General features: G+C 54.7%; 97 protein-coding genes and 1 pseudogene (2 of these 98 running past the window's edge). 50 read left to right on the top strand and 48 right to left on the bottom strand.

Annotated elements, in window-relative coordinates; all coding sequences use genetic code 11:
* The 4 genes from RBH33_RS09115 to RBH33_RS09130 form a co-directional block, all read right to left on the bottom strand.
* On the bottom strand, positions 1 to 784 hold the 5' end (the start) of the coding sequence (locus RBH33_RS09115) for a GMC oxidoreductase (RefSeq protein WP_306731863.1). Its footprint begins 902 nt before the window's first position; 784 of the gene's 1,686 nt are visible here — the first part of the coding sequence; the start codon lies at positions 782 to 784; its stop codon lies off the left edge, out of view.
* A gap of 49 nt (positions 785 to 833) precedes the next feature.
* Positions 834 to 1,733 carry a hydroxypyruvate isomerase family protein gene (locus RBH33_RS09120; protein ID WP_306731864.1) on the bottom strand — a complete coding sequence of 300 codons (900 nt, stop codon included), beginning with the start codon at positions 1,731 to 1,733 and terminating at the stop codon, positions 834 to 836.
* Between the two features lie 103 nt (positions 1,734 to 1,836).
* Positions 1,837 to 4,701 carry a class I adenylate cyclase gene (locus RBH33_RS09125; protein WP_306731865.1) on the bottom strand — a complete coding sequence of 955 codons (2,865 nt, stop codon included), beginning with the start codon at positions 4,699 to 4,701 and terminating at the stop codon, positions 1,837 to 1,839.
* Positions 4,698 to 6,842 (bottom strand): PAS domain-containing hybrid sensor histidine kinase/response regulator, encoded by a 2,145-nt coding sequence (locus tag RBH33_RS09130; protein WP_306731866.1) that lies wholly within the window; start codon positions 6,840 to 6,842, stop codon positions 4,698 to 4,700. Before RBH33_RS09130 ends, RBH33_RS09125 begins: the two co-directional genes overlap by 4 nt.
* Positions 6,843 to 7,142: 300 nt before the next feature.
* Here RBH33_RS09130 and RBH33_RS09135 point away from each other — a divergent pair, with 300 nt between their 5' ends.
* On the top strand, positions 7,143 to 8,606 hold the full coding sequence (locus RBH33_RS09135; protein ID WP_306731867.1) for an SLC13 family permease: 1,464 nt from the start codon (positions 7,143 to 7,145) through the stop codon (positions 8,604 to 8,606).
* A gap of 194 nt (positions 8,607 to 8,800) precedes the next feature.
* Complete coding sequence (locus RBH33_RS09140; protein ID WP_306731868.1) at positions 8,801 to 9,913, top strand: helix-turn-helix transcriptional regulator; 1,113 nt, start codon at positions 8,801 to 8,803, stop codon at positions 9,911 to 9,913.
* Between the two features lie 135 nt (positions 9,914 to 10,048).
* Here RBH33_RS09140 and RBH33_RS09145 read toward each other — a convergent pair whose 3' ends face one another.
* The gene (locus RBH33_RS09145) at positions 10,049 to 10,885 is read right to left on the bottom strand and encodes a substrate-binding periplasmic protein (protein WP_306731869.1); all 837 of its coding nucleotides are present in this window, start codon (positions 10,883 to 10,885) and stop codon (positions 10,049 to 10,051) included.
* Positions 10,886 to 11,214: 329 nt separating this feature from the next.
* Here RBH33_RS09145 and RBH33_RS09150 point away from each other — a divergent pair, with 329 nt between their 5' ends.
* Positions 11,215 to 11,526 (top strand): HPF/RaiA family ribosome-associated protein, encoded by a 312-nt coding sequence (locus tag RBH33_RS09150; protein WP_306731870.1) that lies wholly within the window; start codon positions 11,215 to 11,217, stop codon positions 11,524 to 11,526.
* Between the two features lie 102 nt (positions 11,527 to 11,628).
* On the opposite strand, the gene RBH33_RS09155 is transcribed toward RBH33_RS09150, so the two are convergent.
* Both RBH33_RS09155 and RBH33_RS09160 read right to left on the bottom strand, forming a co-directional pair.
* Positions 11,629 to 12,495, bottom strand: a complete 867-nt coding sequence (locus tag RBH33_RS09155; protein WP_306731871.1) for an undecaprenyl-diphosphate phosphatase — start codon at positions 12,493 to 12,495, stop codon at positions 11,629 to 11,631.
* A 41-nt stretch (positions 12,496 to 12,536) separates the two neighbouring features.
* On the bottom strand, positions 12,537 to 13,115 hold the full coding sequence (locus RBH33_RS09160) for a TMEM165/GDT1 family protein (protein ID WP_306731872.1): 579 nt from the start codon (positions 13,113 to 13,115) through the stop codon (positions 12,537 to 12,539).
* Positions 13,116 to 13,361: 246 nt separating this feature from the next.
* Here RBH33_RS09160 and RBH33_RS09165 point away from each other — a divergent pair, with 246 nt between their 5' ends.
* From RBH33_RS09165 to RBH33_RS09215, 11 genes are all read left to right on the top strand, one after another.
* On the top strand, positions 13,362 to 13,913 hold the full coding sequence (locus RBH33_RS09165) for a DJ-1 family glyoxalase III (RefSeq protein WP_306731873.1): 552 nt from the start codon (positions 13,362 to 13,364) through the stop codon (positions 13,911 to 13,913).
* Between the two features lie 500 nt (positions 13,914 to 14,413).
* On the top strand, positions 14,414 to 14,911 hold the full coding sequence (locus tag RBH33_RS09170; protein ID WP_306731874.1) for a hypothetical protein: 498 nt from the start codon (positions 14,414 to 14,416) through the stop codon (positions 14,909 to 14,911).
* Positions 14,912 to 15,137: 226 nt separating this feature from the next.
* Positions 15,138 to 17,639 (top strand): type I restriction-modification system subunit M, encoded by a 2,502-nt coding sequence (locus tag RBH33_RS09175; RefSeq protein WP_306731875.1) that lies wholly within the window; start codon positions 15,138 to 15,140, stop codon positions 17,637 to 17,639.
* Positions 17,632 to 18,870, top strand: coding sequence for a restriction endonuclease subunit S (locus RBH33_RS09180; protein WP_306731876.1), 1,239 nt, complete (start codon positions 17,632 to 17,634; stop codon positions 18,868 to 18,870). Before RBH33_RS09175 ends, RBH33_RS09180 begins: the two co-directional genes overlap by 8 nt.
* Before the next feature lie 85 nt (positions 18,871 to 18,955).
* On the top strand, positions 18,956 to 19,159 hold the full coding sequence (locus RBH33_RS09185) for a hypothetical protein (RefSeq protein WP_306731877.1): 204 nt from the start codon (positions 18,956 to 18,958) through the stop codon (positions 19,157 to 19,159).
* A 13-nt stretch (positions 19,160 to 19,172) separates the two neighbouring features.
* Positions 19,173 to 22,502 carry a type I restriction endonuclease subunit R gene (locus RBH33_RS09190; protein ID WP_306731878.1) on the top strand — a complete coding sequence of 1,110 codons (3,330 nt, stop codon included), beginning with the start codon at positions 19,173 to 19,175 and terminating at the stop codon, positions 22,500 to 22,502.
* The gene (locus RBH33_RS09195) at positions 22,499 to 23,194 is read left to right on the top strand and encodes a M48 family metallopeptidase (protein WP_306731879.1); all 696 of its coding nucleotides are present in this window, start codon (positions 22,499 to 22,501) and stop codon (positions 23,192 to 23,194) included. The genes RBH33_RS09190 and RBH33_RS09195 overlap by 4 nt, the downstream gene beginning before the upstream one ends.
* A gap of 88 nt (positions 23,195 to 23,282) precedes the next feature.
* Positions 23,283 to 25,535, top strand: coding sequence for an McrB family protein (locus tag RBH33_RS09200; protein WP_306731880.1), 2,253 nt, complete (start codon positions 23,283 to 23,285; stop codon positions 25,533 to 25,535).
* Between the two features lies 1 nt (position 25,536).
* Positions 25,537 to 27,087 (top strand): DUF2357 domain-containing protein, encoded by a 1,551-nt coding sequence (locus tag RBH33_RS09205; RefSeq protein WP_306731881.1) that lies wholly within the window; start codon positions 25,537 to 25,539, stop codon positions 27,085 to 27,087.
* Positions 27,088 to 27,271: 184 nt separating this feature from the next.
* Positions 27,272 to 27,556, top strand: coding sequence for a type II toxin-antitoxin system HigB family toxin (locus RBH33_RS09210; RefSeq protein WP_306731882.1), 285 nt, complete (start codon positions 27,272 to 27,274; stop codon positions 27,554 to 27,556).
* A gap of 16 nt (positions 27,557 to 27,572) precedes the next feature.
* The gene (locus RBH33_RS09215; RefSeq protein ID WP_306731883.1) at positions 27,573 to 28,763 is read left to right on the top strand and encodes an ImmA/IrrE family metallo-endopeptidase; all 1,191 of its coding nucleotides are present in this window, start codon (positions 27,573 to 27,575) and stop codon (positions 28,761 to 28,763) included.
* Positions 28,764 to 28,798: 35 nt separating this feature from the next.
* Here the strand turns inward: RBH33_RS09215 and RBH33_RS09220 are convergent, their stop codons facing one another.
* The 4 genes from RBH33_RS09220 to RBH33_RS09235 all read right to left on the bottom strand — a co-directional run bounded on the left by RBH33_RS09220 (position 28,799) and on the right by RBH33_RS09235 (position 33,425).
* Complete coding sequence (locus tag RBH33_RS09220) at positions 28,799 to 30,691, bottom strand: hypothetical protein (protein ID WP_306731884.1); 1,893 nt, start codon at positions 30,689 to 30,691, stop codon at positions 28,799 to 28,801.
* 618 nt (positions 30,692 to 31,309) lie between these two features.
* Entirely contained in the window at positions 31,310 to 32,200 is an 891-nt protein-coding gene (locus RBH33_RS09225; protein ID WP_306731885.1) for a peroxiredoxin family protein, read from the bottom strand.
* Positions 32,197 to 32,709, bottom strand: coding sequence for a TlpA family protein disulfide reductase (locus RBH33_RS09230; protein WP_306731886.1), 513 nt, complete (start codon positions 32,707 to 32,709; stop codon positions 32,197 to 32,199). Before RBH33_RS09230 ends, RBH33_RS09225 begins: the two co-directional genes overlap by 4 nt.
* Positions 32,710 to 32,732: 23 nt before the next feature.
* Complete coding sequence (locus tag RBH33_RS09235) at positions 32,733 to 33,425, bottom strand: cytochrome c biogenesis protein CcdA (RefSeq protein ID WP_306731887.1); 693 nt, start codon at positions 33,423 to 33,425, stop codon at positions 32,733 to 32,735.
* A 217-nt stretch (positions 33,426 to 33,642) separates the two neighbouring features.
* Between RBH33_RS09235 and RBH33_RS09240 the strand changes: the two genes are divergently transcribed.
* From RBH33_RS09240 to RBH33_RS09255, 4 genes are all read left to right on the top strand, one after another.
* A complete protein-coding gene (locus tag RBH33_RS09240) occupies positions 33,643 to 36,036 on the top strand; it encodes a winged helix-turn-helix domain-containing protein (RefSeq protein ID WP_306731888.1) in 2,394 nt (797 codons plus the stop codon).
* 214 nt (positions 36,037 to 36,250) lie between these two features.
* Complete coding sequence (locus tag RBH33_RS09245; protein WP_306731889.1) at positions 36,251 to 36,877, top strand: class I SAM-dependent methyltransferase; 627 nt, start codon at positions 36,251 to 36,253, stop codon at positions 36,875 to 36,877.
* Between the two features lie 514 nt (positions 36,878 to 37,391).
* On the top strand, positions 37,392 to 39,152 hold the full coding sequence (locus RBH33_RS09250; RefSeq protein ID WP_306731890.1) for a hypothetical protein: 1,761 nt from the start codon (positions 37,392 to 37,394) through the stop codon (positions 39,150 to 39,152).
* A gap of 161 nt (positions 39,153 to 39,313) precedes the next feature.
* Positions 39,314 to 40,087 (top strand): GIN domain-containing protein, encoded by a 774-nt coding sequence (locus RBH33_RS09255; RefSeq protein ID WP_306731891.1) that lies wholly within the window; start codon positions 39,314 to 39,316, stop codon positions 40,085 to 40,087.
* Between the two features lie 60 nt (positions 40,088 to 40,147).
* Here the strand turns inward: RBH33_RS09255 and RBH33_RS09260 are convergent, their stop codons facing one another.
* On the bottom strand, positions 40,148 to 41,317 hold the full coding sequence (locus RBH33_RS09260) for a helix-turn-helix transcriptional regulator (RefSeq protein WP_306731892.1): 1,170 nt from the start codon (positions 41,315 to 41,317) through the stop codon (positions 40,148 to 40,150).
* Between the two features lie 403 nt (positions 41,318 to 41,720).
* On the opposite strand from RBH33_RS09260, the gene RBH33_RS09265 reads away from it, so the two are divergent.
* On the top strand, positions 41,721 to 44,369 hold the full coding sequence (locus RBH33_RS09265; RefSeq protein WP_306731893.1) for an Ig-like domain-containing protein: 2,649 nt from the start codon (positions 41,721 to 41,723) through the stop codon (positions 44,367 to 44,369).
* A gap of 288 nt (positions 44,370 to 44,657) precedes the next feature.
* Here RBH33_RS09265 and RBH33_RS09270 read toward each other — a convergent pair whose 3' ends face one another.
* The 7 genes from RBH33_RS09270 to RBH33_RS09300 form a co-directional block, all read right to left on the bottom strand.
* A complete protein-coding gene (locus RBH33_RS09270; RefSeq protein ID WP_306731894.1) occupies positions 44,658 to 44,954 on the bottom strand; it encodes a Dabb family protein in 297 nt (98 codons plus the stop codon).
* A 310-nt stretch (positions 44,955 to 45,264) separates the two neighbouring features.
* Positions 45,265 to 45,801 (bottom strand): hypothetical protein, encoded by a 537-nt coding sequence (locus RBH33_RS09275; RefSeq protein ID WP_306731895.1) that lies wholly within the window; start codon positions 45,799 to 45,801, stop codon positions 45,265 to 45,267.
* 12 nt (positions 45,802 to 45,813) lie between these two features.
* Positions 45,814 to 47,580 (bottom strand): sodium:solute symporter family protein, encoded by a 1,767-nt coding sequence (locus RBH33_RS09280; RefSeq protein ID WP_306731896.1) that lies wholly within the window; start codon positions 47,578 to 47,580, stop codon positions 45,814 to 45,816.
* A gap of 6 nt (positions 47,581 to 47,586) precedes the next feature.
* Positions 47,587 to 47,850 carry a DUF4212 domain-containing protein gene (locus RBH33_RS09285; protein ID WP_306731897.1) on the bottom strand — a complete coding sequence of 88 codons (264 nt, stop codon included), beginning with the start codon at positions 47,848 to 47,850 and terminating at the stop codon, positions 47,587 to 47,589.
* Positions 47,851 to 48,039: 189 nt separating this feature from the next.
* Positions 48,040 to 49,014: a permease prefix domain 1-containing protein gene (locus RBH33_RS09290; protein ID WP_306731898.1), complete on the bottom strand. Its 975-nt coding sequence runs from the start codon at positions 49,012 to 49,014 to the stop codon at positions 48,040 to 48,042.
* Positions 49,011 to 49,358 (bottom strand): PadR family transcriptional regulator, encoded by a 348-nt coding sequence (locus RBH33_RS09295; RefSeq protein WP_306731899.1) that lies wholly within the window; start codon positions 49,356 to 49,358, stop codon positions 49,011 to 49,013. Before RBH33_RS09295 ends, RBH33_RS09290 begins: the two co-directional genes overlap by 4 nt.
* Before the next feature lie 378 nt (positions 49,359 to 49,736).
* Positions 49,737 to 50,258 (bottom strand): porin family protein, encoded by a 522-nt coding sequence (locus RBH33_RS09300; RefSeq protein WP_306731900.1) that lies wholly within the window; start codon positions 50,256 to 50,258, stop codon positions 49,737 to 49,739.
* Between the two features lie 394 nt (positions 50,259 to 50,652).
* Between RBH33_RS09300 and RBH33_RS09305 the strand changes: the two genes are divergently transcribed.
* Positions 50,653 to 52,329, top strand: coding sequence for an MFS transporter (locus tag RBH33_RS09305; protein ID WP_306731901.1), 1,677 nt, complete (start codon positions 50,653 to 50,655; stop codon positions 52,327 to 52,329).
* A gap of 237 nt (positions 52,330 to 52,566) precedes the next feature.
* The gene (locus RBH33_RS09310) at positions 52,567 to 54,192 is read left to right on the top strand and encodes a methyl-accepting chemotaxis protein (RefSeq protein WP_306731902.1); all 1,626 of its coding nucleotides are present in this window, start codon (positions 52,567 to 52,569) and stop codon (positions 54,190 to 54,192) included.
* A 56-nt stretch (positions 54,193 to 54,248) separates the two neighbouring features.
* Here RBH33_RS09310 and RBH33_RS09315 read toward each other — a convergent pair whose 3' ends face one another.
* Together RBH33_RS09315 and RBH33_RS09320 are read right to left on the bottom strand one after the other, a co-directional pair.
* Positions 54,249 to 55,124, bottom strand: a complete 876-nt coding sequence (locus RBH33_RS09315; RefSeq protein ID WP_306731903.1) for a diguanylate cyclase — start codon at positions 55,122 to 55,124, stop codon at positions 54,249 to 54,251.
* 133 nt (positions 55,125 to 55,257) lie between these two features.
* Positions 55,258 to 56,310: an alkene reductase gene (locus tag RBH33_RS09320; RefSeq protein WP_306731904.1), complete on the bottom strand. Its 1,053-nt coding sequence runs from the start codon at positions 56,308 to 56,310 to the stop codon at positions 55,258 to 55,260.
* A 112-nt stretch (positions 56,311 to 56,422) separates the two neighbouring features.
* Between RBH33_RS09320 and RBH33_RS09325 the strand changes: the two genes are divergently transcribed.
* From RBH33_RS09325 to RBH33_RS09335, 3 genes are all read left to right on the top strand, one after another.
* Positions 56,423 to 57,121 carry a helix-turn-helix transcriptional regulator gene (locus tag RBH33_RS09325; protein ID WP_306731905.1) on the top strand — a complete coding sequence of 233 codons (699 nt, stop codon included), beginning with the start codon at positions 56,423 to 56,425 and terminating at the stop codon, positions 57,119 to 57,121.
* A 74-nt stretch (positions 57,122 to 57,195) separates the two neighbouring features.
* The gene (locus RBH33_RS09330; RefSeq protein ID WP_306731906.1) at positions 57,196 to 57,525 is read left to right on the top strand and encodes a putative quinol monooxygenase; all 330 of its coding nucleotides are present in this window, start codon (positions 57,196 to 57,198) and stop codon (positions 57,523 to 57,525) included.
* Between the two features lie 73 nt (positions 57,526 to 57,598).
* Positions 57,599 to 58,261, top strand: a complete 663-nt coding sequence (locus RBH33_RS09335; RefSeq protein ID WP_306731907.1) for an HAD family hydrolase — start codon at positions 57,599 to 57,601, stop codon at positions 58,259 to 58,261.
* On the opposite strand, the gene RBH33_RS09340 is transcribed toward RBH33_RS09335, so the two are convergent.
* The 3 genes from RBH33_RS09340 to pyp all read right to left on the bottom strand — a co-directional run bounded on the left by RBH33_RS09340 (position 58,255) and on the right by pyp (position 61,211).
* A complete protein-coding gene (locus RBH33_RS09340) occupies positions 58,255 to 59,433 on the bottom strand; it encodes a site-2 protease family protein (RefSeq protein WP_306731908.1) in 1,179 nt (392 codons plus the stop codon). The two genes, RBH33_RS09335 and RBH33_RS09340, sit on opposite strands and share 7 nt — an antisense overlap.
* A 114-nt stretch (positions 59,434 to 59,547) precedes the next feature.
* Positions 59,548 to 60,780, bottom strand: coding sequence for a hypothetical protein (locus RBH33_RS09345; protein ID WP_306731909.1), 1,233 nt, complete (start codon positions 60,778 to 60,780; stop codon positions 59,548 to 59,550).
* A gap of 53 nt (positions 60,781 to 60,833) precedes the next feature.
* Entirely contained in the window at positions 60,834 to 61,211 is a 378-nt protein-coding gene (pyp, locus tag RBH33_RS09350; protein WP_306731910.1) for a photoactive yellow protein, read from the bottom strand.
* Positions 61,212 to 61,538: 327 nt separating this feature from the next.
* On the opposite strand from pyp, the gene RBH33_RS09355 reads away from it, so the two are divergent.
* The 7 genes from RBH33_RS09355 (at position 61,539) to uvrA (ending at position 72,521) form a co-directional block, all read left to right on the top strand.
* The gene (locus tag RBH33_RS09355) at positions 61,539 to 61,931 is read left to right on the top strand and encodes a hypothetical protein (protein WP_306731911.1); all 393 of its coding nucleotides are present in this window, start codon (positions 61,539 to 61,541) and stop codon (positions 61,929 to 61,931) included.
* A gap of 269 nt (positions 61,932 to 62,200) precedes the next feature.
* The gene (locus RBH33_RS09360) at positions 62,201 to 62,746 is read left to right on the top strand and encodes an RNA polymerase sigma factor (protein ID WP_306731912.1); all 546 of its coding nucleotides are present in this window, start codon (positions 62,201 to 62,203) and stop codon (positions 62,744 to 62,746) included.
* Positions 62,747 to 62,780: 34 nt separating this feature from the next.
* The gene (locus RBH33_RS09365; protein ID WP_306731913.1) at positions 62,781 to 63,476 is read left to right on the top strand and encodes a hypothetical protein; all 696 of its coding nucleotides are present in this window, start codon (positions 62,781 to 62,783) and stop codon (positions 63,474 to 63,476) included.
* A 40-nt stretch (positions 63,477 to 63,516) separates the two neighbouring features.
* On the top strand, positions 63,517 to 63,909 hold the full coding sequence (locus RBH33_RS09370; RefSeq protein ID WP_306731914.1) for a hypothetical protein: 393 nt from the start codon (positions 63,517 to 63,519) through the stop codon (positions 63,907 to 63,909).
* Between the two features lie 162 nt (positions 63,910 to 64,071).
* Positions 64,072 to 65,394, top strand: a complete 1,323-nt coding sequence (locus RBH33_RS09375) for a tetratricopeptide repeat protein (protein WP_306731915.1) — start codon at positions 64,072 to 64,074, stop codon at positions 65,392 to 65,394.
* Positions 65,395 to 65,831: 437 nt separating this feature from the next.
* The gene (locus RBH33_RS09380; protein WP_306731916.1) at positions 65,832 to 66,770 is read left to right on the top strand and encodes an alpha/beta hydrolase; all 939 of its coding nucleotides are present in this window, start codon (positions 65,832 to 65,834) and stop codon (positions 66,768 to 66,770) included.
* 183 nt (positions 66,771 to 66,953) lie between these two features.
* Positions 66,954 to 72,521, top strand: a complete 5,568-nt coding sequence (uvrA, locus tag RBH33_RS09385; RefSeq protein WP_306731917.1) for an excinuclease ABC subunit UvrA — start codon at positions 66,954 to 66,956, stop codon at positions 72,519 to 72,521.
* A 139-nt stretch (positions 72,522 to 72,660) separates the two neighbouring features.
* On the opposite strand, the gene RBH33_RS09390 is transcribed toward uvrA, so the two are convergent.
* Both RBH33_RS09390 and RBH33_RS09395 read right to left on the bottom strand, forming a co-directional pair.
* On the bottom strand, positions 72,661 to 73,827 hold the full coding sequence (locus tag RBH33_RS09390; protein ID WP_306731918.1) for a GDSL-type esterase/lipase family protein: 1,167 nt from the start codon (positions 73,825 to 73,827) through the stop codon (positions 72,661 to 72,663).
* Positions 73,828 to 73,907: 80 nt separating this feature from the next.
* Positions 73,908 to 74,435 carry a cytochrome b gene (locus tag RBH33_RS09395; RefSeq protein WP_306731919.1) on the bottom strand — a complete coding sequence of 176 codons (528 nt, stop codon included), beginning with the start codon at positions 74,433 to 74,435 and terminating at the stop codon, positions 73,908 to 73,910.
* Between the two features lie 212 nt (positions 74,436 to 74,647).
* Here RBH33_RS09395 and RBH33_RS09400 point away from each other — a divergent pair, with 212 nt between their 5' ends.
* On the top strand, positions 74,648 to 75,367 hold the full coding sequence (locus RBH33_RS09400) for a polyamine aminopropyltransferase (RefSeq protein ID WP_306731920.1): 720 nt from the start codon (positions 74,648 to 74,650) through the stop codon (positions 75,365 to 75,367).
* 203 nt (positions 75,368 to 75,570) lie between these two features.
* On the opposite strand, the gene RBH33_RS09405 is transcribed toward RBH33_RS09400, so the two are convergent.
* Positions 75,571 to 75,951 carry a PA4575 family protein gene (locus RBH33_RS09405; protein ID WP_306731921.1) on the bottom strand — a complete coding sequence of 127 codons (381 nt, stop codon included), beginning with the start codon at positions 75,949 to 75,951 and terminating at the stop codon, positions 75,571 to 75,573.
* A gap of 93 nt (positions 75,952 to 76,044) precedes the next feature.
* A complete protein-coding gene (gene argH / locus RBH33_RS09410; protein WP_306731922.1) occupies positions 76,045 to 77,439 on the bottom strand; it encodes an argininosuccinate lyase in 1,395 nt (464 codons plus the stop codon).
* 141 nt (positions 77,440 to 77,580) lie between these two features.
* Between argH and RBH33_RS09415 the strand changes: the two genes are divergently transcribed.
* Together RBH33_RS09415 and RBH33_RS09420 are read left to right on the top strand one after the other, a co-directional pair.
* Positions 77,581 to 78,660: a sensor histidine kinase gene (locus RBH33_RS09415; protein ID WP_306731923.1), complete on the top strand. Its 1,080-nt coding sequence runs from the start codon at positions 77,581 to 77,583 to the stop codon at positions 78,658 to 78,660.
* Positions 78,661 to 78,663: 3 nt separating this feature from the next.
* Positions 78,664 to 79,392: a LytR/AlgR family response regulator transcription factor gene (locus RBH33_RS09420; RefSeq protein ID WP_306731924.1), complete on the top strand. Its 729-nt coding sequence runs from the start codon at positions 78,664 to 78,666 to the stop codon at positions 79,390 to 79,392.
* On the opposite strand, the pseudogene RBH33_RS17755 reads toward RBH33_RS09420, so the two are convergent.
* The 13 genes and pseudogenes from RBH33_RS17755 to RBH33_RS09480 all read right to left on the bottom strand — a co-directional run.
* A pseudogene (locus RBH33_RS17755) lies at positions 79,389 to 79,457 on the bottom strand (TA system antitoxin ParD family protein); the annotation flags it as partial. The gene RBH33_RS09420 and the pseudogene RBH33_RS17755 overlap by 4 nt on opposite strands.
* Before the next feature lie 6 nt (positions 79,458 to 79,463).
* Positions 79,464 to 80,885: an MFS transporter gene (locus RBH33_RS09425; RefSeq protein WP_306731925.1), complete on the bottom strand. Its 1,422-nt coding sequence runs from the start codon at positions 80,883 to 80,885 to the stop codon at positions 79,464 to 79,466.
* 125 nt (positions 80,886 to 81,010) lie between these two features.
* Positions 81,011 to 81,721 (bottom strand): glutamine amidotransferase, encoded by a 711-nt coding sequence (locus tag RBH33_RS09430; RefSeq protein WP_306731926.1) that lies wholly within the window; start codon positions 81,719 to 81,721, stop codon positions 81,011 to 81,013.
* A gap of 374 nt (positions 81,722 to 82,095) precedes the next feature.
* A complete protein-coding gene (locus RBH33_RS09435; protein WP_306731927.1) occupies positions 82,096 to 82,434 on the bottom strand; it encodes a hypothetical protein in 339 nt (112 codons plus the stop codon).
* Positions 82,435 to 82,557: 123 nt separating this feature from the next.
* Entirely contained in the window at positions 82,558 to 82,956 is a 399-nt protein-coding gene (gene fosF, locus RBH33_RS09440) for a fosfomycin resistance glutathione transferase FosF (protein ID WP_306732129.1), read from the bottom strand.
* A gap of 112 nt (positions 82,957 to 83,068) precedes the next feature.
* Positions 83,069 to 83,386: a T6SS immunity protein Tdi1 domain-containing protein gene (locus RBH33_RS09445; RefSeq protein WP_306731928.1), complete on the bottom strand. Its 318-nt coding sequence runs from the start codon at positions 83,384 to 83,386 to the stop codon at positions 83,069 to 83,071.
* A gap of 937 nt (positions 83,387 to 84,323) precedes the next feature.
* Positions 84,324 to 84,659, bottom strand: coding sequence for a hypothetical protein (locus tag RBH33_RS09450; RefSeq protein WP_306731929.1), 336 nt, complete (start codon positions 84,657 to 84,659; stop codon positions 84,324 to 84,326).
* Positions 84,660 to 84,945: 286 nt separating this feature from the next.
* On the bottom strand, positions 84,946 to 85,335 hold the full coding sequence (locus RBH33_RS09455; protein ID WP_306731930.1) for a hypothetical protein: 390 nt from the start codon (positions 85,333 to 85,335) through the stop codon (positions 84,946 to 84,948).
* Between the two features lie 9 nt (positions 85,336 to 85,344).
* Positions 85,345 to 85,758, bottom strand: a complete 414-nt coding sequence (locus RBH33_RS09460) for a hypothetical protein (RefSeq protein WP_306731931.1) — start codon at positions 85,756 to 85,758, stop codon at positions 85,345 to 85,347.
* Between the two features lie 470 nt (positions 85,759 to 86,228).
* Complete coding sequence (locus tag RBH33_RS09465; RefSeq protein ID WP_306731932.1) at positions 86,229 to 87,275, bottom strand: LPO_1073/Vpar_1526 family protein; 1,047 nt, start codon at positions 87,273 to 87,275, stop codon at positions 86,229 to 86,231.
* A 651-nt stretch (positions 87,276 to 87,926) separates the two neighbouring features.
* A complete protein-coding gene (locus RBH33_RS09470; protein ID WP_306731933.1) occupies positions 87,927 to 89,213 on the bottom strand; it encodes a DUF6602 domain-containing protein in 1,287 nt (428 codons plus the stop codon).
* Positions 89,214 to 89,414: 201 nt separating this feature from the next.
* Positions 89,415 to 90,251 (bottom strand): CPBP family intramembrane glutamic endopeptidase, encoded by an 837-nt coding sequence (locus tag RBH33_RS09475; RefSeq protein ID WP_306731934.1) that lies wholly within the window; start codon positions 90,249 to 90,251, stop codon positions 89,415 to 89,417.
* A gap of 30 nt (positions 90,252 to 90,281) precedes the next feature.
* Positions 90,282 to 91,199, bottom strand: a complete 918-nt coding sequence (locus RBH33_RS09480) for a VOC family protein (protein WP_306731935.1) — start codon at positions 91,197 to 91,199, stop codon at positions 90,282 to 90,284.
* Positions 91,200 to 91,360: 161 nt separating this feature from the next.
* On the opposite strand from RBH33_RS09480, the gene dkgB reads away from it, so the two are divergent.
* Positions 91,361 to 92,167: a 2,5-didehydrogluconate reductase DkgB gene (gene dkgB / locus RBH33_RS09485; RefSeq protein ID WP_306731936.1), complete on the top strand. Its 807-nt coding sequence runs from the start codon at positions 91,361 to 91,363 to the stop codon at positions 92,165 to 92,167.
* Positions 92,168 to 92,289: 122 nt separating this feature from the next.
* Here the strand turns inward: dkgB and RBH33_RS09490 are convergent, their stop codons facing one another.
* Both RBH33_RS09490 and RBH33_RS09495 read right to left on the bottom strand, forming a co-directional pair.
* On the bottom strand, positions 92,290 to 93,222 hold the full coding sequence (locus RBH33_RS09490) for an alpha/beta hydrolase (protein ID WP_306731937.1): 933 nt from the start codon (positions 93,220 to 93,222) through the stop codon (positions 92,290 to 92,292).
* A 144-nt stretch (positions 93,223 to 93,366) separates the two neighbouring features.
* Positions 93,367 to 95,028: a tannase/feruloyl esterase family alpha/beta hydrolase gene (locus tag RBH33_RS09495; RefSeq protein WP_306731938.1), complete on the bottom strand. Its 1,662-nt coding sequence runs from the start codon at positions 95,026 to 95,028 to the stop codon at positions 93,367 to 93,369.
* A gap of 212 nt (positions 95,029 to 95,240) precedes the next feature.
* Between RBH33_RS09495 and RBH33_RS09500 the strand changes: the two genes are divergently transcribed.
* From RBH33_RS09500 to RBH33_RS09530, 7 genes are all read left to right on the top strand, one after another.
* The gene (locus tag RBH33_RS09500) at positions 95,241 to 96,140 is read left to right on the top strand and encodes a poly(ethylene terephthalate) hydrolase family protein (protein WP_306731939.1); all 900 of its coding nucleotides are present in this window, start codon (positions 95,241 to 95,243) and stop codon (positions 96,138 to 96,140) included.
* Positions 96,141 to 96,305: 165 nt separating this feature from the next.
* Positions 96,306 to 97,253: a hydroxymethylbilane synthase gene (gene hemC, locus RBH33_RS09505; RefSeq protein ID WP_306731940.1), complete on the top strand. Its 948-nt coding sequence runs from the start codon at positions 96,306 to 96,308 to the stop codon at positions 97,251 to 97,253.
* Positions 97,250 to 98,059, top strand: a complete 810-nt coding sequence (locus tag RBH33_RS09510) for a uroporphyrinogen-III synthase (RefSeq protein ID WP_306731941.1) — start codon at positions 97,250 to 97,252, stop codon at positions 98,057 to 98,059. The genes hemC and RBH33_RS09510 overlap by 4 nt, the downstream gene beginning before the upstream one ends.
* A gap of 16 nt (positions 98,060 to 98,075) precedes the next feature.
* Positions 98,076 to 99,308, top strand: a complete 1,233-nt coding sequence (locus tag RBH33_RS09515) for a uroporphyrinogen-III C-methyltransferase (protein WP_306731942.1) — start codon at positions 98,076 to 98,078, stop codon at positions 99,306 to 99,308.
* On the top strand, positions 99,305 to 100,561 hold the full coding sequence (locus RBH33_RS09520) for a heme biosynthesis HemY N-terminal domain-containing protein (RefSeq protein WP_306731943.1): 1,257 nt from the start codon (positions 99,305 to 99,307) through the stop codon (positions 100,559 to 100,561). Before RBH33_RS09515 ends, RBH33_RS09520 begins: the two co-directional genes overlap by 4 nt.
* Positions 100,562 to 100,580: 19 nt before the next feature.
* Positions 100,581 to 100,754, top strand: coding sequence for a hypothetical protein (locus tag RBH33_RS09525; RefSeq protein ID WP_306731944.1), 174 nt, complete (start codon positions 100,581 to 100,583; stop codon positions 100,752 to 100,754).
* A gap of 176 nt (positions 100,755 to 100,930) precedes the next feature.
* Positions 100,931 to 103,051 carry a di-heme-cytochrome C peroxidase gene (locus RBH33_RS09530; protein WP_306731945.1) on the top strand — a complete coding sequence of 707 codons (2,121 nt, stop codon included), beginning with the start codon at positions 100,931 to 100,933 and terminating at the stop codon, positions 103,049 to 103,051.
* 133 nt (positions 103,052 to 103,184) lie between these two features.
* Here the strand turns inward: RBH33_RS09530 and RBH33_RS09535 are convergent, their stop codons facing one another.
* Positions 103,185 to 105,158, bottom strand: a complete 1,974-nt coding sequence (locus RBH33_RS09535; protein ID WP_306731946.1) for a CASTOR/POLLUX-related putative ion channel — start codon at positions 105,156 to 105,158, stop codon at positions 103,185 to 103,187.
* Positions 105,159 to 105,626: 468 nt separating this feature from the next.
* Here RBH33_RS09535 and RBH33_RS09540 point away from each other — a divergent pair, with 468 nt between their 5' ends.
* The 4 genes from RBH33_RS09540 to RBH33_RS09555 all read left to right on the top strand — a co-directional run bounded on the left by RBH33_RS09540 (position 105,627) and on the right by RBH33_RS09555 (position 109,687).
* The gene (locus RBH33_RS09540) at positions 105,627 to 106,814 is read left to right on the top strand and encodes a serine hydrolase domain-containing protein (RefSeq protein WP_306731947.1); all 1,188 of its coding nucleotides are present in this window, start codon (positions 105,627 to 105,629) and stop codon (positions 106,812 to 106,814) included.
* 17 nt (positions 106,815 to 106,831) lie between these two features.
* Entirely contained in the window at positions 106,832 to 107,962 is a 1,131-nt protein-coding gene (locus RBH33_RS09545; protein ID WP_306731948.1) for a GNAT family N-acetyltransferase, read from the top strand.
* 111 nt (positions 107,963 to 108,073) lie between these two features.
* A complete protein-coding gene (locus RBH33_RS09550; RefSeq protein ID WP_306731949.1) occupies positions 108,074 to 108,913 on the top strand; it encodes a CPBP family intramembrane glutamic endopeptidase in 840 nt (279 codons plus the stop codon).
* Positions 108,914 to 109,144: 231 nt separating this feature from the next.
* The gene (locus RBH33_RS09555; protein ID WP_306731950.1) at positions 109,145 to 109,687 is read left to right on the top strand and encodes a PEP-CTERM sorting domain-containing protein; all 543 of its coding nucleotides are present in this window, start codon (positions 109,145 to 109,147) and stop codon (positions 109,685 to 109,687) included.
* Positions 109,688 to 109,743: 56 nt separating this feature from the next.
* Here the strand turns inward: RBH33_RS09555 and RBH33_RS09560 are convergent, their stop codons facing one another.
* The 4 genes from RBH33_RS09560 to RBH33_RS09575 form a co-directional block, all read right to left on the bottom strand.
* Entirely contained in the window at positions 109,744 to 110,544 is an 801-nt protein-coding gene (locus RBH33_RS09560; RefSeq protein ID WP_306731951.1) for a response regulator, read from the bottom strand.
* 84 nt (positions 110,545 to 110,628) lie between these two features.
* Complete coding sequence (locus tag RBH33_RS09565) at positions 110,629 to 111,018, bottom strand: TfoX/Sxy family protein (RefSeq protein ID WP_306731952.1); 390 nt, start codon at positions 111,016 to 111,018, stop codon at positions 110,629 to 110,631.
* A gap of 208 nt (positions 111,019 to 111,226) precedes the next feature.
* The gene (gene yaaA, locus RBH33_RS09570) at positions 111,227 to 112,000 is read right to left on the bottom strand and encodes a peroxide stress protein YaaA (RefSeq protein ID WP_306731953.1); all 774 of its coding nucleotides are present in this window, start codon (positions 111,998 to 112,000) and stop codon (positions 111,227 to 111,229) included.
* Positions 112,001 to 112,042: 42 nt separating this feature from the next.
* The gene (locus RBH33_RS09575) at positions 112,043 to 112,525 is read right to left on the bottom strand and encodes a DUF4265 domain-containing protein (RefSeq protein WP_306731954.1); all 483 of its coding nucleotides are present in this window, start codon (positions 112,523 to 112,525) and stop codon (positions 112,043 to 112,045) included.
* Between the two features lie 78 nt (positions 112,526 to 112,603).
* Between RBH33_RS09575 and RBH33_RS09580 the strand changes: the two genes are divergently transcribed.
* The 4 genes from RBH33_RS09580 to RBH33_RS09595 all read left to right on the top strand — a co-directional run.
* Positions 112,604 to 113,890, top strand: coding sequence for a M48 family metalloprotease (locus tag RBH33_RS09580; protein ID WP_306731955.1), 1,287 nt, complete (start codon positions 112,604 to 112,606; stop codon positions 113,888 to 113,890).
* Between the two features lie 82 nt (positions 113,891 to 113,972).
* Positions 113,973 to 114,371, top strand: coding sequence for an acyl-CoA thioesterase (locus RBH33_RS09585; RefSeq protein WP_306731956.1), 399 nt, complete (start codon positions 113,973 to 113,975; stop codon positions 114,369 to 114,371).
* 114 nt (positions 114,372 to 114,485) lie between these two features.
* Positions 114,486 to 115,043: a cytochrome b gene (locus tag RBH33_RS09590; protein WP_306731957.1), complete on the top strand. Its 558-nt coding sequence runs from the start codon at positions 114,486 to 114,488 to the stop codon at positions 115,041 to 115,043.
* A 43-nt stretch (positions 115,044 to 115,086) separates the two neighbouring features.
* Positions 115,087 to 115,343: the 5' end (the start) of a YceI family protein gene (locus RBH33_RS09595; protein WP_306731958.1), read on the top strand. The gene runs 319 nt beyond the window's last position; the window shows 257 of its 576 coding nt (coding positions 1-257); its start codon is at positions 115,087 to 115,089; the stop codon falls past the right edge of the window.

Below are 115,343 nucleotides of genomic sequence, written 5' to 3' on the forward strand. Positions count from 1 at the left end.
CGATGGAGAAAGGCCGCACGGTCAGGTTCCCGGTAGCCACAGCCGCGGGCAGAGTGGAAGATTGTGTGCTGAAGTAAGCTCCGAAAGGACAACCCAGGCCGCATTTGTTGCGGTGCAGGCAGCCGGTACGGTTTTGTTCCGGCAGCGCCACGGAGTTGTTGGCGGGACGGCCAATAATCAGATGGCGCTCCCCTTTAAATGCCTTTTTAATGCGCGCGGCTACGTCTTTTTCGACACAGTTCAGCTCGAACGGGGGTAGGAAATTGCCATCAGGTAGAACCTCCAAGCCATCGCGGTTGCCGCTGACACCCGCGAAGGGCTCAACGTAATCGTACCAAGGCGCTACGTCCTCGTAGCGGATGGGCCAGTCAACGGCGATACCCTCACGGGCATTGGCCTCAAAGTCCTCTTTGTTGAAACGGTAGCTCTGCCGACCCCAAAGCAGGGAGCGACCACCCATTTGGTAACTGCGATACCAGTCAAAACGCTTTTCTTCGATGTAAGGACTTTTTTGCTCGTCGGTCCACCAGCCTAGCTGTGCCTCATTGAGCGGAAAGTCGCGTTTCAAGACCGGGTAGTCTTCCTTCATTTGCTGCGTGGGCACATTGCGGTGTGGGTAATCCCAAACTTCCTTGTGCGCGTTAGTGTAGTCTTTGATGTGTTCAAGATTGCGGCCACGCTCCAGCATAAGAACCTTGAGCCCTTTCTCGGTCAGTTCTTTGGCGGCCCAGCCGCCGCTGATACCGGAACCGACCACAATCGCATCGTAATGATTATTCGCCATAGTTACTTCTCATTGCCTGTTGTAGTGAGCGGCCAGAGGCATTGGGACCTCAGACATCACAAATTTGTATCGCCGTTTTCAACGACTGAATCTTACCTTCAATTGAATCCCGGGTGGGAATAAATTCCTGGGCCACGTAACCATCGAAACCGGTGTTTTTTATTGCCCGGGCTATGGCAGGGTAGTAGAGCTCCTGGGTATCGTCGATCTCGTTGCGCCCCGGCACACCCGCCGTGTGGTAGTGACCGAAGTACTCATGGTGATCAGTGATAGTGCGAATGATATCGCCTTCACTGATCTGCATATGATAAATATCGTAAAGTAACTTAAAGTTCGGTGAGCCTAGGCGTTTACACAGCTCTATGCCCCAGGGGCTGTTATCACACATATAGTCTGGATGATCGACTTTACTGTTAAAAAGTTCCATCTGAATCACCACGCCGCGCTTTTCGGCCTGCCCCATGATCTGCTTGAGGCCCGCAACGGCGTTCTTGAGGCCAGTTTCTTCATCCATGCCCCGAGCATTGCCGCTGAAGCAGATGAGGTTGCGGTAGCCGGCCCCGGCCACCAGATCAATGTGCTTGCGGTAGCGCTCAATCAGTTCGGGGTGATACTTGGTGTCCGCCCAACCCTCTTCCAGGCTAATCTCGGCACCGTTGCACATGGAGCAATCTACCCCTTCTTCTTTAAGGATATGCCATTCGTTGGGCCCCACCAAATCAATGGCGCTAAAGCCGAGGCTTTTGACTACCTCGCACAGTTCTTCCAGGGAAAGCATATGGAAAGGCCAGCGGCACACGGCGTGGTTAATATTGCCTTTCAATTGTAACGGATTGGATCCTTGCTCCGCCGCCATGGCGGTCAGCCCGGTCGTTCCCAGGGCAGTGATCCCCACAGTGCTGGCAACCAGGTTGCGCAGCAGTGTGCGTCTATCTAGGGAGTGGCTCATAATGTTGCGTCCTTTGGGATTGTTATAACTTTATCTTATTAGAAAAATTATCGGATAAATCGCGGGTCAAGACTAACCCCTTTATGAGCGCATTTCCAGACTGTTAGAGTTGCTGTAGGGCCAAGTCCAGGCGCTGCTCAAGCTCCGCCTTGATGCTCAAGTAATGACTCAATTGCAGCCCGCCCTGGGGGGCCAACAGATCCCGGCATTGAGACAAGTCGAGATCAGTAATATAGCAGGGATAACGCTGGCCGCCTTGGCGACGCTCCAGAATGCAGACCGCCACAGCGGAAAACAGATCCTCCCCGTGTTCCAGCTCAGAGAACTCCTGCTCGTCGCAATAAATGGTGTAGTTGAGCCCTGAATCCAAGGCGGGTTCGGCGATGACCTGGATGCTGACAAAAGCCAGTTGATTGATGTCGCTGGTGATGCTGCGCGCCTCCAGGTAGCCGCGCCCGTTGTCTCCCTGCCACTCATAGAATTCCACCGAATAATCGCTCGCGGGCTCGCGAGTCAGATCCGGCACCAAATTCTGCCGAGTGAGCACAGAGAGAATAAAATAGTGTAAGGGCCTAAGCAGTGTCTGATGGCTGTAGTAGGGCATGTCCACGCTAAACAACGAAGCCTTTTCGTCCAGCAGAGTGACTCTGGCCCGATCCTCCTCAACTTGATAGAGCACGTAAATTCCCGGCCGGCCGGCCACCTCGCACAACAGCTTTACGGGCTGGCCCATGAGTGCGTAACGGTCCACAACCAAGGGGCTGTATTCCAACTGGGGCGCGCTCAGTTTTTCCAACAGCGCGGAGCGGGTTTTGAAACGTAAAATTTGTGGCTGCTGTTGTACAAACTGCAGCAGCAGGTATTCGTCGCCGGTTTCCAGTAGGTAGCGGCTGTTGGCCGGGCGGGTACCGGAATAGTAACAGCCGACCAAGTCGCGCCAGAGCTCTTCCAGGCGCTGAACCACCACCGGGCCCTGATGGGTATTCAGACAGCGAATGGTCAACTCTGGTGGTGCCAGTCCACGCCCCGGGGGCACTAGGCGGAAGTAAAACAAAAGGCTATTTACCAGCGGGTCTCTGCTGTAATTCCGGCACACAATTTCCCGCCAGCTGTTGACCTGGACTATATCCACGGTGAGTACCAGATTTTCTCGCAGGCCACTGTAATCCAGTGCGTCCTGTCGGTTGCTGAGCAGGTGCAAGCCTTTTTTGCGCAATGCCTGCTGCGGCTCCGCCCCCAGATTGAACACCATGAGCAATCGGTTCGGCACGGCGCCGCTTTTAAACGCTTCGTGAGCCGGCCTGGTCATGGGCATCGGCAACCACTGGCGGAACGCTTGCAGTAAGTGCTGCTTCTGCGCTTCATCCAGCTCCCACTCAGCGCCATCCACGTCAAGACGGGTATTCATGCTGAGCATGCCGTTGCAATAACACCAGAGAAACAGCTCTAAAAAATACCGGGATTTTTTAATCGCCGGGACCGTATTCGTGCGCCCCAATACGTCTGCACGGGCGCCGCGGTAAAGCTCCCAGAAACCGGGATTGCCCTCGGTATCGGGCTGGCGCATGAGACAGAGTGCCGGCTCTTCCAGGTCGTCCGAAATGCCCGGGTTTAACCATTCCACTTTACCGGCTTTACGTTCGAAGGCCGCGTGCAGTTTTCGGCCCAGCACCATCAATTCTTCATCGCTGATGGTCGCATCCATGTGCGTGGCTTTGCTGATGCCACTGATCAGGCGATAGCTGGCACTGAGTTCGGAAACCAGAAATGTGCGTTCCGCAAGCACGTCGGGCGCTTTCCAGTGGCGGCGACTGTCAAGCATGTACACTTGGTGAGGGCGCCATCGCCATTCTGCCACCAGTGCTTCCAGCAATTGGCGCTGCCAGGATTTTTTCCCGCCAACAGGTGTGCGTGTCAGCGGTTTATTGACTTTAAAGTACAAACACCGGCGCACCAGCTCAAGGCGCTGCGTTTGCCCACGCCCGCGCAGGTAAGCCGCCAGGCGCCGGTAAACCATAACGTACGCGTCCAGCTGGTTGGGGTCCGGTTCGCGCGCATAAAGGGCGGCTTTAAATTCCAGCGCCAGGGGTTCGCGTCCTTCGTCGGCGGCGTACACTTCCAGCAGCAACAGTTTCAGCATGGATTTGTACGGCGCTTCTATGCCTTTGTACAAATGCCAAATGCCAGCACCCACGAATTCATTCATGGGCGTTTCCGAAACACCGCCAAAATCGATAACGTCGTTAGCGCGTACAAAACGCTGCCGCAATAAAGTGTCGGCGTAGGATTGGTAGTTCGCCTCTTGACTGGCGGGCACGAACCACCACAGCGGTACCTTTCCCGCCAGCCAGAGCGCGGTGCGGTAGAACTCATCCAGCAGTAAATAATGTTGGGCGCTGCCACTGCCCTCGCTGGTCAAGTTACCCAGCTGGCCCAGTTGAAAACGGCTCGGGTCCATCAAAAAGAAGTGTACCTCCAGGCGAATGTGTTGTTCCGCCCAGCGAGACAAGTGCTGACACTTAAGCCGTAACTGCGCCAGCTCCTCGCCGTTTAACGCGGGGTTGTGGCACACCCAGATATCCAGGTCACTGCTTTCGGACTGGCCAACGGTGCCCACGCTGCCCATGATAAAAAGGGCATCAATACTCATCCGTCGTGTGGCTAGATCGCTGTTGTAGCGAAAGCTGCGCGCCTGCCCCTGCGCCCGCCGAAGATCTTCTTTACTGGGTTTGTAGTGCGCGACACCGGAAGGCGTCTGATGAGAAACATACCCAGGTAGCATGGGGTGGTTAACGTGGAAAATTAACGGCAGGAGTTCTAAAAAGTCTTGTTGGCGCTCAGAAAGGCCCGTCAACGTACGCCGATAACGCTCGCGATTAAGAGCTACAAAACGCTGCTTAACGCGCTGCAATAACTTGCGATCAATGCCGTCACTCAGGTCATGAATATCTATGACCTTTGCGCTCATTGGTCTTGACACTCATCGTCATTCCGGTAACTGTCGCTAACATGCATAACGGAAACATCCAGGCTTTGCCGAATCTCCACACAAAGGAGCTCGGGCTTTATCGGTTTACTGAGATAGCCGTTCATACCGGCCTCCAAACAGCGCTGCCGATCATCGCGCATGGCCTGGGCTGTGAGCGCGACAATGGGAATATCGGCGCGGTAGGCGCCGGCGCGAATCGTTCGAGTAGCTTCAAAGCCATCCAGCTCAGGCATTTCCAAATCCATTAGAATGACATCGAAGCCGTCCGGGTCCTCCTCCAGACATTCGAGCGCTTCACGTCCGTTCTCCGCTAGAGTGGCCACGGCCCCGAACTTTCTCAGCATCCCCAAGGCCACCAGCTGGTTGACTTTGTTGTCCTCCACCAGCAGCACTCGAACACCGATGAGTCCTGAGTCTGCACCCGTCTTTAAACCGTGCACTGTGTGCTCAAGCTGACCATTGAACACCTGGACCAGGGCGTCAAACAAACGCGATTCGCTAATGGGCTTGCTGAGAAAGGCATCAATTGCATCCGCCGTGACGTATGACTCAAATATTTCGTCGCGATGGTAAGAGGAAATAAGAAACACGTAAGGTTTGCGGGTAAGGGAGTGATCTGCCTTAATTAAGTTGGCAGCCTGAAGCCCGTTAGTCCGGGGCATCTTGTAGTCCATCAGCACCAGATCGTAGGGCTTGCCTTCCAAGGTGGCCTGCCGAAGAATTGCCAATGCTTCGTCAGCGCTATGGGCTGAGTCTGCAGCCATGTTCATACCCTCGAGGGTATTGGCAAGTATATCTCGGGCCAGCAAGTTGTCGTCGACAATCAGTGCGCGTAAATTTTCAAAGCGGTGCGGCTCATCCTGCAGTACTCTAGCGCCAATATGGCTGTGCTCAAATTCGATACTGAAATGCACACTGCAGCCGCGGCCCAATTCGGTATCAATGTGCATGCAACCATTCATCAAACTCACCAGATGATGGCAAATGCTCAAGCCAAAACCGGCTCCAGCCTCGGTCAACTGCTCGCCTTTGGTCTGCAGTAACGTCAGCAGCCGCTGCGCCTGCTTAGGGCACATGCCAACACCAAAATCGGTAACGGAAAAGTTCAGCACTACCGATGCCTGATCACTGTGTTCCAATTCAGCTTTCACCAGCACTCGCTTGCCACCGGAGTGTTCAAGCGCATTGTTCACAAGATGACTCAAGATTTGCGTCAACCGGGGCGCGTCACCACGATAGAAACGTGGCACGGCGCGATCAATGTCATAAATAATTTCCACATCGCGATGAAATGCACTGACCTCAAACAAGCGCGATAAGCGCTCGAGCACCAATTCCAAATCAAAATGAGCGTGCTCAAGAATAATCTTGCCGGTTTCCAGTTTGGAAAAATCTAACAGCTGGTTGACGATGTGCAGCAGCGAGTCAGAAGCCGCGTTCATGCTGTCCAGATAACCCCGCTGTTGCCGGGTCAGTTTGGTGTCCTGGAGCAAGTGCCCCAAGCCCACCATGGCATTTAAGGGCGTGCGTATCTCGTGACTCATGCGCGCCAGGAACTCGCCTTTGGTTTTATTCGCCAAATCGGCTTGGGTTTTGGCGGACAGCAATTGCTCTTGTGTTTGCACGAAGTCCGTAATGTCCGCATTCACCCCGACACAGCGACGGGGCCGGCCTTGCTCATCCCGCTCAAAATACTTAGCGCGGCAGTAGACCCATACCACCTGGCCATCCTTGTGGCGCATCCGAAACTCCAGGGTGAAATTTTCTCGCCCGGCTTCTAGCGCCGCTTGAACCTGTCGCCGGACGTTCTCGCCATCCTCGGGCAGCACGAACACTTCATGAAAGGTTTGCAGGGTCTGGGGCAGATGGTCTTCGTGATACCCGATCATGCGCAGGTAACTGGGGCTGTAATAAACCTTGTCAGTGATAAGATCCCAGTCCCACAGGCCGTCCCGTGAGGCCTCCATAGCGTACTGGAAAAGGGTATCCCGTGCGGCCAGCTTTTCCATCTGCCGCTGGGCTCCCTCTTGGGCGCTTACTTGAGCCTGCAAGCTAGCCAACTCAGATTCAAGTTGCTGAATGCGTTTATGGGGGGGAATTTTGTCCGAGCCCTTCGTCATGGGTTGCCGCGCCTCACCGTATAGCCTGCTGACTTGTGCAAAATGTTGCCTCCCTTGCACTTCGTCGAGGCCAAGCGAACCCAGAACGAATGCGGCTGAAGAGTCCTATGGATGCCTCTTTTTACCCGTCGCCACAAAGGGTACTACTCTGTGACTGCGGGAGTGCCCGTTAGTTATCGGAATTGAGGCGCACACCTTTATAAGGCTAGATCATTTTGGGCCCTTTGCCAAAGGCAGGGGCCGAATTGGGCTATGATGGCCTAACCGAAACTTGGTGATTTTTAACACGGAAAGAGGGTTATGGAAAAGCTGTTGACGCCTCGCCAAGGGGCCGCGCTAGCGGGCCTGCTGGGCTTTATTGCCACATGGGTACTGGAGGCTCCCACGGGCTTGAGTACTGACGCTTGGCGGGCATTGGGCCTGACCTGGCTGATGGCCGTATTTTGGATTGCCGAGGTACTGCCGTTGGCGGTAACGGCACTGCTGCCCATTCTTTTGGCCCCCACCCTGGGCTTGAGCCCGGTAGACAGCGTGACGCGCAGTTATGCGCACCCGTTGATCTTCCTGTTCCTGGGCGGCTTTATTCTTGGTATGGCCATGGAGCGCTGGCGCCTGCACGAGCGCATCGCCCTAGGTACGCTAAGTATTTTAGGCGGCACACCAGCCAGAGAATTGGCGGGCTTTATGCTCGCCACCGCCTTTTTAAGCATGTGGGTCAGTAACACGGCCACGGCGATTATGATGCTCCCCATCGCTCTGTCGGTGGTGCATTTGCGCGGCGCCCCGGCGGCGAGTGAGGGCAACCCCTACGCCGTGGCTCTGCTGCTGGGTATCGCCTACGCCGCCAGCATTGGCGGCATCGCCACCTTAATCGGTACGCCCCCGAACGCGCTTCTGGCCGCCTACCTTTCTGACCAGCACGGCATAGCGATTGGCTTTGCCCGTTGGATGCTCATAGGCGTACCCGTGGCACTGACCATGCTCGCCCTGGCGTGGTTCTGGCTGGCGTTCGCTGTGGCCAAGGGCGCAACTGCGGGCACGGATCAGCCCGGCACGGGAGGTAAGCAGAGTCATGCCATTCTGCGCCAGCGCCTGGCGGAGCTGGGCGCACTCACCCGCATGGAGTGGCGCGTCGCGCTGGTATTTTGCGCAACGGCGCTGGCATGGATTTTTCAGCCGCTACTGGCTCGCGCCATGCCGGGTGCAGGGATTACGGACACCGGTATTGCCATTGCCTGCGCCATACTCCTGCACTTGCTGCCGGCTGGCGACGGCAAAGGATCAAGGCTGATGGATTGGGAAACCAGCCAGCGCCTGCCCTGGGGGGTACTGCTGTTGTTTGGTGGCGGTTTGGCGTTGGCGGGGATTATTCAGGATTCCGGCCTGGCCAAGGCCATTGCCGAACAGTTAAGCGTCCTGGCAGGGGTACCAGTACTGCTGGCGATAGGGGTGGTTACCCTGACGGTGATATTTTTAACGGAAGTCACCAGCAACACCGCCACGACAGCGGCCTTTTTGCCGCTGTTGGGCGCTTTAGCCCTGTCCATAGGTTTACCAGTGGAGGCTCTGGTAATTCCCGCCGCCATCGCGGCCAGTTGCGCCTTTATGCTGCCGGTGGCGACGCCACCCAACGCCATCGTCTTTGGTTCCGGCGAGTTAAGCATCAAGCAAATGGCCTCGGCGGGACTGGTGCTTAATTTGGCCGGTTTGTTAGCGGTCACACTCGCGGGCGGCCTCTTGGTTCAGTGGGGCATATTCAGCTGAGGGCCCGAGTAACAACCAGCCAACGATCGAACAAAAAACACTCAAAAAATTACCATTGGTGGTCTTTGACGCTATAATCAGCAACAGGCCATGGTCCGGCGCTGATGCAGCCAGCAAGGAATTACGGCACAAGGTTCCCGCAATAGATGGGGTTCAGGCGAGGTTTCGCGCCTTCTGCACGGTAAAGAATAACAATGAAGATCAACGAAGAGCGGTGGTTGGCCGTGGTGGATCAGTTCCACGCCGCCGCGATGGGGGAGAGCGGATGGGTGGATTCCCTGTCCGCCCTGGCTTTGGCTACTGGATCACGGGCGGGGGAGCTGATTGGCCTTGGCTCGGCGCATACCATTCCTTTCCACTGGTTCTCTGGCCTGGAGCAAGAGTGGTTTGATGACTTCCTGGCCTACGACGGCGGCAACCCGGCGGTCAATCCTTTTATCCGCGTCGGCTCTCAGTGCGCGCCGCTGCAAGTACGCTCCAGTGAGGAGTTTGTCACGAAAGAGGAACGGCGCAGTAACCCGTTTCTTACTGAGCATCTCGCCCGCTTCGATGCGCCCTACATATGCCTTACCCCTCTGGTGAAAGATCCCGGCTCGCTGGTCGGGCTGGCAGTAATTCGAAGCTCAAGTGACGGAGAAATCACCCCCGAGCAGCGCGCCATTTTTACTTCCATCGCACCCCATGTACGCTCAGCCGTGCGCGCGCAAACCATCCTGGAGAATCAAGGCGCCCAGCTTATGGCGGGAACCTTGGAAGCCCTGTCCATGGCCGTGTTCGTGTGCGATTCCTCTGGCCGGGTGCGGAGCCTGACACCGAACGCTGAAATCCTAGTAGGCCGTTCGGGGCCGTTGCGATTAAAAGGCGGCACGTTGACTACGTCGAACCAAGTCGACACCCGAGCGCTGGCTGACGCCATTCGAGCAGCCGGAAGAGAACTACGCCCCGGCGCCCCCCATTCGGCCACTGTGTTGGTGCGCGGACTGAACGGTGAACCCACAGTTCTGGAGGTCATTGCGGTACCCCGTCGGGAAAACGCCTTCAGTTTTGAACCGCGCGTACTGGTGGTGGCGAAAGGGTCGGCGACCGAAACTTCTTCCGTAAAATTATTGTTAAAAGCCGCCTACGGACTTACGGATGCAGAAGCTCTGGTTGCCCTGGCACTGGCCGATGGACTAGCGCCCGAGCAGATTGCCGCCCAACGCAGTGCGGCGATAAGCACTGTGCGTAAGCAAATTGCTTCGGTCTATGAGAAGTTGGGTGTGCACCGACAGATCGAGTTGATCGCGCATATTCACCGGCTGCGCTAAGCTAAAGAATCAAAAGTGGCCCTCCCAGGCCAGAAGCAATCCTTTCAAGCATAGTACCGACGCGCTCAGCAGCGCGCATACCCAATATTGGGTAAAAATACACAATAATCGATCGCAGAAGCCTACTGCTCAGCGTTAATCCCGAGCGGGATTGGGATCTTTCGGGGGAAGGAGGGGTTCGAACCAGAGTTCCGCACGCTCCAGGGGCGTTTGCTCTGTAAGCAGGGGATTCTCCAACCGCAACACCGTTCGGCTACTCAGGTTCGTGCGTTCAATGTCTGCTCCAAAATGGGCCATAAAGATTGTGTCGAACGAACCGTCGGCTATAGCGATGTTCAGGCCTTTCTCCACGGCCTCGGCCAGCTTGTCATTCTCCCTGGCGACGAAAAAGTAGTAGGCGGTCGGGTAGTGAAGGGCGAGCGTTTGTTCCAGCACCAGGCCCTGATTGGAGAATTGCACCAGTTCGTTTTGGACTTCCATGGCACTGCGCGGAAAATAATCCACCCGGCCGGATGACAACATTCTGAACATCCCTTCCCAACTCGCCGAACGAATGACGGAAAAGCCGTTGCGCTGCAAAATGGGGGTATCTGGCCAGTCGTGGCCCTGAACGGTCCTCAGTTCTTTCAATTCCTCCACGCTGGATATACCCGCAAAGCGCTCTTGATCCTTTTCATTAATCAGGAACACCCGCCAGCCGATCATCCCCTTAAAAAGCGGGATACGGATAGGGCGCAGGCGCGTTTCCCGCTGCCTATTGGTGTGCAGCCAATGAATATCGTATATGCCCTTGGCCAGTGACAGTTCGCTGCGGATTTCTCGAAACTCGGGCAAGATTACGGTTTCAAACCGGTAATCAAGGCCGGCCTTGTCCAAGGCAAGTGTTAGGAGTTCCAAATAATAGTCGTGGTTGTACTGCTGACCGTTGTCGTTGGTCAAGACGGGATAGCGAACCACAAGTGTATCCGCCACTACCTTTTCGGCAGGGGCTGCCTGGCTCGTTGCGGCCAGCAGCCACAGGAGACAGGCGAACGCATTGGGAGGAGCAGCTCTAATGGCTGTCTTAGTGCGCCTAATAAACCTCAAAGTGGCCCCTTGTTCATTTTTTAACCGGCACTGAGCTCAGAATACCGACAACTTGCGGCTACGCCAATAAGTATAGTCGCCCGTTGGCAAAACGTGGCACTCGACTCTACCGAAAGCGGCATTCAACACCCTGCTTCAGGAAGTGGACATTGCGCTGAAGACACTGTCAAAGTTCACAGGGACGAGGTTTTCATCACTCACCAAGAGGGCAAGTTATGCAAATCCAAGTGAATACGGACAACAACATCCAGGGACAACAATCGCTGGCAGAAAGAGTGAGAGAGACAGTGGTGTCGAATCTTGGCCGCTTCGAGCGCCAGATTACCCGGGTGGAGGTGCACCTGAGCGACGAAAACGGTGCGAAGTCCGGTGCGCAGGACAAGCGCTGCCTGATGGAGGTTCGCTTAGGCGGGCGGCAACCTATGGCGGTTACGGACCAATCCGACTCGCTGGAGCAGGCGATCAATGGCGCCGCCAAAAAGATGAAAACCGCCCTGGGTAGCACCTTGGGGCGCCTAGATCGCTAAAATAGCGGCCCGAGCCGAGGCCCAGTGCCTTGGCTCGAGGTTTCAACAAAGCTATAAGCTATTGCCAACACCCAGGTGCTGGCGCCGGCTCACCGGTGAGCCTTAAATTACTGCTGGGTCCAGATACCCAAAGGCCACCACGGCAGCCAGCACCCACAGATAGAACGAAAACACCTTCAGGCGCGCCCGATACAGGAAAAAGAGCACCAGGCGCAGCGCCAAAATGCCTACCAGCGCCGCCACCACGAAACCCACCAATAGGACCGTGTAGTCCAACCCCTGAAGTCCACCCAAACGATAAACATCAATGGCTTGCACCGCCGTGGCGGCCAAAATGGTGGGAATCGCCAGAAAGAAGCTGTACTCAGCAGCCCAGCGCCGCTTAAGCCCCGCAAACAGCGCGAACGTAATGGTCATGCCACTGCGGCTAAGGCCGGGGATCAACGCCAACCCCTGCGCAAAACCAATGATAACTGCAATTCTGGGGCTGATTTTGCGCAACCCAATTGGGCGCCGGCTCAGCCCGTCCGTAAACCAAAGCAGCAGCCCCGTGATGGTCAGCGTACCCGCCACCATCAACGGCGACGCAAAAAAGTGCATAAAGCCGACTTTGAGGGTCAATCCGATTATTGCCGTGACGAACACCGACAAGGCGCACAGCAAAGCCAAACGTAAAAACAGCAACTCCCGACCGCCGCCCTGGGAAGCGGCCCACTGGTAGCCGTCGCGCACCACACCCGTGGTGACTTTGGACAAACTGGGCCAAAAGACCACCGCGATGGACACCAGAGTGCCCACATGGACTACCAAATCGAACAGCACCATTTCCGCGCTTTCCGGCGCCGGCAAATCATACCCCTGACCAATCAACCAATGTTGGGTAAGTACCAAATGCGCGGTGGAACTCACTGGCAAGAACATGAAAACGCCCTGAACCACCCCCAGCAAAACCGCGATCCAAATCGCCATAGATCTCCTTATGTGTGAATCACTGCTCTAGTAGCGCCGATTCAAAAGCCAAAGTAAGCATCCAACCCAGTCAAAGCTGCTACGCCTAAAAGCACAAAAAGCACCGCAGCCACAGCGTGGACCACCTTGACGATAGCGGGTGTGGTCAACCGCTCACCCATGAAAACCGCCGGAACGTTGGCAATCATCATGCCCAGCGTTGTACCCATAACGACCGGCACAAACGCGGAGTACTGGGCCGCCAAAGCGGCGGTAGCCACCTGAGTTTTATCGCCCATTTCGGCCAGGAAGAACGCGACCAGCGTGACCCCAAACACACCCAAGCGGGGAAATTGCGTGTCTTTTTCCTCCAGCTTGTCGGGAATCAACACCCAAATGCCCATACCGATAAACGACAAGCCAAGCACCCAGCGCAGCACCTCGGCCGGCACCACCGCGGCAAGCCAAGCGCCGATAATGGCAGCGAATGCATGGTTAACCAACGTCGCCACCAGAATACCGAGGATGATGGGGACTGCTGCGCCCCGATACCGAGCGGCAAGCACAAACGCCAGCAGTTGGGTTTTGTCACCAACTTCCGCCAGCGCCACAATGCCTGTTGAAATAAGGAAAGCTTCCATGGGGAAAACATCTCGAGCGGGACCCGATAGGCCCAATAATGCGTGAACGGCGCGCGCCGAAGCGGATTGTAGGCCAGCGTAATACGGGCTGGCAAACCGCGACAAGAACGGAGGCACCTGTATTCTGGGCCGAATTTGTACACACGGTTGCGCATCACAGGCTGATCATGAGAGTGGCTTTGGAACTCCGACAAAGCGCTCTCCTCTCACAATAAGTGAACCCGTACCTCTACAAGGAGACTCCCCATGACCGCCACCGCACTGGTGCCCATTGCCAACGGCAGTGAAGACATTGAAACCGTCACCATCATCGACATCCTGCGCCGCGCCGGGGTGGACACCCTGGTCGCCAGCGTGCACGATCAACCAGAAATCACCGCCGCCCGCGACACCCGCATTACCGCCGATGGCGTGCTGGAAGAATGCCTCGACCAGGATTACGACCTAATCGCCCTCCCCGGTGGCCCCGGCGCCAAACACCTGCGCGACTGCGCGCCACTCATTGATGCCTTAAAACAACAACGCGACCGCGGCGGCTGGTACGCCGCCATTTGCGCCGCCCCCGCCGTCGTACTCGCCCACCACGGCCTGTTGGACGGCCTAAAAGCCACCGCCTTTCCCGACGTGCAGGAAGACCTGCCCGATCGCTCCCGAGCTGATGAACGAGTCGTGACCGACGGCCACTGCATCACCAGCCAAGGCCCAGGCACGGCCTTGGAATTTTCCCTGATGCTGGTGGAGAAACTGTGTGGGAAGGTTAAGCGGGATGAGATCGAGTCGCGGTTGGTTATGCCTTAGGTTTTCTGCCCCATCTCGTGCATCAGGCCAACAGCTCCACCATCGGTCATCCCCGCGAAGAGGATCCATTCCCCCTTCGCACAGAAAACCTGGTTTCCCGCCTACGCGGGAATGACTGAAAATCCCCCCTTCGTCATCCCCGAATCGGGGATCCACCGCTCCCTTCGCACAAAAGACCTGGATTTCCGCCTTCGCGGAAATGACTGAATGGACCCCATCGTCATCCCCGCGAACGCGGGGATCCATTAGGTAAAGAAATTACGGGATTAACCGTTTTGAAGCGGTGCCCCGCTTCTGACTCCCCGTCACCCCCACACAGAGAACAACGAAACGAAAACTGGAGAGGTTTGTATTACGGCTCGGAGGCTGACTTAGAGCCTTTCCTGGGCTATTCTAGCGACAGAGCGTGATCTCCACCCCGTGTTTCGCTCGGACGCACTTCGTCAAAGCGTATTACCGCCAATACTGCAGGTTTTGCTGAAAAACAAGGAATAATAAAAATGGACCCGATCTCTGCAATTTTCGCCGCATACATTGAAGCGGTGTCGTTAGACATCCACAGCACAATGACCGAAACCATGGGTACCGAACTAAAGGCCATGGTCATTGAGTACGAAGGTGAAACAATCCCATTCCAGTACCAAATGTGGCGCGTGCGCGATAAAAGCGTGTGCGCGAGCTCCAGTCATGACACCATTGCCTACTCGCGCTGCACCATGAAAGCGCAATCCATGTTTCAAGAATTATGCTCAGAGTTAAGCCGAAACCGGAAAAACCACTGGAAGTACGTCAAAACCCAAAACATGTACTGCAATGCGGCCGTGTCCTTCAGCCCGACGGTGGCGACCATCTCTGCCCCTTCTGAGCAGACGACGGCGCAAGCGGCACGGCAGAGATGTAACGTTGCCATTGCGAATGCCGTAGGTTCTTCAGATCCAGCGCGACTCGCTGAGCGAAATACCGCCTGTACCGAATATGAAAAAATAAAAGCCGATTGATCTTCTCTTTGGGCCGATGCGAGCGTGTGAACGCACTCCAACGCCTCAATCTCTGCCCATAATGCGCGCCGAGTTTCTGCCTGCAAACGCCCACTGATTCTGATACTGGTGGCCAATTCGGTTGGGGTTCTGTGATAACCCAACTAAGATACCGACTTTAGCCTCCTATGCCCGGCATAAGGGGCGAGCGGATAAGAAACAAGCATTCATTTATCTAGGACGTTGTATGCCCCTAACCCTCTCCCAACTCGAACGCCACTTATTCAACGCCGCCGACATCCTGCGCGGCAAAATGGACGCTTCGGAATTTAAGGAATACATCTTCGGCATGCTGTTCCTCAAGCGCTGCTCGGATGTATTCGAAGAGCGCCGCGAGCAGGTGATTGCCGACCAGAAAGCCAAGGGCAAGTCCGAAACCGAGGCCACCGAAATCGCCGAAAACCGGCTCTGGTACAAAAATTCCTTCTATGTGCCGGAGCACTCCCGCTGGAGCTACCTGGTCAAGGAAGTACACAAAAACGTCGGCGACGCCCTCAACACCGCCTTGGGCGGCCTGGAGCAGGGCAACACCAGCCTGCAGGACGTGCTGGAGCATATCGACTTCAATCGCAAGGTGGGCCAGAGCAAGCTGCCGGATATCAAACTGCGCGGGTTGATTAACCACTTCAACAAATACCGCCTGCGCGACCGGGACTTTGAATTTCCGGACCTGCTGGGCGCCGCCTACGAATACCTGATTGGCGACTTTGCCGACTCCGCCGGTAAAAAGGGCGGCGAGTTCTATACGCCCCGCCCGGTGGTGCGCTTAATGGTGCGGCTGTTAAAGCCCGAGCAGGGCCACCGCGTTTACGACCCCTGCTGCGGCTCCGGCGGTATGCTGATTGCCGCCAAGGAGTGGATCGACGAGCACGGCGGCGAGGGCTACCGGCTGGACTGCTACGGCCAGGAGGCCGCCGGCACCGTCTGGTCCATTGCCAAAATGAACATGCTGCTGCACGGCATCACCACCGCCAACCTGCAGAACGACGACACTCTGGAAAAGCCCCGCCACATCAAAGACGGCGAGCTGCAGCGCTTTGACCGTATCCTTACCAACCCGCCGTTTTCCATCAACTTCGGCAGCAAAGACGAAGACGAAACCGGCCAGCCGGTGTTCCAGCCCTTACACCGCGAGCGCTTCCAATACGGCGAGGTGCCCCTGGGCAGCAAAAAGGCGGACCTGATGTTCCTGCAGCATATGCTCGCCGTATGTGCCGAAGGCGGCATGGTGGCCACCGTGCTGCCCCACGGCGTGTTGTTTCGCGGCGGCGACGAGCAGCGCATCCGCGCCGGCATTATTGAGCACGACCTGCTGGAAGCAGTGATCGGCCTGCCGCCCAACCTGTTTTATGGCACCGGCATTCCCGCCTGCATACTGGTGCTGCGCCAGCGCGTGAGCGAAGGCGCCCAGCAGGTGAGCAGCAAACACCCGAACAACCGGGGCAAAACCCTGTTTATCAATGCCGACCGGGAATACTTCGAGGGCCGGGCGCAAAACTACCTGATGCCCGAGCACATCGAAAAAATCGCCGCTGTCTACGAGGCCTTTGCCGAAGGCGAGGGGCGGGACATCCCCGGCTTTGCCAGCATCGTCAGCACCGACACCCTGCGCGAGAACGGCTACAACCTGAACATCCGCCGCTACGCGGACAACGCCCCGCCGCCGGAGCCCCACGACGTACACGCCCACCTGGTGGGCGGCATTCCCGAGGTGGAGATTGCCGCCAAGTTGCCCCTGTTCCAGGCTCATGGCCTGAACCCCGAAGACCTGTTCCAGCCTAAAGCCGGCGACCCGGGCTACCAGCTGTTTCGCGAGTCGTTCGGCCAAAAAGCGGACATCAAACCCGCCATCGAGCAAAACGCCGGGGTGCAGGCTCAGGAACAAGCCCTGCGCGACGCTTTTAACCACTGGTGGCAACACCACAGCCAGAGCATCACGGCACTGGCCCAACACCGGGAATACGCCGCCCTGCGCAAAGAGCTGCTCAGCAGTTTTAGCGAGGCCCTGAAACCCATCGGCCTGCTGGACGACTTTCAAATCAGCGGCATGATCGCCGGCTTCTGGCACCAGCAAAAATACGACTTTCTCACCCTGATGGCGCGCGACAGCCGCGGCGTCGTGGACGCCTGGCGCACCAGCATCCTTACCGCCATGGAGGACAAAAACAACAAAGACGACCCGTTGGAACACAAGCTGGTGAAGTTTTTATTGAATGGTTTTTTGGAAGAGCTGCAACAATTGGAAAACCGCAAAGCCGAGCTGGACAGCCAGGTCAAAGCCGCCGAGGAACAGCTACCCAAAAGCGGGGACGATGACGATGAAAGCGATAACGAGCCGCTGAGCGAAGCGGAAATCACCAAGCTGGAAAAACAGATTAAAACCTGGAAACAGCAGCGCACCGCCAACGCCAAAAAACTCAAGGAAAAACAGGCCGCCCTGCCGGAGGAACTCAATGCCGGTGTGGACGCCTTGGACAATACCCAGGCCGCCGAACTGCTGCTCAATATTCTGCACAACGATATGCACAGCATCGTCGAGCGCTATATCAGTGCCCAGCGCCAACAAGTGATCGCGGCCGTGGAACGCTGGTGGGACAAATACCAAGTGACGCTCACTGAGATTGAACAAGAGCGGGATCAGGCGGCGAAGCAACTGGCCGGGTATTTGGAGGGGTTGGGGTATGTCTGACTACAGAAAGCTCGGCGACGTTTCCTTTGCGGTCAAAGACAAAATCAATGGAATTAAAGACGCGAACCTAAAGTATATTGGGCTTGAACATTTAGACTCTTCTAGTTCTTACTTGAATGGATATGCAGAACCTAGCGTGTCTATTAGCACCAATTCGGTGTTCAAGTCTGGCGATACCATATTTGGAAAACTAAGGCCTAACTTAAGAAAGAGCGTTCTAGCCCCTTTTGACGGATACTGTTCGACAGACTTGTTGGTACTGCGGTCAGCTGACGATGTTGTCCCAGAATACGCTGCGAGAGTATTCCAGTCTGAGAGTGTTTTTCGGTGTGCGGAAGAAACCGCTGTTGGCACTAAAATGCCAAGGACCTCCTGGGCACAACTCAGACAACTTAAAGTCTTTTGTCCTGAGCAGGCTGAGCAGAAAACCATCGCCAATATCCTCGACACCCTGGACACCCAAATCCGCCAAACCGAGGCCATTATCGCCAAACTGCAGCAGGTCAAGCAGGGCCTGCTGCACGACCTGCTGACGCGCGGTATCGACGCCAACGGCCAACTCCGCCCACCTCGCGACCAAGCCCCCGAACTCTATAAAGAATCGCCGCTGGGGTGGATTCCGAGGGAATGGGAACTCCATGAGCTTCAGAGCTTGTCTTCAAAAATAGTTGACGGGACTCATTTTACTCCAACCTATACAGATAGTGGCGTTCCCTTTTTGCGAGTAACTAATGTTCAGTCTCGTACCATTGACCCCACAAAAACCAAGTATATTTCTAAGGCTGAGCATAGTTTTCTTACCGCGAGGTGTGCTCCTCAAAAGGGCGACATATTGCTGTCGAAAAACGGGACAGTGGGTATTGCTAAACTGGTTGATTGGGACTGGGAGTTCTCCATTTTTGTGAGCTTGGCGATGATTCGGCTGGTTGACCCAGAAAAAACGAATCCCAGCTATGTTACATCGGTTCTTAATTCAAATGTTTTGAAGTTGCAGATTCAGAATAGGTCCAAGCAAGGCACGGTAATTAACCTTCATCTTGAAGAGATCCGAGAGTTTTTGATGCCGGTTCCTGGTCGCGATGAGCAAGACCAAATTACGGCTGCCATCCGAAAGTTTGAGCAGAAGTTGTTTTCCGAAGAAAAAACACTCGGGAAACTCAAAAAACAAAAATCCGGCCTAATGGACGACCTCCTAACCGGCCGCGTCCGCGTCAATTCGGGGGCCTGTTAACGCCAATTGAATAATCGCTGTTGCAACTGAAAAAGCGCGACAAAATTTGAACTGTACCGGAGAGAGCGAAGTGTTTTGTTATTGTATGAATACTATGAAAATTAAACTGACGCGCTTTTTTCAGTCGCAACCCGTTGGGCCGGGGCCATTTTTTCGCCCAGCGGCGTTATCGGTCGCTTATTTGGCGCTGCCAAACCGCGCTCCCTCTGCCTTGCTGGACAAAAAACTGTCCTCCGGCAGCGATCATCCAATTGGCGCCAACAGGCCCTTAACCGCCAAAGCCAGCTAACAGGAGTTTGTTTATGGGCCCGGAGTTACAGTACAGCGAACAGCCCTTAATCGACCAGCTGGTGGCTATGGGCTGGACCTTTACCCCCGGCAGCCTGGATAACCCGGCGGCCACCGGGCGCAAGAGCTTTGCCGAGGTATTGCAAACCGACGTACTGCGCGCCCAGCTAAAACGGATCAATACCCGCACTTTGGACAATGGCGAGCAGGTGGAGTGGCTGGACGAGGAGCGCATCAGCAGTGCGGTCTCGGCTCTTACTCGCATTGCCGCGCCGGGGCTGATGGAGGCCAACCAGGTTGCCACGGAATTATTGACCGAGGGCTTTGTGGTAGACGGCCTGGCGGATTGGGACGGCGGGCGTTCGCGCACCATCCATTTCATCGACTGGGAAAACCCGACCAATAATCAGTTCACCGTGATCAACCAATTCAAGGTGCAGTGCCCGCCGGGGCACGACAGCGTCAAACAGCATGTGATTCCGGATTTGGTGCTGCTGGTCAACGGCATTCCGCTGGTGGTGGTTGAGTGCAAAAGCCCAACCGCCAGCTCCGCGCCAGTGAGTGAGGCCATTGACCAGTTACGCCGCTATTCCAATCAGCGCTTTGCCCAGGGCGAGGTAAGCGATAACGAAGGCGCACCGGCGCTGTTCAATACCAATCAGTTTATGCTGGCCACCTGTTTTGATGATTGCTTGGTGGGCACCCTGGCCGCCGGCAGCGGCCACTACCTACCTTGGAAAACCGTGGCAGGCATCGACAACCCCCACCGCACCGAGGCCGAGGTGGCAGACCGCCTGGGAGTCAAAAGCCTCTCGCCCCAGCAGCGCACCGTGGCGGGCATGTTGGATAAAGCCAACCTGCTGGACATAGTGCGTCACTTTACCCTGTTTATGACCACCGGCGGCCAGACCATCAAACTGGTGTGCCGCTATCAGCAGTATCGCGGCGTGGTCAAAGCCACTCACCGCCTGAAAAACGGCAAAACCCGCAAGCAGGACGGCGAATACGACCGCCGCGGCGGCATTGTCTGGCACACCCAGGGCTCGGGCAAAAGCCTGACCATGGTGTTCGCCCTGCGCCGTATTCGCACGGACCCGGCCCTGCGCCGCTTTAAAGTGGTGGTGGTCACCGACCGCAACGACCTGCAAAAACAGCTCTCCGGCACCGCCACCTTGAGTGGCGAGGCGGTGCAAATCGCCAAGAACAGCCAGGCCCTGAAAAACATGCTGCGCCAAGACGGGCCGGGGCTGGTGTTCGCCATGATCCAAAAATACCGGGACGAGGCCAGCAAGCTCGGCGACTTTGAGCAGTTGAACAACAGCGAAGATATTCTGGTAATGGTGGACGAGGCCCACCGCACCCAGGCCGGCGACCTGCACGCCAACCTGCTGGCCAGCCTGCCCAACTGCGCGCGCATCGGCTTTACCGGCACGCCCATTATCATGGGCGAGAAAAAACGCACCCACGAAATCTTCGGCGAGTTTATCGACAAGTACACCATCCGCGAGGCGGAGGCCGATGGGGCCACCGTACCCGTGCTGTACGAAGGCCGCACGGTGCAGGGCGCGGTGAAAGACGGCAGCAGTCTGGACGAGTTGTTTGAAGATTTTTTTGCTGGCAAAAGCGACGACGAGCTGGAGGCGATCAAAAAGAAGTACGCCACCAAGGGCAATGTGCTGGAAGCGCCCAAGCTGATCGACGAAAAAGCGCGGGACATGCTGCGCCACTACGTCACCTACATTCTGCCTAATGGTTTTAAAGCCCAAGTGGTGGCCTATAGCCGCCTGGCGGCGGTGCGCTACAAAAGCGCCTTTGATAAAGCCCGAGACGAGCTGCTAGGCGAAGCAGGCTACCTGAGCCCGGACATCAAAGCCCTGGACGATGAAGAACTGTGTCGCAAGTCCCCCAAAATGCAGGCGCTAGTGCAGGCCTGGCGCTACCGGGAACTGATTGGCCGATTGCAGTTTGCCACCATTATCTCCGGCGATAATAACGACGGCAGCGAGTGGGCCGAACACACCGACCGCGCCGCCCAAGACCTGGCCATTGAGCGTTTCAAAAAACCGCTGCTGCCCAAAGAAGGGGCCGGCAAAGACAATAGCGACTCGCTGGCTTTTTTGATCGTCAAATCCATGCTGCTCACCGGCTTTGATGCCCCCATTGAAGGCGTCATGTACCTGGACCGTTCCATTCGCGAAGCGGAACTGCTGCAAACCATCGCCCGCGTCAACCGCACCGGCTTTGGCAAAACCGCCGGCATTGTGGTGGATTACTATGGTGTGGCCAATCACCTGAAAGCCGCACTGGCCGCCTACAGCGATGAAGACGTGGACGGCGCCCTGCGCAGCCTGAAAGACGAAATCCCCGCTCTGCGCGACCGCCACCTGCGGGCAGTGGACGTGCTGCGCGCCCGTGGCATGGAAGACCTAAACGATATCGAAACCTGCGTGCAGGCCCTGGACAGCGAGCGCCTGCGCCAGGAGTTTGGGGTAAAGGTCAAAGCCTTTATGCAGAGCCTGGACCTGGTGTTGCCCCGCCCGGAGGCCTTGCCCTTTACCCAGGACGCCAAACAACTGGCCATGATCTACGCCGCCGCCCGGCGCCGCTACCGCGACGGCCCGGTGCTGGGCAAAGACGTGGGTGCCAAGGTGCGCAAGCTGATTGACGATCACGTGATCTCCTTAGGCATCGACCCGAAAATCGCCCCGGTGAATCTGACCGATGCCAGCTTCAGCCAGCAGCTGAACCAAGTGCGCGAGCAAGCAGCCTGTTACAACGCCGATCCCGAGAAAGCCCAAAAAGCCGTGGCCTCGGAAATGGAGCACGCCATTCGCAGCCACGTGCAGCAAAAGCTGGATGAAGACCCGGTGTACTACGGCAAACTCAGTGAGCGCTTAAAGGAAATACTGGACGGGCTGGAAGGGCAGTGGGCCGAGCTGATTACCGCACTGCAATCCATCATCGACGAGGTCAACAGCGGCAGCACCCAGCACGAGGCGGGTTTGCCCGATGTGCCGGAGCACTACCTGCCGTTCTACCGCATGCTGCGCGCCGCCAAATGCGGCGATGCCCAGCCTGATATGGCGGTGGAAGCAGACCTGATCACCCTCACCGAAAGCCTGGTGGAATACATCAGCCGCGAGGTAAAAACCTCCAGCTTCTGGCAACCCCACCGCCGTCCCATGCAGGAGTCTTTGGAGCAGGCCTTGTTTGAGCGCATCGTCGACAGTGAACTGTTGGATTTCAACGATGTGCCGCCGCTGGTTGATAAGTTGCGGGAATTGGCTAAAGCCAACAGCTATAAGCTGGAGCAGGACGAAGAACAGGAAAAGGAACGGGAATGATCGTTACCGTCGACGACTTAACCATCCCCGTGCGCGAAAGCGCCCATCGCCGCACTTTGCAACTGACGGTGGAACGCGACTGCTCGCTACTGCTGACATCTCCCCCGGGCGTAGAAGTTGAAACGCTGGAAGCCTTTGTGCGCAGCAAACAGCCCTGGGTGTACAAAAAGCTCGCCGAAAAGGCGCTGATGCAGAAAACCATTCGCCACAAACAGTTTGTGCAGGGTGAGGGCTTTATGTACCTGGGCCGTCACCACCGACTGAATCTGATGGATGACGAACTGCCTGAACCGCTAAAACTGATCAACGGCCGGTTTCACCTGCGCCGCGATGCCGTGCCCGAAGCCCGCCAACACTTTATCCGCTGGTACAGCCAGCGCGGTAAAACCTGGCTTTGGCAGCGCGTGCAGGACTTTGCCGCCCGCCTGGAAGTGAAACCCGCCGGCGTGAAAGTGCAGGATTTGGGCTACCGCTGGGGCTCCTGCGGTAAGGGCGAAATGCTCTACTTCCACTGGAAAACCATTCTCCTGCCCGCGCGCATCGCCGAATACGTTGTGGTTCACGAACTGGTGCATCTGCACGAGCCCAACCATTCAGCTGAGTTCTGGTTGCGACTGGAACGCGCCATGCCCGACTATGAAGAGCGCAAACAGTGGTTGGCTGAGCATGGGATGGATGTGGAGGGGCTTTGACAGCGGACTGAGCTGCGATAGTCACACAAGCTTCAATGTAAGAACTCAGCAAGAATGTTAAACACAAGCTACAGGACAAAACAAAACTATGGATACTAAGCTTTTAGGTGACGAGCAGTTGCGGTCGGTTTTGACCAGCATCAATCCTGGCGAGCGCCACCCGGAATGGATTAAGGGGCTGACGGAATTTTTAAGCTATGTCCAGAATGCTGATCTGGCGCTTCGCAAGAGCCGGGAGTTCCAATGGCGGTTATGGGAGGAAAACAAAGTTAGCGGTGTGGGAATGGGTACTGTCGATGTCACCGCCGCTATTGAAGCGCCGGAGTTCCGAGAGTGGCTTGCGGAGGAGTCTGTCAAACCGCTACCGAGTGCCCCTGATGCGCGTCTTGCATACTTTCAAAGTTTCCATGACGCTATCGTAGCCCGCATTAAGAATTATTCTAAACGTGTGCCGTGGGTAAAAATATACCGGGTGCTGGCAGCACTTTATCCAGCGTATTTCACCACTATCACGAACCGCCGTATGGCATTGGAATGCCACCGTGCCCTGTTCGGCAAACAAAAGAAACCGAATGGAGTGAAGCGCCAGATTGACATCATGGCGCGCCTCGAAACTCTGTTAGGGGCTGTAGAACCGAGGCCCAAATCCTGGGCGGAAAGAATGACGCTACCCTGGATGGTCTTTCAGGACCATGTTCAAGATACTGGTGCCGGCACAGAGGTGGAAGCTGCGACCGATGAAGGCGAAGTTACGCTCAAGCCATTACCAGCATTGCAACGCCGCAAGGGCTTTACCAGCATTCGTGGTGGACTCTCCACCATCGCGAGTGCACTTAGCTTTGTAGTTGACGGGGTTACACGGGAGGAGTTGGTAGATTTTCTTCGCTCCGAGTTCCCAGATTACCGTGATAGCAGCCTGAGAACGCTGGTTAACATACTGAAGAACGAGTTCTACGTTGTTCAGGAGGAAGACGGCATTATCACTCCTACTGCACGAGGGGAGCTGTATCTCGAGAGCCAGGACCCTCAGGAACTGATCCCTCTGTTTATCGCAAGAACACTTGGCGTGGATCATGTGCTTACCGCACTGAAGGATGGTGACAAGGACGGTCACGAGCTCATTAACCTCCTACAGCAGGTCAACCCCGGGTGGACTTCGAACTATGCACCAGGCGCTATGCTTAAGTGGCTGCGGGACTTCGAACTGCTGGAAGCCCTACCCAATGGGCGATACCGACTAACGGATATTGGACGCGATTGGACGGCCCAGATTTACTGGGAGCCAGAGTTTCTGAATGCCAGTAAAACCGAGGATACTGCGGAAGTTCCAGCCGTAGAAGCTAAAGCGGTAGCAATTGATACAGTTGATCAAGCGGCTTTAGTCGACGAAGTAACGAGGGACACGGCGTTTCCGGAGCGCTTAGTAAGGCAACTACACCTAGGGCTATGGTCCCACCCAAGGCGGCACTTTGCCATTCTTGCCGGATTGTCGGGCTCTGGAAAAACCATGCTGGCGCAGCGTTATGGTGAGTCGCTAGTGAGTCAATTTGGACTGACCGCTGAACAAAATGTTTTTGTTCAAGCTGTGCAGCCCGGTTGGTACGATGCAACTCCACTCTTTGGATACATCAATCCGTTGCTACCCGAGAATTATATACGCTCGCCACTGTTGGATTTTTTGTTGCGCGCAGCAAACCACCCAGATCAGCCCTTTATCGCCATTCTCGATGAAATGAACCTTTCTCACCCCGAACAGTATTTTGCTCCCGTTTTATCGGCGATGGAGTCCGGCGGCCGTTTACACCTGCACAACGAGGGCGATACTTTCGATGGCGTGCCACATGTAATCCCATACCCCGCTAACGTGGCTTTTATCGGTACTGTAAATATGGATGAGACGACTCATGGGATTTCTGACAAGGTGCTTGATAGGGCATTTACCCTAGAATTCTGGGATATTGATTTGGCGGACTATCCACGGTGGGAAGAATTCACCTTGGAGCCAGAGGAATTAGCCGCCACCCGCCAATGCCTACAAGAGCTACTGGAGGCTCTGGCGCCGGAACGGCTGCATTTTGGTTGGCGTTCTGTTGAAGACGTTCTCGCTTATCTACAACTCGCAAAAGCATCGCCTGACTTCAACATCACCGTTGGACTGGACGAAGTGATCTACGCTCGGATCTTGCCAAAACTCCGAGGCACGGAAAGCCAACGACTGCACCATGCCTTGACGCAGGTTCTTGCGGTCCTGAACAGATTTCAGCTTAAACGATGTGAAGCCAAAGTTCAGGCTCTTAAGGTAGATCTTTCAGATACAGGCATGATGCGGTTCTGGCGCTAATATGAAGCTCGAAGTCTTCCGTCAAGAGCGTGACAGCTTAACCCTAGTTGGGCATTTATCTACGGAATCGAAGCTGTACGGACTGCACGAATCGCAACACTACTTGATTCGCTGCCCCAATAGACTTGCGCGGCTCTTCGTCGATGACATGCCGGTAGAGCTGGATAGCCGATATGAGTATTGGCGCTGGTCACCAGGCTACTATGCCGGTGAAGTTGGTTTGGAGCTGGAGTTGCCCACCACACAGATACCATTGCTCTTTGTTGCAGATATCGGTCCTTCGCCATATAAAACAGGCCGAGAACAATATGCTGAGTATCTTGCCGATATCGCAGACTACGCTCCTGAGCTGTTATTGGGAAATGAGCCATCTCAACATGGTTTAGGGGGTCGATCTGAAAACGAGCTGAACTTGTGGATACGGTACGCTCGCTTGAGGCAATTCATTGACCGCTATATATCAGGCCTAGGCTATATCATTGAACGGCCTATTATCCGTACTCGTGGTCGGCGGGAGCAAGTGGCTTTTCCGAGCGTGAAACGCGTCGATGGTGCGACGTTACGGCAACTTTCATGTAATCCCCACGTAATGCTGGCGCTTTCGGGTACGGATGGTTTAAAGGTAGACGTACGCGATAAGCGCATCGACGTTCCGTTTCATGAGCCAACTTACGATAATCCAGCCAATCGGTTGATTACCCGACAACTTCATGCCGTTCAGCGATTAGTCAGGGGACTGATCAAATTATTCTCCGATTATTCAGGCCAAGCCTCTGATACCGAAACTGACATCGCGCCGCGCCTGCCTCGGCGCATTGCATATTTGGAAAACATCGACCGCAAGCTGGCTAGACTTGCTCGTAGTGAGCCTTTTCACGCAGCAGATGTCGCGAACTGTAGTGCAGCGGAGCTTAATGCCGTATCGGGTAATCCGCATTACAGTATGACGCACCATACTGGGGTTCGGCTGCTCAGGCTCGGTATTTCTGAGCTTGCTGAAGATGAACAACACTATCTAGCACCGACCTGGGAGATCTATGAGGCTTGGTGCTTTGTCGCGATCGACCAGCAACTGCAAGCATTTTTTCCCGATTACCATTGGCGACTGCGCGCCAAGAAGCCGGCGTGCTTCTTGTTGGAGGGGCAATCCCCCGAACGAACGTTGCGGCTTTACTCTCAGATGACCTGTCGCTCACTGGAGTCGGTAAACCAGTACGGGTATTGTTCAATTAGTCGGGAGCGGCGCCCAGACCTAGTGTTAGAGGTGGACGAAGATGGATCAAAGCGGTTTATCTGTTTAGATAGTAAATACTCGTCTAGTAAAACGCGTATATTAGACTCTATGGCGTCCGCTCATATTTACCGGGATTCGCTACGGCTGTGTGGTCGCAGGCCGGAGCTGTCCTTGATTCTGGTTCCCGCGAATCCAGACGTTGGAAGGCTAGCAGATCAGGAGTACCAGGAAAGGCATGGAGTGGGGTGCGTAACTCTATCCAACCAGAATGACGCACGCTCCGTTGTGCGGAAATTGCTAGATGAGCTGGCAATTTAGATTCACCGATTTCGAAATGGCGTGATGAGTAGGCGGCAGAATGATCAATTTAATGGTCGCCCGTCACAAGAACTTTGATTTGGAAGGCCCATGGGCTCGTCATATAACAAATTCTTATTAATTATTAGTTCCCTTTGCGGGAACACATCAGCTATAGTTCCCATTATGGGAACCTGAGGTTGTTATGAGAGTCTTAGGACGAGACAAGCTGGATGCCTTTATTAGAAAACACGCCAATTCAAAAAGCGCCCTGGGAAGCTGGCTTGCGGAAGCGGAAGAAGCAACCTGGGAAACGCCCGATCAGGTACGGGACCGCTACCCCAGGGCGAGCATTCTCCCGAACAACAAGGTGGTGTTCCGCCTTAAAGGCAACGACTATCGCCTGGTTGTAACCGCGCGTTATCAGCGGGGTATCTTGAAGGTGGAATGGGTGGGCACCCACGCGGAATATGACAAGCAGACCTTCTAGGAAGGAGGGTAAGGTGATGATGAAACTAATTAAATCCGAATCTGAGCATCAGGCCGCGCTGGCGCGCCTGGATGAACTGTTCGATCTGGACCCTGCTCCCGGCACTGCCGAGAGCGACGAGATTGACGTGCTAGCACTGCTGATAGAAGCCTATGAAAAAGAGGCTTTCCCGATAGACTTGCCAAGCCCTGTCGAAGCCGTCAAGTTTCGGATGGAACAGCAGGGATTGGCGCAAAAAGATTTGGTCCCGTACATCGGGTCTAAGTCTAAAGTGTCCGAGGTGCTAAGTGGCAAACGCGCTCTTAGCCTCAATATGATCCGCAAGCTACACGAAGGGCTGGGCATTCCATACGATGTTCTGATGCAGAATCAAGTTCCGATAGATCTACCTAGGGAAGTAGATTGGTGTGCTTTTCCGCTACAAGAAATGCGCAAGCGAGGATTATTCGGGCAGATCAATGAGACCTACGTCAACATCAAGGAGTATGCCGAAGAGCTGGTTGGTGGATTCTTTTCGAAAGTGCCGGGAGCTTCTCAAAGCGCCCCCGCGCTCCTGCGCTCTACCGCCCATGCGACCAGCAACTCGAAAGTAGATGACCCTTACGCGCTGTGGGCTTGGAAGGCGGAAACCATGTTTAAGGCGGCGCAGCTGCACTGCGGCACATATGACCAAGAAGTGTTAACACCCATCTTTTTCCGCGACCTGGCAACACTTTCCACTGAAACCGATGGCCCGATCAAAGCGATGCAAGTGTTGAGTGCTGTTGGCGTGCGCGCTGTGGTAGTACCTAAGTACGAAGGCACTTATCTGGATGGCGCTGCTTTTCTGCTTGCAGATGGGCAGCCAGTAGTCGCTTTGACATTACGTTACAACCGCTTGGACAACTTTTGGTTTACTCTGCTACACGAACTAGCTCACGTGCGCCTGCACCTGACTGAAGATAATCGATGGATTCTCGATAACCTGGATGACTTGGGGTTGGACAAGATGGAAGAAGAAGCAAATGAGTTAGCTCAGAATTCTTTAATTCCACCAGAGCTCTGGACGGGGGTAATTGCCGACGAACACGATGTCTACAATGTGGCGAAAGAGGCGAAGGTTCACCCTGCAATTGTTGCTGGTCGGATAAGGCATGAAAAGGGCGATCACGCACGCTTCACTCATGTCGTGAAAGAGCCAGTTAAACATTACTTCTCGGGAAATTAACCGAGTAAATTCAGAGCTAGGCTCCTCTAGAGCCTTTACCCTCTCCCAAATCCATCCCTCCGAATATTAAACGTCTGGCTTTGATACTCCTCAACAGCTTCAAACGCCAGGGAAGCGGCGTTGGAGTATTGCTCCTTTAGTTCGGCCTTAAGAGCGGCTTTCTGTTCGCTCAGTACGGTTAGCATGTCTTCTCGCATTTGCTGGCGGTTGATGGCTTCGTCAACTTCGTTAATGGCGATGTCCATGCCTATCCAGGTAGCGGCGGCAAAGGCGGAACCGCAGGCAATCATAAATGGCCCGCACACGGCGCCGGCCGATCCGGAGGCGGCGCCTGCGGCGGCGCGCGCGGTTAGGCGTGCGAACATTTGGGAGATAACGCGATTGCTCGCCGGTCTGGCGGCTACCCGTGAGCCGGTTCCTGCGGTGGCCCGCGCGGCTGGAAGCGCCGCTCGGGTGCCGGCTCTTACGGCGAGCACCCCGGCGGCTGGCCCTACCACGAAACCAGTACCCACCAGCGATTTGTTAACGTAGTCGGTTAAGGGCAAGTCGGGTGTGGCCAGGGTTACGCAATTAGCGCGCTGAACTAACGCATTAAGATAAGCGTCATGTTTTGCGTAAGCCTGGTTTAGGCCGTCACTGAACGTCACGTTCAGGCGGTCATTCAAGCTGCTTAGGCCCGGGCCTATTGCCTCATCAATGTGGCTGTCCATGCGCTCGCCGAGGTGTTCCGCAAACGAAGTCTCACCCACCATAGAGCGGCTCAGGAACAAGAGCTGGGTGTATTGCCCTCGTAAACTGAAATTCCAATCCAGAAAGCTGTCGACGCCTACGTCGGCCTTGGCGAAGGCGTGATCAACGTGGCGGTCGATCTCCTGCTCCATGTGCACCATGAGCTGTTTTTGTTGCTGCGTCAAAGCGCGTTCGGCCTGAGCCGCCAACTCTTGCTGCTCGATGGGCGCTTGCCGTTGGCAAGGGTCGTTCACCAAGGTTTGACGTAGAGTGCCCGACAACGAATTAATAAAAGGCGCCACAGTGACCTGTGAGTTCAATAGGTAAGCTCCGGAACCTAGAACCACGCTTGCCGCAATAGCGGTGGTGAGAATGCCGCGGCGGCGGCTTTGGGGGTCACTTTTTTTGTCTTTTAGAAGCTCAAACACCAAGGACGGGATACCTAACAGTACCGTCCAGATCGCTCCCAGTTTGATGGCGCTGAATACTAAAAATGCTAGCCATGCCGACATCTTGGTTAGCACGGAGCTGTCGGCACCGGAGGTGAGCTGCATGATATGCCAAAGGCTATAAGACACAGCGGAATTGAGCCCAATCAACCAACCCACTTCGTCTAACGCGGCCGATGCGGAATGCTGCGCATAGGCGCTCTGGAAGACTTCTGAGATCGATAAGTAGCGCGTATCGTCTACTTCCAGCCAGAGTATTTGCACGGCTACCAGGGCAATCGTCATCACCGCTAAATTAATGCGGCTGGCAATACGCAACGTGAAGGGAAACCGGTGCTCGGCGCTGAATTGGCCCCCTAGTGACTTGTTACACAAAAGGTACAGCGCCAGGAAGGAGAGAACGCTGCCGAACAAGACGTACCATTCAAACAACTGCAGCCCCGTCACCATCACCAATACAAACAGAGCCGTAATGACGGAGGACACGGCTAAAACCAGCCTTCCGAGGATACTGTTCCAGAAGATACGCCTGGCCCAGCTGGAATCCGTGGTGACATGAGCCAGCAGGGCCCGCCGCTTGATCATCATGAACGGCAGCAGGTAACGATACGCCAGCCACCCCAGCAGCGCGGCGATGACCACGACACGAAAGTGGTCCATTCCAGCCAGGGAGTAGTGCCAAAGCCCCGCCAGGACCCCGACAATCGCGGGCACGGAGTAAAGCCATAACCTGATACTTGAGCCGTGCATGAGTTCGCCTTTGCTTATTTCGACATTGTTCAATTTGTTCAGATAACGGCTAGATTGGCGAAGAACAACACATTATGCGTTATTTTCTAAGTACAACTACGCTGCAGCCTTCGCGTGAATCGCCTTTTCAGGCGCTCAAATCTGCCCACCAACAGACTTATGACCATTTTTTACGCCGTTCTGCGCCATTAAGCGCAAGCTGGGCCGTTGGGGCAGTCTGCGTCTTGTAGACCAATTGGTGCTATAGGGTCCGTCCAGGTCAAGTATGGACCTCTAACAGGCGGTCCGGAAGTGAATTGCACGCCTGAGAGTTGTTAAACACCGACGCCATACGCGCTGGCCGTGCCAGAGAAACAGCGATAGCGATAAAGGAACTGAAAAAGAAGGTAGGATGCTGTGAAACCACAAGGCCCTAATTTGGGGTTCTGACCCTGGCTGTCGGGATGGGAGAGCTGAACGAAGAACTCGTGTTTCTGGGTGGCTGCGCCACGGGGCTGTTAATAACAGACAACGCTGCACCAGGAGATACCGCTAACCAGGCGCGCGCCCCCAAGGTATTGGAAACGCTACGCGCGGTTGCTGAAATTTGTTCAAGCGTGAAAGTGGGGCTAATCGGGACTAATCCCGTCCCTGCAAGCGCTTGGTCAACGGAGTAACATCACTTCCTCTATGGTGGATCTCGCCATTCCTGTTCAGGTGGATAAAGTAGGGCGTGCTGTACACTTTGTAACGCTTAAAGAACGTCAGGTCTTCATCAAAAAGGGCGGGCATGGTCAGGTTGTGCTTTTCCGAAAACGCCTTGCTTGTGGACTGGTCGGAATAGAAGCTGTTGTAAATCAAAACCCAGTTGTGATCTTCAGCACGGTAACTTTGGCTGATCTCCTTAACGGTCTCTTCACAACCCGGGAAGTGAGCCGAAGGGCAAAGGTCGTCCAAAAAAATCAGGTGTACGGTGTCGCCGGCCGAGAATAAGAAATCATCAAGATTGGCTATGTCTTTCACAGATGGAACAAGAGCAATTGCATCGCTAGCATGCTCGTCAGTAGACGCATCCTCGGTCTGTTCAGCAGTCACCTCCATCGACTCATACCCCAAGTGCTTCAGAAAGGTTTCGGTATTGCCAGAGAACACCACCTTGCCATCTTCCAGCAGTACGTGTGTCGGTATGCTGTCCACTGAGAACTGCTGCATTACATGGAAGTAGTCGTCCATCACCAGAGGGGCGGAGTCGGGAAAAGCCTCTTGATACCCTAGAAGGTGATCAGGAGTCACGTTCATGCGCGGTTGGAGCCAGATGGTGGGAACGGCTTCGTGAAACGAATCGGGCAGGGCTTGCAGGGTTGCCTCGGGGCCGTGGCCGCCATAGCTGGCCCAGATGTCGATGAAGACCAAGTGCGCCGGACCTTTTTGCGGAATGGTTATTGTGTTGCCGTTTACCGTTGTTAACTCAGTGTTAGCAGCCGCGAACGGGGTGAATGCGAGTAATAGAACAAGGATAACTTTTTTCACAGTTTTTCTCCGGCAGCTTCATTGAATGCTTCGAGCAGGGCTTGATCAAGTTCGTCTGAGGCGAGGAAGCTTCTGAACGTGATGGTGCCATCCCGCCCGATGACTACGTGGTTGGGTGTGCCGATGACTTTGTACTGCGAGGTAATGGCAGAGCCTTCGTCAAACACAGTGGGTACGGTCACGCGCGCTTCTTCGTACACTTCCCTAATGGCTTTCCTGGAATCGTTAATACCGACGTTAATAGCCAGTACGGTGATAGCTTCTCCATATTCGTCATAAATGTGCTGAGCGTGAGGCAGCTCGTTGATGCAGTAGCGGCACCAGGTAGCCCAGAACTTCAGGTAAATGGGCTTATGGCCTATCAACTCAACGAGATCAACCGCTTCGCCATCCATAGTAGTGGCGGTGAAGCTAGGGGCTTTGTCGCCCACACCCAGTGCTTGCACGGGAAGTGCAACCACCAACGCCAGACCTGCGGCGGTGAGAAAGGAAATCAGTTTTTTTTGCATGGTGTCCTCCGGGACGTTACCAGTTATTGAAAAGCGAGAGAGGCGAAATAAGCCGCCGATACCATCATCAGTGCGGCCAGGATGTACTTGACGATGTTCATCCAGGCTCCGGCTTTGGGAAGTGCCGACACGGCGCCGCTAAAGGAGCCCACCAGAATGAGCAATGACGACATGCCGAAAGCGAAGATAAACATGAGTAGGGCGCCCCACAGCGGCTCACCCTGGGCAGCGACGTAGATCAAAAGAATGCCGAGCACCGGTGAGGTGCAAGGCGCCATGACCAACCCGGACGCTGCACCCATGGCGAAAGTTACCAATGGGCGGCCGAGCCGGTTTTGCGGCACGGGTATGGCTGGTGACCACTGCGGGATGGGAATCCAGCCGAGCATGCCCAGGCCAAATAGGGCGCACAGCAGGGCGACAAACAATAGCGCGATTGGGTGACTGGCAATTGAACCAAACAGATGCCCCGTGCTAGCCGCCAAAACGCCCAGCAGAGCGTAGACGACCGCTAGCCCAAGCACGTATAACACGCTGTTCATCACGGCCTGCGTGCGGTTGTTACTGAGCCGCCCGACGATACTGGCCGTAATAGGCACCATGGGATAAACGCAGGGCGTGAAGCTAGTCAGCAAGCCCGCCCCCAGCACCATAAGAATTAGTCCGGCAGAGACTTGTCCGCCAGCAAGTGCACTTTGAATGTAAGATTCCATCATGAGCTTCCGAGTTGTCGTGTTCCCAGGTACTCTAGCCATGACGGGGGCTGCTGTTATGAAGCCCTGATGAAATCCAGATAAATTCGAAGTGATATCTACAAATGGTTAATGAAATCAGTCGTTTATAGGCGATCCTGTGTGCCATGATTACACCGCTCGAATAACCTGAACGAGGGCTTACTGCACTGGCGGTGGTCTAATTACCTGCGGCACCTACATGATTCTCTTCAAATTCGGTTCTTACACGTACCTTCCTGCCACGGGCGAGCTGCGTGCCGCTGACGGTGCACCGGTCGCGCTGCGGCACAAGGTCAGCAGCCTTCTCACCTATCTGCTTGAAAATCGCGCGAGGCTAGTTTCCAAGCAGGAGTTACTGGAAGCGCTTTGGCAACACAGCGATTACCGCGAGAATTCCCTGACCCAATCCATCAAAGAGCTGCGCAAAGCACTGGGTGATAGCGCCCGGGCGCCCGAGTTTGTGAAGACGTTTCCCCAGCGTGGATATCAGTGGATAGCGCTCGTAACTGAAGAGCCACTTGACGCAGAGCCCGACGCTGGCGGTGAAGTGAAGAGCCCGACACCTGAACCGAGTCAAGCAAGTAGGAAAACCCCGCGAGCATTGGGTATCAGCTTTCCTCGCGTAGCGGTACTCGCCCTATGCCTTACGCTAATGGCCGGTGCCGCCTTCTGGCTGACTTGGTCCCAGCGGGGCACCGCCGTGACGGCGGATTCGTCCTCCGAGACGACGCCCTCGCTTTTGGTGTTTCCTTTCACCAATGAGACGGGCGACCCAGGCAAGGAATGGCTGGAGCTGGGCTTCGCCGATATGTTGGCCAACCATATACAAGCCTCAACGTCCTTGCGGGTGATGACGCCCGCCGTGACCAATGCCCTTTTGCTGAGCGAGCAACTCGACTGGCCGGCGCTGCCCGTGCACATTCGCGGCCTGCTCAACCAGCGACAGGAGGATTACGCGCTGTTGGGTAGCGTTCGCGAACACAACAACTCCCAGGTGCTGGACTTCCAGTTGTTGTACCGAGATGGCCGCACGAAGCAGGGCTCGATTATCTATCCGTCACTGCCGGACGCGACCGGGGCAGTGGCGCAACAAATTGTGCTTTTGTTACAGACGGAACACGACAGCCGACTGACCTTGAACGGCGCCAAGGGAAATTTTGCTCAGGGCCTGGCGGGGCAAGCGTTGGCGGAGGGAATGAACGCTCTCTATTTAACGGGGCCCCTGAGGGCTCATGAATTCTTCCAAGCAGCCTATTTGATCGATCAGCAAAACCCCTGGGCTTTGGCCTACCTTGCACAATCGAATGTTTTACTCGGACGCTGGCAGGAGGCGCAAGCGCAGCTGCGTGAAGTTGAAAGCGCTTTCGGTGGTGCCAGCCAGCAGCTCGATGCCTTCCGGCTGTATTGGCAGGCGGAGCTAGCCCACCGGCAGGGGAACAACACGCAAGCCCGGCACAAGTTGGAGCTGCTCTTCCCGCTGGTTGAGACACAAGCCAGTATGCAGCTGGCTGCGGATGCTTACCGGCTTCAGGCCCAGCTGGCGTGGTCGGATCGACAATGGGAGGAGCACGCCCGATGGCTCAGCAAGGCACACGATCTTATGCCTCGCCATGGCGACCTGCACATTGAGGCGGACAAACTCTACCATTTGGGAAGCCCCATCAGTAATGGCCTGGATATAGACCCCCAGCAGGATTTGGGCTTGAGCCGCGCGCGTTTACAGAAGGCTCTGAATTTGTACACCCAGCTGGGGAGCCAGCCCATGCTGGCCGCTACGCATTTGGCGCTAGCGCAAAATTATCAAGTCGACTTGGATGATCGGCTGAAATCACTGGAAAAGGCCATTGCGCTTTACCAAGCCACGGGACAGAAACACGAACTGGTGGATAGCTTGCTGTACGCCACCTTTTTCCATCTGCAGTTTCGCGAGGGCGTGGCCGCTGCAGACTATGCGGCACAAGCGCAGGCTGTTGTGGATGAGCTGGGCAACCACCGCTCGCAAAATGATCTGGCCTTCTTCAAAGCGTTCACCATCCTGGACCAAGGGCTCGATCAGCGGCACCTGGGTCTGCATGGACCTGATGACGACAAGTTAACGGCGGCCGCTGTAGCGTTGGGCGATTTTATCGCGTCAGTAGACTCGCCAGCATATCGGGCATCGTCACTGGTATTACAGGCCTGGGCTTACGCGGCGCTAGGTGAGCACGATCAGGCCTTAGCCATATTGGCACAGGCAAGAACTTACAGCCGCCAAGCCGCCATGCCTGTAACCGAGGGCTACGCCATCTATTCCGAAATGCGCATTCACCTGGCACGCGAGGATTATGAAAAAGTCATCGATCTCGCAAACGAACCTGTTGCCACACGCCAACAGTTGCTGTTCCTTGCCCGGGCGCACTATGAGTTGGGTAACTTCGCTCAGGCAGTACAGATCCAGTCCGACCTGAAATCCCGCTTCCCCTCTCAATGGACAGCGGTCGACGAAGAGCGCCATCAGGTTTATGTGCGCGCCAGTCAGACGGATACACCCGAGGAACTAACGGATGAACCGCCCATGCACGCGGTTTATTGCGAATCTGAATGGGATATTTAGACGGGTAGGGGAGCGCACCGCCCCTTTAACCAGGGGAGAACTACTACTCGGACACCCACTCTAATAAACGGCAATGAAGTGGATGTCGCGGATCGCACCAACACCATCCGCTGTTAAGTGACTATTCTACAGCTCTCCATGACGGGGCTATTTTTGCTAGGATGGCTTAACCAACACTCTTGCAACCGCTAACGTCGTTTATATGAGGAGTACTATGGATAACAAAAGCCTGGCTTCATCCCGTACCAGGGCGCGCGAAACCAACTGGCAAGCATTTTTTGCAGGTTTTTTGCGCAACCCACAGGAAGTCGGGTCGGTTATCCCCAGCTCTAGATTTCTTGAGCAGAGAATCCTGGATGCGGCCGATTTGACTGAGGCGCGCTTGGTAGTGGAGCTGGGACCGGGCACCGGCGGTACTACCCAGGCTATCCTCAGTAGTTTACCGGGGGACGCCAAGTTGCTCACCATTGATATGAGCAACGAATTTATTGATCTGCTCAATGAGAATATCTCGGATTCGCGCTTAATTAATCATTTGGGTAGCGCAGCGGATTTGTCCCGCATTCTTAAAGAATACAATCTCAGTGCGCCGGACGCCGTCATTTCTGGCATTCCATTTTCTACGATGCCGAAAGAGGTGGGCGCCAATGTGGTTAAAGCCGTGCGGGAAGAGCTGAGAGAGAAAGGGCGTTTTGTGGCTTATCAATTTAGGGGCGAGGTCGCCACCATTACTCGACCCTTTATGGGTGAGCCGGTGTCCTCGACCGAGTGGCGCAATGTGCCGCCCATGCGTGTTTATTGCTGGAAAAAGGCTGTTACCAACAGCCAGACTTCAAACTGATACGTTAGACAGGTTTCCTGGCGCCCTTGCAGTAGGGGCCCCTGGCCTCACCATCTTTCTCGCCCCCAGAATTTTCAGCGCCCATACTAACCAGACCCTGCGTTAACCGACTGTCGAGACCTATCCTTCAATGCTCACTATCTTGAAGGGCAAGGCTATCGGGCGTGTGATGCCCTAACCGCCACCACTTCAACCCTCTACGCACCTTCCCACTCCGTATCCCCACCAAAAAACCCTTGCGCAACTTAGATATGGTGTTATAGTTTCGTATAACAGCATATCTAAAGACGCCAGATTTGGCATTCTTCATCATGTAACCCGGCTCCGGCGGGGTCTCGCACAAGGACAGACACCATGAACAAGACCAGTACCGCCGCACTGTTTCTGGTGGCCGTGAGCCAAATTTCAGGCTGTGTATCCACGCCACGGCAGTAACGCCGGGCCACGTATTAGCTAGGACCAAGCGCTCGGCCAAGACAGCGTCAACGTTCTCTACCGCACAGGATTAGATTTTATGAAAACGATATTAGTATCAGCCGCACTGTGTCTAGTAGTTACAACGGCACCGGTGTTGGCATCATCCAAATCAACTGCGTTTACCAATGATGCTACAGCCCGACCTCCCTCTGTCAATTTTCCCGCTAACGGTGCCGAATATTGGGTAATGCGCAGCCAAGCGGTTGCGCTTGCAAAAAATGGGGAGTGGGAGAAGGCTATTCCGCTACTTGAGAAGTTAGTTAAACAATATCAGGACGATGGGGATACTTGGTTTCTTTTAGGGCACGGGTACCTGCAAATTGCACAGTATAGTAAAGCAATACCTGCACTAAAACAGACGCTTCAGCTTGGTACGATCCTGACAGGTGTAGAATCAACGTCTTACCCCTCCAACGATATAATGATCAATATAGCACACAGCTACTCCGCTTCTGGCAACAAGCCACAGGCGCTTGCTTGGATCCAAAAGGCTCTCGACTTTAGGTGGGACGACAGGATGTCACTCATTGAGAGCGACAAGTTTGAGAGAATCTCTGACGACTCAGAATACAAAAAGCTCTCTGGAGCTTTCCTTGAACAGAACTTATCTAGAAATGAGTACTGGACCAAAGACTTGCAATTCTTGCTGAGCGAAATTAAGCGTCTTCATGTTGATCCATACCACACAGTTTCTAAAGAAGACCTTTATATAAAAGCTGAATCAATCGCTGAACGGATCCCAGAACTGAGCGATCAACAAATTGTATTTAACTTTATGGAATTGTTGGCCAGCGTAGGAAATGGACATAACTTTGTTGTGCCTACTCACTCCTTAAAAGGTGCATTTACTCGGCTACCTGTGGAGTTCTATTGGTTTAGCGATGGCATATATGTAGTAAATGCTGAGCCTACCCACAGACACCTGATTGGGCGCAAAGTCATTACTGTGGAAGGAACCCCGGTTTCGGATGTATTAACTAGAATAGCGAGCATTAACGCCCGAGATAATGAGATGCAACAGTATTGGTTGGGGCCTTATTACCTGTCGATGCCCGAAGTTCTTAACGGGCTTGGCATAGTCAGCGACACGAAAGAAATCGCTTTCACTTTTGTTGACGAAAACGGAAATTCTGAATTAACTAAATTATCGGGTGGATCTTTCAATTTTTCAGGTTTTCCCACGCTCCCTGCTATTGAAAGTACTAACAACCCAGAGTATTTAAGAAGAAAAGATGAAAACTACTGGTATTTTGAGAATACTAAGGACAACTACATTTATGTACAGCTAAATGCCGTTGCTCAGAATGAATCACAGTCGATTTCTGATTTTAGCGATGAGATTCACCAACGAATTGCGGATAACAAGGTAGAGAATCTAGTTCTCGACTTGCGACACAATAGTGGCGGAGACGGTTCAATTCTGCCTCCACTGACAAGAGTTCTAATCCATTTTGAGGCACAAAGCAAAAAGAATCGGTTGTTTGTTATTGTAGGTCGTAATACATTTTCTGCCGCCCACTTGTTGCTGGCAGATATAAATAGGCTAACGGATGCAGTCATTGTCGGAGAGCCAAGTGGTAGTAGGCCGAACCATCTTGGTGAGGCCGGTTGGTTTAAGCTTCCGTATAGCGGCGTGTGGGGCATTGTTTCTTCACAGCATCATCAGGCATCGATGGCCGAGGATCACCGACTGTGGGTTGCCCCGCACTTGCCCGTAACGCTCTCTTCAGAAAACTATTTCTCAGGAGAAGATCCAGCCATGAATCAGATAATTGAAGTGATCAATCGGTCGAACTAGGAACATGACAATTGCAAACGCCTGACGAACTACAGTGATTTGAATTGGAACCTTAGGCGAAATTTTTGCATAGATTCCCGCCTACGCGGGAATGACGACAACATTTTAACTATGCTGACCACATTTTGAAAACCACTTTTTAATTTACGGGGACAAACGTTATGAACATAAAGAGTTTGATGATCGGCACTTTGTGCCTGTTGGCATCGGTCGGCGCAATCGCCGAACAAGTACAAACGCAAACGTTCGATATTGGCGACGTGCGAGAAATTGTTGCGAGTGGTGCCGCAGAGATTCATATAAGACAAGGTGCGACGCCTAGCCTGCGGGCGGAAGGAACAGAGGAAGTTCTGTCCCGCCTTATCGTGAAGGCCAAAGGTGATCGCTTAACTCTGGGAGTTAAGCCTGAGCCCGCACCGCGCCGCTGGTTCGGAGGTAACCACGAGACGCCCGTGTTTTTCCTTGAGCTGCCGGAACTGAGTTTGTTGCATGCCAGTAAGGCTGTGATAGTCACCCTGGACGAAATGAATGGCACGAACGTTGAAATAAAGCTCTCTGGCGCCAGCCGGGTGTCGGCTGACAAGATAAGTATCTTCAATCTGGATGCGGAACTCTCGGGTGCCAGTCGCATAGAAACGAGTGAGCTATCTGGCGAGAGTGCACGGATCGCGTTAAGCGGGGCCTCTAGAATTGACGTCAGCGCGGGCGGCCAGCTAAAGAAGCTAGACGTGCATGCCAGTGGTGCCAGTCGGTTTGAAGGAAGTTCGATTTTGAGCCAACAAGTGCGCGCAAGTGCAAGCGGCGCGTCCAACATATTGGTTCATGCGGAAGAGTCTCTGGATGGGAACGCCAGCGGTGCGTCACACATTCGCTACAAGGGCGACCCTCGTGTTCAGCAGCGGACGTCCGGCGCTAGTAGCTTTCAAACCCTTTAAAAGGACCCGCCGCCACCCCACCCTCACGAAAATTACGCGAGAGTGGAGCGCGTCCTCCGGTCAACCAACACCGCTACTTGCTGCCAACAGCGCTACCAGTTCCCCTTGGCGGCTGGTGTTGGTTTTCCGATAAATAGATTGCAAGTGGGATTTGACGGTTTCCCTGGAACGATTGAGTTGTTCCGCGATGTCGATGGTGCTGTAACCGCTGAGAAGAAACGCTGACACCCGCGATTCGGCGCGTGACAATCCAAAGAACCGCTCCAACTGTTCAGGACTAACGCTGGGACGATTGGCCCAGTCATAAAGACTAATCATCGCGCCGCCCCGTTTTGAGGCTTCTCCTGAACCCGGCTTGCCGGTGGCAAGCGGCGAAACGATGACTGTGAGATTTTGGTCTCCGTGGCTGTAGCACAAAACGGCTTCGGTTTGATCGGTTGATTCTAGCGAGGCTCGTACTGCTTCTGAAAGGCTGATGATGAATTCTCGGGAAAACTCCTTCTCATGGAAAGAGAACATACCATCCTCATTTAGACGCAAGCCCTTGTTATTGGCAATGACATCATCAGCCGTTTTATTTTTGAACACGACCTTAAAGGTAGCGTCGAAAATGAGAATGCCCTGCTGTACCTGATCAAGTGCTGTGCGTTCAGGAATATTCTCCCGTTTTAGTTCGCCCATCTTGGTGTACAGTTCCGCCGCCCGATTAATATGTGGCAGGAATTGATCAAATACCGCCAATTCTTCTCGGCTGAAATCAGGCTGATTTTCGGAACGCTGCATTCCAAAAAAGTTTAAGTATGTATCGCTGTGGAAGGCAATGGCACCCGCAGCGATACGAGCGCCGAAGCTGGCAAGCCATTCGTCTGCTCGAGTGACTTTGCCGACTTCCTCAATGTTCTCTATATCGAGGTTGGTAGCCACAAAGCGCAGCCCGTCGCGCTGACGCACCGCAATAGCGGTTTCGACCAATACATCCTGGTGCGCAACATTGTCAATGTAAAACTTTAAGGCATGTTCCGGAATGTTCACCACCCAATAGCCCAAGGGGACATTATTCTTGGTGTCGTAGATGGCGAAACTGGCGCTGTGTCCACCGAACACTTCCATAAACCGCTGCAGAAACGGCCGAAAGCCATCGCCACTGGTAACGGAGTCGTATATCAAACCGATTAAATCGTGGTAGTCGGGATTAAAGAAGACTGGGTCTTGTACGATGTTTTTATTCATATTGGCAAAACCCCGGATACATTGGGGCTCTCATTTTGGTCGGTTTTTATTGTTAGCCGCGCATGGACGACCGCTAGGGGCAGTGTAGCTGTTTTTTACGCCAGATTCCCCCGTTTGGGGGATTTTTTCCCCAAATGCCGTTGATAGGCTAACTGTCGGCTCACCAGCTCCATCGGCTCTCAAATAAGCACGTCAGGGTCGGGTTTCCCCGTTCCGGCTTTAAGCTTACGGCGATCTGGCTGGGTCCTAGTATGCTTACAAGTTATTGTATTTCGCGACATTTCCCCACTTTTGTGGGACTCTCCCTTTGGGCAACGGTGCGCTAGGCTGTTTAAGGGCATCTTTACCTTCATGGGGTTCTATGGAGTAACGGCCTCTACGTTGAGCGGAAATAGGTAAGAACATGTTTAAAGAATGGCTTATTGTTTTGGCCGCGGCCGTGGTGCTGACGGCTTGCGGGGGCGGCGGGGAGTCAGATCCTCCGGCAACTGGGGGAAACCATGGAGGCATCATAACCAGCCCACCGGACAATGAGGATGAACTGGACCCCTCAGACGTCGACGAAGTCGACGATAACGAGACGGAAACGGAAAGCGCACAACTCACGGTTGCCGTCTCCGGCCTCGCGGAAGGAACAACACTGTCAATTCGTGAGCGATTCAGTGGAGCAACGCTGGAGATCCAGGCCGACGGTGAGTACGTGGCATTGACAACTGAGCAAGCCTTCTCCTTTGAGGTTAGCGGCCATCCCGACAACCAGATTTGCGCGTTCGACAGCCCTGAAGGTCGCCTTATCCACGAAACCCTTCTGACCGTGGAGTGCGCCAGCGGTATCGAGCTGGTGAATGCAAAAATTGACTACGGTACGCACGAAGCCGTGTGGCTCGATGTGCGTACACCCACTTCAGGATTAACCCTTCAACTTGATGACGGACAGCAAACATACGCACTGGACGCGGAGCAACTTGGCCCTTACCTATACTTCGTTGTGCCGGGCGAGACAGTCCCCGGTAGCTATCGACTTGTGGCCAGCACAGCGGAGCGCGAGTTCGAGCTAGACATCGACATCACACAAACAACTTTACCCTCCGGCATGATGCCAAAGGACTACCTCGTCGACCGGGTAGACGCGACAATTATTGAGGCAGATTCGCTACTTGCAAGTCTTGCTGGCGTCGACCCAGAGTTGGAAGCCTTCGTTGCGCAGGCCAAACAGTTGTTGTTGGACCATCGGGGCGAAATCGCCGATCTAGACCCTGAGGAAGCCGAGCAGATTGCTCTGATACTGCATGCGAATATTGTCGAATATCCGGAGGACGATTATGTGGCCGCGCAGAAAATAAGCGGATGCATGCCGCATGCGAAACAGTTCGTTTCCGGTGTAATTGTGGCGGTCTACAGCGTTGCAATAAGCCCTACGGGACCGTTAGGGGTATCAATAGCGGCCGTTGGCATCGCCACTGGCGTACTGCTCGTAGACAACGGCTTGAAAGGTATACGGGATCATTGTTTCGGGCCGTTTGACGACGCTCTTGCAAAATTGGCCGAGCTCTCTACCTTTCGCTCATCAAATAAATTTGACTCTATGCGCAAGAGTGTCGCCAGTGAGTTGGTGTTTACCCACTCCGAGTCAGCCGGATTTCAGGTGAGTGTTGTTCAGCCGTACCAACTTTCCGAGCTGGTCACCGATCACGCCATTGGTATGGCTCACACGCTCGCAGATTATTACGAGAGCGCGGCCGATCTCTTTCGCAATATAGGCTTGGAGCTGCCAAAACCGGATTTCCTAGCCGAACTCGGCAACCTGGAGCGAGAGGTAGAAGAGGAGCTTGAGGTCAAGGAACTGACCGTTGCGGTGATATCTCCACAGCACATTGAGGTTTCCGCCGAGAATGTTGGTGCCGCGCTCGAGCTTGAATTCGCTTTTGCCTCGGGTCAGGCCAGTGACGATCCGGTTGCGTTTTCATTTGAAGTGGCAGACAGCGCTGGGGACTGGGCCCAAACTTTCGACGCCGTGCTAAAGCCGTTGGGCCCGCCGAGTGCATTTCAAAGTGCTAGCTCGATGGTACTTAAAAACGGGGGTTGGCGGGATGTTCTTGACGCCCACAACGCGGAGTTGTTCGAAATCGTAGATCACCCCGATTATGGAGAAGTAGTACTGGATGACGAGAAACTCGGCATCTACACGTACCGGCCCGATTTTGATTATACGGGTGATGATCGGTTCACTTTCGTTGTAACAAATGAGTGGGGGGACTCATCGGTCAAAGAAGTTCAACTGAACATTGGGGAAGATTGCAACGACGTATCGGTCGAGACCAACCACCGCGTCTGTTGGGAGTGGGTGCCGGGCATAGAGGCGAGGCATCTTATTCAACTGGTAGTTAGAACACTCGGTAGCCGAGATCAATCATCCCCAGAAGCGTTAAACACCATCTCCGAATTTTGGGCCGGCCCTCAACGGCTTGGGCGTCGTTCGGAGAGCATATCTTCTGCGCCAAACGAAACAAATGAATATACTGACTACCGCCGCATAAACGTTTGGCAGGTCAGTTACAACTCGATGGCTGATGAGATCGTAATCGAATATGCGGCCGGGCACTATCAGATACCCAATGGAACGCAGTTATTATGGGGAAACCGTCAACGAACGGTAATGGATAGAGATCCGGACAGGGATGTTTTTGTCGTCAAGTCAAGAACCACAGCGACTGTTGCGACCCGCTCGATCCGCGCCGGTACTCGTTCTGACATGCATCGAGTCGATGGTTCAGACATATATGGCGGGCCTCTTTATTCCACAGTTACTACGCAATGTGGAGAGTGGCAGTCGAGCGACGGAGGCTGGGTCCGGTACTCAACGCGCCTGGGGGGGTATCAGCCAAACTTGATCGAAGATGACTTCACCGACACTGAGGAAGAGCTCTCGAACATAGAGAGCTGCCCGATAGCAACCGACTTCTCTCTTCTCGATGACATTGGCCCTGAAATTCCGCCCAGCGAACTTCAGCTGCTCGACTGGGACCAAATCGTCAACGGCAGTGGAGACTGAGTCCTGTCATAACCGATCGCCAGGGACAAAGGACTAATGGTAGTCGGAGCGTGAAGAGTACACGGACGTACGAATAAGGATTTAGGTACATGGATGTACCACTTTTAATTTTAGCTTTTTTTCGCTTTCAAGAGTTCGCCCAAAAGAACGAGGTGTTCCAACCTGCCCGTAGGGTCTGAACAAAGTAGTTTTGACTGGGGGAAGGGTAGGCCGACGCAAGCGAATTTAGTACTTGCGCCGAGAGCGCGTAAAATTCACTTAGGCGGCGCCGGCCTGGTGCAGCACTATTTAAACTTGATAATCGAAAACAACAATATCTTCCAACAGCGGGATAAACACTTCCTTTAAAGCGCTATGCTCTGGGTGCGGAAGATAGCGTTGGCGAGCCTCTTCGTCATCGAATGTCATCAGCACAGCATGAGTAAATCCTTTGTTCTTACCCTCTGGACTGTCATTAAGCCCCCACTCCACGGCGCTTACGCCTTCGATCTTATCCGGCATTGACTCGAACAGGTCTTGCAGAGCCTCAATTTTTTGAGGGTGGGCACTACTTTTAAACTTGATCAATAAAATATGGCGAATCATTTGGTCCTCAACTTCTGTGGGCCGCTAAGCGGCTCGATTCTGGTCGGCGGGACTATATCATGTTTGCTTTTGGAAGAAATCTCAAAAGTCGATGATGGAAAACAGGAGAACTCCGCAACTGCAGTGATCGGGCAGCCAATTCGGTTGGCTTTCTGGAAAAAATGGATTCCCGCTTTCGCGGGATGACGAGTCAGCGGGGTAAGGAAGAGGTGGTTGTCCTGCGCTGTGCGGAGCAAACCCGGAAGTGGTGGCCCTGGCACCGGCCTCAATCACATCGGCCGCGACAATGGAACCGTGAAAGGATTTGGCGCTAGCGCCGGTTCAGGCCGTGACATACCGCCGCAAAGAGTGGATCGTCATGGTCCAGTTGACGCCAATGTTCACTCACAGGTTCTCCAGGAGAAGGAAACTCTAACTGCTCTGAAAACATCGCCGTCGCGCGCTGGGCGCAGTGAAAGACTTGCCGTATGCGTCGTGCCGGGAGTCGGCGTTCAAACACGTAAATATCGGCTAGAACCAAATCAAGGTTTGCGCGGTTCACCGAGGCATTCTCGACGTCAACGGCCATAAAGCGCACCGTTTGCGGAACCACGTAACTCCACGGCCGCCAAGGGACCGATTCCTCTACGCTTCTCACTACCTGTACGCCTTGCGGCAGCAGGCTGCGCTGATGATGAAACCAGTCGTATTCGCTGTAGATTTGAAAAGCCAACATGCCCAGGCCGGCAAATGCCGGCACCGTCCATTTCGGCAGGCGCTGTCTTGAAAAACGCCTCACAGCCAGAGCAACGCCGGCTGCACCCAAACCGGCGAACGCCGTGGCCACAATTTCCCAGAACATCGCCATGTTTAATACAGCTTAATGATCAATGGCTTTACCCGCACCGCGCGGATACCGAACGCTTTCAACCAAATCTTGAATTTCTTGTGGCGGCTCTTCGGTTAGCAGGGATACGCCATACGCAACGGAGAAATTTATCAACGCACCGACCGCACCAAACGAGAGTGGCGAAATGCCGAAGAGCCACGTTTCACTGCCGTTGGCCAGCATCGCTGTACCGGGGATGAAAAACACCCCCAGATACAAAGCGATATAGATCGTGGTGGTGAAGAAGCCCGCGAGCATGCCGGCCATGGCGCCCTTACTGTTCACGCGCTTGGAAAAAATACCCATGATCAGCGCGGGAAAGATCGACGCTGCTGCAATACCAAAGGCCAACGCCACCACTTGAGCAGCGAAACCCGGCGGATTCATACCGAGCCAGGTGGCCACTACTATGGCCACCGCCATGGAGATACGCGCTGCGCGTAATTCCCCCTTTTCACTGATGCTGGGGTTAATCATGCCCTTGATAAGGTCGTGACTGACCGACGAGGATATGGCCAGCAACAAGCCCGCTGCGGTTGATAAGGCCGCGGCCAAGCCGCCAGCGGCAATCAACCCAATGACCCACCCCGGTAAGTTAGCAATTTCAGGGTTGGCCAATACCAAGATGTCGTTGTTAAACGTAAGCTCGTTGCCTTCCCACCCTCTGGCTTCCGCCACGTCGCGGAACTCTGGCGTATCGTTGTAGTACTGAATGCGGCCGTCTTCGTTTTTATCCTCGATTTGAATCAAACCTGTGGTTTCCCAGGTTTGAATCCAATCGGGTCGCTCGCTGTATTCCAGCGCAGGCTGATCTGTCCCATCGGGATAAATGGTGGTCAGAAGATTCAACTTGCCCATGGCCGCTACGGCGGGCGCAGTGAGGTATAGCACAGCAATAAAAACCAGTGCCCAGCCGGCTGACCAACGCGCGTCGGCCACTTTCGGTACGGTGAAGAAGCGAATGATTACATGGGGCAAACCAGCGGTGCCCAGCATAAGCGATAAGGTAAACAACACCATGTTCAACCTATTGGACACATCGGCGGTGTAATCGCGGAAACCGAGATCCCGCACAATGCCATCCAACGTTTGCAGTAAGGGCATGCCGGAATCCACATGAGTGGAGAACAAGCCCAGCGGTGGAATGGGGTTATTGGTTAGCTGCAGGGAAATAAATACGGCGGGGATGGTGTAAGCGGTAATGAGCACCACGTACTGAGCCACCTGGGTGTAAGTAATGCCTTTCATGCCGCCGAGCACCGCGTAGAAAAACACCACTATGGCCGCGATCAACAGACCCTGATCATTTGATACTTCCAAGAAGCGCGAGAACGCAACCCCCGCGCCGGTCATCTGCCCAATCACATAAGTCACCGAGGCAACAATAAGGCAACCGACCGCAACCACGCGCACGCCGCGACTGTAGAAACGCTCACCAATGAATTCCGGCACGGTAAACTTGCCGAACTTGCGAAGGTAGGGAGCCAGCAACATGGCCAACAATACGAAACCGCCGGTCCAACCCATCAGAAAAGTTGAATTGGCGTAGCCGCCCGCCGCCAGCATACCAGCCATGGAAATAAACGAGGCGGCGGACATCCAATCCGCTGCCGTAGCCATGCCGTTGGCAACCGGGTGAACCCCTGCGCTGGCTACGTAAAATTCCCGGGTTGAGCCGGCCAGCGCCCAAATGGCAATGGCGATGTACACCGCGAAAGATGCGCCTACGAACAGTAGGTTAATGGTGAATTGACTCATGCGGGCTTATTCCTCTTCCAACCCAAACTCTTTATCGAGTTTGTTCATACGCCAGGCATAGAAGAAGATCAGGCCAACGAAAGTGATGATGGAACCCTGCTGGGCAAACCAGAAACCCAGGTCCGTGCCGCCAATGGGAATGTAGGATAAGAGCGGCCGCAGAAGAATCCCGAACCCGTATGAAACCAGCGCCCACACAAACAGGCAGCCCGCGATTAAGCGTAGATTAGCCCGCCAATAGGCGGCACCGTTATTATTAGATTCGTTCATGGTGTTTTCCCAGCGTTGAGGCAGGACACCATGAAAGTAAAGGATTTGACGGGCTATAGCAACCGGCTGACGCGTGCCAGGAAGAAATTAGACGAGAGGCTCAAATGACGGGCAAACAGCCGGCAATATCCCAACATGTCGCAGCAACGCCCGGGGAGCTTTCAACCGTAGCTCAGGAACACCACCGAGTTAAACGGCTTCAGCCGCGCCTCGGCATTTGCTCTCTAACAGGGCGACGAGTTGATCGCTGTTGTGCATTTCACCATTAATGGTCAGCAAGACTCGTTCGGGCTCTCCCAGATCGTTGATTACTGTGAGCGAATAGGCTCTTCCCAATACCGGAAGAAAGAACGCCTTTCTGTAAGGGATTAGTGTAAAGCCTGTAACTCTGGTTAGCGGTACGACGCGTTGACGAAATGGAGTTTTGAGAGTTAATTGATCGTCACTGATGCGAATTCGCGACCAAGCTTGTGGAACCGCCGAAAGTATCTTAATACCTAAAGCTGACAAGAAAATGTTGAGAATCGGGCCGTTCGGCGCCATAAAGCCCACCCCAAATAGCCCGAGAACGCACATCAAAGTGACCGCTCCGATACCTAAAAGTAGGAACACGGCCGCCACTTTGGCACTTTTGGGGGAATACACCTCCAACGCCGAATCGTCGCGCTCGGACTTAGTGACCAGTGAGTGGGTCGGCTTAGCGCTTAGGTTCCAACACGTGGTCCACGCGCTCATGGCGGCTCCAAAGAAAAGAAAGTAAAAGAAAAAATGCACCGTTGCGACTACCCAACTCTGATCAACGCCTTGAGAAAGCCAGTTGAACAAAGACATCAAGACCGCGTAGGGAAGTCCAAATACGGGTATGTTTCTAACAAACTCGGAGCGTTTCTCCCGGCGTTGCTCAACACCGAGCTCCTTTGCTGATCCGAAACCACCCAGGGCTTCATGGGCAGCCTGTTCGGACGACATTCCCTTTTCCATTAACGCGGCATGATGCTCCAATAAGTGATCCCGAACTTCTTCCAGAGTTTCTTTGCGCACCTTGGCTGAACCGACTAACTCGGCATCCAGTTCTCTAAGGAAGTCGTTGATTGCCGAAACATCGGTCAACAACTCTTCTGGAAAAGCATTGGAAGTAAATCGAGTCAACACGCGCAAGTTCATATCAGCTCCTTGTTGTCTGCCAGGATCGTGCGCTGTAACAGAAGCGCCACTCGCTGCCATTCGTACACCCGGCTCTGCAAGTAGGCTTCGCCGGGCACGGTCACTTGGTAATATTTTCTGGGCGTTCCCCGGTCGCCAGGCTGGCGAAAGGAAGTCAGCAATTCACGGCGCTCCAGGCGGTGTAATAAAGGGTAGAGAGTCGACTCCTTAAGGATGTCGCCGTCCTCCCCCAGTTGCTCACGCAGCGCAACTAAAATCCCAAAGCCATAGTTCGGGCCCCGGCGCAGTACGCTCAGCACTAGGGTGTCCAAAAGGCCTTTTAGGATTTGTTCATTGTCGTTCATGGTTTAACCATACAATGTAAAGCTTGTTTACGCAAGGGTTAGAGGCGAGCGCTGTCATTACCATCCAACATAGCCACCAATTCGCCCCGGACCTGGGGAAGACGTCTGGTGAGGGTCCTCGGCTGTATAGGCGAAGCTCATTGCCGTGGAGGACAATGCATTGTGAAAGCAGCTGATTTGGGTGACGGGCTTTCAACCCAATGTAAACGGGAAGCTGCGATGTGTTGAGCCGGGCACATAGGTAACGATGAAATCTGGATCCCCGCCTACGCGGGGATGACGAAAGTAAGGGGGTGAACCTGGATCCCCCGACAGCGCGGGATGATGAGAGCAAAGGAATGATGAGGAAAGGAAGAGGGTGAGGCTGGAGCGAACGTGTTAGAAATAAAACCCTATCGAAACTTCCGGATACACCTCCGTGCAATCCCCGTAGAGGGTGTCGTCGCAATTGTGATTGCGGATAGCCACTACACCGGCCCGCACCATCCAGTTGGGTGATTGCTGGAGAAAGACGCCCGCGCGACCGCCGTAAGCGGAGAGGTCTTCTCGCCCTTCGATGAACGTGCGCCGATAAAGGGCGCCAATGTAAGGTTGAACCGTTCTGACGTGGGTGAATACGTAGGTTAGCGAGGGCGCCAGCTCGTGGATATTTCTCTCCCCACCGAGCCATGATCCGGCATCCAGCCCTAACTCCAGCCCGTCGGCCAAATAGTAACCCAGCCCAATCCCCACTTGTACGTAGTTGTCGCCAAAGGCGCTGGTGGCACTGAGGCTGCCACTGAATCGAACTGTGCCACTGGAAAACCGGTCCGCGTGCGCGAGCGCAGGCCCAAGCAACAGCGATGCACACAGCGCAAGGCGAGATACGGAACGAATCGTGTTCGGGAGAGCGGTACGCATAGACTCCTCCTTAAAAACCGGAAGTGCTCCTTGCTGTCACAAGGCGTCTTCGCTGAACGGTAGAGTCTACCCCTTGTTCTACAGGGTTCCAATGGTGGGCACCGCAGTCAGCCAGCGAATGCCGCCGACCTCCTCGACTCAAGCGTCCGCCGTATCCTCATAACGATCACCCGGGTTCGGCTACCTGTCTGACTACCGTCAACAGACACCGATTTGTCATGGATGAACGAACCCAGGGAGTAGGGCATCAAGTGGTTTAAATCTGGACCCACAGCTACCCGTTCACCTCGGAGTGGCCTGCACCACAAAGACTGGATTTTCAACGCCAAGGTGGTTAAGCTAGGCTCCGAAAAATGGTTGCGCTACCATAACAATTATTAAGGAGGGCCATTCTGTGGCAACTACTCAACTCGAAGATCGGACCGCCAGGCTACGCCTGCGGGAAAAACTGGGTTATGGCTTTGGCGACTTCGGCTTTAACCTCTACTGGGTCACCATGGGGTCCTTCCTGGCCGCTTTCTACACCGATGTCTTTGGCCTCCCGGCTGCTGCCGCAGGGACCATGCTGTTCGCGACCAAAATTATTGACGCCTTTACCGACCCGGCCATGGGTGCCATTGCCGACCGCACCCAGACGCGTTTGGGGAAATTCCGGCCCTACCTGCTCTTTGCCGGCATCCCGATGGCCGGCGCTGCCGTCCTCACCTTCAGCACTCCCGATCTCGGCGACACCGGTAAGCTGGTGTATGCCTACATTACCTACACGCTGATGATGCTGATGTACACGGTGCTCAGCACCCCTTACGCCGCCCTTTCTGGCGTAATGACGGCCGACAGTCAGGATCGAACCTCCCTGTACAGCATTCGCTTCATCTTCGCCTTTACCGGCGGCTTCTTTGTTAACTATTTTACGCTGGACCTCGTCAGCTACTTCGGCCAGGGTGATCTCGAGAAGGGCTGGCAGCTAACCATGACGCTGTACGGTTTCATCGCCGCGTGTATTTTTTCGGTGACCTACTTCACTACTAAGGAGAGGGTCAAAGCTCCAATTAAACGCATTAATGACCCGGTACAAGATATTGGCGACCTTCTCAAGAATGGCCCCTGGCTAATCCTGTTTGCCCTGGCCATTATCATCATGCTGGTCATCACCATGCGTGGTGGCTCTTCTTACTATTACATGACGTACTTTTTGGAGCGCCCGGACTTGCTGGGGCTGTACCTAGGGTTACAGATGGCCGCTATGGCCATCGGTGCCGCCAGTACGCCTTTGATGACCCGCCATGTGGACAAAGCCCGGCTAATTCTGATTCTGATGGTCGCGGTGGGCATACTCTCGATCATTTTCTACTTCGTGCCCAAGCCCGATGCGAATGGGGTGGTCACCATCAGTGGGAACGATCCTGTAACCGTTGAAGCTGATCGAATGATCTCTGCACCGCCGGAAGATGCTGATTATCAGTGGCAGGTACACCAGCGCTCCTTCTGGGTATTCACCAAAAAAGTGGATATTCCTGACGAGACGTATCAAGAAGCCACGTTTGAAAACTTTCATGGCAGAACGGTGAGCGTACTGGCCACTTATACCGATGAAGAAGGCAATCGCGTTACTGTAGACAGTGGCACCTTTCCGGTAGAACTGATGATCATTTTCTTATTGAATGTTTTGATCAGCTTCTGTCTCGGCCCGAAATCACCGATCACTTGGTCCATGTACGCAGACGCCGCCGACTTTAACGAATGGAAGACGCACCGGCGAGCAACGGCCATGACGTTTGCCGCCGCCACTTTCTCCAAAAAGCTCGGTTCGGCAACGGGTGCGGCAGGTATTCTTTGGATACTGGCAGCCTTCGGTTACGTAGCGAACGAAGCCCAAAGCGGTGCCTCTCAGGGCGGTATTGTGTTGCTGCAAACCGCTGCTCCTGGGATAGCGGCGCTGATCGCTGCTGTATTTGTACTGTTCTATCGCCTAACACGCGAAGAGCTGGCCGTTATTCAGAGTGATCTGAAAAAGCGGGACGAGGAAGCCCACCTCATGAACACGGATGAGCCGCCGCCCGTAACGCCCTAAGCGTTTGGACGCGTAGGACTTAAAAAGGACTTCGAAAGGCCCTTGGAGAAATCTCCAAGGGCCTTTTTTTTTACTACAAGGCCCAGCCTTTCTCCTCTGATTGCGCGGGCCGCAGGCCGCTCGCCACGACCTCGCCCCCCAAGTGTGCTTTCGAACTCTCAAGATCCCTCTATTTGTGCCGATATCGTGGGTTGTATAGATGTAGCGCTCCTTGGGCGCCTTGAAAGGAAGTACCCCATGCTCGCAACCACCGTAAAAACCAAGCTTTTGCTCACTATTGCCTTACCCTTGATTGCCCTGGTACTGCTAGCAGGCAGTTCTGTTTGGATCATCAGTAACATTGAGCAGCGTATGGAGTCGCTGTACGACGATCGGGTAGTGCCCCTGCGCCAGCTGAAAACCATCGCTGATGAGTATGCGGTACGGGTTGTGGATGCCGTAAATAAAGCCGATGCTGGCCTGATTACGGCCGAAAGAGCGCTTGAAGACGTGCGCCTAGCACGCGTCAGTATTGATGGGTACTGGAAAGACTACATGGCGACCCAGCTAACTCCGCAGGAGAGTACACTGGCGCGGCAAGCCGGAGGTCTTTTTGATCAAGCCAATCGAGCCCTGGACCGCCTTGAGACGCGCTTGACCCAATTGTCTGGCAACGTGGGCGGCGAACTAGGGGACTTCAACGGCCCGCTGTACGCCAGCATTGACCCCATTAGCGGCAAGATAACGGAACTTGTGGACCTACAGCTCGACGAAGCGGCGTTGTTGCATGGGGAAACGGTCTCCCTCTATCAGCGATCGGTGACACTCTTTTTGGGTGGAAGCCTGTTAGTGATTCTTCTCGTAGCCGCCGCTGGCACCTTGACCTACCGCGCCGTAGCACCGCCCTTGCAGCGCATGCGCGAAACCATCGAGCAAATCGGTGCCACCCGCGATCTTACCTTGCGCCTGGAGGTCACCAACCAGGACGAGCTGGGGGCCACGGCTACATCGCTGAATCAGACTTTTGACGTGATTCGGAAGGTCGTGGCCGATATTGAAGAGCAGACGCTTCAACTGGCGTCGGCTGCCGAGGAGTTGTCCGCCGTTAGCACGCAAACCGACCAGAACATCACGCTGCAGCAACGCGAAACGGAGCAGGTCGCTACGGCCATGAACGAAATGGCTCAAACGATTCAGGAAGTAGCGCGCAACGCCAGCGAAGCCGCAAGCGCAGGTGGCCGAGCCGACACCGAAGCCGCCGAGGGCGGTAGCATCATTACCGGCGTCATTGAGTCCATTGGCCAGCTAGCTACTGAGGTCGGCCAAAGCGCCGAGATTATCCATCGACTGGAAGAGCAAAGCCGCGAGATCGGAGGCATTCTTGACGTCATCCGTGGTGTGTCCGAGCAAACCAATTTACTCGCGTTGAACGCGGCCATTGAAGCTGCTCGCGCTGGCGAGCAGGGCCGGGGCTTTGCTGTGGTAGCTGACGAAGTCCGTACCTTGGCCGGGCGCACTCAGGAATCTACCGATGACATTCAGATCAAGATTGAGCGATTGCAATCCGGAACTAAGGGCGCAGTGGTAGCCATGCAACGTGGCCAGCAACTGGCGGATCAAAATGCCGAAGAAGCCCGGCGCGCGGCTGGAGCGCTGGAAACCATAACCGGGGCGATCAGCGCCATACACAGCCTCACCACCCAGATTGCGAGCGCCGCCGAACAGCAGGGCGTTGTGGCCGAGGAGATCAATCGGAACATCACCACCATCAGCACCATCGCCACTGAGAATGCCGCCGGAGCAACACAAACCGCATCCTCAAGTCAGGAAGTCGCCAGGATCGCCGCTCTGGTACGGCAACGGGTGGAGCAATTCCGGGCGTAGCCGAACGGCCTAGTCATGACCCCGCGCTCTGACCTCTCAGCGATACCCCTGATTGGTCAGAGCGCGGAAACATCCAACCACAGCTCAGACCGCTCTACGGGCGTGGCAGTCGGCAACGTGGGGTTGTCCAAGGGAAAGACTAACCGCTCGGAAAGATTGGCTTTCTGCAATACATCTTGAACGGTTTCGTTGCTGAAAAACAACTCGTCGAATCCACCATCAGCAATGGCAAGATTCAAACCCCTCTCAAGATCGGCTGCCAGTTGCGGCCGGTTTTTGCTGGTGTACATATAAAACGGCATGCGATAAACCAGCATTAAACGCTTTTCCACCGCCAATTCCAGGTCCGATTCAGTATTCCAGGACACTACTTCGCCAAATGGCTCATTGACCCCGCGCGGGAAAGCGTCAAAGCGCTCACCGTCGACCATATAAAAAAGGCTCGGAAACTTATTCACTTTCACCACGGTCAGGCCGTTGTGCTCCAAAATCTGGGTATCTGCCCAGCGGGCGCCCTGTCCGAAGGTCACATGCTTTAAATCTTCAAAGGTTTCTACGCGGTCAAACAGTGCTTGATTGTCTCGATGAATAATAAAAATTCGGTGTCCCAACAAACCTTTGAATAGGGGTATTCTTATTGGCTGCAGCAGCTCTTCCATTTCTTCATTGGTGGCTGCGGACATTATGTCCAACACGCCCCGCGTGACATTGTCGATGGTGCGTGCCTGGGTCATGCCGCCCTCTACCAGCTCGATTTCATAGTCCTTATCGAGGCGACTTATGGCCAGTTCGAGCATAGCCAGGGTGTAAAAACCGTTGGGATTTTGAGGGGCGTTAAAACGAATCTTAGTCGATTCCTGATCTTGAGCGCTCAAGGGCAAAACAAATCCCAGTGAGAGAAGGAGCAGAACACAAGTACTTATTTTTTTCATTGTAGGCAACCTGCCGAATTAGGAGTAGTTTCTCCGTACCTAGTTTGACTCCTTGTGTTGAGTATAGCAAAGGAGCTCGAAAGAGCGTTCGCGCACCCTGACTCATGCCTCGCGGGACGAGTCGAATACGAGGTTACTCCATCTGTGGATAGTCTGTGTAGCCCTCGGCCCCAGAGGCGTAGAACAGCTCGGGGCGGGGGTTATTGAAAGGAGCGTCCAGCGCAAACCGTTTCGGCAAGTCGGGGTTCGCAATATAGAGTTTTCCAAACGCCACGGCGTCCGCTTTGCCTTCCTTTAACCATTGCTCGGCGAGAGATTGGTCAAAGTTCTCATTGGCAATATAAATCCCACCGAAGAGTTCTTTTAGCTCTGGCCCCAAACTGTCTTCACCGGCGTGCTCACGGGTGCAGATGAAGGCGATGTTTCGCTTGCCAAGCTCACGAGCAACGTAGCCAAAGGTCTCGCGGGGATTGTCATCGCCCATATCATGGGCATCGCCCCTCGGTGCCAAATGCACGCCGACCCGGCCTGGTGCCCATACGCTCAGTACAGCATCGGTGACCTCCAGCAAAAGCCGCGCGCGATTCTCAATCGGCCCACCATACTGGTCCGTGCGGCGGTTGGTGTGGCTTTGCAGGAATTGGTCGAGCAGGTAGCCGTTGGCACTGTGGATTTCCACTCCGTCGAACCCGGCCTTGCGGGCGTTCTCAGCACCTACGCGATAGGCTTCAACGAGCTCCGGAATCTCTGACGTTTTTAGGGCTCGGGGCGTAACGTATTCTCTTTTGGGCCGCACCAGGCTGACCGTGCCGTCCGGTGTTAACGCGCTGGGCGCTACCGGCAATTCGCCGTCCAGGTAGACCGGATCCGAGATACGGCCCACATGCCACAGCTGCAGTAAAATGCGGCCGCCTTCAGCATGCACGGTTTCGGTGATCTTTCTCCAGCCTTCCACTTGCTCATCGGACCAGATACCCGGCGTGTTCGGGTACCCCACGCCCATGGGTGACACACTTGTGGCCTCACTCAGGATCATGCCCGCCCCCGCGCGCTGGCGATAGTACTCGCGCATCAGCTCGCCCGGCACCCGACCCGGTTCAGCTCTGCAACGGGTCAGTGGGGCCATGATGATGCGGTTAGGAAGCTCCAAATCACCAATGGTGATGGGGTCGAATAGGGTAGGCATAGGGACTGCAAACTCCTCGGGAAACAATAATACTCGGGCCATGGTAGCCGCTAAGGACGGCTGGCTCCAGGCGCGTTAGAATGCCCGCCTTGGAAATTGCTGGATATCAGGCATGAGAAAGTCCGACCGGTTATTTCAATTAACCAATTTGATTCGCAGCCGTCAGCCCCTGTTCGCAAGAACATTAGCGGAAGAACTGGGCGTGTCAGTGCGGACCATCTATCGCTACATCGACGACTTATCGGTGGCGGGCGTGCCTGTGTATTTCGATGAGGGGCTTGGGTATCGCCTGGTCGAAGGCTATGAGCTACCGCCGCTGGCGGTAACCCAAGACGAGTTCGATGCGCTGGTGACTGGGGTAAAGCTGGTGCAGTCCTGGACCGGTGCCAGGTTGTCAGACGCGGCGGCCAGCTTGCTTCACAAGATGCAGGCGGCCGCTAAAGATCGAAAGCTGGACCTGCTGTTCGACAATGTGGCTTCGCCCGTGCTGGCCGAACGCCAGGCTGAAGCGAGCTACTGGGATACGATCAGAGACGCGATACGGCTTCAGAAAACCTTGACCTTGAGCTATGCAGACAATAACCAGCGCCGTAGTGAGCGGGACATATTCCCCCTTAACCTATCCTTCTGGGGCAACAAATGGACGGTCGGCAGCTGGTGTCACCTGCGCCAGGACTACCGGGATTTCCGCTTGGACCGAATTGCGCATCTCACTGTGCACCAAGCACCACCGCCCTTGCCAGCGCACGTTTCCCTCGCCGCCTACGTGCGTGCGGTCACCAAGAAAGAAGACGCTTTGATAGAACCTTAAACACACCCACTGACAGACTGCTGTCAGTGGCATGGACCATAGTAGAGCTTCACCCATTCATTGAGGTTCTACGTATGAACGTTATCGAAGTTGTTATTTTCCGCATCAAGCCCGACTGCGTTGAAGAGGGACTTGAACTCGCCAAGAAGATTCCGCAAGAAGCCGCACGCTACGGCCGTATTCTAGAGCACCGCACCTACCGCTCCGTTACAGATGCCGCGCTGTTGTGCCACCACATCGTTTGGGAATCGATGGCCGATTTTGAAAAAGCCAGTGCTCAATTCGCCGAATTTCCCAGCGGGCCTCGTATGATGGAATGTATGGAAGAGGGTATGACCATGCACCACTTTGAACTGATGGCCCAAGGCACTGGCGTCAACATCGGCGACGCCCAGCTAGCGTAATTTCATCCCGTAACCTGCTTCCGCCACCATGCCTGAGGTATAGTGCAGTTTTATACATTGGAGGGTAGCGCGAGTGAAACACGGCATTATCTTTGACTGTGATGGCACGTTGGTGGATTCGCTTAGCCAAGCACTCGAATCCTTCAACCATGCGCTTGCGGCAGTGGGTGAACAACCACGGTCGCCCGAGCAGATTAAGGCTTATTTCGGCGCCGGTGCGGATCGTATTCTGATGCGCATCATCGGCGACGAAGCGAAAGGCATGGAGGCCTTTCAGCACTACGTGGAGCACCAATCCAACCTGGCCGGTGCGACGCGACTGCATAAAGGTGTGCGCGAATTGCTGGATACCCTGGCCGAACAGGGCGTGCCCATGGCGGTGGTGACAGGCCGGCACGAGCGAGATCTGCAAATTTTGCTGGAACCCCACCAATTGTCCGAATACTTCGTAACCTTGATTGCGGACAACCATGCTCCGCAATCCAAACCCGCACCGGATGGCGTGCTAATGGCCGCCGAGCGAATGGGGCTTGAACCTGAGCATACGCTTTATGTGGGCGATGCCATCTACGACCTGCAAGCCGCCCACGCCGCGGGTAGCATCCCAGTGGCCGCGCTGTGGGATGTATTGGCAAAACCTGACGAGCTTCGGGCCGAAAATCCGGCTTTTATGGCGCAAACGGCGCGCGAACTGTGGCCCTTCTTTAAACAGCGTTGGCCGCTAAACCATCACTGATGTTTCTGGTTGAGCGCAAGCCAACGCATCAGATTTTCTCGGGTCAACAGGCCCACGAGCCGGCCCTGCTTAAGCACGGGCAGCTGATTGATGTCAGAGCTTCCTAACAACTGAAACGCTTCTGCGGCGTCATCATCAGGCTGTACTGTTTTGAGTTGTTCCGTCGGCGTCATAATATCGGCGACGGACTTTTGGCTCCGCTCGCTGGCTAATGTTCGGCGCAAATCTTCCAAGCACACCAAGCCTTTCAGAATCTTATCACTCTCGACAGGAAAACAACGCTGACTGCTGCGCAAGACATAATCGTCCGCCAGAATTTGCAAGTGCGTGTCGGGGGCCAGAGTGACGATGTCATGCTGCATTATTTGCGACACAGGTACCCGGTCCAGTGACTCTTGCATGGTCATTTGCTGGTAGCTCATCATCGCGGCATTGTTGAGAAACCACCCGATGAACGCAATCCAGAGACCATTGACAGTACCGGTCCCAAAGACCGGCACAGTTGCGCCGAAGATCATGGCGATGCCACTGGCAATCAGTATCCACGCAAACGCCTGGCCAGCACTGGCCGCCCAACGCGTCGCTTTGTGTTGGTTGCCCGTTGCACCCCAAATAATGGCCCGCAACACGCGACCACCGTCCAAAGGAAACCCCGGCACCATATTAAAAAGCGCCAGAATAATATTGATGGATCCGAGCCAGAGTAACATCGTGGGCACAGGACCCAGCGCGCCCAAAAATTGCTGGGGGCTGTCGAAGTCCTCCCCATCGACACCCGCCACCACTCCGCTCAGAAACAGGCACAGGAACCCGATTGCAAAGCTGGCAATGGGCCCGACGATGGCCATCCAAAACTCTGCTTTCCAGGTCTTGGGTTCGCGCTCCAGGTGAGCCATACCGCCGAAGAGAAACAGCGTAATACGCGGCACTTTCGCACCGAACCTTCGGCCTACCAAGGCGTGAGATAACTCGTGCAGCAGCACGGACACAAAAAACAGAAAGGAGGCGGAGAAGGCCGTCGTCCACACCAACACCGTGGACCAATCAGGGTGCCAGGTGGGAAATACACCCGTGCCAAGAACGACGGTAATCAGCCCAAAGATCAGCAACAAACTCCAGTCGAGCTGAATTTGGATTCCGGCAATACGGCCGACACTGAGTCCGCTGCGCATAAAATCTCCTTTTCCAATTGGGCGATGCGTTTGTTCTAGTAGGGAGTAAGGCAGAAACCGCTCAGCAAAGTTCGACCTGTGTATGTGAAGGGGTTAGAGCAATCTAGCTCTATCTCATTTAGCGGTCCAGTCAGCTGCTTTGCCCAAGTTGCCTTTGGGCAATTGTGTACCAAAGGTAAAACTGATGGGAGTTTCAGAGGTACTTAGATTGGCGTTGCACCAGCGCCGCAGCTCTGCCTCCAGTTCAGCTTTCGTTAGGTCCGGACTGGCCGGCACTATGAACGCTTTCAGCCGCTCGCTACCCTCAGCGCCAGTGGGGCGCACACTTGCCTGGGCTACTGAGTGTAAACTCTGCAGCCGCTCTGCAATGGCGTATGGGTAAACGTTGATGCCGCCGACTTGCAGCGCTTTGTCTACGCGCCCTATTAGGGTTAGCTGTCGCTCACTGTGCCAGCGTACTCGGTCTTCCAGCGCCAGCTCACGGCCAGTGGACGTGTGTGTAAGGCTTTGCCCATCGGAGCCTCTATCCCACAAAGTGAGCAGTTCAAAGGGCTGATCAGGCGCGAGGCGGTAACCTATACCTCCCGTCTCGCTAGAACCATAAATTTCCATCATTTGTTCAAGCCCCTGGCCTTTTAGATTGGCGATAATCGTCGGGTCGCATGGGGCCGTAGAGGTCAAGCCGACCACGCCTGGGGGAAAGGACGCTCCCTGGCGGCTCAGCTCCCGCCACATAAACGGAAAGCCCACGATTAAATCGCCCGCGTCCAAACGACGCGCCTGGGCCATACCAATAGCCTTGAGCCCGGAAATTACCGGAAGCTTTCGATACTCGGGCAGTAACAAGCCGAATAAGAAACCGTACAGGTGGTGGCCAGGCACCAGGGTAATGACGCGCTTGATATCGAAGCCGGGCAGGGTGCTAAATAATTGCGCGAAAAATTCCACCTCCCCCATCAAAGTCGACCAGGAATGCACGCAGGTCTTGGATGGCCCCGTGGTGCCTGAGCTTGAGAAGCCAATATTTTCGGCGCCCTGCGTGCGCGCTTCGGCAATCACTTGGCACCACTCACCTAAGCGGCGATAACGCAACAGGTAGTCCTCAAGCCCACTGTCCTGGAGTTGAAAGAAACGGGTCACGGCGAATGCCAGGGTGACGAATTCGAAAGAGTCCGCTTCCAACGACAATGAGCCGCTGGAAGTGTCAGTCATGGTAATGAAAGTATCAGAGGACCAACTTTCAGGCGGAGGTAAATACCTGGCGCGAGCGTCAGGGCTGTTTTTAAACTCCTCGTGCAACAGTTCGGAAACGAGTCGCAGTAAGTTGGCTTCAGAAAATTGGGGCATAGTTTTATTTCACCACGAACGGGCGAGTAGCCCCTTGGCCATTAGAACCGGATTTACAACCGCTTAACAAACACCCAATAAGTATCGCCGGTAAGCGCTTTCTTCATATGCACTTTCACTTTAGTGGGCTGCATCTTATAGTCAAAGACGTATTCAAACATGGTGTTTAAATCGCCGTTTTTTACCCCCATATCAAAACGGCCCTTAAACTCCACCTTGTCGGTACAAGGGGCTACTTGGGTGAAAAAGTTTTTGCCCGTCACCTCTTCAGGCTTGCGGCCAGTGATATCGCCCTCAGCGGCGTTGTATTTGAGCACGGTTCCTTTGCTATCTAGCTCGATCGCCCCAAAGGCAACTTTATCCAATTGAGAATCGGACATTTTGGACAGTGCGTTTTCAATATTGTCTTCACCAAATTTTACGAAATCCATTACAGCTCCTAATTTGAGTATGTTTACACCAATAGAAAAAGAGAGGCGGAGCCCAGTAAGGATGCCGCGTTGAATGTACCTTTCATGTTATACGCGGTGATAAGCGCTTTGGATCACTAACAACTTTCGCTCACGCCTTTCTGCAGCCTACTAGGAACCCGGATTGGCAGGTCCTACCCTCAAGTCCCAGGAAAAATACTAAAAGAGTTGCAACCTTTTTCGAAAAAGTGGCGTTTACCAGTGATAGAGACACAGGAAACGTCGTAGCAAGCAGATCCCTGGGATAGGAAAGACCACTACTACTATAGCAATACCGGGAGCATTAACATGAAAAACAAAACGACCATGACCGCTTTAGGCTTTCTTGCCTCTGTAGCCCTCTTCACTGCGGCACCGCTACACGCACAGGAAGATACTCTGATCGTCATTGACGATGAAACGACCGTTGAAGAAGTCACCAAAGTGCTCGAGCTTCCCGTTGAAGCAGCGGCGGAAGCGACAGAAAACGCTGCTCGCGGCCTTGATACCGCTAACGCTGCCCGTGAGGGTGGACGTGAGTTCGGCGCCAAGCAAGCTGAGGATGCCAGAGAGCGGGGCAACGAAGCGCGAGACAACGCTGGACAAAGCGCACGGGAGCGGGCCCAAGACGCCCGTGACACCAGAGGCGGTCAAGACGGCGGCGGTCGCCCTGACGTGGGCGGCAGTGTAGGCCGGCCGTAAGCTCGCAAAGTAAAACAGTTGGGCTTACTCACGGATAAGCTCAAGAGCGATCGGGTTTAGCTACCTGATCGCTCATTTTTGTATGTGGACCAGCTCACCTGCGCACCCGTCATTTTCACGCTTTCTTTTCAACGCTATAGATACTCGAATCGTCTAGTTCTGCCCAAGACTAGCACCAATAGCTATAACACTGGGACCTCCTACTTTGGAAAAACCAAACTAAACTTCAAGTTGCTAAAAAATAAGCTTGTTATAACCAGAGTACATCGATGCCAACGCAAGTAGATCAAAACGATTTTGAGAAACGGCTCCGCCCGTACGCCAAACGGTGCTATCAGACCGCCTACCGCCTGACCGGGTCACGCGTAGACACTGAAGACGTGGTGCAGGAGCTGTTCATTAAGCTTTACCAGCGGTTTGATCAATGGTCGGACATGGAGGATGCCACCGGCTGGATAATGCGAGTCCTGTACAACGTACACGTGGATCTCTATCGGAAAAAGGCCAAAACTCACGGTATCAATGAACAAAGCCGCGAGACTGACGATGGGGCTCTGGATCAGCTGGTCAGTGGCAGCTCATCCCCGGAAGACGCTGCGGAGAACAGCCAGCAACAGAGCCGCATCCTCGCCGCCCTAGGCCAGCTCGATGCTGATCAGCGGGCACTAGTGACCCTGCATTTGCTGGAGGGCTACACCCTCGATGAGGCCGCCACCATTCTGGAAACGCCCGTCGGGACCCTCAAGTCCCGCCTGCATCGCACTAAGGCCCAGCTAAAAAAATTACTAAAGTTGCAACCTTTTTCGAAAAAGTGACGTTTACCAGTAATAGAGACCACAGGAAATCACTATGAACTGCACAGAATCCAGACAAGCCATCGACCAACTGCCCATGGGCAGCGCCCCGCGCGGCAGCTTGGCCGAGCACTTGGACGCCTGCGACCTGTGCCAACACTACTACACGGATCGCCTGCTAGAGCAGGAGCTGAGCAGCTTGGAAGTGCCGCAGCCATCAGATGAGTTCCTGGACCGGGCCATCAAGCTCGCCGCGAAGGCCCCTGCGGTAGAGACGGCGCCCTCCGAACACCGGTGGCGCTGGCCATCAGCAATGGCAGCCTCAGTTTTGGTCGCAGCCGTTGGGTTCATCAGCTTCTGGGAGCCGGCTCCGCTGCATCAGGAAAATCCCACCGTAGAAACAGCGGCAGCGCAGCCCGAATACCATCGAGAACAGGTCCGGATCGTTATCTACAGTAACGAAGCCCATGAGAACGCCGAGCTCTCGATCGAATTGGCGGAAAACCTGGAGCTTGAAGGCTACACCGGCAGGCAACAGTTGGCTTGGAGCGCGCCGTTAAACAAGGGCGCCAATGTTTTAAATGTACCCGTACTCGTGCGCGATAACGGCGGCGAAGTACGCGTGATTTCACACTTCGGGGGCAAAAGCCACGAAGTAAAAGTTCAGGTGAGTCGCGAACGGCAAGGCACGGGCCGGTCGGATGCGGGAAACACCCAAAGTGATCGAGTAAGCATTGATCTCTTAGGATAAAAACGATTACCAACACAACAGTAACACCGGGAGCATTACCATGAAAAACAAAACTACTATGACCACGTTAGGCTTTCTTGCCTCTGTCGCCCTCTTCGCGGCAGCACCGCTGCACGCTCAAGAAGATACGATGATCGTTATTGACGATGACACCACCGTCGAAGAAGTCACCAACGTCATCGAGCTTCCCACCGAAGCAGCGGTTCAGGCGGCAGAAAACGCAGCGCGCGGCCTGGATACCGCAAACGCGGCCCGTGATGGTGGACGTGAGTTTGGCGCGTCGCAAGCTGAGAATGCTCGTGAGCGCGGTAAAGAAGCGCGCGACAACGCCGGACAAAATGCCAGGGAGCGGGGTCGCGATGCCCGTGACAACAAAGGTGGTCAAGATGGCGGCGGTCGTCCTAACGTAGGCGGCGGTGTAGGCCGGCCGTAAGCTCGCAAAATAGACTGGTTGGGCTACGTTAAAAAGTAAACTCAGAGCGGTCAGATTAATCACCTGATCGCTCATTTTTGTCTCTGGCTCAGCGGTTTTACGCAGTACATTCAGATTTTCAAGTGTAGGGTAACGCACCAGATTCTAATAATAGAGGTATAGATGATGCGCACCATCCGAGTTGTACCGGTTGTTCTCTTGGCCCTAGGGCTCTTGTGTTCCATGGCCGTTTCAGCCAATGACAGAACTGCCTATCGGGAAGGTATTGCAGCGTTCCAAAACTCCGATTTCTCCCAAGCATTGGAGTACTTCCAGCAAGCCGAAGCCAAAGGCTTGCGTACCGTGGCGCTGTTCTACAACCTTGGCTCTACTCACTACCGACTCAATCAGTATGATGAGTCCTCAACGTATTTTCAGAGAATTCGCGACGACTCCCAGTGGAGTGCTTTGGCAGAGTACAACCTGGGCCTCATCGCTGAGCGCCAAGAAGATCTGAAATTGGCCACCAAACATTACCAAGCGGCTTATCGCAAAGCCGATTCCGACAGAGTCAGAGATCTTGCACAAGCCCGTATCAAAGCGATTACCGGCTCCGCAGCCACTAAGGAATCCGGGAACTGGCTGGTCTATCTTTCCGGAGCTGTCGGCAGCGACGACAATCCCGCACTCACGCAAGACACACAAGTCGTGGATGACTCCAGCGCTGATTCCTTCGCCGAAATTATTGGAAACGTCAGCGGATACCTCAGCGGAACTCCAGGAAATGGCGTTCGCTTAAGTGGCGGCCTGTACAGTCGGCAATATAACGAGATGAGCGAGTTTAGTGTGAGTGGCGTCGATGTCGGCCTTTACTTAGACAGTCAAACAAAAAACTGGTCGTTTGTGAGAGGAGCAAGGGTCAACAACTTCTGGATCGACGGCAATCAGTACAGCGCCGGCGCCAACGTCATGCTTCGGGCTACACAACGGAACAGAATGGTAAACTTGGACATCAGAAACGATTTGGGACTTTTGAACGGCGGAGCCGACTATGAGTTCATCAGCGGAATTCGAAATCGCCTGACCCTAGACCTGTATCATCGAAACGACGCCCTCGAATGGCGCCTCGGCTACCGCAATGAATACAATGCCCGCGGAGACCTGGAAACCGAGCAAGGCCAATTTTTTAGCTATTCACCCATGCGCCACTCTGTCTACGCTCAATTGCTCAACGAGTTCTCAGATGAAATAACCCTGCGCACACGCGTCGAATACCGCAAAAGCCTATACCCCGAAGACAACATAGAAATCGACCCGGAAACTGACGCGGTGACCCAAATGACCCGCGATGAAGACCGCGTAGACTTCTCCGCTCTGCTTCGCTATTCCTTCAACAAGACATTCAGCGTGTTCTCCGAGTACCGCTATACCGACAACGACTCAAATTTTGGGCGCTTTAGCTACAAAAGCAATCAGATGATGCTGGGGTTAGAGGCGATTTTCTAAGTAAAGATGGTCATCAGTACTACAGAGCTTTTGCCGTTAGCCGGCTACGTCACTGAGCGTGCGCAGACTAAAGCTCTAACTCACGCCTTCGCTGTTTATCGAAGCTGGTCGTGGACCGGCCGAGGGAACGGCTTACGCCCTCCCATGGTGCTGCTGGCCAGTGTAAGATGGCCGAAGCCGTCAAGACGTTGGTCGCAAGCAGTGGCCGTCCCAGAAAATCCAATATTAGCCGCAATGGGTTTACAGAGGGTCTTCCATTGACAACTGTCAGCATTCATTGCTGACAAGTCTTACTGTCCCAACCCTGCTAAAAGCGTCATAATGCGTACAGCCAGTCCGGTAGTAATTTTTCGACCAACGAGTAAAATCACCGGCAAGGCCAAGAGGACCTCCGTTATTCTGGAGTCGTAAGAACACCAACCTTTAAATGACCCTATATGGCCGTTAAAATATTAAAGTGGTTTAGTGCCCTTATTCTCATAATGTCGGCTTTGGGGGCATACTACTCGTGGTCCAACTTGCCCTACCACCAGCTGCCGGTAGTGCATGATTCCGCCGAATGGCCTAACACAGCCAACGAAGCACCGCTTCAACCCACCTACAGAGACGTCGCCTACTCGGCACAATCTCGCTTCCAGAAATTGGACGTTTATCTGCCTGAAAGTGGCAATGGTCCATTCCCGCTAGTCATCTGGGTTCACGGCGGCGGCCTGATCATGGGCGATAAGAGCTCAATGCCTCAAACCGACTTCGGCCCCGCCCCCACACCCACAGGACCCTATGGCCCCTATCAGGTGCAAGTTCCGGACGTTTATTTACTGCATGCCCATGGCTACGCCGTGGCAAGCATTAACTACAGGCTGGGCGTTTCTCCAGTGACAGCGGCTAAATCGGCAATAAGGGATACCAAGGCGGCGGTCCGATTTCTACGCGCGAATGCCAATACATACAATATCGACCCTAACCGATTTGCCATTTGGGGCAATTCAATGGGCGGGTATCTTGCGGCCATGGCGGGAGCAACCGGCGACCGTGCTACAGACTTTGACGACTCGGAGCTGTTTCCCCTGGAGGCCTCCAGTTCAGTACAAGCCGTGGTGGTTTGGTATGGCGCAGAAGATCGCATGCCAGGCAAAAATCTGAGCCTTGAGCACCAGATATCACAGGCGAAAAACCTGCCGCCCTTCTATATAGTCAATGGCAACAATGACACAGTTATCACCGAAGAGCAGGCTACGCGGTTACATCATGCCTTAAAAAAAGCAGGTGCAGATTCGACACTGGTCATCCTTCCCGATGTCGGTCATGAGGATCCGCTGTTTAGAAAAACCCAAATGAAGCCAACGGTGAATTTTATTCGTCAAGCGATGAAATAGGGCTCAAAAAATAAAATTTGCATTGTTTACAGGGGAAAGCGGCCATTCAACTCTCCTTAACTTCCGAACGTTAACGGCAATCTCGCCTCTAACACCAAGGCACCACACCGAGATCAACTTGGCGCCACACGCCCAACTCCTGTATATTTAGCCAGACTTTTGGCCAATCCGGATGCGGTACTCATGAGCTTTGACGCCATCAAAATTCGCGGCGCGCGACAGAACAACCTGAAGAACCTGGACCTGGACATCCCCCTCGGGGAGCTGGTGGTCGTGACCGGGGTGAGCGGCTCAGGGAAGTCGACCCTGGCGTTTGACACCATTTATGCGGAGGGGCAGAGGCGGTATGTGGAGACTTTCTCCGCCTACGCGCGCCAGTTCCTGGATCGCATGGACAAGCCCGCCGTTGACAGCATCGAGGGCATCCCGCCCGCCATCGCCATTGAGCAAAGCAACACGGTGCGCACCTCGCGCTCCACCGTGGGCACCATGACCGAGCTGAACGATTATCTGAAGCTGCTGTTCGCGCGCCTGGCGCGTTTGTTCTGCCAAAGTTGCGGCCGGGAGGTGGTAACCGATACGCCGCAAAGCGTGGTCGAGGCCCTGTATCGGGATTGGCCGGAAGATCAACGGCTGATGGTGTGCCTGCCGGTTTCCGTACCGGAAAAGCTCAGTGACGAGGAAGTGCTGCAACTGCTCAACCAGCAAGGCTACACCCGTGTACACAGCCGGGATCGCAATCGGGTGGAAGTGGTGCAGGACCGGCTTCGGCTCAACGAAGATAACCGCAGTCGTCTGACGGAAGCGGTTGAAGTGGCGCTGCACTACGGCAAGGGCCATGTTCTGGTGTACCCACTGGATGACGAACGATCCGCCGGCACGCCAGCGCGTTTTTCCAGCCATCATCACTGCCCGAGCTGCGACATCAGCTACTCGGAGCCCAGCGCCAGCCACTTCTCCTTCAACTCGCCTATTGGCGCCTGTGATACCTGCCGGGGCTTTGGCCGTACCATCGGTGTGGACTGGGGCCTGGTGGTGCCGGACGAAAACAAGAGCCTGAAAGACGGTGCCATCAAACCCATTCAAACCCCCAGCTACTCTGAAGTGCAGCGGGACTTAATCAAGTACGCGAAGAAGCGCGGCATTCCCATCACAACGCCCTGGGCCGAACTCTCGGATGAACAGCGGAGCTGGGTGATCGAGGGGGAAGGGGGCTGGGACCGGGGCGTCTGGTACGGCATGCGCGAGTTTTTTGATTGGCTGGAGAGCAAAGCCTACAAAATGCACATTCGCGTGCTGCTTTCCAAGTACCGCGCGTACACCCCTTGCCAAGCGTGTGGTGGCGCGCGCTTAAAACCAGATTCGCTCTGGTGGCGCGTGGGCTCGTTCGACGCCGCCGAGCAGGCACTGGCCGGGCGCGAGCGCTTTCGGCCGGTAGGCGCAACCTTGGCGCAAGAGCGTTTTGCGCAACTGCCCGGACTCAACATTCACGATTTAATGTGTTTGCCATTGACCCGCTGCAGCGATTTTTTCCACACCTTGAACGAAGGCGAAACCGGCGCCCTGGACGAAGCCGGTAAACTGTTGCTGGGGGAGATCCGCTCACGTCTGAATTATTTATGTGAAGTGGGCTTGGACTACCTGACGCTGGATCGACAATCCCGCACGCTCAGTGGCGGTGAAGTGCAACGCATTAACCTCACCACCGCTTTGGGTACCTCGCTGGTCAACACCCTGTTTGTATTGGATGAGCCCAGCACCGGGTTGCATCCGCGAGATATTCAACGCCTGGTGAAAGTACTACAGCGCCTGCGCGACGCCGGCAATTCCCTTTTAGTGGTGGAACACGATCCGCAAGTAATTCTGGCAGCGGACCGCATTCTGGACATTGGCCCCGGCCCTGGCCGGAACGGCGGAGGGATTGAATTTTTCGGCACGCCCAAGGCCCTTCTGAAACGCAAAAACAATCTAACCGCTCGGTACTTAAACGGTTCTGAGCAAGTGAGCGCGACCGCACCGGAATTGAAAGTCGCTGAAGCCTCGCCCAAATACCTCCAAGCACAATCACTCACCATTTGTGGCGCCCGTGAGCACAACCTAAAAAACATCGATGTAGAGATCCCGCTGAAACGGCTGGTGTGTCTGACCGGCGTCAGCGGCTCAGGCAAATCCACTTTGATGCGCCAGGTGCTTTACCCGGCACTACTCAAACACCGAGGCGAACAAACCGAAGCGCCCGGCGAGCATGATCGCATTGACGGAATGCAACACGTGGACCGCGTGGTAATGGTGGACCAAAGCCCCATCGGTAAAACCACTCGTTCCACACCGGCCACCTACGTAGGCGCCTTCGACGCCATTCGCAAACTGTTTGTGGCGGCACCCATGGCAAAAGAGCGCGGCTACACGCCGGGCACTTTCAGTTTTAACTCGGGCAACGGCCGCTGCCCCACCTGTCAGGGCAACGGCTTTGAACATGTGGAAATGCAATTTTTGAGCGACGTGTATTTGCGCTGCCCGGACTGCAACGGCCGACGCTTCCGCAATGAAATACTTGAAGTGAAAGTCTTGCGCGAGATATCCGAAGGCGAAGCGCCTCGCGCGGTATCCATTTCCGACGTTCTGAGCATGACCGTCGCCGAGGCGCTGACATTCTTCCGTGGTGAAACCGCCATTGAGCGCAGCTTGCAACCCTTGGCGGATGTCGGCCTGGATTATGTCCAACTGGGCCAAGCCGTGCCCACCTTAAGCGGCGGCGAAGCGCAGCGGTTGAAATTGGCAGGTCATCTGGCCGCCACGAAAGCTAAAGAAAAAGAACACATTTTGTTTATGTTCGATGAGCCCACCACCGGGCTTCACTTTGCCGATATCGCCACGCTGATGGGCGCATTTCGTCAATTGCTGGCGGCGGGCCACTCGCTGTTGGTCATCGAGCACAACCTGGACGTCATTCGCGCCGCCGATTGGTTGATCGACATCGGCCCAGAGGGCGGCGACGCGGGCGGGCAACTGCTCGCTGAAGGGACACCTGCACACATTATGACTGAGCATCAAGGTTATACCGCTCAAGCACTGCGGGAATACGAGCAGGCACTCGGGCAGGGTGCGGCTTCACTTATAGTGGCGACTGATCAAAAGCGTCGTGCCAAGCCCGAAAAGGTGATCAGCGTCCACCACGCCCGTGAACACAATTTGAAAAATATCGACGTCACCATTCCGCGCGATAAGTTAACGGTGATTTCCGGGGTGAGTGGCAGCGGTAAAAGCACACTGGCGTTCGATCTCATTTTTGGCGAGGGTCAACGGCGGTACTTGGAATCCCTTAATGCGTACGCGCGCCAGTTTGTGCAACCGGCATCGCGACCGGATGTGGACGCCATCTATGGCATTCCACCAGCCGTGGCTATTGAACAGCGCACCAGTCGCGGCGGGCGTAAAAGTACCGTGGCAACGCTAACGGAAATTTATCACTACCTGCGCTTGCTCTACGTCAAGCTGGGTACGCAACACTGCCCCAGTTGCGATGTGCCTATTGAACCGCAAACGCCTGCCGCCATACTCGCACGAGTACAAAAAGAGTATCGCGGTTGCGAGGTTACGCTTCTGGCTCCCATGGTGGTGGCTCGCAAGGGCATTTATCGGGAGTTGGCCCAATGGGCTGCGGATCGCGGCTACACGCAACTGCGGGTGGATGGCCAATACATGCCCACGAATCCCTGGCCATCTCTGGATCGCTATAAAGAACACGATATAGAACTGCCCTTGATCAGCCTCACGGTGTCGCCGAATCAGGAGCGGCCGCTGGCGGACGGCTTGGAACAAGCCCTGAACCTAGGCAACGGTGTGGTCATAGTGGCACCCAGCGAGAAAAGTAAACGCCGCGAGCGTCTGTTCTCCACCGAGCGCGCCTGCCCCAGTTGTGGCTGCGGTTTTGAAGAGTTGGACCCACGCCTGTTTTCCTACAATTCCAAACACGGTTGGTGCGGAACCTGTTACGGCACGGGTGTGGCCATCGCTGGCTTCGATGAAGAACAAACCGGCGAAGAAAGCACGTGGCAACCAGACGAAGCGGAGGAGGGCGGTGACCATAGCTGCCCAAGCTGTCACGGCCAGCGCCTAAACTCTACAGCTCTCGCAGTGCGTTTTCGTGATCAATCCATTGCCGACCTGGCAGCGCTGCCGGTGGACGCAGCCGAACAGTGGTTCGGCAAGTTGAAGTTGAAAGCGAACGAACAAGCCATTGCGCGTGATCTGCTCGCTGAAATGCACAGCCGTTTGCACTTTTTGCAAAAGGTTGGGCTTAACTACCTTTCCCTGGATCGCGCCGCTCCTACCTTAAGTGGTGGTGAAGCGCAGCGCATTCGCCTGGCTGCGCAGTTGGGTTCCAGTTTGCAGGGCGTATGCTATGTGCTGGATGAGCCGACCATTGGGCTGCACACCCGCGATAACCGCAAGTTGATTGAAACTCTGCGCGAACTACAAGCCCAGGGAAACACAGTGGTGGTGGTCGAACACGATGAAGACACCATGCGCGAAGCAGACCACCTGATCGACATGGGCCCGCGTGCTGGTGTTAACGGCGGTGAAGTGGTGGCTTATGGCAGCTTGAAAAAAATCATGGCTAGCAAAAATTCCCTAACCGGGAAGATGCTCTCGCAACCACTTCGTCATCCCATGCCCGACATGCGTAACGCAGACATGCGCAGCTTGTGGGACAAGGAGTGCCTGCGCATTGAAGGCGCAAGCCAAAACAACCTGAACCACATCGACGTGGCCGTCCCTTTGCGTCAGCTAGTGGCCATCACCGGCGTCAGTGGCAGCGGCAAAAGTACGCTGGTGCGCGGCGTACTTTATCCCAACCTAAGACAAGCCATTGCGAATAAACGAAAGAAGAAACACACCTGGCAAGGTGCCGAGGACATTACCGGATGGGAGAGTATTGATCGCATTCTGGAAGTGGACCAAACACCCATCGGAAAAACGCCCCGCTCCTGTCCAGCTACTTACATCGGCATTTGGGACAGCATTCGTAAACTGTTTGCCGGCACTGTAGATGCGCGCCTGCGCGGCTACACGCCCGCGCGCTTTTCCTTCAACGCCGGCGACGGTCGCTGCGAAGCCTGCGGCGGTCAGGGTATGCAAAAAATTGAAATGAACTTTCTGCCGGACGTGCGTGTGCCGTGCGATGTTTGCCATGGCTGGCGCTTCAACGATGAAACCCTAAGCGTGCGCTACAAAGGCAAACACATTGGCGACGTACTGGCCATGAACATCGACGAGGCCGCGGAGTTCTTTGCACCCATCAGTAAAGTGCATCACGCTCTCTGCCTTTTACAGGACGTGGGGCTGGGCTACCTCACCCTCGGCCAGCAAAGCCCTACCCTGAGCGGCGGTGAAGCCCAGCGCATCAAACTGGTGGCGGAGCTGAGCAAAGCCAACATGACCCCCGAGGACAACCGGGGCCGACGCAGCCAGCACAACCTATACGTGTTGGACGAGCCCACCGTAGGCCTGCACATGGCCGACGTGGACAAATTGCTGCACGTGTTGCATCGCTTGGTGGACGCCGGCAATTCGGTACTGGTGATTGAACACAACCTGGACGTTATCGCCGAAGCGGATTGGATTATCGACATGGGGCCGGAAGGCGGGCAGCACGGCGGCAAAGTCATTGCTCAGGGGACGCCAACAACGTTGGTGAAACGGAAGCGGTCATATACGGGTCAGTATTTGAGCGAAGTTCTGGGGTAGGCACTAACCAGTGCCCCGGCAAGTTGCATTTCCTGAGCACTCGGGCCGAGTAAAGCTGGTCGCCTGTAGGGTTTGTGCCGTGCGTTGCGCTACTCCTAGAAATCGCCATAGGGGGAATTCATTCTAACTTGATGAAAGTTCAGTCCCCAAGTAATTGCAGCAGTGTCGGCCGCATCGCTTCCGCCCAAATTTCATAACCCCGCTCATTGGGGTGCAACAGGTCTGGCATAACCTCTTTGCTCAAAGAGCCATCGGGCTCCAGAAACACCTCGTTGATATTGAGGTAGGTCACGCGCTCATCCTGCCCGATGGCTTCCAGGTAGGCGTTGGTGTCACGGTTGAGCTGGCGAAGGTGATCGTTGGCAGTTTCGCCGCGCGGAAAAATGCCCAATAACAGGATCTTGGTTTCCGGTAGCCGCACTTTGAGGTCTTCCACAATCTTACTTACGCCTTGGGCTGTCAGTTCCGAAGGCTCCTGACGGTGACCGGCATTGTTGGTGCCGATCATTACAACCGCGACTTGTGGAGTCACACCATCCAACTCGCCGTGCTCAAAACGCCACAACACATTTTCCGTGCGATCGCCGGAGAAGCCGAGGTTCAGTGTGCGGTAATCCGAAAAATATTTTTGCCACACGTTCTTCCCGGCATCTTCCCAACCGTGGGTGATGGAGTCGCCCACCAATACCAGATCGAAGTTGCCTTCGGCCGCTTGTTGCAGTTTTTCCTGGTGACGGGGCATCCACCAATCCAGCGCCCAATTGGCAATCAGCGGTGCCGGGGTAACGGGAAGTTGTTCCGGTGGTAGGCAGTCAAAGGTGTTTTCACCGTTTTGCGTAAAACGGATATTGGTCATGCTCACTCGCCCGGTGCCGCCACCTTCGGCAATAAAAGGGATACTTATGCGATTGAGCTGATCACCGGGGTGCGCAAAGCAGGAAAGCGGTACCTGTACCTCTTGCCACGATTGACCCTCCAGTTTCCGGGCCGGTTCGCTCACGTCCACCAGACGCTCGCAGTTCTCGCCGCAGCTCATCCGGAGTTTCAGATCACCGCGCTGCAAGTCTTCCACCCTGATATCCAGAGCCAGTGCGCCACCGGTCGCAAGCAGTTCGGAGAGATCGATGGCGTCCGTTTCGTCACCGACCCGAATACTGGAGGACCAGGTGTTGTTCCAGTGAAAGGCCAGCGGAGCTTCCTGCACAACCGGCTCAGAAGCCTGGGCCGGTTGTTCGGGGTTCTGGCAGGCGGTAACGAGGCTCACCAACACGGACAGGAGCAAAACTGTCAGGAACTTGGATGTCATAATGCCATTTCTCTTAAGGGTGAAAAGTCTTTTGCACAAGCCGCCGACTCAGCACGCGCCATGTCTGGATTAGCTGTAGCTCAGTTTCTACCCCACATCCTCGGCAGCACATCCACCTGGCCAGCACGCTTGCGGTGCCACACAACCATAGCCATATGGCCGAGCACCATTGCCATCAAGGTCCAGCCCAGAGAGCTGTGCAACAGGTTGCCCGGGTACACCAACCACTCGATCCGGCCCTCAAAGCCGCTGAACAGCGGGATGCCAAAGACGTCGAAAGGCCGACCAGCGCCGTAGTGACGCAAGAGCCCAAGGGCGGGGATTAATACCAACATCCCATAAAGTGCAATGTGCCCCAGCTTGGCCGCCGTACTCACCGCTGCTGGGCGCCGCGTCCGGTTGAACAGCGCCCAGACAATTCGAATCGCTACCAGGAGCAACAGTATCGCCCCTAAGGGCCGGTGGGTGCTCCACATAAAGTTATCAATGGCCGAATCCTCCATCAGCACGCGAAAGCCCACGGTGAAGAACTGCCAAAACAGGATTAGGGCCATGCCCCAGTGAAGGATGCGGCTCACCTGGCCGTAGCGTTGGGGGTTGTCTAGCATGATCATTTATACCTTTACCATTAGAGTACAAGTGTTCGGAGCACGGTTCACGAGCCCTGAGCGACCGATTCTACTTCGTTGAGGAGGGGCCATCCATACTTTCAAACATGGCGAGGTCGGTGGCGGGTGGCGCCAAGGGCATTCAATCGGTAGGATCCGCCTTACCCGTCCGTTCCTTCGCACAACTAATCCTGATCCGTTGAGAGCACATCATGTCCCGTTTATTTGAAGAAATCGATACTCAGCAAACCGCTATTGGCGAAATCTCCCTGCGCCGACGACGGATACCCGCTCTGGGACCGGATTATATTTACGAAGTTAAACTCGGCGAGGAATACTTGATGTCCAGCATGTTTGTGGACGCGGAGGTGGCTTTATCCGAGCTGGGGCTTGAGGCACTGGAGGGCGACAATCTTACCGTGGTAGTGGGAGGATTGGGACTCGGTTACACGGCAGACGCCGCCCTTAAGGACCAGCGGGTCAGCGAGATGTTGGTGGTGGAGGCACTGGAGCCTGTTATTGGCTGGCATCAGCAGGGCAAGGTGCCCTTGGGAGAAGTACTGTCTCAGGATCCCCGCTGCCGGTATGTTCATGCGAATTTTTTCGAAGCCGCCCTGTCCAGCTTTGACCCGGAGGCTCCCGGGCGCCAATTCGACGGTATTTTTCTGGACATTGACCACTCGCCCCAGGCGCACTTGCACAGTGAAAACGCCGGCTTTTATACGGTCGCCAACTTGTCCCGCATGCGCCAACAGCTTCGGCCTGGAGGGGTTTTTGCCATGTGGTCCAACGAGCCAGCGGATGAAGCCTTTATGGATATTTTGAGACAGGTGTTCGGGAATGTGCGCAGCGAAGTGGTGGAATTTTTTAATCCATTCCAGAACCGCAATGCCAGCAATACGATTTATTTAGCCGCTAATGGCAACGATTGATTATCGACCGCGGCAATTTTCCTCATGTCTCGAATTCAAATGAACGATAGGGGCAGAATGACAAAACTGGATCCCCGCCTGCGCGGGGATGACGAGGGCAGAGTTGATTACGCAATCTCCGCAGAGGCGAACCCAACCTCCATTCGTCATTCCCGCGCACGCGGGAATCCAAAGGGCGTAACTGCCGTCGCACCAATACTTACTCACCAATCCAAAAACACATCCTTGGGGTCGAAGCGGTAATCTACAGCGGTTTCCTGTTTGTGCTTGCGCAATTCGTTCATGCTGCGCTGCACCGCCATAGACCAGAGCGGATACTGATCATCGGCAACTTTATAACCGGCGTCTTTTAGCTGCGCAACAATAGCGCGTTTGGCGGCGACGGCTTGGTCGAAGACCAGGAAGGGACCTTGTTGGGTGGTTTTGTCGGGCGGGCTTTGATGCTCACGGCCGCCGAAGGCGAGCAGAGTAGCGCTGCCGTCGGAATCCACGCGGATGTGGATCTCCACCCGCTGGCCCTCGGGTTTCGTGAGAACCAGGGGGGCTGGATCGGCCGGGATGGTTTTGTCGTAACGTAAGCGCATGCCTTAAGCCTAGCAAAATTCCGCTGTGCCGAAACCTGCTCCAGAGCCGAAAGGCATTGAACTAAACAAATCCATCAACCCGGCGTAGCCGGGCTAGTTCTTCAGTTCCGCACGCGCCCGCTGCACCGCTGCCCGCACTTGATCCGGAGCCGTACCACCGATGTGGTTGCGCGCCGCGACCGAGCCTTCCAGCGTGAGCACGTCGAAAACATCCTGCTCAATGGTGTTGGAAAACTGTTGCAGCTCTTCCAACGTCATCTCCGACAAGTCTTTGCCGGTTTTAATGCCATAGGCCACGGATTTGCCCACCACTTCATGAGCGTCGCGGAAAGGCGTACCTTTGCGCACCAGGTAATCGGCCAGGTCGGTGGCGGTGGAGAAGCCGCGCCGGGCGGATTCGTACATGTTTTCTTTGCGCGCCTGAATGGCCGGAATCATATCGGCAAAGGCGCGCAGGCAATCCATCACGGTATCCACGGTATCGAACAGCGGCTCTTTGTCTTCCTGGTTGTCCTTGTTGTAGGCCAGGGGCTGGGATTTCATCAGCGTCAGCAGGCTCACCAGGTGACCGTTGACGCGGCCGGTTTTGCCACGCACCAGTTCGGGCACGTCCGGGTTTTTCTTTTGCGGCATGATGGATGAGCCGGTGCAGAAACGATCTGGCAAATCGATAAAGCCAAACTGGGCTGAGGTCCACAGAATCAGCTCTTCGCTGGCGCGGGACAGATGCGTCATCAAAATGCTGGCGAAGGCGGTGAATTCAATGGCGAAATCCCGATCGCTCACCGAGTCCAGGGAGTTTTCCGTGGGTTTGTCGAAGCCCAGCAGCTCGGCGGTCATGGCCCGGTCGATGGGGTAGGTGGTGCCCGCCAAGGCGGCGGCGCCCAAGGGCGACTGGTTCATGCGCGTCCGACAATCCTGCAGACGGCTGGCGTCGCGCTTGAGCATTTCAAACCAGGCCAGCAAATGGTGTCCGAACGTCACCGGCTGGGCGCTCTGCAAATGGGTAAAGCCGGGCATGATGGTGTCCGCTTCCCGCTCCGCCAAGTCCAGTAGTCCGGTTTGCAGGCGGGCGAGCTCCTTGGCGATCAGGTCAATCTGATCACGCAGGTACAAGCGAATATCCGTAGCCACCTGATCGTTCCGGGAGCGGCCCGTGTGCAGTTTTTTGCCGGCGATGCCAATGCGTTCCGTGAGCGCGGCTTCGATGTTCATGTGCACATCTTCCAGGCTCACCGACCACTGAAAATTGCCCGCTTCGATGTCCGCGCGCACCGCTTCTAAACCGTCGGTAATGGCGGTGAGCTCCTGATCGCTGAGCACCCCCACCTTGGCGAGCATGGTGGCATGGGCGATGGAGCCGTTGATGTCCTGGTTGTAAAATCGGTAATCAAAGCCGACCGACGCGGTGAAACGTTCAACAAAGGCATCGGTAGGCTCGGTAAAGCGCCCGCCCCAGGATTGGTTTTTTTGCTCACTATCGCTCATGAATACACCCACAGGTTGACTTGGTTGGCATTTTCCGTGCCCGGTAACTCCCCACAGCGCCGATTTAGCGTAGGATAATAGGACAAGACCGAATAAAAGTGGGCCATTATAGCCCAGATCACCCATAAACAGGGGGCTGTTTTGAGCGACACCCGGCCGGTCCCAGCGCCAGAAATGGGCACAATGGACTCCCGTACCGACAGCGACTTCTTACCCGATTTATGCGCGCCCCAAGCTGTGCTGTTGCTGGTTTTGGTCGCGCAGCTGCTGGCATTGCTGCTGGCCGTGACGCGCACCGGGCTGCCGCAGTTAAATTGGGAGCTGCTGGCGTTGGTGTCCTTTCAGGTGCAGTGGGTTGTGCTGGTGAGCGCCGTGATCCTGTGCCGCCTGCGCCCGCGCCTGGGCCGCTGGCCACCCGTACGCGCCGGCGCCGTAAGCTACGGTGTGGTGTTGCTGGTTACGTTGGTGTTCTCCGTGCTGGGGCAGCTGCTGATGCGTGGCTTTTTCAATCTGCCCCTGGGGGTGGATGGCTGGGAGCTGGCGAGCAACCTGCTCACAGCCGCCATCCTGGCTGGAATCGGCCTGCGCTATTTGTATTTACAGCAGCAGTTGCGCAATCAACAACAAGCGGAGCTGAACGCGCGCATTCAAGCTCTGCAGTCCCGCATTCGCCCGCACTTTCTGTTTAACAGCATGAACAGTATCGCCAGTCTGATCGCCATAGATCCTCAAGCGGCGGAGCGGGCGGTGGAAGACTTGTGCATCTTGTTTCGGGCCAGCCTGGCCGAGCCCACACTGATACCCCTGAACCGTGAATTGGAGCTGTGTCGGGGCTATATTGCTATTGAGCAACTGCGATTGGGTGCGCGCCTGGAGCTGGACTGGCAAATTGAACCCCTGCCGGACTCGGTCACAGTGCCGGCACTGCTGCTCCAACCGCTGCTGGAGAATGCGGTTTTCCATGGCGTGGAGCCTTTGCCTGAGGGTGGGTGCATCGCGGTGCATGTGGCCCGTTCCGGGTCCATGCTGGCAATCCATATCAGCAATCCGCTACCCAGCCGGCCGACGCTGCCGTCGTCACGGGCAGCCAGGCACGGCAACCGCATGGCACTGGACAATATTCGCCACCGCCTGAGTGCCCATTACGGGCCTTCGGCCAGTCTGGTGGAGAGCGTCGATGACGCCCGATTCAGTTTGGTTATAACCTATCCTGTGGAGTAAACCATGGACGTCGTGATCGTTGATGATGAACCTCTGGCGCGCCAGCGCTTGGCGCGCATGGTGGAAAACCTTAAGGGATACCAAGTAGTCGCCCAAGCGGACTGCGCCCAGGCCGCGCTGGAGGCTATTGCCTCCCAGGACCCGGACGTAGTGCTGCTGGATGTGCGCATGCCCGGCGGCGATGGCATAGAAGCGGCCCGGCAAATCGGTGCCATGGACGACCCGCCCGCGGTCATCTTCTGCACCGCCTTCGATGAATACGCATTGGATGCTTTTGGCACCGAAGCCGTGGGCTATTTGCTCAAGCCCGTGCGCAGTGAACAGCTTGAGGAAGTGTTGGAGCGGGCCAAGCGGCCCAATAGACTCCAGCGCGCCTCGGTCCAAAAGACGGACCAACCCGCCCGCAGCCATATCAGCGCCAAAACCCATCGAGGTATGGAGCTGATTCCACTGGACGACATTCGCGCTTTCGTCGCCGATCAAAAATACGTGACTGTGCACCACCTCAACGGCGAGCACCTGCTGGACGAAACCCTGAAAGACTTAGAGGAGGAGTTCGGCGATCGCCTGCTGCGTATCCATCGTAGTGTTTTGGTTTCCGTGCCCCACATCCAGGCCATGGAACGCAATAGCCAGGGCCAGTACTATGTTCGTCTCGCCGATAGCGAATTGCACCCTCAGGTTAGCCGTCGCCATGCCAGCGCCCTGAAGGCGGTGTTACAACGACTTTAATTAATGCCGACCATTATCCAGAACTCCGCCTGAGCGTTGATGGAGCGCACCATAACAGCGCTCGACTCCCTCTACTTGGTTCGTCCGGGCTTTCGCGTCACCGTCAACCAATCGAGCACCACACCCGATAAGGCATTCAAGCGCGCCACCCGGTAAACAATCTCCAACATACGCGGGTGCCGGCGTACGCGCGGCTCCACCGCCCTGGGAATGAACCACAGCGTTACGGCCATTCGCAATACCGCCGAGGTGATAAACACAACGAAGAGCGGGCTGCCCATCAGCTCGACAATGTCCAACCGTTGCAACAGCTCCGGCGCGGCTGAAGCGATAAAACCACCGGCTAAAGCGCCAACGAAAACAGCACCCGCGCTCAGGCACGATTGCACCGCTGCGTACACGGCAAAGTCCGTCTTGTGGGGGCGTATGTCGTACAGATAGTTGGCCGTACTCAGGGAGAAACCACTCCAGGCAATGCCCGAGACAACTTGCACCCCAAGCAGGTAGTAAAAGTTTGGCGACACCAACCACAACAGCGGTAGCATCGGAATCATGCCGCTGGTAATCAGCATCACCAAACGGTTGCCAAAACGGTCGCTGAACACGCCCCAAAACCGCAAACACAAAAACTGCGTGGCGATGGACGCAATGCTGTTGATGCTGTATTCCAGATAAGTGAATTGCAGATCCCGCAACATATACACGGCGAAGAAGGGCGCTGAGATCGCCACCATGCCCAACATACCCGCCACAAAAATGCTGTAGTGCCGGAAGGTTCGATCGTGGAGCGAGTCACGAACTTGATGAAGACTGCGGCTGACATTTCCGGGCTGTTCTCTCGAGGGTTCCGGATCAGGGTCGTGCATGCGCCAGAGGTAATAGCCCGACAGGGTACGACCGCCGCCGGCGATGAAAAACAAAATGGCAAAACCCAGCCACGAGGCCTCCAGCCCGGCCGTGCCCGTCAGCAAGGCTCCACCGCCCAGGAACATCAATAGCGTCGCCACCATGGTCAGGCGCGTACGCGCCGCAAAGAACGCACCTCGCCTACGCTGAGGCACAATGCTGCCCATCCAGGCCCGCCAATGCGGCTGAATGACGTTGTGCAAACTGAAATAAAAAACCGCCAGCCCGATCAACCAATAGATCGCCTGTTCAGGCCGAACAATCGCCAAGGCGCCCATGCCCACAATCACCAACGCTTGCAAAAGGGCAGCGGCCACAATCAGATAACGGCGGCTAACGTAGCTGCACACCCACACGGACACCAGCTGGCACAGCCCGCCGAACAATTGCGGAACAGCCGTCAGCACACCCATCTGGGCCGCCGTGGCATTCAGGTACACAGCAAAGGCGTTGAAGAAGTTGTCGCTGGTGGCTGTGGTGGTGGCCGAAGCCGCCGCTTCTTTTTGCGACAGACGCAAAGTGCGGCGCAGCCAAAACTTACGTCGGCGCCCAGGCGGCTCGTTGTGTGGCTTGGTCGTTGACGTCATCTACAGCGAACCACTGGCTCGTGGGTGGGAAGCACCGATCGGTCGGATGGAGGAGGCTAGTATAACGTTAATGGCGGGGCAATTTTAAACTGGTGTTCCCATGGCTCCTTATACGCTTTGGTCCATCAAGCGGTCTGCTTGGCAAAAGTTACAAGCAGGCTGCTGGCATCTGGCGTTGTAATGACATTTTCAATAAGCGTTTGAGGATCGTGACCGATCTCGCGCAGCGCTTCCCGTTGGCGTTCGAGATAGGCGCGCATCACTGGCGTAGTAAATTCCGGGTGAAATTGCACGCTCCATTGGCGCGGGCCATAGCGCAACGCTTGGTGTGGGTCGTGAGCGTTGTAGGCCAACACCACGACATCTGACGGCACTTCAAGTACGGATTGAGCATGGGTTAGTTGAGCGGGAAAGCGCTGGGGCAGGGTGCCAAGCAGTGCATCACTTTGGCCGGCATCGGTGAGCGTCACTTGGTGAGTACCGGATTCTCGCCCGGCGGGATGAAAATCACTGACACCACCAAATGCCGCCGCCATTAGCTGGTGGCCATAACAAACGCCCAGCATGGGCACGTTGTTCGCGCGCGCATCACGGAGCCAAGGCTTGAGCGCCTCGCTCCAAGGTTCGCGCTCACTGACCATGCTGTGCGAACCGGTGATATAGAGGCCATCGATGTCAGCCTGATCGGGCAGGGGCGAGCCCTGTCGAGGGTCAAACACTGTTGCCGTAAAGCCGGCTTGACCCAGTACCTGCTGAAACAGTGATTCGAAGTCGCCGTGCCCACGCACAACTTCAGGAAACGCGTCGCCGGTTTTGATGATCAACAGCCGTGGCATATTTCTCTCCTGGCAGGCTCCGGAGACTTACCTTACCAATTTCATGTACTTGGAAGCTAATTATGTGTGCTCACCAGTCACGGTTTTCCATGGCATTGCGAGGCATTCGCTTACCGGCTGGTTAAGTATCTCGACAGGCGTCACGCGGCTTCCTGTGATTGTATGCTTTTGCCGAAATAATAGTTACGTTAATGCCTTCATCGGGTGTAGGGACAACAAAGTGCTTGGTAATCTAATCAAACATCGCTTCAGTGTCAGTAGCCGCTCTCTGCGGCTGCTCAGCTTGCCTTTTAGCGACCTGTTCTAAGCAAACTTCATTTGGCTGGCCAATGTAGATTAGCTCATGATAGGTCCCCGGCGAACTGGTACGCTGGTTACGTTTTGAGCTTTTCACTGAGTTCACCAGCCGTATATGTGAGGGCCTGCTGCCCGTGTCTGGGCGATGCTAGAACTTCTAATATATTAAGCGTTTGTGACCCTAGCCAGGCGTTCCCTAAGAGATAATCAAGTGGAACAAAAACAGGAGATAACCCCCTTCGCTCGAGGCCAATTGAAAAGTCCTTAGCGTTTTGTCTTGAGGTCCAGATAGGCAACGCTATGCCGCCCTCTACCTTCAAAAAGTAAACCGCCTTTTCGGAGTAAAGAACCCACGCTCCGTCGCTCTCTCGAACGGAGCGGATAAACTCTCTATCTCCAATTATTTCCACATTCATCCGATCATTCACCACTTTCAGTGACTAAACGTAACGCCCGGCTTTGGGGCGGACTTGTAGGCGCGCAGCGGCGGAAAGACCGTCCCAGCCCCGAAGGGGGCGACAACAGCCGTTAGTTAAGTTTCAGCACCATACCAGCCCTTTGTAGGGCGCGCTCTCCAGCTCAGCTAAACGAGTAGCCAATGTTCCACAATGTAATTCAAGTCGATGCCCATTTGGGTCGAGTAAATAGATGGAGTCACCCTCACTGATATTTTGCTTCCACTCTACAACGCCGTTCTTATTCAGTTTAGCTCGCAACTCCAGGAGCTCGCCTTCGCTGATACTGAAAGCGACATGTGTGTAGTCCTTGGCGGGTTCGGGTTGCCCCAAACTCAAACATAACCACGTATTGCCTGCAGTAAGATAAGCACCTGTGTCCCAGAAAACGTGCAACTTCATTCCCAGAAGATCACGGTAGAACTCTATCGATGTGCGCAGGTCCCGAACCGAAAAGGTGATGTGATTGATGCCGGTAATCATGCAGTGAACCTTGAGAAAACGTAACGGCCGCAATAAGCGGTCGAGTGAAACGATGTCCGGCGACCGCAGGGAGCGCACTTGATTTCTTGGTTATGCGACTTCAAGGTACCACCTATAGTTGAATTTGAGAGCCTTCTGGTAAATTTTCAATTTGCTTGCCGATATCACCAGAAAATCTGATGATTTCCTGTAACGATGCCACCTTGAAATTTGAGCCGCCATACTGACCGCCCAGTACACCGGGGATTGCCATATGGTATTTATATCCTGGTTCCAGTTTTCCCAGGGCTTTCTCAGCTTCTGAGGCCATAGCCGACATAAACCAGTCTTCGATCAATTCTTCCTTTCTAATGAGGGCGTTATATTCTTCGATTGATTCGGCGAAGACTTCGGTAAACGTTTTCAGGGCATAGCCGACAGAACTTGTCATTAGAATCTTTCACAATCAGATTTTCAAATTCATTCTCTATAACGACTTCTTGAGGTTCAATCCCGATCCAGCCCCAAGCGTCTTTGATTTCATTAAGTATGCTCATTTCATATTTTTCGCATAACGCCCAGCAAACGCCAATCCAGTTTTCGCCGTGGTGCTGATTGTTATGTGTTTTCACCAGCAGCAGACCTATGTTTAAAGTAATAGTGAATTGATCCAAGGCCGCTTGATAAAAGCATATAGCTTATCCAAAGCTTCCTCCGAAATTCAATTGTTCGGTAGATCCTTATTACGAACACAATATTTAATACGATAATTACAGCAACAATGGCGTTGAGCATGCTTTTAGTTACTGGAGAATAAGCGCCAGTGAAACCGGAATAAAAGTAAGACTGGTAGGCGATTGTGTACAGCACTAAAAGCGCAATCAATGACCATATAATCACTCGATTCATTACTTCCTCTATCCTCACATAACGCTTAGCTAAGATGTGCCGCTTTGAGCGATTTGTTAAGAGACCGTGCCAACAGCACTATTCCTAAAGGGATTAACCAGCCGCCCGCGTGGCCCGAGTATGAGGAAAGCTTGTACACAAAAGGCAGGCACTCTCGGTAGTGGGAAGCGGCCATTTGACATGACTGAAACTCTGTCCCGAAAGACCAATTTGCAGTTACCAGGATTGATTGTAGCACTAGACCAAAGGCGGCCAGCAGTACTATGCCGGAAAGCTTGTGAGCGGCGAGAAATACATATACGGCTGCTAAAAGCCCCATCGCACTTCCTATGTAGATGTGAAGCAACTCCATAATTACATTCTCTTAACACCAAGTTAACCGGCAGAGCGGAGCCGGCCTGCCGGCGAAGCGGTTTTCAGCGGGGCGTAGAATTTGCGAAGCAAATGCTCCGCTGCAAACTGTTCGGTTGAACGTATGGTTATGTGTTTTCACCTAACCACCTAATGCCACCTTGCGCCTTTGATTCAGCTTCTTTAACTGCATCAGAAATTTTAGTGTGGCCTATAGAATCAACCCAGTGAACTTTATCTAGTTCTCCAGCGTAGCGAAAGCGTACATAATAAATTAAACCATTTTCATCGAATGGCCCGGGCTGCTCTCCATCTTCAAGCCCATCTTCCTCAGCTACCATTTCGTACCACCTGTCATAATCTAGCGCCACGATGTCAACTGGCTTTTCAACAGTACGGTCGTATAGCCATATACCTGATTTAACGATGCTTATTGAAATCTCACGACACATATCGTCCGGCACACGCGGCGCTTTGGAGCAGCACAGCTGCGTAAATGTGCTCGCCGTGCTGCCGATTGTTATGCCCTATTTAGTTATTAGCCGGTATTCTCTCTCCGCAGTGATGGATTCCGGCCACTCGATAAACATGTTAATTCTTATAACCGTACGCCCCTTCAAATAGAGCAGATACTTGAATGTATCATCGAATGAATCGACCTTGGTAACCATCTCGTAGCTTGGCCCAGCGCATCGTGCTAGAGAATAGCTTTCCGGCTCCACTACATTTACCGTTATCACATCTCCCTTCTTAATGCTGCCTTCGGATGCCATAATTCATAGGGGATATTTTGCCTTCCCACCATTCCTCGAAAAGTGATGGATAGAGATCGACCTCCAGAAGGGTATTAACGCAATTAAACTCCTTCATTTTACGATGAAATGGAGTGCTAAATTGAATGCCAACCTCTTTTGCATATGACAAACATACCGCATCTAATAATTTTTCTGAAAACTTACATATAAGGTCGTATACGTCTACGATTTGATCATAACAACCTGATTTATTCTTAAATTTCACATGAAAGAACCACTTTCGCGATACGCCTAAGCATTCGCCTGGTTCTCCATGCTCTAAATCCATAAATACCATGCTATGAAAAACTAGAAGGTCATGAAATATTTCATCTGTGTTTTGCATTGCCAAGTCCTATGAGTAACTCCCTGGTGCTTTTGAATCACCCATCCCTATTTTGGGGAGGTAGTCCTGGGACGACTTTATTCTAAAGAGACCAGTAATTATTGACTCCGCCGGAAAAATAAGGGCTTGGTGCGCACTGACATCTCTAAGTTTTTTTAAGATTTCATAGTCTTCTCGGTTTTCTTGGCGATACAGGTTGACGCAGGAATTCAACCATGGTGGCGAGTTTTTAATTGCAGTCTCTATAAAAAATAGCAGTGATCTTAGGGAATTATTTAAATTTAAAATAAACAGCTTGGGGTTATGATAGGAAATATCCAGTGAGTCTCTGTTCTCATGAACAATTTCAATATTCTGCACCAACTCAGGATGAGATTTAGACATCCCTTCAAAGAATAGCGAAGACTTCTCTAGATTAAACACCTGCACTCCTTGAGAAATTTAACGCCGCGCACACCGGCGCGAGCTTGCGAGCGTCCGACAGCCGAAGGCTGTGTAATGCTGCGCTTTGTTAAAAATTAGTTCCATGATGGAGGCCAACCACTCAATATTGACACGCCAATACCCCCGACAAACACAACAATAGTAACCCAGTACCCAACAACCATCGGATACCTAAATCTCTCACAGAACTTAATGCCTCGGCTATCTCCGCTATCTGCGTAATCTCTAAACTGTAAGTACTTAACCGTGGGCCATGCGCTCATAAAGCTTTGGTCACTCCATATGGTTGGCCTTCCTGCATGATTCCACTGAGCTCCGTGACGCTTTTTCAAGGTTATGAGAAATGTCCATTGCACGACGCTCGTTGTAAGCATGACGGCCAGGATGGTCACAACTGCTATGGCTGTTGGATGATAATTCATAGGATCGACTGTATTTTTAACAGTATATTAAATCCAAATGGACAAATCCGCATCAAATCCGGCCTTTTTTCGAGAGTGCGCATGGGCGATTGCAATGCCTACACTGGTGAGATCAAGGCTGTTAAATGATGTTTTGCCTGCATCCTCAAGCAATTTCTCGAACTTTGGACAGATTGATTTTAGATAGTCTGTGGCCTCTTGCTTATTCATCATCTGACCGTTATTTATCTGGATCAATTTTTCAGCGCTTGCATCTGAAACACCCTTTTGCTTGCACATGTTTCGGATTGTTTCATCATCCATGCCTCCTGCCTGAACAAGATTTACGTTGTGCTGAGATGGGATAATGACATTCCAAATAGCGGCGTTTTCTTCTGCCAACTCGTTAAGCTGCTCTTTCTCAAACCCTTTACAAAATATTGCCTTATAAGTCTGCATGAGTATGTTTACAATATCCCTAGATCCTGTCCGTATAGCCGCGCATCCAACATACTCTATATGCTTATAGTTTGAATCCTTTTCTCCTACAGCATCCGCAAATACCAGCACTGCGTTATTTAGGTAATCCGCAAACATCTTTAGGTTGGCGATATTGTTTCTTTTTGTGTAACCGAGATTAAAGCAGCAAGCCAGTATATCAAGCTGCTTGCTGTTCAATTTTGGCGCTATTGACAAAGACTCATTTAAAACCACTTGCAGAAGACTTCTCTCGTCCTCTTTCGAGCGGTCAACTAAAATATCAACCAAAATATCGCCAAGTTCTTTGTCTCCAGAACGAGCATATTCCTTTTGTGCTTGAAACAAAGAATGTTGAAAATCAGGATCTTCCGACGCCTTCAAACCATCCGGGTTCTTTTCTGACAGCTCCTCAAGAAACTGCTCCGTTATCTCTTTTGCTCGTTGACCGGCTGTTTCTTTAGCTACCCCTGCCAGTTTGTAGAAATTTCCCTCGAAAACCTCTAGCGCGATCTCTTTAACATGAGCAATCGACAAGCCAGCGTTTACGGTTATATTTTCCGCTTGTAGATTTACAGAGTTATCGCCTGACTCTTGGGATTTCTTACTTATCTTCACTGCCCTTGCCCTTGTCCGACATATTGATATCTCTGCCAACTTGGATATTCGTTGAATTATCGCCACTTTTTTGTGCCATCTTTGTGTTGGATGATTTTCGCCAGAAAATCCACGATACGACTGCAACCCCCAACCCACTGAAGATCCATTCTTTATTGTTGATTATGTAATCGAACACTTCATTCCTCACTATAGGATTTAACGTCGCGCACACGGGCGCGAGTTTACGAGCGTCCCACCGCCGCCTGCGGCGGTGTAGTGCTGCGCTTTGTTAACCGAAAAGAATGCCATATAGTACACCCACGGTAAGAATAACAAGACCAGCATGAAAAAATAGTATGAAAGGCCATGCCAAAGGCCGCCCCCCTTCTACCATCAATGTACCAGCCAGCCTTCTCACGGGCCCATAGTAAATGATTATTGCAAGCGCCAAAATTGACCAGGCATGGATAAATGCATGCACCGCCAAGAAGAATGCACTCGAATGTACCCAAAGACCGAAGAATGAACCTACCAGAGCAATTACGAAAGTCCAACGAAAGGGATAAAGCTGGTAGGCCTTCCGGGTGTAGTACTCTCTTATCATGTTTATGTCGATCCGATACGCCTGGTTAACGCCGCAATCACGCGCTTGTCGCGTGCATTGCTTTGTTACATCTTTTTATCGAAGTTGCTGTTCAACCAAGGGGCCAATCTTCCGGAGTTATTCTCCGCAATCAAAAACCGTCCGTCAGGCGAAATCAATGCAACTAGGTTTTCAGTCGTCAACTTCAATTCCAAGCCATCAAGCGCAGCATGGCCAGACGAAGTAATTGATTTTACAAAATCTTCAGCCGACCCAGACTCCTTCTCGGCGAACTCGATAAAATCAGGATCACTGGTGTCTATATTCTCATTCGCGAGTCTGTTAAAAATTACGTACTGACTGCTGGTTACTTCCAGAGGCTCCCAACTCTTTGAGTCGCACCTAGACTCCAATGTTTTCGATGATAACTCATCATAAACAAGGTGCCATCCAGCTTGGTCTTTGCCAAAAAAAGGCTTTGCACGCAAAAACTCGTTTAAAACCTCCACCTCCAAGTCATCACCCCAAGGCATACTAACGTCAAACTCAAGCTCAATTTTTGACCATATAAGTTCAAGAATAAATATAATTGGATTGGCCCTGCTTGAGCACATAAAATCCCAGTATCCGTCGCGCATTGTCGATAGGTAAGGACGCCCGTTAGCCTTAACTAGGGAATTGTGACCGCTGATTATAAGCTGAGGAAAAGCAGGAACACCAAAACCGGGGCCTACTCCTTGCTCTTCCAAGAATTTAACTAAACCTTGACGTAAGCTATGCTCCGTTGAGAACCCATGATATCCGAGAACTATTCGGAGTGGAGTTAGCTGCTCCATAAATACTGTGGTATAAATTAATTCGTTTTCCTTGGTAAGCTCATGCCGCTGGTGATAGGACGGCGCGTGAATACCAGTTAACTGCGAAAATATCTTGTATGAGGAGCTAAGATCAATTTTTCGATTATCACTATGATCTCCATCGAAGAGATACTTTGAATAGCTTTCCGAAACCTGCCTGAGCTTTAAAAACGAATCTATAAGGTCTTTAGAATAAAGAGTTTTCTTTATTTCTAATACGGCAATAACATCACGCACGTGCCATTTATACGTATTTTCTGTGTAAGGTATGGCTTCACCTTCCCCCTGCACTAACATGCAGTCCATCTGTCCCGATAGGTGTTGGCCACCATCGGTTATAAAGCCACTAACGACCCTCAAGTTTAACTGGTCAGGAATAGCTCGATTCAGAAGTTCGGCAGACAGCCCTTCGTACATGTCGCCGATAGTAGGGCCATGCTTAATCTGATAGCTGTCAAGCTTTTCGGTTTCCTCTCGAATGAATGCCTGAAGCATTTCAGAAACTGTCTTAATCATTCAGGCTCCTATGATGTAACAATATTATTAGAAGGAAATTTTCCGTATTTAAACCCGGAAAAATTCCGTCTTTCATTCCTGGCGCCCATAGTAACATGCATGCAAACCCATGGCCGCCGGCGCTTATAACCAATTGCTATGGAAAAGTTGCGTTAAAATACGGAAATCATCCGTTGTGGGGTGAACAACGGAATTGCTAGTTCAGGTTCGTTTTTGGAAGCTTGGGCGCTGCGTTGTTTTGGTTTGCAGCTGCAGTCTTCCCCGGGTCCATCCTATGACGGCGAGGCAGGCGATGAGGTATACGACTGAGCGGGTCAGGTCAGTCAGCGCGTCTTGCGGGATAAGGCTGCCTGCGATGTTGGTGCCGGCGTGAAGGAGGATGGCGGCCAGGATGCTCCCGTTAGCGCCGTTGCATACCCATACGTAGAGAATGCTGAGTAGCATGAGCGCTGCGTTGAAGTGCCAGAAGCGGGGTGTCAGTAGGCCCAGGTCGTGTTGGTAGCTTCCCTCCATGAAGAATAAGGGTACATGCCATAACACCCAGAGTAGCCCGATGAACATGGCGGCTATCAGCGGATGTGCACGGGCTTGGGTTATGTCCTGAGCAACGCCGCGCCAGCCCGGTTCTTCGACGGCGCCGGCGGCGACGGCAAAGCCGATGACAAAGGCTAATGAACTGAGTGATAGGGCGATCTCACCCGTTGGCGGGCGGCCAATGGCAACCGCTGCCAGGTAGGCGATAAGGGCAGGGGCGATGCTGATGGCTGCGATCATTAGCCACCAAAACGGAGCTATTCGTTTCGGACTCCAAAGCCGGTTTAGAAAGTCCCGCCGGTAAGCGCCGCTCATGCCACGCAGAACGTAGACTGCACCCAGCGCTGGTCCTAAGCCGCCCAAGGCAAACAGTATCGGCTGAAGAAAATCGGCGGGAGTTCGTTCCGCCCATACAGCAGCCCACCATGCAGTCCATGTCCAGCCGAAGGTGGCCAGAATGTAGCGAAGCAGGGCGGGCGGGGCGTCGGTTTGGTTAGGTGGCATGATGTTGAGTCACCGGTTCGATGGCTGTGTTTATCGCCCAGCTCCATCGTAGGCCCTTTGTAGCTCAGCGATATCGAATTTCTTCATGCTGAGAAAGGACTGGGTAACGCGGCTCAGCGCGTCGGGGTTGTCGTCCCGCATCATGGTGTCCATGACCGCAGGTACAACTTGCCACGATAGGCCATACCGGTCTTTGAGCCAGCCGCATTGTTCGGCTGCGGGCACCGCCGATAGCTTATCCCAGTAGTAATCAATGGTTTCCTGATCTTCACACTTAATGATGAACGAAATGGCTTCGTTAAACGCGAAGTCGTGCTGCAGCGCACTGTCCATGGCGGTGAACCACTGGTTCTCCAGCATGAAGTCCGTGAACATTACCGCGCCTTCTTTGTCCGGCTCCATGCCGGCGGGGTAGCGTACAAGTTCGCCGCGCTTCGAATTGTTGAATACGGACAGGTAGAAGTCCGAAGCCTCCTCCGCTTTTCCGTAGATGTCACCCACGAACAGGAGCGAGGGAATAATGGTAGGCCGTTCCTCGCCCTCCGGGTCGGTGAGGATAAGCTGCCAGGACACGCCAAACTTGTCTTGAATCCACCCGTAGCGTTCGCTGAAGGGGTATTTATCAATAGGCATAAATACCTTGCCCCCATCGGAAAGCGCCTTCCACACTTCGTCGATTTTCTCGCGCGCGTCCTCGTCCCGGGACGGATCGAAATTGACCATGAACGATACCGATGGATTGAGCGTAAACTCGGGCCCGGCACTGATGGCCATGAATTCGTGTCCCCACACGGTGAAGGAGACGACGTCACAGTCACCCGATGGGGTGCCGGGTACCGTAACGGTGCTGGTGACGCTTGAGGCGGGAAAGACAGTGCAATAGAATTCTGCCGCTTGCTTCGCCTCTTTGTCGAACCATAGGTGTGGAACGATGCGTTGCTTGCTCATCATGCCCCTCCTTGTAGATGTCTGGGTTTGATTTCCGATAATGCCGTAGATGGTCCGCCAGCGCAAAAGGCCAATTCGGCGCTGTTTGCACCTATCGCTGCCCCCGCTTGGCGTGTTTGTTACACTTGCCCAATTCGGAAACCGTTGTTTGGAGATGTTCTATGCGCAATGCAATTCCAGCCCTAGGCCTGGGTACTTATCGTTTGACCGGCAAACAAGCGGTGGATTCGGTAACCGCCGCTCTGGAGATTGGCTACCGTCACATCGATACGGCACAGCTCTACGACAACGAGGCGGATGTGGGCCAAGCTATTGCACAGAGTGGTGTGCCGCGGGATCAGGTGTTCGTGACCACCAAAATCTGGTTTGACCAATTGAGCCGGGATCGGCTGATTCCCAGCCTGGAAGCGAGCCTTGAGCGGCTGAAGATGGACCAGGTAGACCTGGCTTTGGTGCACTGGCCCTCGCCCAATGACGAAGTGCCCATGCAGGAGTATATGGAGGGCATGCTGGAAGCGCAGCGCCAAGGCCTGACGCGCCTGATTGGCGTGTCCAACTTCACCACGGCCCAGCTCAAGCAAGTTGATCAGATCATCGGCTTGCCCAACATTGCCACCAACCAGGTGGAAATCCAGCCCTTTTTGCAAAACAAAAAACTGGCAGCCTTCGCGCGCAAGGCCTCGGTTCACCTAACCGCCTATATGCCTTTGGCGTGCGGCAAAGTGGCCCATGAACCGGACATTCAACAGATTGCACAAAAGCATGGCACTACACCCGCACAAGTGACCATTGCCTGGTTGCTGCAACAGGGCTTTGCGGTGATTCCCTCGTCCACCAAACGGGATCACTTGGAGAGCAATTGGGCGGCTCAAAGTCTGAAGTTGGATGACAGTGATCTTACTGTTATGAATGGGCTTGATCGGGGCGAGCGGATTGCCAATCCGGATTTTGCGCCTGTGTGGGATTGAGCCGGCTCCCACAATGCGGGAGCCTATGCTTTAGGAGGTGGATTCCCGTCCCCGATCGGAGTCGAGGATGACGTTCTTTGGCGGGAATGACCGGTTAGGCAATTCAACCGTACTTGGACGCGTTACGGATTAACAAACCCGTTGACATCCAACCAATGCATAAACGCATCGAACCACTTGTTGCTGGTACGATCGGGGTTGCCCAGGCCGAAGCCGTGGCCGCCGTTCTGGTAGAGGTGGAATTCAAACGGAATGTCTGCTTCATACCATGACTTCAGCAAGCCGAAGTCACCCGTAAACAGAAAATCGTCAACAGCGATAACGGCAAACATTGGGGGCGCGTTCTTGGGCACGTCTACTCGGTTCATACCGCCATAGATCGGAGCAATGAAGGCCAAGTCCACTTTCTCCGATTGCAGGGTGGTGGCCATTGTCAGCCCGGCACCTGCGGAAAATCCAACCATGCCAATGTTATCGACATCAACATTCCACTCATCCGCCCGACTCTTAATCAACGCGTACGCCGCTTCCACATCCTCCAGCTGATTACTTAAATCCCAACGTGGTCGCGGTTGAGGATCTTCGCTTTCTCTCGCCATGTTTTCTGCATCGGCAAAGCGTTGATTCAGTTGATCTTCAAAATCCTCAAGCTTGGCGGCCGTCGGCTGAAGCCGGTACTTCAATACAAACGCATTGATACCCTGAGCTGCCAGCGCCTCTGCGACCTGCCAACCTTCATTATCCATGGAAAGCCACATGAAACCGCCACCGGGGGCGACAATAACCGTGGTGCCGTTTGCCTTTTCTGGATCGGCGAGAAACGGCGTCAGCGTGGCCTTCGTAATGTTCCGAGCCATTGGATCGCCCCACTGGCGAAACCACGATTCTTCTTCCTTCTGACCTTCTACGCCACCCGTGTTTAATGGTATCGCTCGTGGCTCTTCAGGAGCATCCATCGGATACATTTTTCCGTCTTGAGCGAAGGTGAACGCGCTGACCAACCAGAGCACGCCGAATCCCATAAACCTGGAAATAACTTTCATTTTTCGTTGCATCTCTCTTCCTCTCTATAGTTGTGTTTTAGTTTTTCTTATATTCAAAGAAAGCGCCGATCCTTCAACAAACCCATTAAGCTCAACGTGGCCGCTCGGGGTCGAATTACTCTGGCGTTACTTTTGAATTCTTTGCCCAATAAATGTTTACCGACACTGGAATTTTCCCGCACTCGTATCTTCTGCTTGATAATGCAAGAGCGTCGGATAGGCGCACAACAGGCGCTCTCTTCCCGGCCAGGGGGTGGAGTCCCCTGCGGTAGCGATCAGGGTGTCGGGTGCCTGGGCGTCTTCAACCCAATCAAGCAGCGCCGTAAAAGCATCAAACTGATCGGTTGCCGGGCCGCCTTGGCAATGCCCCATGCCGGGCACGGGGAAAAGCCGCACAATGTCGTTAGCCGCACCTTCATAGCGTTCGTTGACGCTTTCCCACCAATTGATGGAATCGTTGATAGAAAACACCGGATCGGAAACGCCATGAACCAGAATCAATTTGGAGCCTCGCGCTTTAAACGCATCCAAATCAGTGGACGTTGCCTGCATCAGCTGCCAAGCGGATTCGGGAAAGTCCGCGTGGGTAGAAAAGATCGCTGCAACATCGCGGTCAAAATCGTAAGCCAACTGCTGAGCGAAGAGGTTCTCTGGCGAGGTGTCGAGCGCGCGTGGCGGGGTGGAGAAAACAGTGGCTAGTGCAGGCATGCCCAGTACCACATTCAGTGGCGGTATCTCCCCATTACCCAGTTTCCAAAGGCGCCAACCGAAGTCTGTTATGCCAGTATCCAATGGAAACGACGTATAGAGCGCTTCACCTTGCGTGTTCCGAACACCCGAAAACGAGGTAAGCAGCGCAACTATTTGATCAGCGCTCAGGCAATCGTTCTGATCAATATTGTGGCATTGGCGAGCCTTAAGCGCTGGATAAACTTTGTCGGCGGTGCAGGCGGGAAAGTTTTGGATCATGCCATCGTTAAGACCATCGAGTTCATCGCAGGCCTCGATGATGGCATCGCTGGCCGTACGCAGATGCGCATCCGTAAAGGTATTTGCCAAGTCACCAATGCCCGCACTCTGATCCATCAAGGCGGCAAACACTTGAGTGTCCCAAGCCTGGGCGACGGCCGCTTTTGGCAAAGATATACCGGGAGCGATGGCGACTATGCCATCAAACAATTCTGGGTAACGTTGGGCGGCGATCATGCCTTCTTGGCCACCCTTGGAACAACCAAAAAAGTACGACTGTTCATGACGCTGACCATACAGTGCATTGATCAGAATACTCGCTGCCTGATGAGTACTCTCAATCGATGCGTGGGCGTAGTTTTTGCGCGCTTTGAAGTCGAAACCAAACGCCGCGTCTCCGCCGCGCTGGGGATCGCTATTGATAGTCGTATCATGACCCGAGTCGTGACTCACTACCGCGTAGCCTCGCTGTATTGCCGGATCTCCATGCCCCGTCGGCCCAGTAGCATCGCCGACGTTGCCGTTCAGTCCGCCTCCACCCTGAAAAAACAAACCACCGTTCCAATCGAGAGGGAGGCGCATATGAAATTTTACGGCGTAGGGTTGATCGTCTGCACCCTTGCGTTCACCGTAAAAGCCATAGACATCGCAATGAGCAGGTAACGACTGCTGTTCAGTCTCGTCCTGAGTAGGTTCGGAAAAATTGGCCTTGGTAACACGTAAAGGCTGCTGATCAAGGGAGGTTTGAACATTTGTGAGGAGGGAACAGGCGCGATGGAAATCGGTTACATTTTTTTCTGGCGAGGCCAATGCCGCAGTGGTCGTTGCGGCGGCAGCGATCAGACTCATCGCCTTGAGCGCCCATTCATACCAAAAACGGGCTCTGCTTGTACAAACCCTGTAACAAGCCATGAGAGTTTCTCAACTCTGAATTATAAGTTGTGTAAAAGTAACCAACACGGATAGTAACTTACTATATGATCTCGAAGTAGTGACGCCGTTGGTCTGGGGAGTTAACTTTTGACCAGTAGTGTAAATAAATGCTAACGAGGACGAATGGAATGAAGAAACAGCATGCGCTCATTGTTCTACTGACGATGTTTTGGATCCACCCATCCTGGTCAGAAATCGTCAACAGCCGGGTTATCGAGAACGGAGGTACCGGGCCCCACAGCGCAATCATGCTGACGGATGCTTCACTCCCTACGCACACACTCTTTCAGCCAGAAGATCTTTCCGAGTTCGGTCAAGACCAAAAACTACCCATCATTGTTTGGGGAAACGGCGCTTGCTTTGACTCGCCCTGGGAACACGTCAATTTTTTAAACCAAATTGCCTCTCATGGTTTTTTGGTGATTGCGATTGGCACCTTTCCTGAAGAACACGGAGAGCCGGTAACGGCGCGCTCAACCTCCTCAAAATTGGTCGACGCCATGGATTGGGCAATTGCTCAGAATGAAAACGCGGAAAGCAACTACTATCAGAAAATTAACACTGACCGGATCGCCGTCAGCGGTATGTCCTGTGGTGGCTTACAAGCGCTCGAAGTGGCAGGCGATCCACGGGTATCGGCGTTGTTGGTTGCCAATAGCGGTATTTTTAATAGCCCGCGTGAAGGCCTGCCGGGAATACCTCAGGTGGATAAATCTCAACTGGACAAGATTCATTCGCCCACGCTGTATTTACTCGGTGGCCCGTCAGACATCGCCTACGACAACGGCATGGACGATTTCGAGCGCATTAACCATGTGCCGGTTTTTGTGGGCAACATGGACGTCGGACATGGCGGCACCTATGGAGAGCCCTATGGTGGCGAATTTGGTCGAGTCGCTACGGCCTGGTTCCAATGGCAACTGAAGGATGATCAGGAATCGAGCCACTTGTTTGTAGGTGATCCGCCAGGGCTGTCCCAATCGTCTACCTGGACGTTCGAAAGCAAGCCTGTACCCACTCCCGAATAGTACCGGGGAAAAGCTGGTTGGCCGCCTTTCTCGGCTTCATCACTGACGAATTGGCTTTTCAAACCCTTTAGGTCACGCCCCGCTACCTGGGGCGCGGCCATGCGTTAGAGCGGGCTTCTCTGGTATCATCAGGCCTTTTCCCGCTTTTAACTTCTGGCCGTTTCTATGACCCAAACCCTGCGCATTGCCACCCGCAAAAGTCTGCTCGCCTTGTGGCAGGCGGAATATGTGAAATCCGAGCTGCTGAAGCATCACCCTCACTTATCGGTAGAGCTCGTGCCGCTGACCAGCCGCGGCGACCGGATTCTGGACATACCGCTGGCGAAGGTGGGCGGCAAGGGTCTGTTTGTGAAGGAGCTGGAGCACGCGTTGGTGAACGACGAAGCGGATATTGCCGTGCACTCCATGAAAGATGTGCCCATGTATTTCCCCGAGGGCCTCGGGCTACCGGTAATCTGCCCGCGCGCCGACGCTCGCGACGCTTTTGTATCCAACAAGTTTGGTGCTTTGGCCGAGCTCCCCCCGGGCAGCGTGGTGGGCACGTCCAGCATGCGCCGCCAGTGCCAGATCCTGGCGGCCCGGCCGGACCTAAAGGTGAATTTTCTGCGCGGCAACGTACAAACCCGCTTGCGTAAACTGGACGAAGGCGAGTTTGACGCGATTGTGTTGGCCGCCGCCGGTCTGGAGCGGCTCGAACTGCACAGCCGCATCGCCTCCTATATAGCCCCCGAAGACAGCCTGCCAGCGGGCGGGCAGGGAGCCGTGGGCATTGAATGTCGCACCAGTGATCAGGAGACGTTGGACTTACTGGCACCCCTGCACGACCAAACAACAGCGGAAGTTCTGACCGCCGAGCGGGCTTTGGTCCGGCGTTTGGGCGGCAGCTGCGAGGTGCCCATCGGCGCCTACGCCGTGCACAACGAGAAGGGCCTTTGGCTGCGCGGCCTGGTGGGCGCACCGGACGGCTCGGAAATGTTTTTTGACGACATTAGCGGGCCCGTAGCCGAAGCGGACGCCTTGGGTACCGAATTGGCAGAACGGCTGCTGGCAGCGGGCGCTGACCGGGTATTGGCCCAAGTGGCGGAAGCGTCACAGGAAAATAACGGGGAATGAGTGCACTGACCGGAATGCGGATTCTGGTAACGCGCCCTGCACATCAGGCGAGTGCCTGGTGTGAAACCCTGGCCCGGGAGGGCGCCGAGGCCGTGGCCGTGCCCCTATTAGAACTGGTGCCCGTCAGCACACCCGAACAGCTTCAGGCGCTCAAGGATCGAGTGCTGGATTTCGATCTCTATCAAAAGGTGATCTTCGTCAGCCAAAATGCGGTGGCGCACGCCATGGAATGGCTGGACAATTATTGGCCGCAACTCCCCGTGGGTATTGAATACTTTGCCGTGGGCGCCAGTACGGCCGGCGCGCTCAGCCAGCAGGGCCTGCGGGCACAGGCGCCCGGCGGCGCCATGAACAGCGAAGCGCTGTTACAGGATCCGGCTCTGCAACCAGCGCAAGTGGCCGAAAAGCGTATACTGATCTTTCGGGGCGTGGGCGGCCGTCCCTATATGGCGCAAGTACTGGCCGAGCGGGGCGCACGGGTAGATTTCGCCGAACTCTACGAGCGCCGCTTGCCCGACGACGCGGCGGATCAGTTGATCGCCACCTTTACCGACCCCAAAGTGTGGCAGCAGAAGCAGGTTGTGGCTTTACACAGTGGCGAGAGTCTGCACAATTACCGAAGGCTGCTCGATCAACTCGCCCTAGATCCGCAGCGGAAGGGATTAACCCAGGCGCTAGTTCAGCTGCCCGTGCTGGTACCGGGAGAGCGGGTTGCGCAGCTGGCCCGGGAGCTGGGCTTTGAGCAAGTGCTGACCGCCGAAAACGCCACCGACGCCAGTATGCTGGCGACTCTGAAACAACATTGAGCAGGACATCAATCACGTGACTCAAGACACCCCGAGCGAAAGCAGCGAGACACAGGACACGCCAAAAACCACTACTCAGGCTGAACCGCCGCGCAGTAAACCCCGTGCAAAAAAGAAATCCCCCGGTGGTCGCGGCGGAATGTGGCTTTGGTTGTTGTTGCTTTTAATGGCCGCAATCGCCGCCGGCGGTTGGTATCTCTGGCAGGAAATGGAAGAGGGCCAACACCAGCAACTGAATGAACTGGAAACCGCTGTGGAGGAGCTGCGCGAGCAATTGCGAGCCGAGCGCCAGACCCGAGAGCGTGAATCCGAGCAACGGCAACAAGAGTTCCAGACCCTGGAAACCCAGTTGGAAACGCAAATGGCGCGTCAACTGGAGCAACAGGCGCAACAGCGGGACCAAGCCCTCTCCGCCCTGGATGAGCGCTTGGAAAACACCCAGCGTCGGCTCAGAGCCATGTCCACCACTAACCGGGAAGACTGGAAACTTGCCGAGGCCCAATACTTATTGCGCCTGGCCAATCAGCGCTTGCTGATGGAGCGCGACGCCACCAACGCTCTGGCCATGGCCGAGCAGGTGGAGCAAATATTTCAAACCCTCAACGACGGCCGACTGCACGGGGTTCGACGCGCGCTGGCGCGGGATGTGCGCGCCCTGCGAATGGCTGATCAAGTGGACCGGGAAGGCATATATCTGCAAATGCTTTCCTTAACCGAACAGCTCCAAGAATTACCTCTGGCCGACCCCCTGGAACGACTAGAGGGAGAAGACGTACAAGGCCTGGACGCGGAACCGCCCGGCCCAGACGCCACCCGCTGGCAGCGAATCCGTTACAACGTCACCCAGAGCTTCCGTAACTTGCGCGCCGCGCTCAGCGATCACTTGCGCATTCGACGCCACGACGAGCCCATCGCCGCCCAGATAACCACCACCGAGCACTTCTATCTGCGCCAGAACCTCCAACTCATGATGGAGCAAGCGCAACTGGCGCTACTGCGCGAACAGCCCGACATCTATCGAGCCAATCTCGAACGGGCCGCCGATTGGCTCGAGCAGTATTATGGCCTCAACTCCCAAACCGGCGACGTCCAGGATGAGCTGCGCGAGTTGGCGGCTCTGTCCATTCGCCCGGAACTGCCCGACTTGAGCGACACCTTGTCGCGGCTCCAATCGCATATGGAAAATCTGCAAAGACCTGAGCAAGAGCCCGACGAGGACGACCAGGAGCGTGAGGAGAACGAGCTATGAAGCGTACTCTGCTGCTCGTGCTCGCCGCCATGCTACTGGGTGGCCTAACCCTAGCCGCCGTGCGCGCCGATTCTGGTTACATTTTGATTGCGCTGGGCAACACCAGCGTGGAGATGAGTTTTTGGTTCGGCGTACTGCTTTTAGTGATCGCGCTGGCGCTTTTACTCTTGGTGGTTCGCCTGGTGCGCGGCACCATGAATATTTCCCGGCGTCTGTCCCAGGGCATGATGAGTAGCGCCCGAGCCCAGCGGCGCACCACCAGCGGCCTGATCGATTTCATCGAAGGCAACTGGAAACAAGCCCAGCGTAAACTGCTGCGCGCCGCCAAGCGGACAGAAACACCGCTGATCAATTACCTGGCCGCCGCCCGCTGCGCCTACGAAGCGGGAGACCGCAAAACCGCCCTGGAACTGCTGCACAAGGCGGAGCAAAGCAGCCCGAACAGCGATCTTGCCGTAGCGTTGACTCAGGCACGCATGCAACTGGTCAGCAAACGCTACGAGCAATGCCTGGCCACCCTGGAGCGCGTCCGGCGCAAAGCCCCCCAACACCCGGTGATCTTGGATTTATTACGTCAAGTGTACGTGGCATTGGAAGACTGGGATTCACTGCAGGAAATACTGCCCAGCCTCCGCGCCTATGGCAGTGAAAGCCCGGTCGAACTGGACCGGCTCACGTTCCAATTGCATTTGGCGCTGCTGCGCCGCAGTGGCCACAAGGCACGCCAGAAGACGTCCGATGAGGCACTGAAACTGTTGCACAAGACTTGGGACCACGTACCCAATAACCTCAAGCGGGAACCTGAGATCGTGCTCTGCTACGCGCAGCAATTAATCGACAACCAATTGCACGAAGAGGCGGAAGCTCTGGTGCGCAAAACCTTGGAAAAACACTGGGACCGGGACTTGGTGCGCCTATACGGGCTGATCGCTGGCCCAGATTCCCGCAAGCAATTGGTCGCCGCCGAGTCCTGGTTGAAAAAGCGCCCCGGGGACGCTCTGTTACTACTCAGCCTGGGCCGACTTAGCCTGCGCAATGAGTTGTGGGGCAGAGCCAAAGACTATTTTCAGACCAGCCTCGGCCTGCAGCCACTACCGGAAACCTGTGCCGAGCTGGCCCGCCTGTTAGCGCACCTGGGGGAACACCAAAAAAGTACTGAGTTCTACCAAAAGGGTTTGTTGATGACCACTCACAACTTACCCGCCCTACCGCAACCAAAGGGCAAGCCGACGGCCAGCGCCTCGGCTTCGTGAACCGAATCGCGGAGGACGAATGCTATTTCTGACCGCTGTCGCCACGCTACTGATCGTCTACGTTATCTACGCCGTCGCTAAAGGCGAGATCTACGGCCCAGGGCGGGTCGTCCGCGAAGATTCACCCCGCGTGTTTTGGAAGATTGTTATTCTCTACAGTCTGTCAGGGCTAATACTTCTGACTCTGGCTTAGCCCCGTGCCCCTTCTGTGATGCGTCCTCTCTGCAACGCCACATAACCCGCCAAATCTCACCTGCTCCTGATCGTGCCTTGCGCCCATTGAAGTGCTATTATCTGCCAGGTCGCATCGACGCCCTTGCGGTTGTGCGCAGAACTAGGGACGAACAATAACAAATCAGGAGCTCATCCATGTTGATCAATCCCTCCCTGTTTTCCATGCAATATCACAAGCCCAAACTGAAATGGCTGCTCTGGCTTTTGTTCCTGGCGGTCGTCGCCATGGCGCTGACCTTCGCCGGCGGAAAGATTTACCAAAACTGGGACAACGACCCGGACCGCGGCGCCATCGCTATCACCGACGGTGCTTTTGGCGAAAGCTACTCAACACCTGTGTACCTGGACCAAGGTTGGAGCCGCTCCGACAGCCTTTGGTTTTACAACACCACGCAGGGCTCAGGGCTCATGCCTTACGACTTGTTCGTGGTCTTGGAGCAGGCGAACTCCGAGGAGCGGTTTCGCTCCGACGCCAACATCGATTACTACCGCTACCTGCCGCAGAAACCCACCTTTTTTAACCCAGACGGCTTACCCGTCGGCTTCGTAAAAGAAACTTACCGAGGCAAGGACTACATCGGTTTTACTTGCGCCGCCTGCCACACCGCACAGGTCAATTACCAAGGCCAAGCCATTCGCATTGACGGCGGGCCGGCCATGGCGGACATGGTGGGGTTTCTTACCGGCTTGGAAAAAGCCCTGATCACCACGCGCGAGGAAGAAGAAAAGCGCGAGCGCTTCGTCGATGAGGTGCTGGCGCTGCGCAACGACTACCGACAGCGTGAGCAAGTGCTCGAAAGCCTGGACAAGTGGTCCGAAAACGTTCAGCTGTACAACACCATCAACCACAGCCGCGTCGACTATGGTTATGGTCGGCTTGATGCCTTCGGCCGAATTTACAACCGTGTGTTGCAGCACGTACTCAACCAAGAACAGCTGGGCAAACTGCTGCGCCGCGTTGAGTCACCCACGGGCCGTTATTTGCTGACGCCCGAGCAAGTCGACTTGGTGCTCGACGGTGTGAACGCTACCGTCATCCGCGACGACGAATTCCAACTGATTACCCGCCGCTTGCAGTCCCAGGAAGAAGGTTACCCAGGCCTTAACCAGAGGGATATGCTGCGAATCCGCAACGCCATTTTTAACGAGCCCAACGCGCCCGTCAGTTACCCCTTCCTGTGGGATATCACCCACAGTGACTATGTACAGTGGAACGGTATCGCCAACAATGCCGGCATGGGGCCACTGGGCCGGAATGCCGGTGAAGTGATCGGTGTGTTCGCGTTGCTGGATTGGGAAGCGCGCAGCCCCCGTTTCAGTTTATCCGCGCACCTGACCGGGCAAAGCAATAAGCGCAAGCGTATTTCGTTTACGTCCTCAATTGACTTAGTCAATCTGCAGCGCCTTGAAGCCCACTTGGGCCGACTGCAATCGCCCCAGTGGCCCGAGGAGATTCTCGGCGAGATTGACCGGGAAAAAGCCCAGCGGGGCGAGCGTATTTACGGCCAATACTGTCAATCCTGCCATCAACTGATTGAGCGCGATGCCTGGGATCGCATCATCGTGGGTAAAATGCTCGACATCGACAAAGCGGGTACCGATCCCGCCATGGCGGAAAACAGCGTTCAATACCGCGGTTGGTCCGGTAACTTTGCCGGCACTTATCAGAGTACCGGGGTCGGCCCGTTGGTTCTGGAGGAAGAGGCACCGGTGGTGCAGATTCTTACCGCCGCTACCACTGGCGTGGTGGCCACACCCGACCCGGACAAAGGTTTTATTCGCCGTCGCCTGGATTGGTTGTATACCCTGGGTCTGTCATTCTTTGAAAATGAAATCAAATACAGCGTTCGCAGTGGCGACTACCGACCCGACACCACCGCCGAGCCCTACAACTCCCTGTTGAGCTACAAGGCGCGGCCCCTCAACGGTATATGGGCCACGGCGCCCTATTTGCACAATGGCTCTGTTCCCACACTGTATGATTTACTGCTGCCCGTAAAACGCCCTGGAGATCCAGAGGATGGCGAGTACCGCCCCGATGACTTTATGGTAGGCAGCCGGGAGTTTGATCCGGTTAAAGTCGGCTTTCGCAGCGATGGCTATGACGGTTTCCGCTTCCGCACACTGCGCCGTGGTGATTGGAACACCGGCCATGAGTACGCCGCCGGGCGTACACCACAGCTGAACGGCGAAACTCTGCCCGCGTTGAGCGCAAAAGAGCGCTGGGAGCTAGTGGAGTTTTTGAAAACGCTTTAACCACCCGCTAAAAACTCACTTCTGCGCGTTCGGGGGGCCGGCCTCCCGAACGCCTTTCTGGTCACTATCCACAGCATTCAGGTTCTGGACGCCAGTGCCGCAGCGCCGGTGAGAAATTGTCGACGGTTTGTGCTCATTGTGGGGCTGCTTTATTGATGCCACTGTGGGTGAGAATGACCAACTCATCCTCTTGGGTAATGTCCAGAGCAGCATCTCTTTGCGGGTTGAGTTGTAGGCGGTGGCCGTTCGCTTGCGGCGTTCGGTAGTAGACGCCCAGCGCGGTTTCGCCCTTTTCGGCGGCCAATGATTCCAGTTTCCAGAAGGGCAGGGACGCTTTGATGCCGTAGTCCTGAGGGTGGCGAAACAGCACTTCCGACCCGCCCTCGGTAAACAGGTCGTCAAACACCAGACGCAGCTCCGGCCGCAATGCAACCTGCGCCAGAAGATGACTCAGAATCAGGGGACTGATCAGGGTTTCACTCTGTTGGTGACTCACAAGAATTTCATTATTGGGGTCGCTCAGCTCCATGATCAGCTGCGGGCGGCGACTGGCTCGCTCCAGGTACTCTTCCAGGATTGTATGCCCGACAATCACTCGAGCGTCGGCTTCCTCGCCCGTATTGGTCCGGTCGCTACTCATCAGCACAATACTGTCATAGCGGCCCGTATCAATATCTCGCATCTCTCCTTCCTGCATAAAATCGCTTTCGATGTGCTGACAGCGGACATGCTCCGTATTCGGCTGGTAGCGCTCGACAATTTTTTCTCGCTCAGAGATGGGCACAACTGAGACAATGTCCAGCTCGAAGCGATACTGACGGTAACTGCCCAACTCGTGAATCAAAGCGGGCACCCGTTTGTTCCAGCCCAGTAGCAGCACCCGCTTGGGAATTTTTCCCCGGCTGGCCAGATGGCTCAGATCCCGGGGTCGACGCTCGGCAACTTCCTGGCGGTGCCCACTGGCATTCAGCGGTTCAGTGTCCTCAAAGCGCCGGGCGATAAGCACCACCTTGTCCTGGGCGCGAACCTCGGTGGAAGAGGCGGCGTTCAGGCGGCAGATTTGTTGCTCGCCTTGCTCTTGCAGGAGCCCACACACCAGTGCGTTAGGGCAGCGCATGGCGATTTCGCCCAGTGTTTCTCCCGCAAAGTGCTCACCGCTGCGCACATAGAATTCGTTGCCATCCTGCTTCATCAGCAGTTCGTTGTAGACGGTGGATAAGCCGGGATGCAGAATGTTCTGTGCCAACAGGCTGGCGATGGTCGCATCGCCCGCCAACACTTCCAGAGGGCCGGTATAGGAGCGCCGAGCAATGGACAACTTGCGAAGATCCTGAATTTCGGCAACCGCAAAGGGCGGTGTGACATTCCCGCGTCGGGCTTGGGCGTCGATCGACATCAGCGCTTTGATGGTCTCCACATCCGGGCTCACCAGGCTATTGAGCTCCTGCGGGCTACTGGGAATAATCACTGCCGCAGCGTTCAAGCATGCGGCCCGGTGCAGCGCTTCGGTCTGCAGCACGCTGCCGGAACGCAGAACCACCTGGCGCGCTTTGGAGCCGATACCGGGGTCGCTGTGCAGCAGTTGCGCCTGTTCGGCCGACATGTTTTCGGCCAGTACTACCAGTTGGACCCGACTGGTTTCCTGCCCCAACAGATACCGACGCATGGGGCCCGAGGCATTCAGCAGCTCGCGAATCAGGGGCAGGGTGCGGCTGTTCCAGCCCAATATGACGACGTGGTTGCGAAACGCAACAGGAGTCAGTCCGCGTTCCAGTTCGGTCATGCGGGCAATCAGGGAGCGGGTCAGAATCGCCACCAGCGTACCCATAAAGACCACGTAGCCGCTCACGGTCAGAATGGTGGAGACCAGGCGCTGCCAGGTACCCTCGTCATCGCCCAGGTAACCGGGGTCAGTGAGTCGCAGAAAGGCCCACCAGACCGCGTCAGCCGCGTCATCGCCCTGGCCGGAGGGGTAGACGAGCAAGCCTCCAACCAGTGAGATGAGGCCAATTATGGCTCCGACGATCAAAAGTTGGAACAGGGCACCTTTGACGAACTGGCGCTCAATAAAGAACTTGAAGCGGTCGATAAAGCGTAACGGCATCATGCAGCGTGGGTCTCGTCTGTCGGGTTACTCAAGTGGTCATACCAACGAATGTGTTCCGGAGTATACCGAATTCGTTGGCCAGACTTTGCCAGATCTGGCGCAGGAACTCATTATCAAACCGGGTGGCCCGGCCGCGTGCCAGGCGCCACTCAAACCAGTCCGCATCCAGAGCTTAAACTGAACGGCCCGGCTGATGGCGACGTCGTCTTCCGCCTTCTCGAACGGAGTGACCAGGCTGAGGTCCTGGGAGAATATTCGACGCTGATAAATGAGTATGTCCACGAGCCGTTTGAGCATGTCAAAACTGTGTCAGTAGCCAAACGCCATATAAAACCGCAAAATTTTCGATCTTCGTGGAACGAGACGCAGTTTGGCGCAGTCAGACGCCAGGAGGCCCGCACCACCTAGGTTTTTGTAAGGCTAGCGGGTATCCTCTCGAACTCACAATCACAACCCGATCCCGAGATCATGGATGTAAACCGATTTTACGGCTGGGCGCTGAGCTTCGGCCTGGCGCTGCTTTCCTTCGCCGCCCACAGTGACGATGAGTTTGGCCATCGACCCGCGGACTTCGTGCTCGCCCTCGAACAGTACCTGGTTGAAGAAGTGATGCCACACATCCCCGGCGCCGCCATCGCCATAATTGCCGATGGCGAAATCGAGCTACTACAGGGCTATGGCGTGTTGCGCCAAGGGGAAAATACACCGGTACAAGCGGACACGGTGTTTCGCCTCGCCTCGGTATCCAAAACCATCGCCGCTACCGCCGCCGCCAAACTGGTGCGGGATGAGGCTCTGGAATGGCAAACGCCCATTAGCCTGCATTTGACCGATTTACAATTTCGCAACGCCGATTATGGCCAGCGCATCACCCTGCAAAATATTCTGTCTCATACCACTGGGCTTATGCCGCAAGCGTACACCAACCTGATTGAAGCGCGCGTTCCCTATCAGCGAGTGATTGAGCGCATCGGCGAGGTGGATTTTATTTGCCCGCCTGAAAACTGCTACAGCTACCAGAACGTGGTGTTCAGCCTGGTTGGGGATCTGATTGAGATCGTCACCGGCCTCAGTTATGAGCAGTACGTGGAACAACACTTATTCCAAAGCTTGGGCATGAACTGGGCCTCTTTTGGCATGGACAACTTGCTCGCCAACCCCAACCACGCACACCCCCACGTACGCCGGCGGGGGCAGTGGATACCGGTGCCGGTATCGGATGAGTACTATGCCATTGCGCCAGCGGCAGGCGCCAACGCCAGCGTTCGGGACATGGCATTTTGGCTGCAAGCGCAACTGGGCGCGCGCGAAGACGTTTTACCCTTGCCGCTGCTGGATCAACTGCACCGCCCCATCGTGGCCACCAGCAACCGGCAGGCGCACTATCGTTTTCACCCGCAGTTACACAACATTCACTACGCCTTGGGGTGGCGAATGTTTGATTTCGCCGAACACAAAAACTTTATTCACCACGGCGGCTGGGTGCGCGGCATCCGTACGGAGTTACTGTTTAATCGTGAGCTGCAACTGGGCTTGGTGTTTTTGTCCAATTCAGAGAACCGCTACGCGCGCGAAGTGGTGTACCGATTTTTGGAGTTGTACACCGAGTACCACCAACAAACCGTCACCTTTCCGCTTACCGACGTTGTCCACTAGGGTCTCGAATCGCCTCGATGCGTTATCAGTTTATCGACTCCATTCATCACGTCGCGCCGAATTTGTGGAACGGACTGCTTGATGATGACCATCCCTTCGTGCGCCACGAGTTTTTCGCCGCACTGGAAGACAGTGGCAGTACCACGGCCGAACGCGGCTGGCAGCCACATCATCTTTTGCTATGGGAAGGCGAGCTATTGCGCGCGGCGCTGCCGCTGTTTGTTAAACAACACTCCTACGGCGAGTATGTGTTTGACTGGGGTTGGGCCAATGCGTACGCGCAACACGGTTATGACTACTACCCAAAGCTGCTCACAGCCATTCCCTTTACACCCTGCCGCGGACCGCGCCTGCTGGGCTCACAGAAGCCCCATCAGCTGTTAGCGATGGTGCAGGCACTACAGGAGGAGAGCCGCTCACTGGGCGCCTCCGGCTGGCACTGCCTGTTCCCCGAATCGCCGCTCAGTGAACTCCTGGCGGAGCAGGGCGCGCCACAGCGCCTGGGCTGTCAGTACCACTGGTATAACAGAGGTTATTCGGACTTTACCGACTTCCTGAGCACCATGAGTTCGCGTAAGCGCAAGAATATTCTCAAGGAGCGGCGTCAGGTGGCAGCGCAAGGGTTTGAGTTTGAGCACAAAGCCGGGGGTCAGATCAGTACCGCTGACTGGGATTGGTTTTACAGCCTCTATCAGCTCACATACCTGAAGCGCAGCGGCCACGGCGGATATTTGGAGCGGGGGTTTTTCCGCCAGTTGGGTGAGACAATGCCCGAACACTGTCTGATGGTCCGCGCCCTGCGAGACGGCGAGCCATTGGCGGCGGCTCTGTTTCTACGCGACCGGGATTGCCTGTATGGGCGCTACTGGGGCTGCCGGGAGGAGTTCGACTATTTGCATTTTGAAACCTGCTACTACCAGGGCATCGACTACGCCATTGCTCATGGGCTAGGGCGGTTCGATGGCGGTGCTCAAGGCGAACACAAACTGGCGCGAGGCTTTGAACCGGTGCTGACGCTGTCCAACCACTGGATGTCAGAGCCGGTATTCCGCAGCCCCATCCAGCGCTTTCTGACACTGGAGGCTAGCGAGGTTCAAAGCTACCTGGAAGCTGCCCGCGCCCAATTACCCTACAAAGCCTCAGAATAATTCTCGACGCCCCACACGAGCCGCAAAACGACGACGTCACCCGAATGGCCATTTCGCAAAAGCGCCTAAATCAGGTTTAATACGCCTTTGCCAATTCCTGGACCAAGACCCATGCTGCCTCGCCTGCTCAACCCCAAAACTATTCTAGTGGCCTTGGATGAGATCGATCAGGAGCACCCGTCTTACTCCCTTTCCCGGCCTGCCGCCCTGCGACGGGTGTTCGTCGTGCTGGCCAGCGTTTCCGTGGCCCTCTTGGCCCTTCATTACCTGAAGTTTGACCGCAACCTGGCTTGGTTACTTCGAGCTTTTGCCGAATGGAACGACCTTCCCGAGAATCACTACATCCTCGCTCTGCGTCAGGCCGGCTGGGATCAGTTGGTCGTTTACATCTGGTGGACGGGTTGGCACCTGATCTGCTTTTTGCTGATCCCGTGGCTCGTGATCCGGTTTATGTGGCGGGAGAAGATGGTGGATTTCGGCTGGCGCTGGGCGCAAACCCGTCAGCACTGGCCTGGCTACGTGCTGCTAATCAGCCCCATTTTGGTGTTTATTGCCATGGTCAGCCAGGGCGAGGACTTCGTCGATCACTATCCATTCTACTTCTACGCGGGTAGGAGTTGGTTTGATTTTCTCGCGTGGCAACTCCTCTATATGAGCCAGTTCGTGGCGCTGGAGTTTTTCTTTCGGGGGTATATGGTGCAGGCGTTACGACCGGCCATGGGCGCCAATGCGGTGTGGGTGATGTGCGTGCCCTACCTGATGATTCACTTCCCTAAGCTCTGGCTGGAAGCCACTGGGGCCATACTGTTTGGGTTGTTTTTGGGTATTTTGGCAATTCGTTCTATGTCTATTTGGGGCGGCGTTCTGGTACACATTGGTATCGCGCTAACCATGGACGTTGCCGCCCTGTTGCGCAAAGGGGGTTTGCCGGATCAGTGGTGGCCATTCTGACCTTGTCACAGCATTGCTTTTCGAGTGCTTTTTTGAGGCTGACAGCCCGTCGAAAAACCTTACAGAGGCATTAAGCTGGCCTTCAAATCCCTTTTGCCCACAACTAATAAATACGTGTAAAATCAATTAGTTAGATGGAATAATCGGCCTCACAAAAAGACTTGGCACGACGCTTGCTAATTACACGCCTAGTAGCCGACGTGGTGTCGGCATCAAAGGAGGTCAAGGAATATGAGCAAGCTTTTAATGAAAGGATTGCTGGGTGCCATGATGGTTAGCCTGTCATTCGGCGCTCACGCAGCAGTTATCGATTGCCCCAATGGCTATACCAACCTGGTGAGCAACACCAGTGCCTGTCAGTACAGCGACCAGGCAAATCAGGATTTTCTCAACCATGATCCAATGACTGTGAACGCAGAAGCCTTCTTCGGCTACACAGACTGGTCATTTATCGACAAAGATGACGAGGTGAGCAGCACCAGCGGCATCTGGTCGTTGAACGAACCGAAGTGGAGCGCGTTTGACGAGATCATGATGATTTTCAAAAGCGGTCGTGGCACCACTCTGGTGGGCTACAACATTAACTTCGGCGCCACCAGTGGCACTTGGGAATCGCCTTTCAGTGCTCCCCTGTTTGAGCTGAAAAACACCCGCGATGTGTCTCATATCAGCTTTTACGGTCGAGGCGCCACGGCGGTACCAGAGCCAAGCTTGTTGATGCTCTTGCTCCTGGGCCTGGGCGCTGTCGCTTTGGGTCGGCTGAGATCCCGCTAGGTCGGTACCCAGACGCAATACAAAAAACGCCGGTTCTTACCGGCGTTTTTTTTGTCTTACAGATTGTCGATGTAAGTGGACAGCGCCTCAAGCTTGTCGGCATTCTGATCCACAAAGCGAATCACCACTTTGATAACGGTGGTGTCGGGTCGGTCTTCAGCGGCCTGCACGCTGTGCACGTAGCCATTTAAGCCGGTGGGGGTCGTGTCTTCGTTGTCCCCTTCAATATTCACCACGGCTTGGTCAAACAGCCCCGGGATCGTTTCCCCGCGCTGGATTAACCCGGTGAGTGACTGCAGGGAGAGGTCCCGTATCACGCACAAACAGCTCTCGCCACGGCTGCTGAAACGCAACCGCGCTTTGCCTTTCACCTTTTTACTTTTATCGCCGCGCGCACCGCCGCCCATCAGCACTCCCACCGAAGCGGAGGCTATGCCCTGGGTACTGCCCTGACGCCCGGCGTCGACCGCTGGCGCCTTGCCGGAACGGGCCAATTGTTTGGCCACCTTACGCAGCAGCTCCTCTGGGCTAAACGGCTTCGTCAAATAGTCCGACACGCCGGCCTCAGCGGCTTTAATTACGTGGCTGCGATCACCCCGGCTGGTCACCATCACAAAGGGGATTTGATCACCCTCCGGTTTTTTGCGCAGCTCCCGCAAAAATTCCTCGCCACTCATATTGGGCATTTCCCAATCAGAGAGAATGAGGTCCATAGAGTGTTGTTTGGTCAGGGCCAGAGCGCGGTTGCCGTCGGAAGCTTCAAAGATCTCCACTCCGGGTATTCGGTCACGCAGGTGCTTTTTCACCATATCCCGAATAAAGCTGGCGTCATCCACCACCAAAATACGAATTGCCATGCGGTTGCTCTCAATTAGGTCTTTTAAAAGCGTAGACGATTTTTGCCGCTTTGGCGCCGAATCAATCGGTTCCCGCTGAGAAGCTTAGCCCGCCAGAGAGCGGTAGGTGTTGGAGGGGGACGACGAGTCTCCGAGCGCTGCGGTCTCGTCGGAATCTTGCGGAGCGGCTTCCACGGCGGCGCGCATCCAGTACAGCAGCTCATTGGACTCTTCCAGAACAACCTGGGGGACCTGATAGTAGTGGCGTGCGCTGGTAAGCGCCGCCTCAGGTTGCAGGGGAGGCATGTTGCGCTCGATATAGGGCTGAGAGGAAGCGTCGTCTACGCGAAAGTAAAGGCGGTCATTGGCGATAAGCGCAAACTGTACGCCCCGGTGGTAGATGGCTACCCCGGAAAATACACGCCTGTAAGACACTGGCGCCACCTGCGAGAGGCGTTCCAGCACTTCAGAAAGATAGTGTTCGCTAACGGCCAAACCAAATCCTTGATCTTATTGTGGGTGGTGCGCCCATGCACCCTAGGCAGGTACGTAAAAACCCGGCCGAACTATGGCTTTCTGGCGTCAAAATTGCCAGAGCAAATCACCATGCAGCCTCGAAAAATTACGTTTCGTGAAACAGTTCACACTTTAGTCCCTGACGGTTACCGGAGCAACTTCCATATGGGATTAACAGCGCCTGTTGTTATGCCTCTGCGCGGGTAAACACCCAATCGGTGGCGGTGGACAGTTCGCCATTGTATGAGTAGCCGCCGTCGCCGAAATCCTTCAAAGCTTCCGCGTCGGTCAACCGATTCTTTATCAGATAGGCACTCATCATGCCTCGGGCCTTCTTGGCGTAAAAACTGATGATCTTATAGCGGCCGTTTTTCCAATCCTTGAATACCGGTGTGATCACGGGCGCTTCCAGCTTTCGGGGTCGCACCGATTTAAAGTATTCATTAGAGGCGAGATTGATCACCACTGGGCTGGTAAAAGTGCTCAGTTGGGTGTTAATCGCCTGGGTTATGCGGTCACCCCAGAACTGGTACAAATCCTTACCCCGGGGGTTGGCAAGCCGGGTGCCCATTTCCAGCCGATAGGGTTGAATCAAGTCCAGGGGCTGCAGCAGGCCGTACAAACCCGAGAGGATTCGCAAATGCTCTTGCGCGAACTCAATATCCCCGGCATCGAAACTTTCCGCCGCCAAACCGGTGTAAACATCGCCTTTAAAGGCGAACAGGGCCTGCTTGGCATTGTCCAGGTGGAAAGGCGGTTGCCATTGGGCGAAGCGATCGTAGTTCAACACGCCAAGCTTGTCGCTAATGCCCATCAGGTCTGAAATCTCGTGGGGCGCCAGTTTGCGCAGCACGTCGATCAGCTCCTGAGAATCCGCCAAAAAAGCCGGCTGGGAGGCCACGCGAGTAGGCGCGGGGGTTTCGAAATCGAGCGTTTTGGCGGGGGAGATTAACGCAAGCATAGTGAGGCTCGTTGTGGAGTTCTGAATGAAAGCTGCAAGACATTACTCGGGTGCGAGCATTGACTGCCACCAGTTCAAAGGCGTTGTGCCATCGGTGGGGTCGTACACGTTGCCGTACAACCAGCCACTGTCTGGCTTAGATGCGAGCGCTTCGGTAAGGAGCTTCTCAATCGTTTCAAAACCACAGCTTACGTGGATGGAGTACACCAGCATGCGCTCGTTCTGTAGATCCAACTCGCCGCCGAGTTGTTCCAAAGCCACGGTCAACTGTTCCGCAATGGCCACAATGTGGGCCCGGCTGAAGACGCGAACGCTCAAATTGCCACTGCGCTGGACGAGGGTGACATCCTTGGTCTCTGGGTCGCATTTGAGCAAATCGCCGCTGGCGACGCCTTTTACAAACGCGGGCGAACGCACTAACTGCAAGTTGCCCGAGTCCAATTCACGTGCCGATAATTTTTCCACAATGGGCTGGCCGTCAGGGCCCAGGCCAGCGAACATTTCAATTTCTTGTAAGGCTGCCATACTGCAACTCCGGTAGCGAAACTGTGTCATTATATCGGTCCGGCGCCCACTATTGCACATCACCATGGAGAACAGCTTGTGAAACGCATCGTCGGTTACTTAACCAGCCTCCTTTTAATCGCCAGCATCATAACCGCCTGTACCGTTAATCCGGTGACCGGCGACCGGCAGTTTTCACTCATGTCCACCGAACAGGAACTGGCCATTGGCCAGCAACATTACGTGCCCAGTCAACAGGCACAGGGTGGCCGCTACGTGGTGGACCCCGAGCTGACTCTCTACGTTAACCAGGTGGGCCAACGCCTGGCGGAAGTGAGTGACCGACCCGAACTGCCCTATGAATTTGTGGTGTTGAATAACGATGTACCCAACGCCTGGGCATTGCCCGGCGGCAAGATGGCCATCAACCGCGGGCTGTTGATTCACCTGGAAGACGAAGCGCAACTGGCCGCCGTATTGGGCCATGAAATCGTGCATGCGGCCGCCCGTCACGGCGCCACTCAACAGACCCGTAACGTGTTGCTCCAGGCCGGTATGCTGGCTGCCGGTGTCGCCGCCGTGTCTCAAGAGTGGGAATACGGCGCACTCGCCGTGGGCGCACTGGGTGTGGGCGCAACCGCCTGGCAAGCCCGCTACAGCCGCAGCCACGAGCTGGAAGCAGATCGTTATGGGGTCGATTACATGGTACGCACCGGTTATGACCCCCAAGGTGCCGTGGAACTGCAGGAAACTTTCCTGAAGTTTTCCGAAGGCCGAAACCCCAACTGGCTGGAAGGGCTGTTTGCCAGTCACCCGCCTTCGCGTGAACGCATGCGCCTCAATCAAGAACTGGCCGACGAAAATCCGGGTGGCGCGCGTAACCGCGATGCCTATCGCAGGGCCACTGCACAACTTCGTCGTGATCAGCCCGCTTATGAACGCTATCAGGAAGCGCTCAGCGCGGCCGAGAAAGGGGAATACGGCAAGGCCATGGGCCTGGTTGAGCAAGCCATCGAGCACCAGCCCAGAGAGAACCTTTTCTGGGAGCTGCAGGGCCGATTGTTCGCGCAAGATGAACGCGAGAAGGATGCCATTGCGGCTTTTGATCGCGCGATCGAAGCCAACCCGGAATTCTTCCGCCCACTCGTTTACCGCGGTGTGTTGCACAAGCGTCAAGGTAACGCCCGTCAGGCGGAGAACGATTTGACCGCTAGCCAAAAATTGTTGCCCACCCAGCTGGCCAGTTACCACTTGGGCGAGTTGGCTTTGGAGCGCGGCGCGCGCGATGAAGCCATCCAGCACTTTCGCATGGCAGCATCCGGAGGCGGGGAACTGGGCGCGGCCGCTGAAAGACAATTACAACAGCTTGGCGCCAACGCCGGATAATGTGAGACGGAATCGGCGCCGCTAAGGGGCCGATATCTGTATAATCTGCGCTAACGATAACGAAAAGGCAAAGAGGTACCCCATGGCTCGCCCCGGATTAGACGAAGATCCCACCCCCAGCGGCAGGCTGGTGCTGCAAACGCTGTCCATGCCCGCAGATACCAACCCCTACGGTGATATTTTCGGCGGCTGGCTGATGACTCAAATGGATTTAGGGGGCGCGATCCTCGCCCAGGAGATTGCGCGCGGGCGGGTAACCACGGTTGCCGTGGGCAGCATGGTGTTCCTGCGCCCGGTACCGGTAGGCGCCACCGTCAGCTGTTATGCGGCTCCACTGGAAGTGGGGCGCACCTCCATTCGCACTCTGATTGAAGTCTGGATTAAAGATTGTCGCACCAACGAAACCGCCAAAGTAACCGAGGGCGAATTCGTTTATGTGGCGATTGACGACAACGGTCGCACACGGCCGGTACCCAAGTAGGGCGCGCCGGCGTCGCAACTAACAATTCTTTACGCCCCCGCTTGAAGCGATCTGTTAATTTTGTGGCATTAACAGTAGGCGCCTCACTTTGAGTCGCACGAAAGGAAGCACGATATGATCACAGACCACAAATCCGGCTTCGGCTTGGTCACTATTTTGCTGCACTGGGTGTCAGCGTTTTTGATCGTATTTTTGTTTGGCCTGGGTTTGTACATGGTGGGGCTCGGTTACTATGACCCCTGGTACAACCGGGCTCCCTCATTGCACATCAGCCTTGGGCTGGTGGTGTTGCTTCTGACTCTTATACGCATTGTATGGCGGCTGATTTTCTTTCGCCGGCCAGCGCCTTTACCAGAGCACAGCCGGTCGGTGCGGTTGCTGTCCGCCACGGTTCAATACAGCCTGTATGGTTTGATTCTGGTTGTTCTGGTCAGTGGTTATCTGATCACCACCGCTGACGGCCGCTCCGCCAGTTTGTTCGGCCTTATCGATTTTCCCTCTGTCATGCGTTTGGGTGTTACTGGCGTGGACCGGGCGGGCTTCCTTCATTACTGGATGGCCTGGGCCATTATAGTTCTGGCAGCTTTACATACGCTGGCGGCCTTGGCACACCACTTTGTACTTCGTGACCGCACTTTAGTGCGCATGTTGGATCCGCGCTCCAAGCGCTAACTTTTCACCCTAGTTGTTTCATTTTTTTATCAGGAGATCATCCATGAGAAAACTTATTGCTATTTTTGCTCTCAGCTCACTGGGTTTGGCCAGTGTTCCCGCCTTGGCCGACAATTACGTTATTGACACCCAAGGTGCGCACGCGTCCATCAACTTTAAGGTCAATCACTTGGGCTTTAGCTGGCTGGTGGGACGCTTCAACGAGTTCGGCGGCGACTTTACTTACGATTCCGAAAACTTAAGCGACAGCAACATCAACGTCACCATCAATACTCGCAGTGTGGACAGTAACCACTCCGA

Origin of the sequence: Marinimicrobium hydrolyticum (genome assembly GCF_030848505.1) — a bacterium.
Classification (GTDB): Bacteria; Pseudomonadota; Gammaproteobacteria; order Pseudomonadales; family Cellvibrionaceae; genus JAVDDU01.

Bases quoted from the DNA above. Each gene is read 5' to 3' on its own strand.
- RBH33_RS09370 (WP_306731914.1), top strand. From the start codon at position 63,517: ATGAAAAACAAAACTACTATGACCACGTTAGGCTTTCTTGCCTCTGTC.
- RBH33_RS09530 (WP_306731945.1), top strand. From the start codon at position 100,931: ATGTTGATCAATCCCTCCCTGTTTTCCATGCAATATCACAAGCCCAAA.
- RBH33_RS09420 (WP_306731924.1), top strand. From the start codon at position 78,664: ATGGACGTCGTGATCGTTGATGATGAACCTCTGGCGCGCCAGCGCTTG.
- RBH33_RS09250 (WP_306731890.1), top strand. From the start codon at position 37,392: ATGAAAACGATATTAGTATCAGCCGCACTGTGTCTAGTAGTTACAACG.
- RBH33_RS09210 (WP_306731882.1), top strand. From the start codon at position 27,272: ATGAGAGTCTTAGGACGAGACAAGCTGGATGCCTTTATTAGAAAACAC.
- RBH33_RS09455 (WP_306731930.1), bottom strand. From the start codon at position 85,335: ATGCAAAACACAGATGAAATATTTCATGACCTTCTAGTTTTTCATAGC.
- RBH33_RS09200 (WP_306731880.1), top strand. From the start codon at position 23,283: ATGGATACTAAGCTTTTAGGTGACGAGCAGTTGCGGTCGGTTTTGACC.
- RBH33_RS09500 (WP_306731939.1), top strand. From the start codon at position 95,241: ATGAAGAAACAGCATGCGCTCATTGTTCTACTGACGATGTTTTGGATC.
- RBH33_RS09160 (WP_306731872.1), bottom strand. From the start codon at position 13,115: ATGGAAGCTTTCCTTATTTCAACAGGCATTGTGGCGCTGGCGGAAGTT.
- RBH33_RS09445 (WP_306731928.1), bottom strand. From the start codon at position 83,386: ATGACAAGTTCTGTCGGCTATGCCCTGAAAACGTTTACCGAAGTCTTC.
- RBH33_RS09175 (WP_306731875.1), top strand. From the start codon at position 15,138: ATGCCCCTAACCCTCTCCCAACTCGAACGCCACTTATTCAACGCCGCC.
- RBH33_RS09155 (WP_306731871.1), bottom strand. From the start codon at position 12,495: ATGGCGATTTGGATCGCGGTTTTGCTGGGGGTGGTTCAGGGCGTTTTC.
- RBH33_RS09525 (WP_306731944.1), top strand. From the start codon at position 100,581: ATGCTATTTCTGACCGCTGTCGCCACGCTACTGATCGTCTACGTTATC.
- uvrA (WP_306731917.1), top strand. From the start codon at position 66,954: ATGAGCTTTGACGCCATCAAAATTCGCGGCGCGCGACAGAACAACCTG.
- RBH33_RS09265 (WP_306731893.1), top strand. From the start codon at position 41,721: ATGTTTAAAGAATGGCTTATTGTTTTGGCCGCGGCCGTGGTGCTGACG.
- RBH33_RS09395 (WP_306731919.1), bottom strand. From the start codon at position 74,435: ATGCTAGACAACCCCCAACGCTACGGCCAGGTGAGCCGCATCCTTCAC.
- RBH33_RS09365 (WP_306731913.1), top strand. From the start codon at position 62,781: ATGAACTGCACAGAATCCAGACAAGCCATCGACCAACTGCCCATGGGC.
- RBH33_RS09545 (WP_306731948.1), top strand. From the start codon at position 106,832: ATGCGTTATCAGTTTATCGACTCCATTCATCACGTCGCGCCGAATTTG.
- argH (WP_306731922.1), bottom strand. From the start codon at position 77,439: ATGAGCGATAGTGAGCAAAAAAACCAATCCTGGGGCGGGCGCTTTACC.
- RBH33_RS09180 (WP_306731876.1), top strand. From the start codon at position 17,632: ATGTCTGACTACAGAAAGCTCGGCGACGTTTCCTTTGCGGTCAAAGAC.
- RBH33_RS09245 (WP_306731889.1), top strand. From the start codon at position 36,251: ATGGATAACAAAAGCCTGGCTTCATCCCGTACCAGGGCGCGCGAAACC.
- RBH33_RS09130 (WP_306731866.1), bottom strand. From the start codon at position 6,842: ATGACGAAGGGCTCGGACAAAATTCCCCCCCATAAACGCATTCAGCAA.
- RBH33_RS09575 (WP_306731954.1), bottom strand. From the start codon at position 112,525: ATGGCAGCCTTACAAGAAATTGAAATGTTCGCTGGCCTGGGCCCTGAC.
- RBH33_RS09520 (WP_306731943.1), top strand. From the start codon at position 99,305: ATGAAGCGTACTCTGCTGCTCGTGCTCGCCGCCATGCTACTGGGTGGC.
- RBH33_RS09390 (WP_306731918.1), bottom strand. From the start codon at position 73,827: ATGACATCCAAGTTCCTGACAGTTTTGCTCCTGTCCGTGTTGGTGAGC.
- RBH33_RS09285 (WP_306731897.1), bottom strand. From the start codon at position 47,850: ATGAACGAATCTAATAATAACGGTGCCGCCTATTGGCGGGCTAATCTA.
- RBH33_RS09140 (WP_306731868.1), top strand. From the start codon at position 8,801: ATGAAGATCAACGAAGAGCGGTGGTTGGCCGTGGTGGATCAGTTCCAC.
- RBH33_RS09315 (WP_306731903.1), bottom strand. From the start codon at position 55,124: ATGAAAAAAATAAGTACTTGTGTTCTGCTCCTTCTCTCACTGGGATTT.
- RBH33_RS09550 (WP_306731949.1), top strand. From the start codon at position 108,074: ATGCTGCCTCGCCTGCTCAACCCCAAAACTATTCTAGTGGCCTTGGAT.
- RBH33_RS09150 (WP_306731870.1), top strand. From the start codon at position 11,215: ATGCAAATCCAAGTGAATACGGACAACAACATCCAGGGACAACAATCG.
- RBH33_RS09470 (WP_306731933.1), bottom strand. From the start codon at position 89,213: ATGATTAAGACAGTTTCTGAAATGCTTCAGGCATTCATTCGAGAGGAA.
- RBH33_RS09345 (WP_306731909.1), bottom strand. From the start codon at position 60,780: ATGCCCCAATTTTCTGAAGCCAACTTACTGCGACTCGTTTCCGAACTG.
- RBH33_RS09310 (WP_306731902.1), top strand. From the start codon at position 52,567: ATGCTCGCAACCACCGTAAAAACCAAGCTTTTGCTCACTATTGCCTTA.
- RBH33_RS09320 (WP_306731904.1), bottom strand. From the start codon at position 56,310: ATGCCTACCCTATTCGACCCCATCACCATTGGTGATTTGGAGCTTCCT.
- RBH33_RS09375 (WP_306731915.1), top strand. From the start codon at position 64,072: ATGATGCGCACCATCCGAGTTGTACCGGTTGTTCTCTTGGCCCTAGGG.
- RBH33_RS09275 (WP_306731895.1), bottom strand. From the start codon at position 45,801: ATGGCGATGTTCTGGGAAATTGTGGCCACGGCGTTCGCCGGTTTGGGT.
- pyp (WP_306731910.1), bottom strand. From the start codon at position 61,211: ATGGATTTCGTAAAATTTGGTGAAGACAATATTGAAAACGCACTGTCC.
- RBH33_RS09255 (WP_306731891.1), top strand. From the start codon at position 39,314: ATGAACATAAAGAGTTTGATGATCGGCACTTTGTGCCTGTTGGCATCG.
- RBH33_RS09355 (WP_306731911.1), top strand. From the start codon at position 61,539: ATGAAAAACAAAACGACCATGACCGCTTTAGGCTTTCTTGCCTCTGTA.
- RBH33_RS09280 (WP_306731896.1), bottom strand. From the start codon at position 47,580: ATGAGTCAATTCACCATTAACCTACTGTTCGTAGGCGCATCTTTCGCG.
- RBH33_RS09475 (WP_306731934.1), bottom strand. From the start codon at position 90,251: ATGCCACCTAACCAAACCGACGCCCCGCCCGCCCTGCTTCGCTACATT.
- RBH33_RS09405 (WP_306731921.1), bottom strand. From the start codon at position 75,951: ATGCGCTTACGTTACGACAAAACCATCCCGGCCGATCCAGCCCCCCTG.
- RBH33_RS09585 (WP_306731956.1), top strand. From the start codon at position 113,973: ATGGCTCGCCCCGGATTAGACGAAGATCCCACCCCCAGCGGCAGGCTG.
- RBH33_RS09555 (WP_306731950.1), top strand. From the start codon at position 109,145: ATGAGCAAGCTTTTAATGAAAGGATTGCTGGGTGCCATGATGGTTAGC.
- RBH33_RS09560 (WP_306731951.1), bottom strand. From the start codon at position 110,544: ATGGCAATTCGTATTTTGGTGGTGGATGACGCCAGCTTTATTCGGGAT.
- fosF (WP_306732129.1), bottom strand. From the start codon at position 82,956: ATGATTACCGGCATCAATCACATCACCTTTTCGGTTCGGGACCTGCGC.
- RBH33_RS09295 (WP_306731899.1), bottom strand. From the start codon at position 49,358: ATGAACGACAATGAACAAATCCTAAAAGGCCTTTTGGACACCCTAGTG.
- RBH33_RS09290 (WP_306731898.1), bottom strand. From the start codon at position 49,014: ATGAACTTGCGCGTGTTGACTCGATTTACTTCCAATGCTTTTCCAGAA.
- RBH33_RS09590 (WP_306731957.1), top strand. From the start codon at position 114,486: ATGATCACAGACCACAAATCCGGCTTCGGCTTGGTCACTATTTTGCTG.
- RBH33_RS09185 (WP_306731877.1), top strand. From the start codon at position 18,956: ATGAATACTATGAAAATTAAACTGACGCGCTTTTTTCAGTCGCAACCC.
- RBH33_RS09340 (WP_306731908.1), bottom strand. From the start codon at position 59,433: ATGCGCAGCGGACTCAGTGTCGGCCGTATTGCCGGAATCCAAATTCAG.
- RBH33_RS09540 (WP_306731947.1), top strand. From the start codon at position 105,627: ATGGATGTAAACCGATTTTACGGCTGGGCGCTGAGCTTCGGCCTGGCG.
- RBH33_RS09535 (WP_306731946.1), bottom strand. From the start codon at position 105,158: ATGATGCCGTTACGCTTTATCGACCGCTTCAAGTTCTTTATTGAGCGC.
- RBH33_RS09170 (WP_306731874.1), top strand. From the start codon at position 14,414: ATGGACCCGATCTCTGCAATTTTCGCCGCATACATTGAAGCGGTGTCG.
- RBH33_RS09220 (WP_306731884.1), bottom strand. From the start codon at position 30,691: ATGCACGGCTCAAGTATCAGGTTATGGCTTTACTCCGTGCCCGCGATT.
- RBH33_RS09360 (WP_306731912.1), top strand. From the start codon at position 62,201: ATGCCAACGCAAGTAGATCAAAACGATTTTGAGAAACGGCTCCGCCCG.
- RBH33_RS09325 (WP_306731905.1), top strand. From the start codon at position 56,423: ATGAGAAAGTCCGACCGGTTATTTCAATTAACCAATTTGATTCGCAGC.
- RBH33_RS09165 (WP_306731873.1), top strand. From the start codon at position 13,362: ATGACCGCCACCGCACTGGTGCCCATTGCCAACGGCAGTGAAGACATT.
- RBH33_RS09435 (WP_306731927.1), bottom strand. From the start codon at position 82,434: ATGAATGTGGAAATAATTGGAGATAGAGAGTTTATCCGCTCCGTTCGA.
- RBH33_RS09215 (WP_306731883.1), top strand. From the start codon at position 27,573: ATGATGAAACTAATTAAATCCGAATCTGAGCATCAGGCCGCGCTGGCG.
- RBH33_RS09120 (WP_306731864.1), bottom strand. From the start codon at position 1,733: ATGAGCCACTCCCTAGATAGACGCACACTGCTGCGCAACCTGGTTGCC.
- RBH33_RS09425 (WP_306731925.1), bottom strand. From the start codon at position 80,885: ATGACGTCAACGACCAAGCCACACAACGAGCCGCCTGGGCGCCGACGT.
- dkgB (WP_306731936.1), top strand. From the start codon at position 91,361: ATGCGCAATGCAATTCCAGCCCTAGGCCTGGGTACTTATCGTTTGACC.
- RBH33_RS09195 (WP_306731879.1), top strand. From the start codon at position 22,499: ATGATCGTTACCGTCGACGACTTAACCATCCCCGTGCGCGAAAGCGCC.
- RBH33_RS09330 (WP_306731906.1), top strand. From the start codon at position 57,196: ATGAACGTTATCGAAGTTGTTATTTTCCGCATCAAGCCCGACTGCGTT.
- hemC (WP_306731940.1), top strand. From the start codon at position 96,306: ATGACCCAAACCCTGCGCATTGCCACCCGCAAAAGTCTGCTCGCCTTG.
- RBH33_RS09270 (WP_306731894.1), bottom strand. From the start codon at position 44,954: ATGATTCGCCATATTTTATTGATCAAGTTTAAAAGTAGTGCCCACCCT.
- RBH33_RS09235 (WP_306731887.1), bottom strand. From the start codon at position 33,425: ATGATGGAATCTTACATTCAAAGTGCACTTGCTGGCGGACAAGTCTCT.
- RBH33_RS09495 (WP_306731938.1), bottom strand. From the start codon at position 95,028: ATGAGTCTGATCGCTGCCGCCGCAACGACCACTGCGGCATTGGCCTCG.
- RBH33_RS09490 (WP_306731937.1), bottom strand. From the start codon at position 93,222: ATGCAACGAAAAATGAAAGTTATTTCCAGGTTTATGGGATTCGGCGTG.
- RBH33_RS09125 (WP_306731865.1), bottom strand. From the start codon at position 4,701: ATGAGCGCAAAGGTCATAGATATTCATGACCTGAGTGACGGCATTGAT.
- RBH33_RS09260 (WP_306731892.1), bottom strand. From the start codon at position 41,317: ATGAATAAAAACATCGTACAAGACCCAGTCTTCTTTAATCCCGACTAC.
- RBH33_RS09380 (WP_306731916.1), top strand. From the start codon at position 65,832: ATGGCCGTTAAAATATTAAAGTGGTTTAGTGCCCTTATTCTCATAATG.
- RBH33_RS09300 (WP_306731900.1), bottom strand. From the start codon at position 50,258: ATGCGTACCGCTCTCCCGAACACGATTCGTTCCGTATCTCGCCTTGCG.
- RBH33_RS09135 (WP_306731867.1), top strand. From the start codon at position 7,143: ATGGAAAAGCTGTTGACGCCTCGCCAAGGGGCCGCGCTAGCGGGCCTG.
- RBH33_RS09205 (WP_306731881.1), top strand. From the start codon at position 25,537: ATGAAGCTCGAAGTCTTCCGTCAAGAGCGTGACAGCTTAACCCTAGTT.
- RBH33_RS09510 (WP_306731941.1), top strand. From the start codon at position 97,250: ATGAGTGCACTGACCGGAATGCGGATTCTGGTAACGCGCCCTGCACAT.
- RBH33_RS09230 (WP_306731886.1), bottom strand. From the start codon at position 32,709: ATGCAAAAAAAACTGATTTCCTTTCTCACCGCCGCAGGTCTGGCGTTG.
- RBH33_RS09190 (WP_306731878.1), top strand. From the start codon at position 19,173: ATGGGCCCGGAGTTACAGTACAGCGAACAGCCCTTAATCGACCAGCTG.
- RBH33_RS09240 (WP_306731888.1), top strand. From the start codon at position 33,643: ATGATTCTCTTCAAATTCGGTTCTTACACGTACCTTCCTGCCACGGGC.
- yaaA (WP_306731953.1), bottom strand. From the start codon at position 112,000: ATGCTTGCGTTAATCTCCCCCGCCAAAACGCTCGATTTCGAAACCCCC.
- RBH33_RS09480 (WP_306731935.1), bottom strand. From the start codon at position 91,199: ATGAGCAAGCAACGCATCGTTCCACACCTATGGTTCGACAAAGAGGCG.
- RBH33_RS09430 (WP_306731926.1), bottom strand. From the start codon at position 81,721: ATGCCACGGCTGTTGATCATCAAAACCGGCGACGCGTTTCCTGAAGTT.
- RBH33_RS09400 (WP_306731920.1), top strand. From the start codon at position 74,648: ATGTCCCGTTTATTTGAAGAAATCGATACTCAGCAAACCGCTATTGGC.